The sequence below is a fragment of the Vibrio galatheae genome, from assembly GCF_000967545.1.
Lineage (GTDB): Bacteria > Pseudomonadota > Gammaproteobacteria > Enterobacterales > Vibrionaceae > Vibrio > Vibrio galatheae.
This window is the reverse complement of record NZ_JXXV01000024.1, coordinates 1-109,842: the sequence shown is the minus strand read 5'-3', so window position 1 is coordinate 109,842 and position 109,842 is coordinate 1. Positions and strand designations below refer to the sequence as shown.

Annotated in this window: 103 protein-coding genes and 1 pseudogene; 44 read left to right on the top strand and 60 right to left on the bottom strand. The window is 43.8% G+C overall.

Annotated features, from left to right (window positions below):
* On the top strand, positions 1-2,869 hold a 2,869-nt coding region (locus TW81_RS13725), incomplete at its 5' end, for a VWA domain-containing protein (RefSeq protein ID WP_156980973.1).
* A 119-nt stretch (positions 2,870-2,988) separates the two neighbouring features.
* Here the strand turns inward: TW81_RS13725 and TW81_RS13720 are convergent.
* Both TW81_RS13720 and TW81_RS13715 read right to left on the bottom strand, forming a co-directional pair.
* Positions 2,989-4,182: a class I SAM-dependent methyltransferase gene (locus TW81_RS13720; RefSeq protein ID WP_045956297.1), complete on the bottom strand. Its 1,194-nt coding sequence runs from the start codon at positions 4,180-4,182 to the stop codon at positions 2,989-2,991.
* A 97-nt stretch (positions 4,183-4,279) separates the two neighbouring features.
* Positions 4,280-5,683 (bottom strand): methyl-accepting chemotaxis protein, encoded by a 1,404-nt coding sequence (locus TW81_RS13715; RefSeq protein ID WP_045956302.1) that lies wholly within the window; start codon positions 5,681-5,683, stop codon positions 4,280-4,282.
* A 94-nt stretch (positions 5,684-5,777) separates the two neighbouring features.
* Here TW81_RS13715 and yccX point away from each other — a divergent pair, with 94 nt between their 5' ends.
* The gene (gene yccX, locus TW81_RS13710; RefSeq protein ID WP_045956296.1) at positions 5,778-6,050 is read left to right on the top strand and encodes an acylphosphatase; all 273 of its coding nucleotides are present in this window, start codon (positions 5,778-5,780) and stop codon (positions 6,048-6,050) included.
* 18 nt (positions 6,051-6,068) lie between these two features.
* Here the strand turns inward: yccX and TW81_RS13705 are convergent, their stop codons facing one another.
* The 6 genes from TW81_RS13705 to TW81_RS13680 all read right to left on the bottom strand — a co-directional run bounded on the left by TW81_RS13705 (position 6,069) and on the right by TW81_RS13680 (position 11,574).
* Positions 6,069-6,398, bottom strand: a complete 330-nt coding sequence (locus TW81_RS13705) for a TusE/DsrC/DsvC family sulfur relay protein (protein WP_045956295.1) — start codon at positions 6,396-6,398, stop codon at positions 6,069-6,071.
* A gap of 128 nt (positions 6,399-6,526) precedes the next feature.
* Positions 6,527-7,195 carry a Bax inhibitor-1 family protein gene (locus TW81_RS13700; RefSeq protein ID WP_045956294.1) on the bottom strand — a complete coding sequence of 223 codons (669 nt, stop codon included), beginning with the start codon at positions 7,193-7,195 and terminating at the stop codon, positions 6,527-6,529.
* 198 nt (positions 7,196-7,393) lie between these two features.
* Positions 7,394-8,143 (bottom strand): amino acid ABC transporter ATP-binding protein, encoded by a 750-nt coding sequence (locus TW81_RS13695; protein ID WP_045956293.1) that lies wholly within the window; start codon positions 8,141-8,143, stop codon positions 7,394-7,396.
* Positions 8,144-8,158: 15 nt separating this feature from the next.
* Complete coding sequence (locus TW81_RS13690) at positions 8,159-9,256, bottom strand: amino acid ABC transporter permease (RefSeq protein ID WP_045956292.1); 1,098 nt, start codon at positions 9,254-9,256, stop codon at positions 8,159-8,161.
* Position 9,257: 1 nt separating this feature from the next.
* The gene (locus tag TW81_RS13685; protein WP_045956291.1) at positions 9,258-10,460 is read right to left on the bottom strand and encodes an amino acid ABC transporter permease; all 1,203 of its coding nucleotides are present in this window, start codon (positions 10,458-10,460) and stop codon (positions 9,258-9,260) included.
* A gap of 85 nt (positions 10,461-10,545) precedes the next feature.
* Complete coding sequence (locus TW81_RS13680) at positions 10,546-11,574, bottom strand: amino acid ABC transporter substrate-binding protein (RefSeq protein ID WP_045956290.1); 1,029 nt, start codon at positions 11,572-11,574, stop codon at positions 10,546-10,548.
* Between the two features lie 461 nt (positions 11,575-12,035).
* Here TW81_RS13680 and TW81_RS13675 point away from each other — a divergent pair, with 461 nt between their 5' ends.
* Positions 12,036-12,974 carry a precorrin-2 dehydrogenase/sirohydrochlorin ferrochelatase family protein gene (locus TW81_RS13675; protein ID WP_045956289.1) on the top strand — a complete coding sequence of 313 codons (939 nt, stop codon included), beginning with the start codon at positions 12,036-12,038 and terminating at the stop codon, positions 12,972-12,974.
* A gap of 42 nt (positions 12,975-13,016) precedes the next feature.
* Here the strand turns inward: TW81_RS13675 and TW81_RS13670 are convergent, their stop codons facing one another.
* Positions 13,017-13,502 carry a YajQ family cyclic di-GMP-binding protein gene (locus tag TW81_RS13670; protein WP_045956288.1) on the bottom strand — a complete coding sequence of 162 codons (486 nt, stop codon included), beginning with the start codon at positions 13,500-13,502 and terminating at the stop codon, positions 13,017-13,019.
* 15 nt (positions 13,503-13,517) lie between these two features.
* The gene (locus TW81_RS13665; RefSeq protein WP_045956287.1) at positions 13,518-14,570 is read right to left on the bottom strand and encodes a 3-deoxy-7-phosphoheptulonate synthase; all 1,053 of its coding nucleotides are present in this window, start codon (positions 14,568-14,570) and stop codon (positions 13,518-13,520) included.
* A 214-nt stretch (positions 14,571-14,784) separates the two neighbouring features.
* On the opposite strand from TW81_RS13665, the gene TW81_RS13660 reads away from it, so the two are divergent.
* Both TW81_RS13660 and TW81_RS13655 read left to right on the top strand, forming a co-directional pair.
* Positions 14,785-15,672 carry a putative PEP-binding protein gene (locus TW81_RS13660; RefSeq protein WP_045956286.1) on the top strand — a complete coding sequence of 296 codons (888 nt, stop codon included), beginning with the start codon at positions 14,785-14,787 and terminating at the stop codon, positions 15,670-15,672.
* 112 nt (positions 15,673-15,784) lie between these two features.
* The gene (locus tag TW81_RS13655) at positions 15,785-16,264 is read left to right on the top strand and encodes a DUF4442 domain-containing protein (RefSeq protein ID WP_045956285.1); all 480 of its coding nucleotides are present in this window, start codon (positions 15,785-15,787) and stop codon (positions 16,262-16,264) included.
* On the opposite strand, the gene TW81_RS13650 is transcribed toward TW81_RS13655, so the two are convergent.
* Positions 16,233-17,618: a hypothetical protein gene (locus TW81_RS13650; protein WP_045956284.1), complete on the bottom strand. Its 1,386-nt coding sequence runs from the start codon at positions 17,616-17,618 to the stop codon at positions 16,233-16,235. The genes TW81_RS13655 and TW81_RS13650 overlap by 32 nt on opposite strands.
* Positions 17,619-17,707: 89 nt before the next feature.
* Here TW81_RS13650 and TW81_RS13645 point away from each other — a divergent pair, with 89 nt between their 5' ends.
* On the top strand, positions 17,708-18,541 hold the full coding sequence (locus TW81_RS13645; protein WP_045956283.1) for a CvfB family protein: 834 nt from the start codon (positions 17,708-17,710) through the stop codon (positions 18,539-18,541).
* 179 nt (positions 18,542-18,720) lie between these two features.
* Here the strand turns inward: TW81_RS13645 and rsmF are convergent, their stop codons facing one another.
* The 4 genes from rsmF to TW81_RS13625 form a co-directional block, all read right to left on the bottom strand.
* The gene (gene rsmF / locus TW81_RS13640; protein WP_084715910.1) at positions 18,721-20,142 is read right to left on the bottom strand and encodes a 16S rRNA (cytosine(1407)-C(5))-methyltransferase RsmF; all 1,422 of its coding nucleotides are present in this window, start codon (positions 20,140-20,142) and stop codon (positions 18,721-18,723) included.
* Between the two features lie 100 nt (positions 20,143-20,242).
* Positions 20,243-22,876, bottom strand: a complete 2,634-nt coding sequence (locus TW81_RS13635; protein ID WP_045956282.1) for a PqiB family protein — start codon at positions 22,874-22,876, stop codon at positions 20,243-20,245.
* The gene (locus TW81_RS13630; RefSeq protein ID WP_045956281.1) at positions 22,869-24,128 is read right to left on the bottom strand and encodes a paraquat-inducible protein A; all 1,260 of its coding nucleotides are present in this window, start codon (positions 24,126-24,128) and stop codon (positions 22,869-22,871) included. Before TW81_RS13630 ends, TW81_RS13635 begins: the two co-directional genes overlap by 8 nt.
* A 27-nt stretch (positions 24,129-24,155) precedes the next feature.
* The gene (locus TW81_RS13625) at positions 24,156-25,952 is read right to left on the bottom strand and encodes an ABC transporter ATP-binding protein (protein ID WP_045956280.1); all 1,797 of its coding nucleotides are present in this window, start codon (positions 25,950-25,952) and stop codon (positions 24,156-24,158) included.
* Positions 25,953-26,058: 106 nt separating this feature from the next.
* Between TW81_RS13625 and TW81_RS13620 the strand changes: the two genes are divergently transcribed.
* The 14 genes from TW81_RS13620 (at position 26,059) to rmf (ending at position 46,789) form a co-directional block, all read left to right on the top strand.
* Entirely contained in the window at positions 26,059-26,532 is a 474-nt protein-coding gene (locus TW81_RS13620; protein WP_045956279.1) for a GAF domain-containing protein, read from the top strand.
* A 100-nt stretch (positions 26,533-26,632) separates the two neighbouring features.
* A complete protein-coding gene (gene proQ, locus TW81_RS13615; RefSeq protein ID WP_045956278.1) occupies positions 26,633-27,262 on the top strand; it encodes an RNA chaperone ProQ in 630 nt (209 codons plus the stop codon).
* A 17-nt stretch (positions 27,263-27,279) separates the two neighbouring features.
* Complete coding sequence (prc, locus tag TW81_RS13610) at positions 27,280-29,277, top strand: carboxy terminal-processing peptidase (protein WP_045956277.1); 1,998 nt, start codon at positions 27,280-27,282, stop codon at positions 29,275-29,277.
* A gap of 138 nt (positions 29,278-29,415) precedes the next feature.
* Positions 29,416-30,078 (top strand): hypothetical protein, encoded by a 663-nt coding sequence (locus TW81_RS13605; protein WP_045956276.1) that lies wholly within the window; start codon positions 29,416-29,418, stop codon positions 30,076-30,078.
* A 210-nt stretch (positions 30,079-30,288) separates the two neighbouring features.
* Positions 30,289-32,895, top strand: coding sequence for an aminopeptidase N (gene pepN, locus TW81_RS13600; protein WP_045956275.1), 2,607 nt, complete (start codon positions 30,289-30,291; stop codon positions 32,893-32,895).
* A 91-nt stretch (positions 32,896-32,986) separates the two neighbouring features.
* On the top strand, positions 32,987-33,205 hold the full coding sequence (locus TW81_RS19090; RefSeq protein WP_084715908.1) for a DUF2835 domain-containing protein: 219 nt from the start codon (positions 32,987-32,989) through the stop codon (positions 33,203-33,205).
* A 186-nt stretch (positions 33,206-33,391) separates the two neighbouring features.
* Entirely contained in the window at positions 33,392-38,233 is a 4,842-nt protein-coding gene (locus TW81_RS13595; RefSeq protein ID WP_045956274.1) for an NAD-glutamate dehydrogenase, read from the top strand.
* An 87-nt stretch (positions 38,234-38,320) separates the two neighbouring features.
* Positions 38,321-39,331 carry a quinone-dependent dihydroorotate dehydrogenase gene (gene pyrD, locus TW81_RS13590; RefSeq protein WP_045956273.1) on the top strand — a complete coding sequence of 337 codons (1,011 nt, stop codon included), beginning with the start codon at positions 38,321-38,323 and terminating at the stop codon, positions 39,329-39,331.
* A 180-nt stretch (positions 39,332-39,511) separates the two neighbouring features.
* Entirely contained in the window at positions 39,512-40,057 is a 546-nt protein-coding gene (locus tag TW81_RS13585) for a cell division protein ZapC (RefSeq protein WP_045956272.1), read from the top strand.
* Positions 40,058-40,526: 469 nt separating this feature from the next.
* Positions 40,527-42,650, top strand: a complete 2,124-nt coding sequence (gene rlmKL, locus TW81_RS13580) for a bifunctional 23S rRNA (guanine(2069)-N(7))-methyltransferase RlmK/23S rRNA (guanine(2445)-N(2))-methyltransferase RlmL (RefSeq protein WP_045956271.1) — start codon at positions 40,527-40,529, stop codon at positions 42,648-42,650.
* A gap of 10 nt (positions 42,651-42,660) precedes the next feature.
* A complete protein-coding gene (locus TW81_RS13575; RefSeq protein ID WP_084715906.1) occupies positions 42,661-42,903 on the top strand; it encodes a glutaredoxin family protein in 243 nt (80 codons plus the stop codon).
* Positions 42,881-44,797, top strand: coding sequence for an ABC transporter ATP-binding protein (locus TW81_RS13570; RefSeq protein WP_045956269.1), 1,917 nt, complete (start codon positions 42,881-42,883; stop codon positions 44,795-44,797). The genes TW81_RS13575 and TW81_RS13570 overlap by 23 nt, the downstream gene beginning before the upstream one ends.
* A gap of 6 nt (positions 44,798-44,803) precedes the next feature.
* Positions 44,804-46,414, top strand: a complete 1,611-nt coding sequence (locus TW81_RS13565; protein ID WP_045956268.1) for a DUF3466 family protein — start codon at positions 44,804-44,806, stop codon at positions 46,412-46,414.
* A 201-nt stretch (positions 46,415-46,615) separates the two neighbouring features.
* The gene (gene rmf / locus TW81_RS13560) at positions 46,616-46,789 is read left to right on the top strand and encodes a ribosome modulation factor (protein ID WP_004414030.1); all 174 of its coding nucleotides are present in this window, start codon (positions 46,616-46,618) and stop codon (positions 46,787-46,789) included.
* A 132-nt stretch (positions 46,790-46,921) separates the two neighbouring features.
* On the opposite strand, the gene fabA is transcribed toward rmf, so the two are convergent.
* Together fabA and TW81_RS13550 are read right to left on the bottom strand one after the other, a co-directional pair.
* On the bottom strand, positions 46,922-47,440 hold the full coding sequence (fabA, locus tag TW81_RS13555) for a bifunctional 3-hydroxydecanoyl-ACP dehydratase/trans-2-decenoyl-ACP isomerase (protein ID WP_045956267.1): 519 nt from the start codon (positions 47,438-47,440) through the stop codon (positions 46,922-46,924).
* Between the two features lie 90 nt (positions 47,441-47,530).
* Positions 47,531-49,177, bottom strand: a complete 1,647-nt coding sequence (locus TW81_RS13550; protein WP_045956266.1) for a S16 family serine protease — start codon at positions 49,175-49,177, stop codon at positions 47,531-47,533.
* A 171-nt stretch (positions 49,178-49,348) separates the two neighbouring features.
* On the opposite strand from TW81_RS13550, the gene matP reads away from it, so the two are divergent.
* The 4 genes from matP to TW81_RS13530 all read left to right on the top strand — a co-directional run bounded on the left by matP (position 49,349) and on the right by TW81_RS13530 (position 52,670).
* Entirely contained in the window at positions 49,349-49,795 is a 447-nt protein-coding gene (gene matP, locus TW81_RS13545; RefSeq protein WP_045956265.1) for a macrodomain Ter protein MatP, read from the top strand.
* 13 nt (positions 49,796-49,808) lie between these two features.
* On the top strand, positions 49,809-50,120 hold the full coding sequence (locus TW81_RS13540) for a DUF3634 family protein (RefSeq protein WP_045956264.1): 312 nt from the start codon (positions 49,809-49,811) through the stop codon (positions 50,118-50,120).
* A gap of 369 nt (positions 50,121-50,489) precedes the next feature.
* Positions 50,490-51,719 (top strand): HDOD domain-containing protein, encoded by a 1,230-nt coding sequence (locus TW81_RS13535; protein ID WP_045956263.1) that lies wholly within the window; start codon positions 50,490-50,492, stop codon positions 51,717-51,719.
* Between the two features lie 579 nt (positions 51,720-52,298).
* Positions 52,299-52,670: a phage protein gene (locus TW81_RS13530; protein WP_045956262.1), complete on the top strand. Its 372-nt coding sequence runs from the start codon at positions 52,299-52,301 to the stop codon at positions 52,668-52,670.
* Here TW81_RS13530 and TW81_RS13525 read toward each other — a convergent pair.
* The 11 genes from TW81_RS13525 to TW81_RS13475 all read right to left on the bottom strand — a co-directional run bounded on the left by TW81_RS13525 (position 52,667) and on the right by TW81_RS13475 (position 60,141).
* A complete protein-coding gene (locus TW81_RS13525) occupies positions 52,667-52,912 on the bottom strand; it encodes a hypothetical protein (protein ID WP_045956261.1) in 246 nt (81 codons plus the stop codon). The genes TW81_RS13530 and TW81_RS13525 overlap by 4 nt on opposite strands.
* A 241-nt stretch (positions 52,913-53,153) precedes the next feature.
* Entirely contained in the window at positions 53,154-53,759 is a 606-nt protein-coding gene (locus tag TW81_RS13520) for a DUF2726 domain-containing protein (protein ID WP_052706224.1), read from the bottom strand.
* A gap of 638 nt (positions 53,760-54,397) precedes the next feature.
* The gene (locus TW81_RS13515) at positions 54,398-55,522 is read right to left on the bottom strand and encodes a zonular occludens toxin domain-containing protein (protein WP_045956259.1); all 1,125 of its coding nucleotides are present in this window, start codon (positions 55,520-55,522) and stop codon (positions 54,398-54,400) included.
* Positions 55,519-55,833, bottom strand: a complete 315-nt coding sequence (locus TW81_RS13510; protein WP_045956258.1) for a DUF2523 family protein — start codon at positions 55,831-55,833, stop codon at positions 55,519-55,521. The genes TW81_RS13515 and TW81_RS13510 overlap by 4 nt, the downstream gene beginning before the upstream one ends.
* 4 nt (positions 55,834-55,837) lie before the next feature.
* On the bottom strand, positions 55,838-57,382 hold the full coding sequence (locus tag TW81_RS13505; RefSeq protein WP_156980971.1) for a hypothetical protein: 1,545 nt from the start codon (positions 57,380-57,382) through the stop codon (positions 55,838-55,840).
* A 144-nt stretch (positions 57,383-57,526) separates the two neighbouring features.
* Positions 57,527-57,727 carry a hypothetical protein gene (locus TW81_RS13500; RefSeq protein ID WP_045956256.1) on the bottom strand — a complete coding sequence of 67 codons (201 nt, stop codon included), beginning with the start codon at positions 57,725-57,727 and terminating at the stop codon, positions 57,527-57,529.
* 10 nt (positions 57,728-57,737) lie between these two features.
* Positions 57,738-57,977: a hypothetical protein gene (locus TW81_RS13495; protein WP_045956255.1), complete on the bottom strand. Its 240-nt coding sequence runs from the start codon at positions 57,975-57,977 to the stop codon at positions 57,738-57,740.
* Positions 57,978-57,983: 6 nt separating this feature from the next.
* Positions 57,984-58,292, bottom strand: a complete 309-nt coding sequence (locus TW81_RS13490; protein WP_045956254.1) for a hypothetical protein — start codon at positions 58,290-58,292, stop codon at positions 57,984-57,986.
* Positions 58,283-59,557: a replication initiation factor domain-containing protein gene (locus tag TW81_RS13485; protein WP_338061733.1), complete on the bottom strand. Its 1,275-nt coding sequence runs from the start codon at positions 59,555-59,557 to the stop codon at positions 58,283-58,285. Before TW81_RS13485 ends, TW81_RS13490 begins: the two co-directional genes overlap by 10 nt.
* Complete coding sequence (locus TW81_RS13480) at positions 59,547-59,771, bottom strand: hypothetical protein (RefSeq protein WP_045956253.1); 225 nt, start codon at positions 59,769-59,771, stop codon at positions 59,547-59,549. Before TW81_RS13480 ends, TW81_RS13485 begins: the two co-directional genes overlap by 11 nt.
* Position 59,772: 1 nt before the next feature.
* Positions 59,773-60,141: a hypothetical protein gene (locus TW81_RS13475; RefSeq protein WP_045956252.1), complete on the bottom strand. Its 369-nt coding sequence runs from the start codon at positions 60,139-60,141 to the stop codon at positions 59,773-59,775.
* 174 nt (positions 60,142-60,315) lie between these two features.
* Between TW81_RS13475 and TW81_RS13470 the strand changes: the two genes are divergently transcribed.
* A complete protein-coding gene (locus TW81_RS13470; RefSeq protein WP_045956251.1) occupies positions 60,316-60,684 on the top strand; it encodes a DUF3693 domain-containing protein in 369 nt (122 codons plus the stop codon).
* A gap of 188 nt (positions 60,685-60,872) precedes the next feature.
* On the opposite strand, the gene TW81_RS13465 is transcribed toward TW81_RS13470, so the two are convergent.
* Entirely contained in the window at positions 60,873-61,235 is a 363-nt protein-coding gene (locus tag TW81_RS13465) for a hypothetical protein (protein WP_045956250.1), read from the bottom strand.
* A 259-nt stretch (positions 61,236-61,494) separates the two neighbouring features.
* Between TW81_RS13465 and ccoN the strand changes: the two genes are divergently transcribed.
* The 10 genes from ccoN to uspE all read left to right on the top strand — a co-directional run bounded on the left by ccoN (position 61,495) and on the right by uspE (position 70,438).
* The gene (gene ccoN / locus TW81_RS13460) at positions 61,495-62,922 is read left to right on the top strand and encodes a cytochrome-c oxidase, cbb3-type subunit I (protein WP_045956249.1); all 1,428 of its coding nucleotides are present in this window, start codon (positions 61,495-61,497) and stop codon (positions 62,920-62,922) included.
* 13 nt (positions 62,923-62,935) lie between these two features.
* The gene (ccoO, locus tag TW81_RS13455; RefSeq protein WP_045956248.1) at positions 62,936-63,556 is read left to right on the top strand and encodes a cytochrome-c oxidase, cbb3-type subunit II; all 621 of its coding nucleotides are present in this window, start codon (positions 62,936-62,938) and stop codon (positions 63,554-63,556) included.
* A gap of 15 nt (positions 63,557-63,571) precedes the next feature.
* Positions 63,572-63,748: a cbb3-type cytochrome oxidase subunit 3 gene (locus tag TW81_RS13450; protein WP_045956247.1), complete on the top strand. Its 177-nt coding sequence runs from the start codon at positions 63,572-63,574 to the stop codon at positions 63,746-63,748.
* The gene (gene ccoP, locus TW81_RS13445; RefSeq protein WP_045956246.1) at positions 63,745-64,725 is read left to right on the top strand and encodes a cytochrome-c oxidase, cbb3-type subunit III; all 981 of its coding nucleotides are present in this window, start codon (positions 63,745-63,747) and stop codon (positions 64,723-64,725) included. Before TW81_RS13450 ends, ccoP begins: the two co-directional genes overlap by 4 nt.
* A gap of 88 nt (positions 64,726-64,813) precedes the next feature.
* A complete protein-coding gene (locus TW81_RS13440) occupies positions 64,814-65,293 on the top strand; it encodes a FixH family protein (RefSeq protein ID WP_045956245.1) in 480 nt (159 codons plus the stop codon).
* Between the two features lie 9 nt (positions 65,294-65,302).
* Entirely contained in the window at positions 65,303-67,675 is a 2,373-nt protein-coding gene (locus TW81_RS13435; protein WP_045956244.1) for a heavy metal translocating P-type ATPase, read from the top strand.
* The gene (gene ccoS / locus TW81_RS13430; protein WP_045956243.1) at positions 67,676-67,840 is read left to right on the top strand and encodes a cbb3-type cytochrome oxidase assembly protein CcoS; all 165 of its coding nucleotides are present in this window, start codon (positions 67,676-67,678) and stop codon (positions 67,838-67,840) included.
* Positions 67,837-68,511, top strand: coding sequence for a sulfite exporter TauE/SafE family protein (locus TW81_RS13425; RefSeq protein ID WP_045956242.1), 675 nt, complete (start codon positions 67,837-67,839; stop codon positions 68,509-68,511). Before ccoS ends, TW81_RS13425 begins: the two co-directional genes overlap by 4 nt.
* An 88-nt stretch (positions 68,512-68,599) precedes the next feature.
* Complete coding sequence (locus TW81_RS13420; RefSeq protein WP_045956241.1) at positions 68,600-69,349, top strand: FNR family transcription factor; 750 nt, start codon at positions 68,600-68,602, stop codon at positions 69,347-69,349.
* A gap of 141 nt (positions 69,350-69,490) precedes the next feature.
* Positions 69,491-70,438 (top strand): universal stress protein UspE, encoded by a 948-nt coding sequence (uspE, locus tag TW81_RS13415; RefSeq protein WP_045956240.1) that lies wholly within the window; start codon positions 69,491-69,493, stop codon positions 70,436-70,438.
* Between the two features lie 67 nt (positions 70,439-70,505).
* Here uspE and ttcA read toward each other — a convergent pair whose 3' ends face one another.
* The 4 genes from ttcA to TW81_RS13395 form a co-directional block, all read right to left on the bottom strand.
* A complete protein-coding gene (gene ttcA, locus TW81_RS13410; protein ID WP_045956239.1) occupies positions 70,506-71,399 on the bottom strand; it encodes a tRNA 2-thiocytidine(32) synthetase TtcA in 894 nt (297 codons plus the stop codon).
* 218 nt (positions 71,400-71,617) lie between these two features.
* Positions 71,618-72,274: a DUF2987 domain-containing protein gene (locus TW81_RS13405; protein ID WP_045956238.1), complete on the bottom strand. Its 657-nt coding sequence runs from the start codon at positions 72,272-72,274 to the stop codon at positions 71,618-71,620.
* A gap of 22 nt (positions 72,275-72,296) precedes the next feature.
* Positions 72,297-73,157 carry a glucosaminidase domain-containing protein gene (locus TW81_RS13400; protein ID WP_420835064.1) on the bottom strand — a complete coding sequence of 287 codons (861 nt, stop codon included), beginning with the start codon at positions 73,155-73,157 and terminating at the stop codon, positions 72,297-72,299.
* On the bottom strand, positions 73,126-73,929 hold the full coding sequence (locus tag TW81_RS13395; RefSeq protein WP_045956236.1) for a DUF2189 domain-containing protein: 804 nt from the start codon (positions 73,927-73,929) through the stop codon (positions 73,126-73,128). Before TW81_RS13395 ends, TW81_RS13400 begins: the two co-directional genes overlap by 32 nt.
* A 368-nt stretch (positions 73,930-74,297) precedes the next feature.
* Between TW81_RS13395 and potA the strand changes: the two genes are divergently transcribed.
* The 5 genes from potA (at position 74,298) to TW81_RS13370 (ending at position 79,417) form a co-directional block, all read left to right on the top strand.
* On the top strand, positions 74,298-75,431 hold the full coding sequence (gene potA, locus TW81_RS13390) for a spermidine/putrescine ABC transporter ATP-binding protein PotA (RefSeq protein WP_045956299.1): 1,134 nt from the start codon (positions 74,298-74,300) through the stop codon (positions 75,429-75,431).
* A complete protein-coding gene (gene potB / locus TW81_RS13385; RefSeq protein ID WP_045956235.1) occupies positions 75,412-76,272 on the top strand; it encodes a spermidine/putrescine ABC transporter permease PotB in 861 nt (286 codons plus the stop codon). Before potA ends, potB begins: the two co-directional genes overlap by 20 nt.
* Positions 76,272-77,042, top strand: coding sequence for a spermidine/putrescine ABC transporter permease PotC (gene potC / locus TW81_RS13380; RefSeq protein ID WP_045956234.1), 771 nt, complete (start codon positions 76,272-76,274; stop codon positions 77,040-77,042). Before potB ends, potC begins: the two co-directional genes overlap by 1 nt.
* Before the next feature lie 115 nt (positions 77,043-77,157).
* The gene (locus TW81_RS13375; RefSeq protein WP_045956233.1) at positions 77,158-78,192 is read left to right on the top strand and encodes an extracellular solute-binding protein; all 1,035 of its coding nucleotides are present in this window, start codon (positions 77,158-77,160) and stop codon (positions 78,190-78,192) included.
* Between the two features lie 187 nt (positions 78,193-78,379).
* Entirely contained in the window at positions 78,380-79,417 is a 1,038-nt protein-coding gene (locus TW81_RS13370) for an extracellular solute-binding protein (RefSeq protein WP_045956232.1), read from the top strand.
* A 97-nt stretch (positions 79,418-79,514) separates the two neighbouring features.
* On the opposite strand, the gene cobB is transcribed toward TW81_RS13370, so the two are convergent.
* The 11 genes from cobB to TW81_RS13315 all read right to left on the bottom strand — a co-directional run bounded on the left by cobB (position 79,515) and on the right by TW81_RS13315 (position 90,612).
* Positions 79,515-80,252, bottom strand: coding sequence for a Sir2 family NAD+-dependent deacetylase (gene cobB, locus TW81_RS13365; protein ID WP_045956231.1), 738 nt, complete (start codon positions 80,250-80,252; stop codon positions 79,515-79,517).
* Positions 80,253-80,422: 170 nt separating this feature from the next.
* The gene (locus tag TW81_RS13360) at positions 80,423-81,643 is read right to left on the bottom strand and encodes an ammonium transporter (protein WP_045956230.1); all 1,221 of its coding nucleotides are present in this window, start codon (positions 81,641-81,643) and stop codon (positions 80,423-80,425) included.
* A 317-nt stretch (positions 81,644-81,960) separates the two neighbouring features.
* Entirely contained in the window at positions 81,961-82,377 is a 417-nt protein-coding gene (locus tag TW81_RS13355; RefSeq protein ID WP_045956229.1) for a hypothetical protein, read from the bottom strand.
* Positions 82,361-83,413: a formate dehydrogenase subunit gamma gene (locus TW81_RS13350; protein ID WP_045956228.1), complete on the bottom strand. Its 1,053-nt coding sequence runs from the start codon at positions 83,411-83,413 to the stop codon at positions 82,361-82,363. Before TW81_RS13350 ends, TW81_RS13355 begins: the two co-directional genes overlap by 17 nt.
* 14 nt (positions 83,414-83,427) lie before the next feature.
* Positions 83,428-84,036: a formate dehydrogenase FDH3 subunit beta gene (fdh3B, locus tag TW81_RS13345; protein WP_045956227.1), complete on the bottom strand. Its 609-nt coding sequence runs from the start codon at positions 84,034-84,036 to the stop codon at positions 83,428-83,430.
* 11 nt (positions 84,037-84,047) lie between these two features.
* Positions 84,048-86,903 carry a formate dehydrogenase subunit alpha gene (locus tag TW81_RS13340; protein ID WP_045956226.1) on the bottom strand — a complete coding sequence of 952 codons (2,856 nt, stop codon included), beginning with the start codon at positions 86,901-86,903 and terminating at the stop codon, positions 84,048-84,050.
* Between the two features lie 10 nt (positions 86,904-86,913).
* Positions 86,914-87,111, bottom strand: a complete 198-nt coding sequence (locus TW81_RS13335; protein ID WP_045956225.1) for a twin-arginine translocation signal domain-containing protein — start codon at positions 87,109-87,111, stop codon at positions 86,914-86,916.
* A gap of 49 nt (positions 87,112-87,160) precedes the next feature.
* Positions 87,161-87,793, bottom strand: coding sequence for a TorD/DmsD family molecular chaperone (locus TW81_RS13330; RefSeq protein WP_045956224.1), 633 nt, complete (start codon positions 87,791-87,793; stop codon positions 87,161-87,163).
* Positions 87,794-87,805: 12 nt separating this feature from the next.
* Positions 87,806-89,467, bottom strand: a complete 1,662-nt coding sequence (locus tag TW81_RS13325; RefSeq protein ID WP_045956223.1) for a 4Fe-4S binding protein — start codon at positions 89,465-89,467, stop codon at positions 87,806-87,808.
* Positions 89,468-89,645: 178 nt separating this feature from the next.
* Positions 89,646-90,158 carry a DUF3306 domain-containing protein gene (locus TW81_RS13320; protein WP_045956222.1) on the bottom strand — a complete coding sequence of 171 codons (513 nt, stop codon included), beginning with the start codon at positions 90,156-90,158 and terminating at the stop codon, positions 89,646-89,648.
* Positions 90,148-90,612, bottom strand: a complete 465-nt coding sequence (locus tag TW81_RS13315) for a DUF3305 domain-containing protein (protein ID WP_045956221.1) — start codon at positions 90,610-90,612, stop codon at positions 90,148-90,150. Before TW81_RS13315 ends, TW81_RS13320 begins: the two co-directional genes overlap by 11 nt.
* Before the next feature lie 240 nt (positions 90,613-90,852).
* Between TW81_RS13315 and TW81_RS13310 the strand changes: the two genes are divergently transcribed.
* Both TW81_RS13310 and TW81_RS13305 read left to right on the top strand, forming a co-directional pair.
* Positions 90,853-91,671 (top strand): formate dehydrogenase accessory sulfurtransferase FdhD, encoded by an 819-nt coding sequence (locus TW81_RS13310; protein ID WP_045956220.1) that lies wholly within the window; start codon positions 90,853-90,855, stop codon positions 91,669-91,671.
* Positions 91,672-91,848: 177 nt separating this feature from the next.
* Positions 91,849-93,732, top strand: coding sequence for a methyl-accepting chemotaxis protein (locus TW81_RS13305; protein WP_045956219.1), 1,884 nt, complete (start codon positions 91,849-91,851; stop codon positions 93,730-93,732).
* 17 nt (positions 93,733-93,749) lie between these two features.
* Here TW81_RS13305 and TW81_RS13300 read toward each other — a convergent pair whose 3' ends face one another.
* The 5 genes from TW81_RS13300 to TW81_RS13280 all read right to left on the bottom strand — a co-directional run bounded on the left by TW81_RS13300 (position 93,750) and on the right by TW81_RS13280 (position 97,632).
* The gene (locus tag TW81_RS13300; protein ID WP_045956218.1) at positions 93,750-94,757 is read right to left on the bottom strand and encodes a DUF2955 domain-containing protein; all 1,008 of its coding nucleotides are present in this window, start codon (positions 94,755-94,757) and stop codon (positions 93,750-93,752) included.
* Positions 94,747-95,811: an HlyD family secretion protein gene (locus TW81_RS13295; RefSeq protein WP_045956217.1), complete on the bottom strand. Its 1,065-nt coding sequence runs from the start codon at positions 95,809-95,811 to the stop codon at positions 94,747-94,749. The genes TW81_RS13300 and TW81_RS13295 overlap by 11 nt, the downstream gene beginning before the upstream one ends.
* A 156-nt stretch (positions 95,812-95,967) precedes the next feature.
* A complete protein-coding gene (locus TW81_RS13290) occupies positions 95,968-96,507 on the bottom strand; it encodes a hydrolase (protein ID WP_045956216.1) in 540 nt (179 codons plus the stop codon).
* Between the two features lie 35 nt (positions 96,508-96,542).
* A complete protein-coding gene (locus tag TW81_RS13285; protein ID WP_045956215.1) occupies positions 96,543-97,151 on the bottom strand; it encodes a sugar O-acetyltransferase in 609 nt (202 codons plus the stop codon).
* 58 nt (positions 97,152-97,209) lie between these two features.
* Positions 97,210-97,632, bottom strand: a complete 423-nt coding sequence (locus tag TW81_RS13280) for a VOC family protein (RefSeq protein WP_045956214.1) — start codon at positions 97,630-97,632, stop codon at positions 97,210-97,212.
* Positions 97,633-97,789: 157 nt separating this feature from the next.
* Here TW81_RS13280 and TW81_RS13275 point away from each other — a divergent pair, with 157 nt between their 5' ends.
* On the top strand, positions 97,790-98,299 hold the full coding sequence (locus tag TW81_RS13275) for a MerR family transcriptional regulator (protein WP_045956213.1): 510 nt from the start codon (positions 97,790-97,792) through the stop codon (positions 98,297-98,299).
* 245 nt (positions 98,300-98,544) lie between these two features.
* Here the strand turns inward: TW81_RS13275 and TW81_RS13270 are convergent, their stop codons facing one another.
* A complete protein-coding gene (locus tag TW81_RS13270; RefSeq protein ID WP_045956212.1) occupies positions 98,545-99,489 on the bottom strand; it encodes a D-2-hydroxyacid dehydrogenase family protein in 945 nt (314 codons plus the stop codon).
* A 172-nt stretch (positions 99,490-99,661) separates the two neighbouring features.
* Between TW81_RS13270 and TW81_RS13265 the strand changes: the two genes are divergently transcribed.
* A complete protein-coding gene (locus TW81_RS13265; RefSeq protein ID WP_045956211.1) occupies positions 99,662-100,138 on the top strand; it encodes a peroxiredoxin in 477 nt (158 codons plus the stop codon).
* Positions 100,139-100,190: 52 nt separating this feature from the next.
* Here TW81_RS13265 and TW81_RS13260 read toward each other — a convergent pair whose 3' ends face one another.
* The 10 genes and pseudogenes from TW81_RS13260 to TW81_RS13205 all read right to left on the bottom strand — a co-directional run bounded on the left by TW81_RS13260 (position 100,191) and on the right by TW81_RS13205 (position 109,674).
* Positions 100,191-101,804, bottom strand: a complete 1,614-nt coding sequence (locus TW81_RS13260; RefSeq protein WP_045956210.1) for a M48 family metallopeptidase — start codon at positions 101,802-101,804, stop codon at positions 100,191-100,193.
* Positions 101,804-102,181: a hypothetical protein gene (locus TW81_RS13255; protein ID WP_045956209.1), complete on the bottom strand. Its 378-nt coding sequence runs from the start codon at positions 102,179-102,181 to the stop codon at positions 101,804-101,806. Before TW81_RS13255 ends, TW81_RS13260 begins: the two co-directional genes overlap by 1 nt.
* 30 nt (positions 102,182-102,211) lie before the next feature.
* A complete protein-coding gene (locus tag TW81_RS13250) occupies positions 102,212-103,621 on the bottom strand; it encodes a CHASE2 domain-containing protein (protein WP_045956208.1) in 1,410 nt (469 codons plus the stop codon).
* An 826-nt stretch (positions 103,622-104,447) separates the two neighbouring features.
* Positions 104,448-105,074: a LysE family translocator gene (locus tag TW81_RS13240; RefSeq protein WP_045956206.1), complete on the bottom strand. Its 627-nt coding sequence runs from the start codon at positions 105,072-105,074 to the stop codon at positions 104,448-104,450.
* 63 nt (positions 105,075-105,137) lie between these two features.
* Positions 105,138-105,425 (bottom strand): annotated as a pseudogene (locus TW81_RS13235) (IS3 family transposase); the annotation flags it as partial.
* 55 nt (positions 105,426-105,480) lie between these two features.
* Positions 105,481-106,401 (bottom strand): IS5 family transposase, encoded by a 921-nt coding sequence (locus TW81_RS13230; protein WP_045956204.1) that lies wholly within the window; start codon positions 106,399-106,401, stop codon positions 105,481-105,483.
* Between the two features lie 309 nt (positions 106,402-106,710).
* Positions 106,711-107,394, bottom strand: a complete 684-nt coding sequence (locus TW81_RS13225) for a hypothetical protein (RefSeq protein ID WP_045956203.1) — start codon at positions 107,392-107,394, stop codon at positions 106,711-106,713.
* A 140-nt stretch (positions 107,395-107,534) separates the two neighbouring features.
* Positions 107,535-107,972: a hypothetical protein gene (locus TW81_RS13220; protein WP_045956202.1), complete on the bottom strand. Its 438-nt coding sequence runs from the start codon at positions 107,970-107,972 to the stop codon at positions 107,535-107,537.
* Between the two features lie 644 nt (positions 107,973-108,616).
* On the bottom strand, positions 108,617-109,015 hold the full coding sequence (locus tag TW81_RS13210) for a CPBP family glutamic-type intramembrane protease (RefSeq protein WP_239424372.1): 399 nt from the start codon (positions 109,013-109,015) through the stop codon (positions 108,617-108,619).
* A gap of 194 nt (positions 109,016-109,209) precedes the next feature.
* Positions 109,210-109,674 (bottom strand): GNAT family N-acetyltransferase, encoded by a 465-nt coding sequence (locus tag TW81_RS13205; RefSeq protein ID WP_045956201.1) that lies wholly within the window; start codon positions 109,672-109,674, stop codon positions 109,210-109,212.
* Positions 109,675-109,842: the final 168 nt, after the last annotated feature.

The following is a 109,842-nucleotide window of genomic DNA, read 5'->3' as shown; positions in this document are numbered from 1 at the left end:
CGATGTGGCGCAAGTGAACGATGCGCCAGAATCATCGCCATCAACCGTTATTGGGGATGAGGATGTCGCGATTCTACTGGATTGGTCAGCATTCGGCGTTTCTGATGAAGACTCTGCTCAGGCTTCTCTATCCGTTCAAATTACGTCGCTGCCTGCTGATGGTGTACTTGAATACAAAGATGGTGCTGACTGGAAAGCTGTTGAGGTTGGTGATGTATTTAACAAAGTAGACTTTGATAGCAATTCGGTACGCTTTACTCCTGATTTACATGAGTCTGGATTAGCTGCCTACAACAATAATGGTGTAGGCAATCAACTAAACAATTACGCCCAAATCGGGTTCAAACCAAATGACGGTAATTCAGAAGGTACCGACTCTCTGCTATCTATTGATGTAGTACCAAAGGCAGATCAACCTAGTGTAAATGTTTCTCTTTCAGGCGATTACATTTTCCTCCATAAGGATTACCCTACATACGGCATCACTACCGACAAATTCCAGTTGGGTGACTTTGATATTTCTCCAATAAAACTAGGCGACGAGATCAACGATCAAAAATGGTGGCAAGACTTCGTTACTGGCTCAGGCAGTGATGACTACTATCGTAATGTTCACGGTGGAGGGGATTTTGTTTACACATATGGTGGCAATGACGTACTTGTCGGAGATGATTCACGTACTGGTAGCTACTTGAACGCTGGTGAGGGGAATGACATTCTAGTTTCCGGTCTAGGGTCTGATGCGCTGTATGGTGGTACCGGGAAAGACATCGCGATTCTTCCTGGCAAGTCCTCCGATTACTCTATATCAAAGGACAAACTATATGATCCTGTCGACGATATCTGGTTTAACTTCGAAACGTCAGAAGATCTTGGCTTTGGAGATGAATCGATTACTAAAGCACTTCACAACATCGAGATCGTTCAGTTTGAAGACGGTATATTTGAGCTTGACTCTAACACCGGAGAGCTGATACCTATTCCACCTAGTCACGTGATAGTACCGCTTACTATTGATGTTGCTTTAACGGATACAGACGGCAGTGAATCAATAACTTCTGTCCAAATTAGTGGTTTAGTTGAAGGTGCACAACTGTTCGACTCAACTAAGACCTTACTTGGTACAGCTAACGCCCAGGGTATAATTGATCTCGCTTCTGGTTGGGATAGCAAGGGAAATCAGTTCACTGTGCAAGTTCCAGGAGACAAAGTTGGTCAAGTCGACTTGAAAGTTACCGCTACTTCTACTGAAGAAGCGAATGGCGATTCAGCAACTGGTTCAGATGAGCTTTCACTTCGTGACTACACTCTAAGCACCGGCGAGGGTGGCCCAGATGTAATCACAACCTCGACTGACAACGATATTGTAATAGGCGATACCTCTGGACTTCAGATTATACCTGGGCAGGACTACAATATCGCCTTTATCTTCGATACTTCAGGAAGTATGAAGAATACGATTACTGCTGCAAAACCAGAACTGCAAGCTGCCTTTGATAAATTAGTTGAAAGTGCAGGGGCCGATGCATCGGGTGAGGTGAATGTATTATTGACTCAATTCGACTCAAATGCGTCCCATGTGATATCGATAAACCTTGATGCAGATAACCCATCATTAGAGTTTGCGAATAAGCTAGCTTCAATAATTGATGATTCCTACGGAATGACAAACTATGAAGCAGCTTTCAATTCAGCAATCGATTGGTTTAGTTCACTACCAGATAATGGCGCAACCAATCACTCTTTCTTTATCACAGATGGAGAGATAAATACCGCCACCGAAAACGATCTTGGTCAAGAGCAATTTAGTGACTTCTGGATGTTCTATGATAAATCGTCCGGTGAACTGGAAAGTCTTGAAGATATCTTAGGAAACGATTTCGAGTTATCTGACTTGTCTAATGGAAGCATTAAAATAAATGGAGTAGATGTAGTTGAAGCCCATGGCGATAAAGCGTACGTTTACTCGCCTTACTTAGATAGCAGTAACCAACGAGTCCGTCTTGGTACCTTACGCATGAAATATGGTGAGTTGGTGTACAGAGATAAATACGATTCAGATGAACAGGTTACACTGCAAGCGGTGCACATGTTCAACGTCCTTGCTGGCCTTTCAGCTGTTCAAGCGATTGGTATCGGCGATGGCGTAATGGAATCGACACTGAAACAGTTTGATACGGACAAAGTTGTTGATGCAAATGTAGACGTGAATAAACTTGCCGAAGCCATAGCAGGCGAACTGGTTGAAACTCAGCCCGGTGCAGATGAAATTTCTACGCTGAGTGGAGATGATATTCTATTTGGTGACGAGCCTATATTGTTCGCAGCTGATAGCACAACCGAACTTACTCTTCAAGAGTACGTAGCTGAGAAACTAAGTATGGGGCTAGGTAGTGTTGATGCTCAGACTATGCACGAATATATCTCTAGCCACATCGACGAGTTTGGTTCTTCTAGTAGTAGTGACTTGGGTGATGAACTTTCTGGAGGTGAAGGTAGTGATATCCTATATGGTCAAGGCGGCGATGACATTTTAGTCGGCGGTGAAGGTAGTGATATCCTTGTTGGTGGTGATGGCGCTGACACCTTCAAGTGGGTAGATGGCGATCTTGATAGTTCAACGGATGTAATCAAAGATTTTGATGACGTTGAAGGTGACAAGATAGATTTGTCAGAGTTGTTTGAAGACGATAATCGCACAGTAGACGAAATCATCGCATCATACGTTACGGTTGAAAATTCTGATACTAATAATGCGGAAATTGTGGTTTCAAAAGGTGCTGACACTGTCACAATTGAGCTTGAAGGTTGGAGTAGTGCAGATTTAACCGACCAAGTTCTTAAAGACATACTCGTAATTAAAGAGTAAACATAAGGGTTGCAAAGCCCTTTTGTAATGTTTGGCCCTTAGGCCAGAACTGGCGATAGCAATAAAAATAAAGGGTTGGCATTGAGTGCCAATCCTTCCAATTTATACTTGCTGTTCGCTTACAACACCTTACAAGCGAACCCTTTTAGGTAGAAACCTTCTGGGTAGGCACTGTCGGTTGGGTGGTCTGCTGCTTGTTCAAAGCGTTCAACAAACTTCACTTGACGGCCAGAGTCTACGGCAGCGTCGGCAATGACTTTTTGGAATAATTCGCCGCTCATTAGACCAGAGCAAGAGTAGGTCAGTAAGCTACCACCAGGTTTAAGTATCTGCATAGCCAGCATGTTGATATCTTTGTAGCCATTCGCACCAGAGGTTAAATTGTTCTTGCTTGAAACAAACTTTGGCGGATCCATTATTACCACGTCAAACTTGGTGCCTTGGTCGCGGTATTCACGTAATAACTTAAACACGTCAGCGTTCAAAAATACGGCGCGCTTTTTCGAAATATCGAATTGGTTAAGCTCAGCGTTATACTTAGCAGTATCTAGAGCTGGCTGAGATACGTCAGCGTTGATAACACGCTTTGCACCACCTTTAAGGGCATATAGACCAAAACCACCTGTGTAAGAAAAACAGTTAAGCACTTCTTTATCTTTCACGTACTTCATTGCTTGTTGACGACTGTCACGTTGGTCAAGATAAAACCCCGTTTTGTGACCTTCAATAATGTCGACACTGATCTTAATGCCATTCTCTTCAATCACAACCGATCTCGGTGGCTCTTGGCCGTGAAGGACGCCAGTGCTCAGTTCTAAGCCTTCCTTTTTGCGTACTGCAACGTCAGAGCGTTCGTAGATGTTACACTCAGGAAATACCTTTAACAGCGCATCAATAAGAGTTTGCTTGTGATATTCGGCTCCAGCACTTAAGAGCTGACACACAATGTAGTCTTGGAACTTATCGATCGTAATCCCTGGAAGGCCATCAGATTCTGCGGCGATTAAACGGTAGCCAGTAAGACCATCACGCTCAATAATGTCTTCACGGAGTAACTGAGCATCTTGAATTCGTTTAACGAAGAAGTCGAGATTGATATCTTGCTTGTCGAAGCTCCAAACACGTGCTCGGATTTGTGAGTGTGGAGAGTAGGCTGCTTTGGCTAACCATTTGCCATCGTGTGTGAATACATCGACTGTTTCTCCTAGTTTAGGTTCACCTTCCACTTTATGTACTCCGCGAGAGAATACCCATGGGTGCTTACGGCGAAGAGATTTGTCGCGGCCTTTGACAAGATAGATAGCTGGCGTCATAGCGTTACTCGATAATGTGCTGGAAAAGGAGGGGTATTTTCGGGGATGTGTATTGGAAAAGCAAATAAAAGAGCCGCGATGCAGCGGCTCAATCCGTTTAGGCTTTTAGCCCTGTTAATAAGGCTTCCATCTGGTCACTCTGATTTCGTAGTTGAGTGATGTTTGAGTTGGTTGCACTAATCATTTCGTGGACATTGTTTGCTTGAACGCGGATTTCTTCAACACTTGCTGCGATATTGTCCGCCACGACACCTTGCTCTTCAGCGGCAGTGGCAATTTGAATACTGCTATCTGAAATAGTCTGGTTTTTTTCAGCTAGTGCACCAATTTCTACGTCTACCTCAGTCATTCGCTGTTGACCTTCAGAGGCGTTGAGCACGGTCGTTTCCATCAGTTGCGTCAACGACTGACTATTGCGTTGTAGGGCTTCGATCATCGTTTGGATTTCGACCGTAGCTTGCTGAGTTCTGCCAGCAAGCGCGCGAACCTCATCTGCAACCACCGCAAAGCCTCGACCTTGTTCGCCAGCCCGTGCGGCTTCTATTGCCGCGTTTAGGGCAAGCAAGTTGGTTTGCTCAGATATTCCGTTGATGGTGGTGACTACCTCATCGATTTGCGCTGCGTTTGCATCAAGCTCCGCCACAGCTTCAGAAGCAGATTGAATCTCTTGAGATAACTTAGATATCGAACTAAGCGTGTGCCCGACCTTTGTTTGGCCTTGAGTCGCAACACTACGAGCATCTTCTGTCTGAGTACTAGATTCGTGCGCAAGGTTAGCGACTTCACGAATAGTTGAAGCCATTTCTTCAGTAGCACTTGCCAATGAGTTTAAATGCTCTTGCTGTGTGCCAGAGACTTCAGCGCTCTGCTGGTTTGATTGGTTCAGATCTGAACTTATCTGCTGCATTAAAGCGATAGATTCTTGGATCGAGATAACCATATTTTGTTCACGTTCAGCTACCTTATCAATTGTGATAGCAATCTCGCTAAACTCATCTCTCACTTTGAAAAAGTTCATACGACTTGTTAGATCGCCATCGGCCAGCGTGGTAAGCGCTTTGTTCATCGTAAACATGGCACCGCCGATAAAAGTCATGATGTAGTAGACACCCAGAGCAATAAGAGAAAGTGTCACTAAAACAATCACGATATGAGTTGTAGACATCGAAGCCCACAAATCCTGCTCGTGAATCGCGGCTATGCTATAAGCACCATTATTAATACTGATAGAACCGGTGCCGCTAGCAAACTGAATTGTGTCGGAATCTTTAATAATATTAGTGACCTGGTCTTGGGATAGGTTGCCAGCTTGAATGAGATCGCGCATTAAGATCAGTTCATCTTGATAAAGGCGATCTAGCATTTGGTCAGCACTGTTGTCGAGCACTAGAGTTAATATGACTAAAGCAAGTACAGGAAGCAAAAAGAGCAGATAGAACTTTTCTTGGATTTTTAAATGAATAAGATATTTATCAATCCAGCGGAACGGAATTTCTTTCATAATTATAATGTCCAGTGAAGCGACCCAAATTTCCATTATGGGCAAGAATAAGTCATTCTTAATATAGCATCGACTCAATAGTAGGGTATACAGAATGGATCAAAGTTGTGAAAGGTTCACAGTCTCCGGCATCGTCCAAGGAGTAGGCTTTCGTTATCACACTTCTTATCAAGGCTTGAAGCTTGGCGTGTCTGGTTATGCGAAAAACCTATCCAATGGTGACGTTGAAGTCGTGGTATGCGGCAACGAACAGCAAATTGAAGCCATGGCTAGATGGTTAGAGCAAGGGCCAAGGAGCGCAAGAGTCGACAATCTTGTACGAGAAGCTATTTCTTATAAACCCTACAAAGGGTTTCAGATCCTTTAGCCTTTGCAACTGCTCTAATTACAAACATTTTGCCGGTTTTGGTAGTCCCGCGAGTTTAGTCGCTTGTTTTGCTGGTCCTTGTTTGAATAGCTTAAACAGATATTTGCTGTTGCCTTTTTCTGGGCCGTGCGCCTTTTCCATCGCTTTAACTAACATTCGAACCGCAGGTGACGTGTTGAACTCTTCGTAAAAGTCTCGAACGAAGTGAACAACTTCCAAATGCGCGTCTGTTAACTCAATACCTTCTTGCTCTGCGAGGATTGAGATCATGCCTTCTTCCCATTGTGTATGATCTAATAAATAGCCTTGGGCGTCAGTTTCGATTTGTTTGCCGTTATATTCGAACATCGTTATTACCTTAAAATCTCTGATATTGAATAGGGTAGCGCAGCTATAACTCAGATCACAATACGGCAATAAAGAAAAAGCCCGAAAGCAATTGCTTTCGGGCTTTGTTTAATCAGTTTCTGAACAGATTAGTCGTCGTTCATAATGCCTAGGATGCTTAGTAGGCTAGTGAACAGGTTAAGAATGTTCAGGTACATTGAGATTGTTGCGCTAACGTAGTTTGTTTCTTCACCACGTACGATACGGCTTGTGTCGTATAGGATGAAACCAGAGAACACTAGTGCAGAGATGCTGCTGATCGCTAACTGAGCAACGGTTGAGCCAACAAAGATATTGATGATAGCTGCAACGATAACGATGATCAGACCTGCGATTAGGAAGTTACGCATGAAAGAGAAATCTTTCTTACTGCTGATTGTGTAAGCAGAAAGACCCAAGAACACCATACCCGTCAAGCCTAGTGCTTGAGCGATGATAGATGGACCACTTGGGATTGCTGCGTAATAGTTAAGCATTGGACCTAGCGCACCACCCATTAGTGTAGTGAAAACAAAAGTCCAAACAATACCCATCGAAGAGTTAATGCTTCGTGGTAGAGCGAAAAATAGGATACCGATAGCAGCTACCTGCATTACAAGCGCCATCATCGGAGAAATGCCCATTGCCATAGTCGCCATAGCTGCGATAGCACTGGTTACTAATGTCATCGACAGTAGGAAATAGGTGTTCTTAAGCGTTTTGTTGATCTCAAGTACATTCTGCGCACTTGTAGAGCGGGTAAACATAGGACTATTCATGATCTTCCTCGTAAGGGTTTTTATGTTTATAACTACATTTATGAGGTTCAATGATCAAAAGATCAAGCCCCCTAACGTTATGCAGTACTTAAAATAATAATAGAATTAGAATGTTAAGTATTTATATATGTGTAACACAATATAACAACACAAAAAAGGGGCGACTCAAGTCACCCCTTTCCATAACCTATTCACTGATTAGTGATGAAGAATTTGAGCCAAGAAATTCTGCGTTCGATCAGATTGTGGATTTTCAAAGAAATCGATAGGGTTGTTTTCTTCAATAATCTCACCAGCATCCATAAAGATCACTCGGTCGGCCACTTCTTTTGCAAAGCCCATTTCGTGTGTTACACACAGCATGGTCATGCCTTCTTCGGCTAATTCGACCATTACATCAAGTACTTCACGTACCATTTCTGGATCGAGTGCCGACGTTGGTTCATCAAACAGCATCACTTGTGGATTCATACAAAGTGAGCGAGCGATCGCCACACGCTGTTGCTGACCACCAGAAAGTTGGCCTGGATACTTCTCTGCTTGATCAGGAATCTTAACGCGTTCCAGATACTTCATCGCAATCGCTTCTGCTTCTTCTTTGGGCATCTTCTTCACCCAAATAGGTGCTAGCGTACAGTTCTCAAGCACGGTTAGGTGAGGGAAGAGATTGAAGTGTTGGAAGCACATGCCCACTTCGCGGCGTACCGCTTCAATGTTCTTCAGATCTTCCGTTAGCTCTGTACCAGAAACAATGATTTGACCTTGCTGATGTTCCTCGAGGCGGTTAATACAGCGAATCATGGTCGATTTTCCAGAGCCAGAAGGGCCACAGATAACGATCTTTTCGCCTTTCTTCACATCTAGGTTGATGTTCTTTAGTACGTGAAATTCACCGTACCACTTATTCATATCCTTTAATTGGATCATGTAATCTTGTTGTTGCGTCATAATACGTCCTTGAGATTATCGTTTGTGACCGGTATGAAGTTTGTTTTCAAGCCAAATCGAATATCTCGACATGCCGAAACAAAATACCCAGAACACTAACGCGACAAATACATAACTTTCGATAGAAAAACCAAGCCATTCAGGATCGGTGTTTGCCGATTGACCTATGCCTAGCACGTCAAACATACCAATAATCAGCACCAGACTGGTGTCTTTGAATAAGCCGATAAAGGTATTTACGATTGAAGGTATGGTAATTTTTAAAGCTTGCGGTAATACAATTAGCCCCATCTTCTTCCAATAGCTCAAACCAAGCGCATCTGCGGCTTCGTATTGACCTTTAGGAATGGCTTGCAAACCACCACGAACTACCTCAGCCATATACGCGGCACTAAACATTACCACACCAATGAGTGCGCGGAGTAGTTTGTCTAGGTCGGTACCTTCGCTCATAAAGAGTGGCAGCATCACCGATGCCATAAACAGGACGGTAATTAGAGGCACACCACGCCAAACTTCGATATAGACAGTACAAATACTGCGTATGATAGGCATTTCTGAACGACGGCCTAGCGCCAGAGCGACACCAATTGGCAGTGACACAACGATACCGACTAATGCGATGATCAGTGTAACAAGCAAGCCACCCCATTTATGGGTTTCTACGACTTCAAGCCCGAATACGCCACCGTACAGCAGTGCTGCAATCAAAAATGGGTAAACATTGACGAAAAATAACCAAATCCAAGTGCGTTTTGGTGTTTTTTCATAGGCAAGCAGCACGGTAAATATCGCCAGCGTTGCATAGAACAGGCGAGGGCGCCACAGTTCAGCCTGCGGATAGAAGCCGTACATAAACTGTTCCCATCGCACACTGATAAACACCCAACATGCTCCGTCACTGGTACACGCGTCTCGTGAATCCCCAATCCAGTCAGCGTTAATAAACGCCCAGTTAGCGATTGACCACAGCAAAGATAATACAAAGTAGGCCAAAACAACGGTCATTACCGAGTTTACAGGTCCATTGAATAGGTTTTTTCGTAACCAGCCAACGACACCTACTGTGTTTGCCGGAGGCGGTAGACTAGGTTGAAATTGATGTACTTTCATCTTATCTCTCCACCAGTGCGACTTTTTTGTTGTAAAGGTTCATCAGTGCTGATGTGACTAAACTTAACGTCAGGTAAACACCCATAGTCATCGCAATAATCTCTATGGCTTGACCTGTTTGGTTAAGCGTTGTCCCAGCAAACACAGAAACGAGATCAGGATAGCCGATAGCCATCGCTAGCGATGAGTTTTTCGTTAAATTTAAGTATTGACTGGTAAGTGGCGGAATAATGATCCTCAACGCTTGAGGGATAACAACCAGCTTCAAAGTGCGAGAACGTGGTAGACCAAGCGACATTGCGGCCTCGGTCTGACCGTGGTTTACTGCATTGATACCAGAACGAACTATCTCTGCGATAAATGACGCGGTGTAAATGCTTAGTGCAATCAGCAGTGCAGCTAATTCCGGTATGATACTGATACCGCCACGGAAGTTGAATCCTTTTAATACAGGGTAATCCGCACTTATCGGTGAACCTGCAAGGAAATAAACAACCAGTGGGAACACAAGAATCAATCCAACCGCAACACGGCCCATTGGCATCTGCTGTCCGGTGAGTTTTTGCCTATTGTTAGCCCAAACGTTGGTGGCAAATGTTGCAATAATACCGATTACAAATGCGCCGATAACCAGTGATGCACCTTGCTCAAACACAGGAGCAGGAAAATACAATCCGCGTACGTTAAGGAATATCGCTTCGCCTAAGCTGATACTTTGTCTGGCTGACGGGAGTGTTTGCAGTACCGCAAAATACCAAAAGAAAATTTGTAAAAGCAAAGGAATATTACGAAACGTCTCGATATATACGGCTGCTAAGCGACTGACAAACCAGTTGTTAGACAGACGTGCAATACCCATCAAAAAACCGATCACTGTTGCTAAAATAATACCCAAAAACGAAACTAGTGCCGTATTGAGTAATCCGACGAAAAACGTTCGACCGTAAGAAAAGGTTTCATTGTATTCAATAAGAGTAAGACCGATACCAAAACCAGCTTCTTGACTTAGAAAATCGAAACCAGTTGCGATACCACGGGCATCTAAGTTGCTTAGTGCATTGTTGACTATTGTATAACAAAAAAAGACGAGCGCCGCGATCGCGATAACTTGGAAAACAACGGCTCGAAAGGTGGGATTGTAAATAAGGTTAGCGTTTGAATTCGGTCCGTTACTCGAATTCGACGCAACATTAGTAGGTTTCATACAGCTATAACCTCAAATCCATTTTATAAAAAGGGCGGCCATTAGTGATAACCGCCCATTTTTGTGTACTAGCTAATAATAGTTATTAACGGATTGGTGGAGCGTACATGAAGCCGCCCGCATTCCACAAAGCGTTAACGCCACGTGAAATTTGTAACGGAGAACCAGTACCAACTGTGCGCTCGAAGCTTTCACCGTAGTTACCCACTTGTTTGACAACTTGGTAGCCCCAGTCATCACGAATACCTAAACCTTTACCTTTAGGGCCATCAACACCAAGAATGCGTTTAACGTTTGGATCGTTAGACTTCAGCATTTCGTCGGCATTTTTCGACGTGATACCATACTCTTCTGCGTTGACCATCGCAGAAAGTGTCCATTTAGCGATATTGAACCACTGGTCATCACCTTGACGTACAACTGGGCCTAGAGGCTCTTTAGAAATGATTTCTGGAAGTACTTGAGCTGATGATGGATCTTGAAGGTTCAAACGAAGTGCGTAAAGACCAGATTGGTCAGTAGTCAGTACGTCACAGCGACCTGCATCGAAACCAGCAGAAGTTTGAGCTGCTGTATCAAATACAACTGGCTTGTAAGTCATACCGCTGTTGCGGAAGTAGTCTGCAAGGTTTAGCTCAGTTGTTGTACCTGATTGTACACACACTGACGCACCGTCTAGCTCTTTTGCACTCTTAAGACCTAGGTCTTTTTTGACCATGAAGCCCTGACCATCGTAGTAGTTGACACCTGCAAAGTTAAGACCTAGAGCAGTATCACGGTGTAGCGTCCACGTAGTGTTACGCGACAGAATGTCGATTTCACCCGATTGCAACGCAGTGAAGCGCTCTTTTGCCGTTAGTGGTACATATTTAACTTTTGTTTTATCGCCTAGTACAGCAGCCGCAACCGCTTGGCAGTATTCTACGTCGATACCTTCCCATTCACCCTTTGAGTTCGGGTTAGAGAAACCAGGCAAGCCAGTACTTACACCACAAGTTAGGAAACCTTGTTGGGTAACTTTATCAAGCGTGCTATCTGCTGCAGAAGCGCCGGTAGACATCAGTGCAGTAGAAGCCGCTACAACTGAAGCAAGAAGTGTTAGTTTATGTGCCATTTGTATCCTTCCTGTATGATCCATGTTTGTTCAGGACAACCCTGAAATAACAATTCAATAATGTTGTGTTTCATTAATTATTAGGTTGCTAATGCTCAAATTTGAGTCTTAGTTAAATCAACCAGTTATAAGCGTAGAAAAGGATTTGTGATTTCTCAAATGTATAATTTAAAAAGATTTTTGATTAAACTCACAAACCCTGACAGACATTAGAATGGCAACATGTTGCTAAAATGTAAATAGTGCAACAGTTCACAAATCTGGTGCGACAGGATGGTGTAATAAAATTATCAATACAAATAGATTTGAAATTTGAATCAATGTCTCAGGTTGGTTTAAATCACTAAAGAAAGCATAAAATTCAGTAATAAATTATGGCCTCGATCAAAATCACATGAATGTCATGCCCCATTTTTGTTAGTATCGAGAGTAAAGACGTTTTTAGTTATTCAAGGAATGAAATGCAGTATTTTCCTCTATTTATAGATTTGAATCACAAACCTGTTTTGGTGGTAGGTGGTGGGGAAGTCGCAAGTAGAAAGGTGGATAGCCTTGTTAGAGCAGGCGCCGATGTCACCATTGTTTCTCCCCAGATAGAAGAATACCTTGCCGATCTAGCTGCAAAAGGTGAGTGTCGCTGGATTCAGGCCTTCTACTCAAACGAGTTGCTTGAAGAAAAATACGTTCAAGTATGGGCCACCACGGACAATCCAGACTTGAACCATCAGGTTCATGGCGATGCCAAGCAACAGGGAATACTTGTAAACGTGGTTGATGATCTCCCATATTGTGACTTCATTACGCCATCAATGATTAATCGTGGGCGTATCCAATTGGCTATTTCAAGTGGAGGATCGTCGCCGGTTTTGATCCGAAATATAAGAGAGAAGTTAGAAGCCGTTCTTCCACAAAACTTATCTTTGCAGGCCGAGTTTGCTGCATCAAAGCGAAGTGATATCAAACAAAAGTTACCCACTGTTGATGAGCGTCGTAAGTTTTGGGAAACGTTTTTTAAGCGCTCAGATGTCGATCAAGCAAATGCGAATTCGAAGTTGGAGTCTGCCTACCAAGAATTACTCAACGAAGGGTTTGAAGTTAAAGGTTCAGTCACTTGGATTGAGTACGGTGACGATGTTGAACTGCTCACCTTAAAGGCGATGCGTATGATGCAGCAAGCTGAGTTAGTTTTATTTGACTCTAACTGTCCCTTTAACTTCATTGACCTAGTGCGTCGAGATGCAGAGCGTGTGGAATATCATAACGATGCAGAACTGGCTCAATTAGTACAACAGGCTAGGACTGCCGACTGCCGGGTAGTAAGTTTTATTTCGCCGACATCAAGCAGTGTCACTTTTCTTCAAGGTGAAGACCTAGTGCTACGATTAGGTATCAACGAATAATCAAAAGCCCGCGACGAGTCGCGGGCTTTTTAGTTGCAATGCTTAGTCGCGGAAGTTCTCGTATTGGAACGGTTGACCAAGTTCTGATTCACGGATAAGCGCGATGACCGCTTGTAAGTCGTCGCGTTTTTTGCCCGTTACACGTACTTTTTCACCTTGGATTGAGGCTTGAACCTTCATCTTATTATCTTTGATAAGCTTGACGATTTTTTTCGCCATAGGTGTTTCGATACCTTGCTTAAACAAGACAATTTGGTGCCAATTCCTACCTGTCGCTTCTTCAGGCTTTGCTTCCATTGCATTCGCATCAACGCCGCGTTTTGCGAGATGGCCACGTAAAATGTCACGCATTTGTTTTAGCTGAAAATCGCCTTCTGCATTTAATTTCACTGACTCGTCTTTTTGCATTTCGAACGATGCTTGTACACCACGAAAATCGAAACGAGTAGAGAGTTCACGTGTTGCATTGTCTACAGCATTACGTAGTTCAACACTATCAATCTCGGAAACAATATCAAATGATGGCATGTTGGAATCCTTTTATTACGAGCGTTGTTTAACAGCGGTTGCCAGCATATCAAGCATGGTAACGGTATCGTCCCAGCCTAGGCATGGGTCAGTAATCGACTGGCCGTATGTCAGACTATTCAGATCGGCCATTGACTGGTTGCCTTCAAGAATAAAACTTTCAGCCATGATGCCTGCGACTTGGTTTTTACCTGATTTAATCTGCTCGCAGATATCTTGCGCAACATCAAGCTGTTTACGGTGCTGCTTTTGGCAATTCGCATGACTAAAGTCGACGACAAGACGCTGTGGCAGACCAACTTCACCAAGTTGCTGACAGGCCGCTTCAACCGATTCAGCGTCGAAGTTTGGTCCTTGATCACCACCACGAAGAATAACGTGACCAAATGGGTTACCACTTGTACGGTACACCGTCATACGACCATTTTTATCTGGTGAGTAGAAGTAGTGTGAAGCCTTGGACGCGCGAATGGCATCGATGGCGATTTTTATGTTGCCGTTGGTGCCGTTTTTAAACCCAACAGGGCAGGAGAGCGCAGAAGCCATTTCACGGTGGATCTGAGATTCCGTAGTGCGCGCGCCGATCGCTCCCCAAGTGATAAGGTCAGCAATATATTGTCCCGTGATCATGTCGAGAAACTCTGTCGCGGTGGCAAGACCAAGCTTATTGATATCAAGCAGTAGTTTACGTGCTTTATTGAGACCCGTTTCTAAAGCGTAAGACCCATCAAGGTTGGGGTCTGTAATCAGTCCTTTCCAACCTACAATGGTACGTGGCTTTTCAAAATAGGTGCGCATTACAATGAAAAGCTGATCTTTATATTGTTCTTGAATGGCGGCTAAACGTTGGGCGTAATCAATCGCAGCATCAGTATCATGAACAGAGCAAGGACCAACGATGACCAACAGGCGCTGGTCTTGTCCTATAAGAATATTTTCAATTTGACGTCGTGATTGTTCAATACGCTGGGCAACTTCGTCAGTAATCGGATGGGCGTTTCCTAACTCGGCCGGTGTCGGCATTGGACCCAAAGGTTGGGTTCTTAATTCATCGGTTTTTAATGGCATACCACAGCCTGTTCTTTTTATTGCGAAGCGGTAAAGATAGCGGAAACGCACTAAGGAATAAACTACTTATCGAGATTCTTCTCAATGCTTGAGTGTAAAAGTGAAAAAATATTCATTTAATTGAATTAAAAATGCTCTCGAACCCTTGTTTTAACCCAGTTCGAGCGGTATGTTGAGGGTGATAAATAAAACAAAACCTATGCACGGAGCAGTAATGAGTTTAGACAGTTCAAGCAGTTTGCATCCCGCCTTAAAATCAGGAAACTTTTTACCTAATTTAAATCAAGTCGAAGAGGGGACGCACCTCTTTGTTTCGTTGTCTGAGATGGTGCTAGAGCATATCTTTTATCACCCTTGCTATGCTGCGGCAGAGTTAGCTCTCGATGCGACAGAAGAAGCGTCAATTCAGGCAATTTTAGGCGACTTGCCAGTAGAGAGTCATTTTGTTTCTACACTGACGGATAAGATAATCGCGGCGGTAAAACCAAGCCACAAGTCGATTCGAGTAGCTTTAAGCGGTGCTGATAGCCATAGCTATCGTTCCTTGTTGGGTGGAAAGATTGAACTGGCAGAAGTGAATCCGGCTCTTGGTATCCGCGGCGTTTCTCGTTATGCACGTGATGAATTTAAAGTCCAGTTTTCTCTAGAGTGTCAGGTGATTAAATTGCTGCGTGAGCAAAACATCGATGTTGAGATAGTGGTGCCGTTTGTCCGCGGTCTATCTGATGCGGCAAAAATCATTGATTTGCTCGCTGAGCAAGGATTACCACGTGGCTTGCAAGGATTGAAAGTGCTGTACACGGTTGATGTTCCGTCTGGCGCGCTACTGTCTGAGCGACTACTTCACTATTTTGATGGTGTGGTGATCAATTTAGAAAATTTGACTCAATTTACCCTAGGCATTGATTGTTTGAATGAAGAGCTCGAGTACCTGTTTGATCCCGAAAGTGAAGCAGTTATGCAACTACTGGATTTAACGATGAACTCTGCTGCCAACAGTAATAAGCCTGTGGTTTTGGTCAGCAGCGGTTTTGTCCAATACCCACGCTTACAAGACCACCTAGCAGAGCAAACAAATATTGAACTGGTCGTGACGGCGTAACACTCCTGTCCGGATACATATCACTGTTTAGATTGCCCAATGTTAATGAAATGTTGACATTGGGCTTGTTTAATTATCAACTAGCTAGACACTCACTGGTCGGACTAGTTTAATGTTATCTGCGTTATCGAAAGCAAATTTCTACCTCAATTACTTTGGCTTCTTCAAAGTTCCTTTCATTTGGTTAGCAAGACCTAAGATACTCCAACTCAACTCTGAACGAGTCGAAGTAAAGATTCCTTTGAAAAGAAGAACTAAAAACCACCTCAATAGCATGTATTTTGGTGTATTGGCGGTTGGTGCGGACGTCGCTGGTGGATTTATGGCGATGAGCAAAGCACAAGAGAGTGGTCGAAAAGTTTCGTTGGCATTCAAAGCGGTGGAAGGACAGTTTTTAAAGCGACCAGAAGCGGATGTGCACTTTGTGTGTGAGGATGGCAAGCTGATCGATGAAATGCTTGCCGAAACGTTTCAAACGGGTGAGCGTGTTAACAAAGCGGTTAAGATCACCGCCATATGCCCCAGTCTACATGGCGATGAACCTATGGCGGAGTTTTATCTTACTCTGTCACTGAAGCAAATGGGTGGCTGACATCTTCTACCTCCATCTGCTCAACCGCGACAATTTTGCTGCGATTTAGAATGATTTTCCAGCGGTAGTATTGCGGCTTACCGTCGTGGTTGTCTTCCTTTGCAATTAAGTTTATTAAATGGCGTTTCTCTACTGACTCACGGCTCACTTGGCCGTTGTTATGTGTGTAGACTTTATTGGAGCCTTTATCCATCAGACGAGTCAGAGAACGCATACTGACTAACAAAGACTCGCGAGTTTCCTCATAGCCGCTCATGAACTTAGACGTCGACATCTCAGTCTTGGAGCTGTAGTGGAGCACTTGTTCTTCACGTTGTACTACACGCTTCTTACGTATCGATTTGATTCTATCGGGCAGTTTTTCCAGTACTTTATAATCTAACCATTCAAGCTTTTGACCCACTGCTTTCTTAGTTGTTGGGTCTAGGTAGAGCTTACGCCACTTAGGGCGCCCTTTTCTAATCCAACGCCACATAACATCACGTAAGTCATCTTTGAAAATCTCTCGCAACGCGTAAACAAATGACATCAATACGATAAAAGACGCGGTGATTTCTCCCCAGTAGTCTCTCGCAAGTATTGCTGTAATGGTAACGAACACCATAACAAAGCCAGTTGCTCCGCCTTTTACAACACGCTTCATATTGCTTCCCAGTGACTGGGTCTTTTCTTGCAGAACTACTGGGTGTTCAATCAAACGGCGAAGAAGGCGCATTTTATTACTTAGTCGTGTCACGTCTTCGCGCACGCTCTTAGAGTTATAGTTGTTAAGTTTTCGATGCGCGGCTTCCTTTTCAACGATGGCAAGTAGACTCTCTTTGAGGTTTTTGTACTCGCTATCGCGTGGCATATGAGCGATCAAGGACATCAGACGCTGGCCAGTATACCAAGACAGGTAATTGTCGATATTTGCGTAGTAACGTTTCAAGCTCTCTTCATATGGAATACTGCGACGCAGCTTTTTCAGAATATCGAGGGAAAGAACGATGACTTCATCAACTTCGTCGGTAGTGACAGAATCTTTGTTGTGCTTGTTGAGTTCATTGACCGCTTTGTCGAGCGCAATCACATATTGATAAGCGAATAGGCTCAGACTGACACGATATTGGGTAGTAGAAAGTCTGCCTCGTTTTGCAAGTCGGCTGTGAACCAAGGGGAGCAGGGTTTTATCACTGAAATAGGCCCGTTTTTGAGTGATGGATTCATAATAAAACTCACTCTCTTTTAAGACTTCGGCAGACAGGCCTAGCTCACCGGGTATAAAAAAATACAAGTCGAGATCCGACTTTTTGGTTGCTTCCATCGCGTGAGAAATTTTGAGTGTAATGCCGTCCTGCTTATCAACGGTTAACAACTAAGACTCCTGAAAAAAGACGAAATACATGGCGAAAGCATAACAGAGATTCGCTATAATCACCGCAAATTTAACAAGAGACAGTTGAAATGATTAAAGTTGGTCAGATTAACCACTTAGAAGTAGTAAAAAGAGCAGATTTCGGCCTATTTCTCGATGCTGGAGATTATGGGACAACCTTGTTGCCAAATCGATTTGTGCCAGAAGGTGTTGAAGTTGGCGACTTTTTAGATGCTTTTTTGTATTTCGACTCTGACAGTCAGTTAGTCGCCACAACTGAAACTCCAGTCGCTCAAGTCGGCGAGTGGGGCTTAATGAAAATTGAAGGGGTTAACTCTACCGGTGCGTTTGCTGATTGGGGCATCAAAGGTAAAGATCTACTCATTCCGTTCAGCGAGCAACGTGCTCGATTTGCTACTGGGCAGCAAGTGCTGGTTTATGTCTACACAGATAAAGCCTCAGGTCGCATTGTTGGCACGACGAAGTTCAATAAATTACTTGATAAAACACCAGCAAACTATACGCGCAACCAGGAAGTTGAGTTGATTATTGCCGAGAGAAGTGACTTAGGCTTTAAGGCGATTGTTGAAGGGCAACATTGGGGAATGATTTTCAAGTCTGACGTGTTTGGTAAGCTTTTCATTGGTAAAAAACTGAAAGGCTACATTAAGAGCATCCGTGAAGATGGCAAAATCGACCTATCGCTACAGAAAGTCGGTGTTGGTAAAATGGACGACCTCAGCCAGAAAGTTCTTGATCTACTAAGCAAAAAAGGCGGATTTCTTCCCTTGAATGATAAGTCATCCCCAGAGGCGATATTTGCAGCGTTTCGCACCAGCAAAGGCACATTCAAGAAAACCATTGGTGGCTTATACAAACAAGGTAAGATCACCATTGATAGCGAAGGCATTCGTCTTGTGTAGCTAAATTTTGCTATGGATAAAAAAAGGCCCATCGCTGATCCTGCTTTGGGCCTAGGGGAAGGGCTCTCATAGAGCCTGCGCTAACTGATTGAATTTCCAAATTTATTGATAACTAAAGTGTAGTTCAAGATTTGGAATTTTCTAGGTTCGGTTAGAATTTCATACTAAGGTTTGGCGGTTTAGAACAAGTTTTTGTCTCTTACTAACTCTCTTGGTAAACCATTCTTAATACGATTTCCGACCCATTTTCCTAATCCAATCACATCGTTAGCCAGTTTTACGATCACCTCTCCACTACCTGTCACATTTTCTGGGCGCACGTCACGACCCATAAACCACTCCCGTGCATCGTCGACTGAAAGTACTACCGCCGTGGCTTCGTTGCCTGTAGCAAGTGTAGTCGCAACCTGATGTTGCCAGCGATAACCTTTTTTATGAGTCTCGGCAATTTTAATTCCCATGCGAGAGAAGCGAAACTCACCTAACATCGGCTCCAGTGCGTTTGGAAACAGCCAAACATCTTTGTCGCGCAACCATACCGAGGTGTCTTGCGGAAAATCGATATCGAGCGCCGCTTTGAGCTGTGACTGAATGTCTGCTTGCAACTTAGCGCTGGCTTTTTCAAACGGGAACTTGCCGAGACGCTTCTTAACCTTAGGCGCATCAACCGAGCCTAGTTTACGAATACGTGCAACAAAAAAGCCCTCGCAGTCATAGACTTGGGGAAATATGTGTAAAAAGCCTTCAGCTGTTAGCGCTTTGTCTGCATGCGGGAAAAGGTCGGTTAAACTCTCAAACTCAACTTGGTCGGCAAAAACTTGTTTGAGATGATGACAAACTTGCTGGTTTTCTTCGATGCTGAGCGTACAGGTTGAGTAGACCATAACACCGCCGGGTTTGAGCGCATGAAAGGCACTTTCAATCAGATCTTTTTGTGTATCAGAGATAGAGAGAACAGACGCTTTACTCCAGTTTTTCATGGCGTCGGCATCTTTTCTTACCGTACCTTCGCCCGAACACGGTGCATCGATCAATACGGCGTCGAACTGCTCAGGTAGCCAGCCACCAAATACTCGGCCGTCATAGTTACTCAGTGCCGCATTACGAACACCACAACGTTCTACGTTGGCATGCAAAACTTTCACTCGGCTGGCGGAAAACTCGTTCGCCACCAGCACGCCATGATTATTCATCTCAGCTGCGATTTGCGTTGTTTTCGAGCCAGGGGCAGCAGCCATATCGAGTACGCTGGTAAATTGCGAATTCTGCGCAAACAGAGCGGAAACTGGCATCATTGAACTGGCTTCCTGGATGTAAAAGAGGCCAGACATATGTTCAGCGGTATTACCGAGCGGAACCACCGACTCATCCGCTTCGATCCAAAAGCCCGTTTTACACCAAGGCACTGGTTCTAGCTGCCAGCCTTTATCTTTAGCGCGCTCAATAAAATCTGCAACGGAAATTTTTAAGGTATTGACGCGAAGACTCTTGCGCAAAGGACGCTGACAAGCTGCAATGAAGTCTTCCATGTTTAGCTGCTGAGGCAGTATGGATCTAATTTCAGAGAGGAATTCTTCAGGTAGATATACGTTTTGATGCAAGGTTCTGTCTCTACTGGCTCGAAAGGTCGGAGATTATAGCCAAATATAAGCAAAAACGCAGCGATTTGGCTGCGTTTTTTACTTGTACATAGTGAGATGTTCAAGGTTTAGGTATCGCAGTGCGCCACTCTTTCCAGCCGTCCTCTGCTTGAGGGTAAAGATAGAACGATTGGCCTTGCTCTGCGATAGGTTCTAACTGTTTCTGTTCAGGAGTGGAGAAGGTGATGCCGCCACGTATTAGGCTATCGATGGTTCCAGCTTTGATGTTTGCCCCTGATAATCCGATAGATACATCTACACCGGACGTATTCCAAAACACACTGTTGCGTCTCACCAAATAGGCATAGCTTGGGTCTATGATTATGGTTGAGACTACGCGGTCAGCAAATTCACCTAATTCGACCTTAGTGACTGCACCCACTTCAATGTCTCGGTACAGAACTGGTGTCCCGGCACTGACAGATCCCTTTGCTTCGCTTTGCAGCACAAAGGTAATTCCACCGGCTTGTTTCTTATCTTGATGAAGTTTGAATTGCTTTTGAGTTTTACCTTTCCCAGGTTGCACGCTAATCGATTGAGCCAGTAGATTCTGGATGTTTTTAACACCTCGCAATCCTACTTCCGCTTTTGGTAGCCAGAAGTACGACCCTTCAACCGCGATGGTATTGGTATATTCAGGAAGAACACGGGCCTTAATCTCAACACTTTTTCGATTGAAGTTAGGTACCACTAGGGTAACTTCGCCAACTTGGACACCGTTATAGATGATGCTTGCACCTTTAGATAAGCTGTTTTCACCGTTAAGGGTGAGGGTGATAACTTGACCAAATTTCCTTGCTGTTTTGAAATCATCGTAAAGTAACCATTTATCATTTTGCTTGTTGTCGACTCCGGGTAGTGAGTCAAATGCAATTCCACCTTGTATCAACGACTTTAACGGTGCTGCTTTGACGTTGACTCCGGCTAAGCTGGCATCAATTTCTACCCCTGAACGATTCCAAAAAACGGTTTGTTCAGTGACCAAGTGTTTATACTGGTTTTCTATGCTTGCTGAGATAATCACCCCACCATCGACAAGATAGAAATCTGCTACGCTACCGACTTGTAGATTGCGATAAAGAAGCGGGCTGCCTTTACTGATTGGAGGGAGTTCACTGGCGTACAAGGTGAGTTTGGTCGAGCCGGACATATTGTACTTCGCTAACTCAGCAAGAGATTGACTTGGATAGAGTTGGTACTCTTCTTTTACTCGCTCAGCACCTTCACTGACAAAACTGATTGACCCGGTTAGCAGTTGTTTTGCTGGTGGTACAGTGATATTTAAGCCAGACTCTGTCAATTCTGCGCTCGCACTGCCTGTAACAAAAAATCGGTTTTGAGACTTGATAAGTTTGGCGTAATCACTGTCGATTAAAGTGTCGAACTTGACCTTATCGCCAGCCAAACGAACCTGAGTGACCGAACCCACCGCGATACCGCGATATAGAATACTTGCACCTTGTTCTAAACCAAATGAGTTGCCCGCGACTAACTGCAACGCAACTGAACGGGCTTGTTCACGTTTATATTCATCTTTGCGCTGCGCGACGAACTTGCGTGAGCGCTCTCCTTCTTTGGGTAGGATAGTGAGGTAATTTCCTTTAACTATATTGGCTAGATTTTCTACACCAGATAGAGAAACTTTTGCTTCCTCAAGGAGAAACTTGCTGTTGGTGGTCAACATATCACTAAATGCTGGCTGAATCGCCGCTGACGCGATGATGCTTTCTCTCCCCTGACTTAATTCTAAATCGGTAACCTGACCAACTTCTATGCCTCGATACATAATAGGTGCGCCACTGGCACTGATGTTATTGTCATCAGGAAGTTCTATTTTTATAGCGATACCGCGCCCGGCAGTTTTGATATCTGGGTACAGTCTGAATTCGGCATTATCAGTGACGGGGCCGCCACCGTCAGGGGAATCTACTGCAATAGATCCTCCAATCAAGGCGCTCAAGCTTTCAAGACGCACATCAACACCTTCAAACCCGATATTAGCGCCAATGCCACTCACGTTCCAAAAACGACTGTCATCGGTAATGATATGGCGATATTCATCCTGAATTGACGCTTGAATCATGACATTTTTGGATTCTGAATCAAGCTGATAGCTGTACACTTCACCAATGGGAATTTTGCGGTAGACAATTTGAGAACCGACCGAAATTCCTCCTAAATCGCGTGATTTCAACGTGATGTTTAAACCTTGATTGGCCAACAAGTCAGAAGGCGCACGCTCAAGTGCAGTAAATTGAGTTTCTGGTTCAGAAGGATTCGTTCCTGGAGAAATAGCGATGTAGTTACCTGAAACCAGAGCATCCAACCCCGAAATTCCGGACAAACTCGCTGTCGGCTTTACCATCCAAAATCGCGTTTCTTTACTCAGTAATCGAGTGGCATCTGGATAGATGTCGGCATCAACATAGATGCTGTGTAAATCTTCAGTCAAGTTGATGTCTTTCACCATACCAACTTCAAGACCCTGATAGCGAATGGTCGTGCGGCCAGCAATGAGCCCTTGAGCGTCTGAGAAATGGATTTGTACGCGCTGACCAGCATCTTGCACAGCTTTAAACACTAGCCAGCCAGCCAAGACCATAGTCAATATGGGCAGCAACCACAAAGGTGATAAGCCCTTGTTGTGTTTGATATTTGGTGAGTAAGAGTTTTGTGTCGGAGAAGAATTACTCATTTATTGACTCTTTGTTTGGGTTCTCATCTGGGTAATTATCCCAGATTAGTCTAGGGTCCATGCTTTCAGCTGCGAGCATTGTCAATACAACAACAATACCAAAAGCGACGGCGCCATAGCCGGGGGTGAAATCAAGGATTTGGCCGCGATCAACTAATGTCATCATGATTGAAATAACAAACAAATCCATCATAGACCATCGTCCGACCCACCTGATGACAAAATAGATCATCATTCTGTGTTTGTGGTAAATCTTGCGTTTAAACTGAATGGCAAGCAGCAGATAGGAGAGGCCTAGAATTTTAGCAACAGGAACGATGATACTCGCAACGAAGATGATAATTGCGATTCCAACCATATCACTATTTATTAATTCGGCGACGCCTGAGATTATCGTATCTTCCTTTCGCTCCCCATTGGTAAATAAAATCGAAATTGAAATCAAATTCGCGGGAAATATTGCGATACTTGCAGCGATTAGATAAGCCCATGTTTTCTGGATAGCGTAAGGTTTACGGTGGTGAATTGGGCTATGACAACGTAAGCATTCATGACCTTCTGGCTGCGATAGGTGGCAGTGGTGACAGTGTAGCTTTTTTTCCGTCAATGCATACTGGTTTTCTGGGTCGTAGACTTCCCAATATCTACGTACACTGACGCGGGTAACGAGCAGCACCGTTGAAAGCTGGAGCATGATTAACCCAACTAACCCTGGGCCGACGTAAATATCCGAATAATCTTGTAACTTGAAGCATGATACGGCGATGCTGACCAAAAATACGTCTATCATTACCCAAGCTTTGAGGTGCTGAACTAACGCAAGTGAGGTTTTGAGCAATTTAAAACGGCGATATTTTAGCGCAATATGCGCAACTACCACCGAGCTACAAACGATCAAAGGTGCGATAGAGCTGCAGAAAAAGATCAGCATCGATAGCAAGACAAAACCTTCTTCAAACAGTGTGAAAACGCCAGACGGCAGGGTGGCTGGTATCATCACACCAAATAGACGTATGCTAATAAAGTTAAAGAAATGAGAAGGGACAAACAACAACAAACAAGTAATGGCAATGGCGAGGTCGCCAGAAAGGGAAGGTCTACCTCCTCGGTATAGCTGCGTATTGCATCGCGGGCAGTAAGCGCTCTTTCCACGCTTTACGGGAACCAAATCAATGGGTAATTCGCAGCCGTTGCATAGTCGGACTGAAGAAGGCGTTGATGCATGCGCACGAAGGGAGGAAGGGGGGCTCACAGCACCCCTCCGGCGCTATAGTTTAGGCTAGATATGCGATTGCACGTTGCCATAGAGTGTTTGATATAAGCCTTGTTGTTCAACCAACTCTCCGTGTGTACCTGCTTGGCTAACTTGGCCGTCTTCCAGTACATAAATTAGGTCTGCTTGTTTGACTGCAGATAATCGGTGCGCGACGATGAGTGTCGTACGACCTTTCAAAAACTCAGTCAGTGCTTTGTGTAATGCCGCTTCAGTCGCTGTGTCAAGCGCAGACGTTGCTTCGTCTAAAATAACAAACTTTGGATTGCTCAAAATCATCCGAGCAATGGCTAAGCGTTGTCTTTGTCCACCAGATAAACGTATCCCACTTCGACCAATTTGAGTGTCCAATCCGTCGCTTAGTTGACTAATAACGTCTTGCATCTGGGCGATTTCAAGAGCATGCCACAATTGCAGATCATCATATTTGGATCCTAGGGTGAGATTATGCCTCAAAGTGTCATTAAAAAGTATAGGCTGCTGTAATACAACGGCAATCTGGTCCCTTATTATGTCAAAACTGATATCGTCAGTGGTTTGACCATTGTAGCGAATAACTCCCGAGTCCGCGCGATACACGCCAATCAGAAGCTGAATTAAGGTTGACTTTCCACCGCCACTGGCACCCACGAGAGCAACCTTCTTACCTGCAGGAATCGTTATGTTTAGGTCAGTTAATACCCGCATTTCATTGTTGTAAGAGAAGTTAACGTCTTTGATTTCAATGTCGACCTCGCGGTCTTCCAAAAATGGATTTACTTTACTTACTGGGCGATTCTCCTCTTCCAGATCAAGTAGGGCGTTAATGCGATTAAGCGCTGCTTTGGCGCTGTACCAAGAAAACTGAATGCCCAACAATTCTTGAACGGGTGACAGCATAAACCACAGGTAGCCGAACACAGCAAAGATTTGACCGATCGTTAGGTCGCTAAACAGCACCATTAACATAGCGACAGCGCGAAACAGCTCAAAACCCAATAAAAATAGTAAGAAAGAAACACGTCCTGCAGCCTCTGATTGCCAAGCGTATTTGTCAGCATCGACACGAATCTGATTAGCGTGTTGCTTAAGCTCATTGAGAAACTCTCGCTCTCTATTAGCAGCTCTTAACTGATAAATACCGTCCAGTGTCTCAACGAGGCGATTCTGGAAGCGCTCAAACGACTGATTTTCTCTCTTTTTGAGATGCTTAACTTTACTCCCGAGTTTACGAGAGAAGTAGATAAAAACAGGATTGACGAGCAGTATAAATAGACCTAAGCGCCAATCTAACCACAACAGAACGCCAGCCGTACCGACAACGGTCAGCAAGCTGATGAGAAATTTACTTAACGTAGAACCGATAAACTGGTCGATGGTTTCGATATCGGTAATCAAATGAGCATTGATGCCACCACTACCTCGAGTTTCATATTGACGAATACTGATGCGCCCCAGTTTGTCGATCATTTTGCTGCGCATCTGGAAGGTGATGGTTTTTGACACTAAGGTGAACTGGCGACTTTGAACAATGCTTAGGGCTTGACTCGCACTGCGCATAATCACCACCAGCAACAAGGTCAGGGCGATGTAGCCAGTCGGTGTTTGCAGCGAGATAGGCAATAACGCGTTCATTGCCTCAAGTCCTTTACCCGGTTGATTTAATAATACTTCGTCAACCATCAGTGGCATGAGCAGTGGTATTGGTACACTAATCAAGGTCGCTATAATCGCGATGATATTAGCCAATATCAGCTTGGACTTGTGTATTTTTACTTGAGTTATCAACCAAGAACGGCTAATAGTGTTGGGCTTATCGATCATTATAATGAGAATGCTTACTATTTGTCTTTTGCGTCGATTGTACGCAGGTTGATGTTAGAAGTCTTTAATTTTCAAAAAGGTCACGAATTTTCAAAAGGATGTAATAATGAAAATAGAACATTACCACCGCTTAACCAAGCAAGCTGTTGCAATTATCGAGTCTGAGACCGATTTGATCGCGAATTTATCCAACATCAGCGCTTTGCTTAATATGGAGCTTGAAAACCTAAACTGGGTCGGCTTCTACTTGATGAAAGATGGTGAGTTGGTTCTTGGCCCATTCCAGGGCAAACCCGCATGTGTTCGTATTCCTGTTGGCCGCGGTGTGTGTGGCACTGCGGTTGCGACGAATACCGTACAACGCGTGTACGATGTACATGAGTTTGAAGGTCATATAGCTTGTGATGCAGCGAGTAATTCTGAGATAGTGATTCCATTCTCTATCAATGGTGAGATTGCAGGTGTACTCGATATTGATAGCCCGAATGTCGGCCGATTTAATGAAATTGACGAGCAAGGGTTAACATTTTTGATGAGCGAAGTAGAAAAGCTGCTTAATTCACACGCTATCGGGGCATAAATTGTCTATTGAGTGTGGTTTTTCATTTGCAGGTCACTATAATACCTCAAATATTTAATTCTTAATGCTCGCGGACAAGCCGCAATAACCAGGAATCCTCATGGAAAACACTGAAAAGTTAAAAAACAGCAAAGAAGTTATCGCATATATTGCTGAATGTTTCCCTAAGTGCTTTACTTTAGAAGGTGAAGCGAAGCCACTTAAAATTGGTATTTTTCAAGATCTTGCGGACCGTCTGTCTGATGATCCAAAAGTAAGCAAAACTCAACTTCGTGCAGCGTTAAGACAATACACTTCATCATGGCGTTACCTACACGGTGTTAAGCCTGGTGCAGTACGTGTAGATTTAGACGGCAACCCAGCAGGTGAGCTAGATGAAGAACACGTAGAACACGCAAAAACTGCACTAGCTGAGAGCAAGTCGAAAGTGCAAGCTCGTCGTAAAGAGCAAGCGCAGAAAGCTCGTGAAGAAGGTAAAGCTAAAGCTAAGCCTGCTGCGAAAAAGCCTCAAGGCCGTCGCCCACAACAGAACAAATTACAAAAAGCCAGCAAGCCGGTAGAAACGCGTGCTTTGACTGCTGACGAAGTAAAAGTTGGCAATCAAGTAAACGTGAATATGGGTAAAGGAAATATGGCTGCGACTATCGTTGAAATCAATAAGGAAGATGTGCGTGTCCAACTGTCTAACGGCCTACAAATGGTTGTGAAAGCGGAGCACCTACGCGCATAAAGGAGATACTCCTACGCATGAAATGCCGTTCAAAAATGTCGCTGATCGCTGCTAGCTTATTGCTAGCAGCTTCTTCAGCCTATGCTCTAGAAGCAAATATCGCCCTTAAGGACTTACCAGTCCTCTCTCCGGAAGCTCAACATGCCACCGCCAGTAAGCGGGTCGAAGAGAAGCTAACCAGCTCTCACTACAAACACATCAAACTCAATGACGATCTGTCGCGCAGAATTTTTTGGCGATATGTTGAGTCTTTGGACTACAACAAAAACGTTTTTACCCAAGCTGATATCGAAGCCATCTCTAAATGGCAAGATTCTGTCGATGATCAGTTAAAAACGGGTGACACGCAAATAGCCTTTAAGTTGTACAATTTATCAATGAAACGTCGCTATGAGCGTTTCGTTTATGCGCTTAAGCTACTTGATACCGAAATGACGTTCGATAGCGACGAAACCATCGAACTCGACCGAAGTGAAGCCGCTTGGCCAACTGATACTGCGGAACTCGACGAGCTATGGCGCAAACGAGTTAAATACGATGCTCTGAATTTAGCGTTGACGGGTAAAAAGTGGGACGAAATTAGTGAAGTCCTAGGTAAGCGTTATAACAATGCCTTAAAACGACTCAGCCAAACTCACAGTGAAGATGTGTTCCAGTTCTACATCAACGCCTTTGCGCGCGAAGTTGACCCGCACACCAGCTATCTTTCACCGCGTAATGCTGAACAATTTCAAACCGAGATGAATCTTTCACTTGAGGGTATTGGTGCGGTATTGCAAATGACGGACGATTATACCGTCATTCGCTCGCTAGTTGCTGGTGGCCCAGCTTCTAATAGCAAGCAACTAGGTGAAGGTGACCGTATTATCGGTGTCGGTCAAGACGGCGAAGATATGGTTGATGTCATTGGTTGGCGACTGGACGATGTTGTTCAACTGATTAAAGGGCCTAAAGGCACTAAGGTTAACTTGCAGATTCTACCTGAAGGTAAGGATGCGAAGGCCGAGGTTGTTACTCTTGTCCGCGACAAAATTCGTTTAGAAGATCGCGCTGTTAAATCAGAAGTGATTGAAAAAGATGGCAAGAAGATTGGTGTACTCGAAGTACCAAGTTTCTATGTTGGACTTGCGAAAGATACCGACGCTTTAATCTCTGAACTAAAAACACAGCAAGTGGATGGCATTATTGTTGATCTGCGCAACAATGGCGGTGGCGCGTTAACGGAAGCCTCTGCATTAACTGGATTGTTTATTAAGAGCGGGCCGGTTGTTCAGGTTCGTGATAGCTATGGTCGAGTCAACGTCAAAGGCGACTTTGATGATCAAATCAGCTATGCCGGACCCATGAGTGTACTCATCAATCGCAACAGTGCTTCAGCATCAGAAATTTTTGCAGCTGCACTGCAAGATTATGGCCGGGCTGTTATCTTGGGCGAGAACTCATTTGGTAAAGGCACAGTTCAACAGCACCGCACTTTGGGTAAGATCTACGATTTGTTCGATAAAGAGTTGGGCTATGTGCAGTACACGATTCAAAAGTTCTACCGTATCGATGGCGGTAGCACGCAGAACAAAGGTGTGGCTCCTGACATTCCTTTCCCAACGGCAGTCGAACCAAGTGAAACGGGCGAAAGTGTCGAAGACAACGCTCTGCCATGGGACAGCATTGATAAAGCGAAATACAACGTGTTACAGCGTAACGATGAGCTGGTAAAACAACTGTCCACAAAACATGAAGCACGTATTGCCCAAGATTTAGAGTTTGGCTTTATTGCTGAAGATATTGCCAAGTACAGAGCCGAAAAAGACGACAACACCTTATCGTTAAATAAGAAAACTCGTCAGGCTGAAACTGAGCAAGCGGATGAACGACGTTTAGCGCGAATTAATCAGCGTCAAAAGGCCGCAGGTAAAGAGCAATTCAAATCTTTGGACGATGTGCCAAAAGATTACGAGTCTCCTGATGCGTATCTTGATGAATCTGTCGCTATTATGATTGATATGATAAAATCTTGATAATAATCATTGCATTAACAAAGCGGGCCTTACTAGGTTCGCTTTTTTTTTGTTAATAATTAATGTGATTAAGATCAAAATTTTCGCCAAACAAACATTGTGTGCCTAAGCTTAAAGAAAACGAGTAAGGAGCACGTAATGAGATTGATTATTTTATTATCGCTGATTTTCAGCTTCTCTGTGCTAGGTAACGAGGTTCGTGACAATAGCGATTTAACGCAGTTTGATCACCCCTTTCTTTTGGGCGACTGGTATTTGGTTAATCCAAATCCTGATCAATCAAAAGAAAATTTCTTAGCGATAAAGTTAACGCTTGGCTCAAACTACAGTTTTAAGATTGATATCCAGAAGCGCGACTATTCTGTTGATCATTGGGAAGGGCATTATACCGCCAATGAAGACACCATCATTTTGGGATTGAACACGTCTGAGCCACAAGTTTATCAATATGCCGCCAACCACAATTTGCTTAACTTAAACGGTGTGACTTTTACTAAAGCGCTTTCCAATTCACTCGCCGGAATGTGGTCGGGAGCTCACTTTGAAGGAGAGCATGCCTTATCCACTGATGCGCATAAGTTTGACCTTATTCTTCAACCAGATTTCGTGTTTATGTTCCGGGTGAGTAACGATGACGGTGATGAAGCGGTGCATCGTGGCGTTTATTATACAGAAGGTGAACACCTAGTTCTTTTGTACGAAAGTGGCGAACATGAAACACGTTATACCTTAAACAAAGATACCTTAACGTTAGAGATGGAAGAAGGTGAGTTATACGCTGTCCTCAATCGAATTAGATAAGTGTGAGCTTTGACGCTTAAGTAGACAATTAGTTTGAGTTCTACGCCAACAATAGATAAAAAACGAGGGTTTTCTTGATAGATCCTCGTTTTTTGCATTCTAGAGATGTAAGCTAGCTAACAATTTGTGTCCGCTGTGTTTCAGCAGCATTGCCCCTTAGGGGTTACACTAGTATGCGTTACTAACGAATTACGTCAGAAGGATTTAGACATGGCTCAGACTCCTCAAGCCAAATACCGCAAAGACTATCAGTCTCCATCTCATACTATTACTGATATTGACCTCACTTTTGACCTCTACGACAACCAAACTAAAGTTACGGCGGTTTCACAGGTTAAGCAGCTTAAAGATACCACGACACTAAGCTTAGAAGGTGAAGCGCTTAAGCTAGAAAGTATTCACGTCAATGGTGAAGTATGGACGGCATATCAAGAAGTCGAAGGCCGACTAGAGATCCATCAGCTCCCAGAGCAAACGGAATTAACCATTGTCACCGTGATTGACCCAGAGGCAAATACCGCTCTAGAAGGGTTGTATAAATCAGGTGGTGCTTTCTGTACTCAGTGTGAAGCGGAAGGGTTCCGTCGCATCACTTATTATATGGATCGTCCGGATGTGCTGGCGAAATACACGACTAAAGTGATCGCCGACAAAGCCGACTACCCATTTTTGCTCAGTAATGGCAATCGTGTCGCCGAAGGTGATTTAGACGGTGGTCGACACTGGGTGCAGTGGCAAGATCCTCATCCAAAGCCTGCTTATCTGTTTGCTCTGGTTGCTGGTGACTTTGATGTGTTACGTGATACGTATGTGACTAAGTCTGGTCGCCATGTTGACTTAGAAATTTTTGTTGATAAAGGCAATCTTGATCGCGCACCGCATGCAATGACGTCATTGATTAATTCAATGAAATGGGACGAAGAGCGTTTTGGTCTCGAGTATGACCTCGATATCTACATGATTGTTGCCGTTGATTTCTTCAACATGGGGGCGATGGAAAACAAAGGTCTGAATATCTTTAACTCCAAGTATGTTCTTGCCAACGAAAAAACAGCGACGGATACAGATTACCTAGGTATCGAAGCAGTGATTGGTCATGAATACTTCCACAACTGGACAGGTAACCGTGTCACGTGTCGCGACTGGTTCCAGCTTAGCCTTAAAGAAGGTTTAACTGTGTTCCGTGACCAAGAGTTTTCATCTGATCTTGGCTCTCGCGCAGTGAACCGAATCAACAACGTTCGCATTATTCGTGGCCCGCAGTTTGCGGAAGACGCAAGCCCAATGTCACACCCGATCCGCCCAGAGCAAGTTATCGAAATGAATAACTTCTATACGCTAACGGTGTATGAAAAAGGCAGTGAAGTCATTAGTATGATGCATACGCTGTTAGGGGAAGAGGGTTTCCAAAAAGGCATGAAGCTCTACTTTGAGAGACATGATGGAACTGCTGCGACGTGTGAAGATTTTGTTTCCGCGATGGAAGATGCTTCTGGTGTGGAGCTAAAACAGTTCCGATTGTGGTACAGCCAATCCGGTACGCCGACATTAAAAGTAAGCAGTGTATATAACCAAACACAACAAACTTACTCGTTGACTATCGAGCAATCTACTGAGCCAACACAAGATCAAGCGGAGAAACAAGCGCTACATATTCCATTCGACGTTGAACTCTACAAACAATCTGGTGAAGTTATTGAGTTACAATGTAACGGAAAGCCTGTTGACAGTGTCCTAAATATTACTGAAGCCAAGCAGATATTTGTGTTTGAAAATATCACGGAGCGACCAACTCCATCCTTGCTACGTGAGTTTTCTGCACCGGTCAAACTTGAGTATGACTACAGCGATTCAGAGCTAACTTTCCTGATGGTGCATGCTCGCAACGAATTTGCACGTTGGGATGCAGGGCAGATGTTACTTGCCAAGTATATTCGTTTTAACGTTGAGCAGGTTCAAGCTGGTAAAGAGGTTGAACTCTCTGATGCAGTTATCGATGCGTTCAGAGGTGTGCTGCTTTCGCAAGAACTGGAGCCCGCATTTATTGCTGAAATGATGTCTTTACCAAGCCACAATGAAGTATCAGGTTGGTATAAACAAGTTGATGTCGACGCGGTGGCGAAAGTACTGAAAGCAATTAAAGTTACGTTGGCAATTGAGCTGGAAGATGAGTTAAGTGCGCTTTACCATAGTTTAAAACAGCAAGCGTACACCATTGAGCATGCAGCGATCGGTCAACGATCTTTACGTAATACTGCTCTGGGTTATTTGGCTTACACGGAGCAAGGCAATGCGATTGTGACAGCCCAATATGCTGACGCGAACAACATGACAGATACCATTGCTGCGATGACGGCGGCAAATAGCGCTGAACTAGCATGTCGTGAACATTTAATGGCGGATTACAGTGATAAATGGAAGCATGATGGTTTAGTGATGGACAAGTGGTTCACATTGCAAGGTATGAATCCGGCGGAGAACGTACTGGATACCATCAAACAGGCAATGAATCACGAAGCATTTAGCATTAAGAACCCTAACCGTACTCGTAGCTTAATCGGTTCATTCCTAAATATGAACCCGGTACGTTTTCATGCTAAATCGGGTGAAGGCTATAAGTTTGCCGGTGAAATATTGCGTGAACTAAACAGTAGCAACCCGCAAGTGGCTTCGCGTTTGATTGATCCTTTACTCAAGTTCCGCAAATATGATGCTGAGCGTCAAGCAATGATCAAAACTGAACTAGAAACGCTAAAAGCGATGGATAATCTAGCCAATGACCTGTTCGAAAAAGTGACCAAAGCGTTGGAATCTTAATCAAGGTTGGTAAACAGTAGCATTTTATTGTGCTACTGTTTATCCATACAGTTTTTGAGTTTGGCTTAGATAGTTTAATTTATACCTTGCTATGAACCATTATTACTTCAGTCTCAATATTTCGTATCAAACATTTTTGTCCCACTACAATGGTGCAGCGAGCAACGTGTTAGTCGTGACAGATAAAGGCTTACGCCTACAATTGCCAGCATCTAGTTTCAGGCCTTTTGTTAGTCAAATTGGGCTAAAAGGGCGTTTTAGATTAACAACTGACCAAAATAATAAGTTTATAAAGTTAGAACTTCTGTGAGCAACTGATTTTATAGAAGTTTAAATAGAACCTTAATCACATTCTCGAACATTTCACCTCTTACCACTCCCAAAAGAATTAACTTTTTATCAATAAAGCTTTTACAATAAAGCCGCATTACCCTGGTAAGCACTATGCTTACACTGTCCCCCAAATAACATACAATTCTAATTGTGGAGTGTGATTATGACCGCGCGTGAAACATTGATGCCGGTTCTGCTTGAAAAAGTGTACAAACTTATTCAAGACAAACTCGAGCTTGCTCATCAACCCCTAGTCACCCAACTAGCTCAACACCTGTTTAGCAATATTTCTCATGACGACTTAGTCGAACGTAACGAATCTGATTTGTATGGTGCTGTCGTTTCGCTATGGCACCATATTAACGAGAAAAAAGCTGACGAAATTTCTGTTCGAGTATTTAATCCAACCGTGAGTCGCCAAGGCTGGCAATCAACCCATACAATCGTTGAGATTGTTGTTCCTGATGGCCCATTCCTCGTCGACTCAACAAAAATGGCACTGAGCCGTTTGGATCTTTCATCACACTTAATGCTGCACGGACCTACGCAAATTGCCCGTTCAGAAAGCGGCGAAATTACTGCAATAAATCAAGGTGAAGGCGAGCTTCAATCAATGTTCCATATTGAGGTTGACCGCTTGAGCTCTAAAGCCGAAATGGCGTCATTAAAAGAAGAGCTGCTTAGCATTTTGAATGACACAGGACTGGTTGTTCAAGATTGGTTGCTGATGGTTGAAAAGCTAGAGCAAGTTACCGCTCAGGTCGAGTCGCAGCGAGACAAAATCGAGATCGAACGTGATCGATACGATGAATCTATCCAGTTCCTTCGTTGGTTAGGTGATCACAACTTTACGTTTATGGGATACAAGGAATACGATCTTGTTTCTGTTGATGGTGACACCGAACTTCGTCCAACACCGGACAAAGGGCTAGGTCTGTTTTCGAGCAGTGACCGTGTTCGCACCGTTAAACTATCAGATTTCCCAGACTCTGCCCGCCTTGAAGCGAAAAAGCCATTCTTACTCAATGTAACTAAAGGCAACCGCCCATCTCGTATTCATCGACCTGCATACAACGATTACATCGGTATCAAAAAGTTTGATGAAAACGGCAAAGTGATTGGCGAACACAGATTTACAGGTCTATACACGTCAGCGGTTTATAACCAAAGCGTAGAAAGCATCCCACTGATTCGCGAGAAAGTTGAACGTATTCTCGAAGCGAGCCGCTACCGCGAGGGGTCATACTCATACAAAGCGTTGCACAACATCTTAGAAAACTACCCACGTGATGAACTGCTGCAAGCAAAAGAAGAAGAGCTGCTTGAAGTAGGTATGGGTGTTGTACAGATGCAAGACCGCGATCTGTTGCGTCTATTTGTACGCAAAGACCCGTTTGGCCGATTCTTCAGCTGTATGGTTTACGTGACCAAAGACCGTTATAACACAGAGCTTCGTCGCCAAACTCAACGCATTCTTAAGCAATATTTCGGTTGTGAACAAGAAGTCGAATTTACAACGTACTTCTCCGAGAGCCCACTAGCTCGAACTCACTATATTGTCCGTGTTGATAACAACAATATGGACGTAGACGCAAAAACGATTGAGCAAAATTTAATGGAAGCATCTTCAACTTGGGATGATCGTTTATCAGAAGCGATCGTAGCTAACTTAGGTGAGAGTAAAGGTCTGCCGCTGTCGAAAGAATACTTACGCGCTTTCCCTCGTTCTTACAAAGAAGATGTCATGCCAGGCTCGGCCGTTGCAGATATTGAACGCCTAGAGAAACTCAGTGATGACAACAAACTGGGCATGCTGTTCTATCGTCCACAGGAGCTGGGCGCAGACTCTAAATCAGTTAGACTCAAATTATATCACCGCGATGAGCCAATCCATCTATCAGACGTAATGCCAATGCTTGAAAACCTTGGTTTACGTGTGATCGGAGAATCGCCATATGAAGTACGTAAATCTAATGGTCAAGTGTATTGGATCCTAGATTTCTCTATGCTGCATAAGAGTGAGGCGAACGTTGATCTTCGTGAAGCCCGCGATCGTTTCCAACAGGCTTTTGCCGCCATTTGGGCAGGCGAATTAGAGAGTGATGGCTTCAACCGTTTGGTTCTTGGTGCGTCACTGACTGGCCGCGAGATTTCAATCCTACGTGCTTATGCTCGTTACATGCGCCAAGTTGGCTTCCCATTTAGTCAGCAGTACATCGAAGACACACTTAACCATCACCCAGATCTAGCGAAAGGGTTGGTAGAACTGTTTACCAAACGTTTTGAGCCTAAATTCAAAGGCAGCCAAAAAGGTCAAACGGATCTTATTGCCAAGATTACCGAGCAACTCGATCATGTAGAAAGTTTAGATGACGATCGTATTTTACGTCGCTACATGGAGATGATCACTGCGACTCTACGCACCAACTATTACCAAGTTGACGAGAACAAGCAGCCGAAGCCGTGGTTATCACTTAAGATGAAGCCTAGTGATATTCCTGAGATCCCTCAACCTGTACCAGCATTTGAGATCTTCGTTTATGCACCGGATATTGAAGGTGTACACCTACGTGGTGGCAAAGTTGCTCGTGGTGGATTACGTTGGTCAGATCGTCAAGAAGACTTCCGTACCGAAATTCTTGGTTTGGTTAAAGCACAACAGGTTAAGAATACGGTTATCGTACCGGTTGGTGCAAAAGGTGGTTTTGTATGTAAGCGTCAACCACTGTTAAGCGGACGAGATGAAATCTTTGCTGAAGGGCAACGCTGCTACAAGCGCTTTATTCGCGCATTGTTGGACGTGTCAGACAATATTATCGAAGGCGAAGTGGCGCATCCTGCTAATGTGGTTCGTCATGATGAGGACGATCCATATTTGGTTGTTGCTGCTGACAAAGGGACGGCAACCTTCTCGGATCTTGCCAACTCAGTTTCCGAAGAATATAACTTCTGGCTAGGTGATGCGTTTGCTTCTGGCGGTTCGAATGGTTATGACCACAAAGCGATGGGCATTACCGCGAAAGGTGGCTGGGAGTCGGTCAAACGTCATTTCCGCGAAATGGGCATTAACTGCCAAACAACGGATTTCACTGCTATTGGTGTTGGTGATATGGCGGGCGACGTATTTGGCAACGGCATGCTGCTTTCTAAGCATATCCGTCTGCAAGCTGCGTTTAACCATATGCACATCTTTATCGATCCTAATCCAGATTCAGCGTCCAGTTGGGAAGAGCGTAATCGCTTGTTTAATCTGCCACGTTCGAGCTGGGAAGATTATGATGCGAAGTTGATATCTAAGGGTGGTGGTATCTTCTCTCGTCGTGCCAAGTCGATCACTTTAAGCCCAGAAATCCAAAAGATGCTGCGAACGAAGAAGTCATCGATTGCGCCAAATGATCTAATTAAGATGATCCTGTCAATGGAAGTGGATCTTCTATGGAACGGTGGTATTGGTACGTATGTTAAAGCGCCAACTGAAACACACACCGATGTTGGTGACCGCGCGAACGACGTATTGCGTATTGATGGACGTGATCTGAAGGCCAAAGTGGTCGGTGAAGGCGGTAACTTGGGTATGACTCAGTTAGGTCGTATCGAATATGCGCTCACTGGTGGCCGCGTCAATACTGACTTTGTCGATAACGTAGGTGGTGTTGATTGTTCAGATAACGAAGTCAACATTAAGATCTTCCTTAATGGATTGGTTGCCAATGGTGATCTTACTATCAAGCAGCGCAACAAGATCCTTGAATCAATGGAAGACGAAGTGGGTGAAATTGTTTTAGACGATGCCTACTGTCAGTCTGAGTCAATCTCTGTCACCGAACAACAAGGTGTTTCGTTGGTCAAAGAGCAGATCCGCTTTATTCACACAATGGAGAAAGCAGGTTACTTAGACCGAGCACTTGAATACATTCCTGATGATGAAACCTTGCTAGAGCGTGAAAAGCAAGGCTTAGCATTAACGCGTCCAGAACTTTCAGTACTGGTTGCTTACGCTAAGATGGTGCTGAAAGAAGAGCTTGTTCATGAAGACATCGCCAAAGATGAATTTCATGCTCAGCAGTTGGTGAGTTACTTCCCAACTGAGTTACGCCGTAACTATTCTGCACAAATGGACAATCATCCACTACGTGCAGAAATCATTGCGACGGCTTTGGCTAACCAAATGGTTAACGAAATGGGCTGTAACTTTGTGACTCGCCTTCAAGAAGAAACGGGCGCTAGCGTGGTTGATATTGCCAACGCTTATGCTGCATCGCGCGAAATCTTTGGTTTGGGTAAAGTATTGGAAGAGGTACGTGCACTCGATAACCAAGCATCGACTCATGCTCAGTACGATATGATCTTCTACGTACGTAGAACGCTCCGTCGTCTGTCGCGCTGGTTACTGCGTAATCGCACTGGTCTTCAATCGGTTAAAGAGTTAATTGCGCTTTACCAAGCTGATGTTGACACTATCAAGCAGAACCTGGATGACATGTTGGTTCCTGCTGAAGTGGAAGAGCACAACCAGATGGCCAAAGCGTGGATCGAGCAGGGCATTGATTCAGATGTCGCTAACTATGTTGCTCGTTTGTCTAGCCTTTACTCTGTACTGGATATATCCACAGTGTCTCGTGAAAAAGGCAAAACAGTGCAACAAACGGCTAAGCTCTACTACAATTTAGGCGATCGTTTATCACTTCATTGGTTCTTGAAACAGATTAATGGGCAAGGGGTTGACAATAACTGGCAAGCATTAGCACGTGCTGCGTTCCGTGAAGATCTCGATTGGCAGCAGCGTCAGCTTACTGGTCAAGTGTTAAGCTGTAGTTGTGCACCTGAAGATCTCGATGTGATGAAAGCGCTGGATGAATGGATCGTAAGCAACGAAACATCACTGCATCGTTGGGAGAATATCCTCAACGAATTTAAAGTAGGATCTGTTCATGAATTCGCTAAATTCTCGGTAGCATTACGTGAACTTATGTTGCTCAACCTCAATTGCAGTGCGAATGAGTAAACGTTTGCTATAATTCGTTGAATTATGCGGTAAAACATTGAATAATACAGCCCCGTTTATACGGGGCTTTTTTCTTTCGGAGGCACAATGCTTTACCGTCTAGCCAGAACTGGCTTTTTCCAACTCGATGCCGAAAAGGCACACGATCTCGCAATTCAAAATTTCAAGCGTTTTACAGGTACTCCACTTGATCTACTTTACCGACAGCAGCTTCCACATCGTCCGGTAGAATGCATGGGGCTTACATTCCGCAACCCTGTCGGGCTAGCCGCTGGTTTGGATAAAAATGGGGAATGTATCGAAGCGTTTGACGCAATGGGCTTTGGTTTTGTTGAAGTCGGTACGGTAACACCACGTCCTCAGTCTGGTAATGACAAACCGCGCTTATTCCGCCTTGTTGAAGCTGAAGGGATCATTAACCGAATGGGTTTCAACAACCTAGGTGTTGATAACTTAGTCGAGAATGTAAAGAAAGCCAAATACGACTGTGTACTAGGTATTAATATTGGTAAAAATAAAGATACGCCAATTGAAAAGGGCGCAGAAGATTACCTGATCTGTATGGAGAAGGTTTACCAATACGCAGGTTATATTGCCGTAAATATATCGTCACCGAATACACCAGGACTTCGTTCGCTGCAATATGGTGAAGCACTGGATGAGCTGCTTCAAGAGTTGAAAACGAAGCAAGCAGAACTTGCTGAAAAACATGGGAAGTATGTGCCGTTGGCGCTAAAGATCGCTCCGGATCTTAGTAATGACGAGATCAAACAGATCTGCGGTTCACTACTCAAGAATAAAATTGATGCGGTCATCGCCACTAATACGACATTAGATCGTACCATCGTTGAAGGCATGAAGCATGCGAATGAAGCGGGTGGGCTAAGTGGCCGTCCAGTTCAAAGCCGAAGTACTGAAGTCGTTCGCTGTCTACACGAACATCTTAAAGGTGAAATCCCTGTGATTGGTGTCGGTGGTATTGATTCGTACGTTGCGGCAAAAGAAAAAATGATGGCAGGAGCAGAATTGGTTCAAGTTTATTCTGGATTTATTTATCATGGGCCAGCACTAGTACGTGATATTGTAAAAAACCTTTAATTTGTGATTGTTAGAGTGACATTGTCACACAGTATATCTGTCTTAAAATTTGGTTGATTCTAAGAGGAAATGAGAATTCATTTCCTCTTTTTTTTCGCTAATCAGCGCATAGAATCCAAGTAAGTTAATAAACGTAATTTGTGTTTTCTTAACGTCCAACCAAATTTCAGAGATGGAACGATGCTTAAACCCAGTGACAAATGGACTTGGTACTACGATGATTCAGAAGGGCACCTTATGCTCGATCTGGGTGATGGTATGGTATTTAAGACCAACCTTCCGCGTAAGCTGATTGTCGACTGTGCGATTGGCGTGAATGAATTCTCTGTAGACGACGCGTCTGCATATCAAACATACAAAGAACAGATTGCTTTGCTTGGGCTAAGTGAACCTAGACAGGCCGAACTATCATTGTACTGCGTTGCCGCAAAGCGATTTCATAAGCCTGTTCAGCCCAAAAGCTGGTTTTTTGACTCGATTTCCGATGGACAAACGATTCCTGAGGAAGGCGATCTCATTCGTCTTAGTAACTCTATAAATCAAGGTTACTTCATTGTTCTTGAGGTCGGTGAGTGCGCTAGCTTGTGTGCATCAGTTTCGCTCGAAGGGTTTGAACTAAGTGGTACTAAATCTATGCAATTTGGTCAGGCCATAAAAGTGATGCATGACCGCCTGACTGTTGCAAATCATCATTTTCATACCCAACCTATTGCTTTGGTGGGTTAACCTTAAAATATACGTTCTGTTGTTTCATTTCCTGCCAGCTTAATTGCTGGCTTTTTTTTGCCTTTCATTTTCCTCAAGCAGCCACGTTATATCACTCCCATTTGTGAGACGAGTTCAAAATATCACCAAACAACAGTGGTTAGTTCCTCGTATTTTTCCCTTATTTAAAGGGAGAATGCTGAATTTATTCCCCGTTTTGCTCATTTTTGTAACTTTATTACGTCAAAAGGCCTCTTTGGTATAGTCCATTTTGTGCGTGAATGAGTATTCACTTTGGCTGTAAGGGCTGTTTTTAGGTTCAAAGGGAAAACTTGCAAATGGTGATATGTAACCAAGTGACAGGGGACTAACTGTGTTGATAAATCATTCAATCGGAGTTCAATTTGCGTGAATTAACTGATTGAGCTAACGATAACTAACTGAGTCAGGTATAATGCTTGGTCATTTTCTACAGAATTAAAACATCACTATGCATCAATATCTTGCGGTTACATCCAACGGTTTGGAAAACTTGTTGGTTGAAGAGTTAACTCAGCTAGGGATTACCAATGCCAAACCCGTTCAGGCAGGGGTACGCTTTAAAGCTTCCAATGAGCAAATTTATCGTTGCTGTTTATGGAGTCGTTTAGCGTCGCGATTTGTACGCGTTCTTTCCGAGTTTACGTGTAACGACGATATGGATCTTTATTTGGCAACATCGTCCGTCAACTGGACGAATCAATTTTCCAGCTCGAAGACTCTAGTTGTTGACTTCAATGGTACCAACCGCGAGATTCGCAATAGCCAGTACGGTGCTATGAAAGTTAAAGATGCGATAGTGGACAGTTTTGAGAAGAAGAGTCTGCCAAGGCCTTCGATCAATAAAGATCAACCTGATCTGCGCATTCATGTTCGCTTACATAGAGATAAAGCCATCTTGGGCGTTGATATGGTCGGTGGTGGCTTGCATCAGCGCGGCTATCGACCTGAGTCTGGGCGTGCACCTCTACGTGAAACCTTAGCTGCAGCGATCATACTTCGCAGTGGTTGGAATTCAGACAAAGCGTTATTAGACCCGATGTGTGGCTCAGGAACCTTATTAATTGAAGCGGCCATGATGGCGGCAAATATGGCCCCTGGTGTGAATCGTAAGCAATGGGGGTTCGAATCGCTTGAAGATTTTGAACCAGAGCTATGGTCAGAAATTAAATCAGAAGCAGCAGTGCAGGCAAGAAGAGGCGTCAAAAAAGTTGACACTAAGTTTTTTGGCTTCGATAACGACGCTCGAGTACTGAAAACAGCCAAAGATAATGCTCGCCGAGCAGGCGTTGAGTCACTGATTGAGTTTAATCTCGGTGATGCTGCACAAGTTACGCGTCCTCAAGGGTTCGAATCCGGTGTCATTGTTTCAAACCCTCCTTATGGTGAACGCTTAGGCACTCACCCAGGTCTCATTGCGCTCTACACAGCATTTGGCGCGCAGTTGAAATCAGAGTTCGGTGGGTGTCAGGCCTCTATTTTTTCGAGTTCTGATGAATTGCTTAGCTGTTTACGCATGCGGGCTGACAAGCAATTCAAATTAAACAATGGTGCGTTACCTTGTCACCAAAAAAATTATTCTATTAGCGATAGACCGGCTGAAAGTAAAGGTGACAATGTCACTGAATCGCTGATTGCGCCTGATTTTTCTAACCGTTTGAAGAAAAACATGGCGAAAATCGGTAAGTGGGCGCGAAAAGAGAAGCTCGATTGTTACCGTATCTATGATGCAGATTTACCGGAATACAATGTGGCTATCGATATCTATCTTGATCATTTAGTGATTCAAGAGTACGCAGCACCGAAGAATATTCCGGAAGAGAAAGCCAAGCGTCGTTTAACGGATATTATCCGCGCTACGATTCAAGTTACGGGCACAGAAGCGAATAAAGTGGTGTTGAAGGTACGAGAAAAGCAGAAAGGTCGTTCTCAGTATCAGAAGCTTTCACAAGAGTCCGAAACACTCACCGTGAATGAATATGGTGTTAAGCTCAAAGTCAATTTGCACGATTACCTCGATACAGGTTTGTTCCTCGACCATAAGATCACTCGACGTAAATTGGGTGAAATGGCGAATGGAAAAGACTTTCTTAACCTTTTTGCCTATACCGGCTCAGGTACAGTTCATGCAGCGTGTGGTGGTGCCAAGTCGACCATGACAGTTGATATGTCTAATACCTACCTAGAGTGGGCGAAAGAAAACATGAAGCTGAATGGTCAGGTTGGTCGTCAGCACCGATTTGAACAAGCAGACTGCCTACAGTGGTTAGAGCGTTCAACCGCTCAGTTCGATCTTATCTTTATTGATCCACCAACGTTTTCTAACTCAAAACGTATGGAACAAAGCTTTGACGTGCAACGTGACCATATTCAGTTGATGAAGAATTTGAGACGCTTGCTGCGAAATGGCGGGACGATTGTGTTCTCAAATAATAAACGCCACTTTAAGATGGACATGGAAGGTTTAGAGGAACTTGGCTTGACGGCGAAGAACATTTCTCATCAAACGTTACCAATGGATTTTGCACGTAATAAACATATTCATAACTGCTGGATTTTGACTCACAAGGAATAGTAGGTCACAAGTGATCACTTTATACAGTACAGAAGGGTGCCATCTATGTGAGATGGCATTTGGCCTTATACAACAGCTCAACATTTCAAACCAAGTCGATGTTGTCGATATTGCTTTCGATGATGAGCTGTTTTCTCGTTACGGCGTCACGATACCGGTACTGAATTATCAGGGTAACGAGCTTAATTGGCCGTTTGATTTAGAACAATTACAGGTTTGGTTAGACGAAAATGGCATTACTAACAATAAATAATGGCCTACTGGCTTACGGCGATCATCCTTTGCTTGATCATGCAGATTTTTCGCTCCAAGAGAATGAGCGAGTTTGTTTGGTCGGACGTAATGGGGCAGGCAAGTCGACATTGATGAAAGTACTCGCGGGTGAAGTCGTACTCGATGATGGTAAGTTGACAGTCACGCAAGATGTTATTGTTTCACGCCTAGAGCAAGATCCACCACGTAACCAAGCAGGCACTGTATTTGACTATGTTGCTGGTGGCCTTGCTGAAGTTGGTCAACAGCTTAAGATCTATCAAGAACAGCTTGATCTGATTGCCCATGATGCATCAGAGAAGAACATCAATAAATTGGCTCGAATTCAAGAGCAGCTTGAGCATTCTGGTGCGTGGCGATTTGAAGACCGAATCAAAAACGTGATGGATGCGCTTAAACTTGATGGTCATACCAAGTTGACGGACTTGTCTGGTGGCTGGCAGCGCAAAGCGGCGCTAGCAAGAGCTTTGGTGCGTGACCCAGATGTGTTGCTACTTGATGAGCCTACCAACCACCTTGACGTTACGACCATTGAATGGTTAGAAAATTTCCTAAAAGATTTCCGTGGTTCGATTATATTTATTTCTCACGACCGAGCGTTTATTAAATCGATGGCGACACGTATCGTCGATCTTGATCGTGGCAAGCTTGCTTCATTTCCTGGCAATTATGACAACTACCTGGCTGAGAAAGAAGAAATGTTGCGTGTTGAAGAGATGCAAAACGCAGAGTTTGATAAAAAGCTTGCTCAGGAAGAAGTTTGGATAAGGCAAGGTATCAAGGCACGAAGAACACGTAACGAAGGCCGTGTACGAGCGCTCAAGAAGCTACGTGAAGAGCGACAAGATCGTCGTGAGGTGCAGGGTAAAGCCAATATTCAAATTGATGACGCATCGCGCTCAGGTAAGATTGTGTTTGAGGCGAAGGGCATCAATTATGATATTGAAGGCAAGTCGATAGTTAAGGACTTCTCTTTCAATATAATGCGTGGCGATCGTATTGCGCTTATCGGTCCTAATGGATGCGGTAAGAGTACGCTGCTTAAGCTGCTACTCGATGAGCTCCAGCCTCAATCCGGTAAACTTCACTGTGGCACTAAGCTAGAAGTGGCCTATTTCGACCAATATCGTGAAGTGCTAGATCCAGAAAAATCGGTGATTGATAACTTAGCCGATGGCAAACAAGAAGTCATGGTTGGAGGTCGTCAGCGCCATGCTTTGAGCTATTTGCAAGATTTCTTATTTGCGCCCAAACGTGCGCGAACACCCGTCAAAGCGCTCTCAGGAGGCGAAAAAAACCGTCTTTTGTTAGCTCGAATCTTTTTACGTCCCAATAATTTATTGGTGCTCGATGAACCAACAAACGATCTTGATATCGAAACATTGGAACTTTTGGAAGATTTGCTTGCCAACTATCAGGGTACACTTTTACTCGTCAGTCACGATCGTCAGTTTGTCGATAACACAGTCACAACCAGTTGGATTTTTGAAGGTGAAGGCGTAATTGAAGAGTTTGTTGGTGGTTACCATGACGCCCAGCAACAAAGAGCTCAAACGCAGAAGGCTCGAGAGGCGGAAAAACCAACAAAAATCGTCAAACAGGTTGAGGAAACTCCCAAAACAGCTCCCACAAAGAGTAAGCCGAAGAAGTTATCCTATAAACTGCAGCGAGAGTTAGAAGCATTGCCGGTAAAACTTGAAGAGTTAGAAGCTGAGATTGAAAGCTTACAAGAACAAGTCAATAGCGCTGATTTCTTTTCAAAACCCGTTGAACAGACACAACCGATTTTAGATAAGCTCACTGCCACCGAGCAAGAGCTTGAAATTGCTTTCGAGCGTTGGGAAGAGCTTGAAGCGATGCAACAGGACAGTTAAACACTAATGAGTAGTAACATTTTTAAAATTTCAGCCGTAGCGGCGACGATTGCCGCTTCTTTCACAGCCAATGCGGCTTTATATAACGTCTATATGGAAGCGCCTGAAGGCGTAAGCTCTAGCCTTCAAACCTACGGTGTGGCCATTTCTCCTGAGACTGCTGTTTGCTGGAGCACTTCCTGTGGTGAAGGTGTCTCAAAAATGGCAACGGAAGTGAAGAGCTACCGAGAAGGTTGGAATTATAGAGATGAGTCACCTTTTTTTCTGCCATTTGGTTGGACTTACCTAGATGATAACTGGGATGGCTTTCGGAGCTATTGTTACCGCTATTTAGGTTACTCCGATGTTTTGTGTGAACGATGGGCAACGCAGCAATACACCAATGGATATGCAAAAGAACAAGGTGGTAACTATGATGGTTCTAGAGCCTATCTGGATGAGGTAAGCTTATCATTTAGTGAAAATACTGTTGTAAATTCAATTAATGCTGCAAATGCTCCTGTCGGCAATGCTCGAAACGGTGGAACATACAGAAATCTAGGTTATATAGATGCGACATCTGATACGCCTAGTGGATCTGATTTTTTGTCTTCGCACTATTGGGTAAGTAAAGAGCTAACCACAGCTGCTGGATCACAAACATTTACCGTGGGTAGTATTACTCGCAACAATGTGGATACAGGTAGTACATATATCTTTACTTCTAAGCCGACTGTATGGTTGAGTGGCACTGCCACAGAGATTAGTTGGAAAGGCGGTTCAGCGAATGGCGACTTCCGAGCTCAAGGAAGTGTCAGGGATGTAATCGTCGACTCTAGTGATAATAGCAAAGTGTATGCCGTTGGTTATACATCAGATGGTGACGTGCGTTTAAAGGCTTCAGTGTTTAAAGCAACATACAGTGCACCTAACTGGAGCTGGGATACGGGTACGTTAGTCAGCGGTTTTCCATACGACTCAGACAGGTATGCAAACCAAACGCTAAAAGCTGTTAACGACAACAAGATTGCAATTGGTACTGCGAAGTTAAGTGAGCCATTGAGCGGCGCATATGCTAACTCACTCTTTTATGTCAGCGACCTCGACTCTCCAGTATATAAAGAATTTAGTGGTAGCATCTTCTTTACTGGTGCAAACGGAATAGCTGGCAACATCAATAACCATAATGATGTGGTTGGTACTATAGATTATGATCAATATTCTGAAACCAATGGTAAACCTCGTGGACAACGCGCATTTATCACAAACCTCGGCACAACCTCTGGTTCAGCGCCACTTGGTGGTCAAGCTCGTTACCTAGATGACTTAACATACGGTTCTGGTGCCTCTACTGACAACAATCAGTTCCGTATTGTTCAAGCTGCGGATATTAATGACGCAGGTGTGATCGCTGCAAGTGCGTATTATTGTGCTGGTGGATTTGATAGTGAAGCTATTGACGCGAGTTGTTCAGCAGGAGCATCGCTGGTGGGTGTAAAGCTCGTACCAATTAATGGCCAAGATTCAACGGATATTACCACTCGCCCTGCAACTGAAGTGACGGTTGAAAGGCAAGGTGGAGCCCTTGGGCTGTTTGTGTTGACTCTGCTAGGGCTTGTTGGGTTCCGTAGAAAGTAGGTTAAATTGTAAACAAGAGCACAGGTTCACAAATTTGGATCTGTGCTTTTTTTATACCTTGAATTCGTCCCCATTTTGATCGAATCTTAATTGTGAAGCCATAAAAGCTTCATATTGATCGATTAACGCAAAGCTGAAATGTTTAGTTGGAGTAGATCAATTGAGTAGTACGTTAAACATTTTATGTATGAGGACGACACTATGAAGAGACAAAAGCGTGACCGCTTAGAGCGAGCTCAATCTCAAGGTTATAAAGCAGGCCTAAATGGTCGCTCTATGGAGGCATGTCCATACCAGCAGATGGATGCTCGATCTTACTGGCTTGGTGGTTGGCGCGATGCCAGGGAAGACAAACACTCTGGTCTCTATAAATAACACTCAATCCACATACAACGATAGGAATCTAGCCCCGAAAGGGGCTTTTGTTTACTACTTTAATGCACTATAACTAAATGTCGTTATTAAAATAAAGCGACTCGAATGAGCCGCTTATTGCACATTTCAGTGTTAAAACGCAGAAGTGTCTTGGAACAGGCCGACTTTTAGGTCTTTGGCTACATAAATTTCTTTACCATCAACTAGCACACGGCCATCAGCAAGGCCCATGACTAACTTACGGTTTACAACACGCTTCATGTGAATTTCGTAAGTGACTTTTTTTGCGGTAGGTAGGATTTGTCCAGTGAATTTAACTTCACCGACACCTAAAGCGCGGCCTTTACCTTTTCCGCCAACCCAACCAAGGAAGAAGCCGACCAATTGCCACATTGCATCTAAGCCTAAACAACCAGGCATGACTGGGTCACCAGGAAAATGACAATCGAAGAACCATAGATCAGGAGTAATATCTAGCTCAGCTAAAATCAGACCCTTACCGTAATCACCTTCAGTCTCAGACATTTTAGTGACGCGATCCATCATAAGCATATTGGGCGCAGGTAGTTGAGGATAACCAGGACCGAATAGTTCGCCTTGGCTAGAGGCTAGAAGATCTTCACGGTTATAAGAATCACGTTTGTTTTGCATTATCAATTACTCCGATTTTTGATAGCAGCATGTTAGTGAACACGTGTACGCTAAACAACTCCGATCAGTCATATTGTGACCGAAAAGTGTTCAAACGAACCAGTTTTTGATGCGATCCACAATTCCTTGAGGATGCTCGTGTCTTTCAAAGTTTTCAATACGTTGTGCTATTTTGCTAATTACGCTTTCGTCATCATCTCCACGGAAGGGTTTACCCATAATGATAGGAATAGCTTCATCAACCGTAGATACAGACCAAATATGAAATTCATTATTTTTAATGCTTTCGATGACATCTTTATTTAATGACAAGTGTTTTAAATTTGATTTGGGCAGTATTACACCCTGATCGCCCGTTAAACCTTGATGTTTGCAGACGTGGTAAAAGCCTTCAATTTTTTCGTTGAGTCCACCGACTGCTTGAACTCGACCAAATTGATCGACTGCACCGGTCACGGCAATCTGTTGGTTGATTGGATATTCAGAAAGGGCGGAAACGAAAGAGCAGAGTTCAGCCAAAGTCGCACTATCACCATCTACTTCACTATATGACTGCTCAAATACCACGGATGCTGAATATGGAAGAGGTTCGTCCAATTGCAGTGCACTGCTGACAAAAGCTTGCATAATCATCATACCTTTTGCATGAAGGTTACCCCCAAGCTCTGCTTTTCGCTCGACATCTGAAATATCACCATCACCAAAATGGATCACGCAGGAAATCCGTGCGGGTTCACCATATGACATCGGGTGACCCGGAACGTCTATCACAGTTAGTCCGTTGACTTGCCCGACACATTCACCAGTCGTTTCAATGATTACCTGGCCATTAGTTATATCTGAAAGGGCACGTTCGGGTAGGTAAGCTTCTCTTTGGTACTTAGCTTCAATAGCAAGCTCAAGGTCTTGCTCGGAAATTACTTTTCCATTTGATGTCAGTTGCGCTTCATGAAGCAGGGCAAGGTACCAAAGAATGTCGATTGGCATATACCCTTGATCTTCAGTATAACGAGCACCAAGATTCATCAAACGGTGTATTGCTCCGAATGACAGAGTCGGCAAATTGTACTTTTTTGTGATCCAAGAAATGAATCCAAGGTACTGTGACACGGTGTCGACGTTTAAAGCGACCTCATCTTCAATTTCAGTAAACATTGCCAGTCCATTAAACAACTCCGGCTCTAAATATTCAAAATCGGCAATTTGGTGGCGGTCGCCGACCACAACAATCTTAATATCATACGTTTCGTTAGGTGGATTCGTCGTAATTTTCTGTGGATTGGCGTTTATTGGTTCGACTGGGTTACCCACCAAAACTGACTTTAACGTCTGCCAGCTAGCGGGGTTGGCGAGTATTAACGTCGCGGGAACGATAAGAAAGCCACCGTCAGCTTTGGCTATTAAGCCTTTAATGTAAGTGACAATGTCACCTTGGTCATTGCTGGTATATGACCCGAGTAAGGTCGAGAAGCTTAATGATTCGGTCGTTAAAACTGGCACTTTGCAATCTAGTCTTGCAATGCCTTCCTGAACAAGACCCCTATAAAATGGGCTGTCAGAAGAATTAATAACAAGTAGACGGGTGAGGCCTTGCGTCGCACTTAGCGTTTTCAATGAGTTAGCTAGGCGAGGTTGAATGTCAAAAAAGTCGACATTCTCAAGATCGTTGAATCGTTGGATCTGTGTGTCGTATTGTGAATATTGTGGTGTGACAGCGTGCCAGCTTTCTTGGTTCATTAAATCGATTCATGTACTTAAAATGGATGAAAATTATATAGAAAAACCCAATCAGGATATAGAGATAATTTTCTCTAATGATCTTGATCGCTTTTCGATTACAATGGGGATTGTAACTTTTCAAGGTTAGGGTTACGCTGTCACCTAGGACGTTAACGGAATGGCTTTAAAATGAAATATCAACAGCTTGAAAACTTAGAATGCGGATGGAAATGGAACTATTTGGTCAACAAGTGGAAGGCCGGTGAAGCCATTACTTGTCATATTGATTCTAGCCAAGCAGACGCTGCGGTGAATGAACTTCGCAAGATAGAGCATGAGCCGACCAAAGTTTTAGAGTGGATTGAACAGCATATGTCACCAGAGCTCGACAACAAGCTTAAACAGGCAATTCGAGCAAAGCGTAAACGTCATTTTAATGCAGAGCAAATCCATACCAAGAAGAAATCTATCGATTTGGATTATCGAGTGTGGGAAAAGCTCTCACACAGAGCGAACGAACTTGGCTGTACTTTATCAGATGCGATTGAGTATTTATTGTCGGAAGCTTCGCGTAGTGAAAAAGCCAGCAAGGCGGTGAGCAGCCTAAAGGAAGATTTGACCAAATTGCTCGATTAATAGGGAGAAGGGTATGCTTTACGTCATTCTAATTGCGTCTGTTATTGTCTTCTGGTTGGTGGCGATCGATCGTCCGGTGCTTAAGGTGAAGTTTTCCGATGGCAAGATTGTGCAGGAGAAAGGGCATTTTCCACCAAGTTTTAAACACAACGTTGTTGAAATTGGAGAAAAAACGCCTTTTAGCGGTGAGCTGAAAGTGTATCAGCAACGTACCGGTACGAAACTTGTTATGTCTAAACAGGTGCCTAAAAAAGTACAACAACGAATTCGAAATGTATTCCCACATCAGGGGTTTCGTTCTAAAGGTAAAAAAGGTACGGGCTAATCCCCCTCACGTCTAAGCGGCTCTTACGTGCTTCCCCCTTCAACATCATGTTATCTCGCATAGGTAGGGGGACTTCTAGTTTTTCATTTCTTCTTTCACTTTTCCTCATAAATTTAGTCAACGGCTTCTCAGGGCATTGCGTTGTTTAACTTTAGCTTAATCTACGTATCTCTTTTATCTATGATTCATACATTGAGATGATGCTTCACGAATCTGTAGCTATAGTTAATAGAATCCACGTTATAGGCGATGTAGCTGTGTAGGTCGAGAGATGAAGGCGAGGAATATCTCAATACGTCGGCATCACATCAGGGAGCTATACAGTGAAATTTGTCTCCCTCTTCAATTGATGGCAAAAAGTGTGAGAGCATGCAGAGTTCACTGACAACGAATAAGATTTACAATGAAGAAGCCAATGCATTGGCTAATAAAATCACCCAGATCACCAAAGAACGCCACGCTAAGTGGTTGGTTAGCTTAAAGTATATTCTCGATCAATCCGATGTTGATAGCGCCTTAAGTAGGCAAAGTGAATTTTGCGATAGTGTCATCTTGAAAGAAGAAGAGAGAATTACTGACAACCAAAGATTACTGCTTGAATGTGAAAGCGCAAAAGTACAGGAACGACGAAAGGCTATTGAGGATAGACAAAAAATCGTTGTATCGGTCATTTCAGATATTTCTGAGCATGCAAAAAATTATATATGCGAAAAATTGTCAGAAATGTCTGGGCTTCAGCTATTTGGGCGGTTTCCAGACTTTTCCTATTTCTCAAGCGTTGCGTATTCACCGTCTTTGAATTTCAGTAAGTTAACGGTTCTGACGACGAATGATAACCAGTTAAAATCAAACGTTTTAGAGCTGGTAAATAATCCTAAATTCTGTCAGCGACTTGGCAAATCACCGAGAAGCATCCAAGACCCCAAAATCGCGATAGGCGCGATAGGGATAGATAATTGCAGTTTGTTGTTTCCGATATTGATGGCGAAGCCGCTTCTAAAGTGGCATGACCCGGTAACCAAAAGCATTGCTCCAAAACTCTGGCAACATATGGTTTTAACAGCCAATGTTACGCGTATACGTATGGAACAATCAGGAGTGAGGTTTCCTCAGCAGGGGATCTTACTGGGAGTTCTTAGGACGATCAGCCATTTTGCCATTGTTAATCACTTCAGCTTGTTATTTGAAGATGCACAAGTGAACAAAATGCAATGGTATCGAGAAAACAACTTACGTGAAGAATACTACGCGTGCGGTGAAGTTACGCCTGACTTGAGTGTGCTACCCAAAGTAATTCACAAACTAGAGGCAGAGCTTACACGCAAAGTTATTGAGTCAATAGAGTGGACTCCGTTTACTGTCCCCATAAAAGTCGCATTAGAAGAAGATCTAGATGGAATCCCGGTTTTAGAGCGGAGTGACGCTGGTATTGCTCTGGCTCAAGCGCAAGCCTATGCCATGTTCGACATGTTGGATAGAAGTAATGCGTTTGTTGAAAAGCATAAGCCATTTTGGTTTGCAAACGTACAGATGCCACCTGACGCGCTACAAACGATTCGGGATATGCATCCGGGTCGAGTAAGTCTTGTTAAAGCTTAAACTGACAAGTTGATGAGCACTATAACTAGTCATTTTGATTTTGGCGTAATGTAATAGATTGGTTTTCCTTTAATTATGATCTCAGGTCAAATTGAGTTCATTTAGTTATGCTGTCACGTTTTTACATAGCAATGTGATTAAAAAAGGTTGGCATGACTAAACTCATATCAAAACACAGCCGTCTAGTAACTACGCCTCGAAAGGTTTTATATGATGCTCTGTGGAAAGTTAATTTAGAAAGCGAACTATGAACTACGAAATTTATAGACGTGGTAGTATTCGAATTTGTGGCTGAAGAGTTAATTTTAAAATTGCTCAAACCGGACATTACTAAAGTGCGCATTATGTGATTGGATTTATGGTGAATGCTTGTCGGTCAGTACCATTGCGGCGGCACTAGCTATTCAAAAAGACGCGATTGATGGGCAAGATTGATTCCCAACTAGCATAAATGCGTATTTATGACAGTTAGAAAATATTCCCAATTACCAATTCTTAAGTGCGTATTATGTCGCTTTAAGTTAAATGACGTTTCATATCAACTAGTTGTGTATCCTCTGGAATTTAGAGGCGTACATAATGAAATACTTTCAAATGACCAAAAACTATATTTTTCGTCAATTTGATTGCGGCTTAACGGTAGAAGAAACGGCAAATTTGTGTTTTAAATCTGTGAGGACTGTCAAAAAATGGGATGAAGGCGCACTTATCCCACCTGAGTGTAAAAGATTAATGCGAATGTATCGACGCTTAGAGCTTAGTCCCTATGATGAATGGATAGGCTTTTCAATCGAGAACAGGAAGTTAAAAGCCCCAAACGGGCAAGCTTACACACCTCAACAAATCCTAACTGGATTGGGGCTTATAGAAATATCCTCAGAACTTGAAATAAAAACATCAACAAAGCTACTAAAGACAGCAAGAGCAATAAGTGAAATAAAGGGGCGTTAAGCCCCGATTTTAGTTAACGCATTTAAAGCAGTTGTATAAGCTTCGACTTTGCGCTTTAAACAATATAGTTCAGATTGAAGTCGCTCACGATGATCCTTTTCAGACAAGTAATGATCCTTATACTTAATGGCAGCGTAACCGCCTTTAATCAAACTTTTTGCCTTTGTTGTTTCACCTGTTAAACGGCTAAGTTCATCAAGCATATCTTCATGCTTATCTACATCTCGAATTGTTATTGCCATCATTTTACCTTACTGCAGAAAGTTACCTGGTTCATTAATGATAGCAAAAAAGCATCGAGATAAATTAGCGTGGTTAAAATTAGATAGCATTCTTCCATTTTAACCTGGAAGGCCGGTATCTATTTTGATTGCAAATACGGGGCAAGACTTTCATCCCGTATTGTTTGCAAGGATGAAAAAGGGCTTAAAGGCGATTAGACCGCAGAAGCCTTGGAGAATGGTGGAATTTACCCCCGTAATACTAGGTGAGGGGGTCATCCGGTACCAATGAAGAAATTAGGTCAAGTTCTTGTCTAATGTGTAGAGGGTCATAATGCTTAGATGATTTGAACCTGACTAAGTTGTGATGCCCCTCCAAAACTGTGTTCACATATTCATCACGTTTCTTTCTCTTGGCCCAGTTGTGTGTGTAATCATCTAGTTCTATTACTGCCAAAACTTGAGTGTCTGAATCAGTAATCACGAAGTCCATCCGCTTAGCCCATGTACGTGAGTTATCCTTCCACTCTAAAGGCTGAACAAGCGCCATCAGGGAAACTTGGCAATGTATGTTGTATTCCGAAGGTATAGCTTGTTTCAACGCATCATGAAATCTGCGCTCATTTTCAGTAGCTAAATACTTAGATCGTTTATGTTTCGGGAAGGAATCATTTTCGACAGGTTGAATACTAGGAACTGGTTCTAGTTGCTCACTGCTTTTAGTCGCCGAGTAATTTATTGACTCATCGAAAGTCCGATGTTTATCACGTGATTTTTGAGCTTTACGCTTTCTTTTTCCGCTTCCATTAAGTGTTGTCACCATCACGACAAGGCAGACTAAGATTATCAAGAATGCGAGAATCTTCATTTCATATTCCATCATTTGCATTAAAAACAAATTAAAACAAAGAGAATTGAATGTAAATGCTCATCGAAGTCTAAGGCATTTTAGAAAAGCAAAGTTTCGGGGTAAGACTTTCACCCCGTATTACTATACGGGGATGCTGCACACCACAAATTAACCATGGCTCGACACTCGCCAAGGTTCACAAGAAGGCTTAGCAGGGCGAGGGGAGTTTTTTATTTTCAGCATAGGGAGAGGCTAACCGCGCCGACTACGTGCAGGGGCATAGGTTGAGAGAGTTGAGCGGCTTGGTGTTTCGCTTGCACTGCGTGCTTAGCTTATCCCTGCGGGGCTAGTTGAGAGTGTGTGAGAAGTGCAGTGTAATGCCCTAAAGGGGCAAATAAAAAGGTCATTGTTTGTATTGTGATTGACTCATGCCTTTATGGTACCCCCCTGCAGTAGCAGGGAACCCCCCATAAAGGCAAGATGCGAATTTTATGAAAACAACCGAACCTACAAATCATTTAGATTTACAAATCCAATCTAGAAGCCTCCAAAACCCCACACCCAGAAACGCACCTAACATTGAATCAATAAACGACATATGACTAAACATTTCTACAAATTGAATTAACTGTTCTTCACTCATTTAGACACTCTCACTATCCAGAAAACGGCGTAACCGCAAACAAATCGTTCTGCTTTGCTTGCTCTTCATAATCACCACACACCACGAGACGAGCCGCACCTTGATACGTGAGCTGGTAAACACAATCAGTCAGTACTTTAAAGGCGTAACCCATTTCTATCAGGTCTTCATTCGTCATCGTGAACAACTTGAAATCATTCTCATACACATCGATATAAACGCGCTTAAACGTCTTGTTCCTCACTGGCCTGTTATCCTTGTCGAACACAACATTGATAATTTCGCCACTGGCATAAAGCTTGTAATCGCTTAAAGGGTCTTGAGGTCTACGGCGTTTTTTCTCTGTTTTTTCCTCGGTCGCAGGTTCTTCGCTAGAGCTTGTTTGTGGCTCGGTATTCGGACTTTCTTCTTGAGTCTCACCAATGTCACCAAATATCCCACCGTTAGCGATAAGCATCGACGGGCCAAGAATAAGCAATATCGCGCCGAGCCATACTGTCCAGTGCTTCCAAAGCGGTTTAACATCCTTGGCAACCGCCTCCTCAACCGCCTTGTTAGAACTCGTGTGACTTTGGTAGAAAGGAAAATATTGAGCCTCGTACTTACGAACGTTTTCATTTAAATCAACTCCATTAGCCCCATTTTTGACCTTACGTGTGTAGGTCTTAGTTGAACCCATCGCCGCGTTTTTCACGCAGTAGTAATGAATCTCAACCATGTCCTTAATGTCTCGGTGAACCTTGCGCAAGTTCTGAGTCATTAACAGAATGTCAGCGCCGTAATGACGGTGCATTGAATACCATTCCAACACCGCATCATTCACATTACGACCCACAGACATATGTGCTTCATCAACCACAAAGAGAGGCGCTTGTCCTTTATCGTTTCTCCATTCATCTTGATAGTGCTCGACCTTAGAGAACGGACGTTCCCTAGAGCCAAAGTTGGTCAAATCACCATCAACCACAACCAACAATTCATCAATCACATCCTGACCAAATATTTTGACGAAATGCGGAATGTTAAGCGCAACATTGGTAATGACTTTGCGACCATCTTTGAGGGCTGGAATAATATGGAACGCTACCGCCTCATAAGACTTACCGCCTCCGGGTCTGCCCGTTAATGCATTTATCATGAGCCTAACCTCGTGAACGGAATCAACTGGAGAATAATACGAATGCCAATCGAGCTAACAATCATACCAAGCGCTTGAGGCAAACCAATTTGAGCAAGAACCCACGCCGCTTCTGGAGGAAAGCCAGACATATATTGCCCAATATCTATAGGTTCAAAGAACGCTATCGCCGTTGCCAACAAGGTATCAACAACCGTCATTATCAAGTCAAAGAACCAATAAACAATGTCCTTAGCAATTTCAGATAAGCCCATAAACAAAGCAATGATGGCGTCTAGGAACTGCTGAAATAAGTCTGAAACCCAATCCATGACATTAGCCTCCAAAGATAATTTTTCTGCACGTCAATGCAGCAGTGAACAGAATACAAATGCGAATAAACCCAAAGATGTAATCCACGTTAAACGCCGTTTCAAGACTGTATTTCTTAAAGCCCATTGGTTCTAAATCAAGGCTAAAATCGGGGCGCTTTGCGTTAGACAAATCGATATCAGCAAAGGCGTCGAGCATACCCTCATAAACGACATCACGAGTCTGAAAAAGACGGAGAACCATCTCCTCAGAAAGCGATTGCGTAGTGTGCTCAGAGTTATAAGCCGCTTGAGTGCCGTCAATTGTACCGTTGCCATTGGTGAGTACGTCTAAAATGTCTTTTTCAGCCTGTGAGCCTTCGCCATTTCCAGAGCCAAGACCCTGCAAAGCGGCTAACAACTCACTATGCCTAGCCGCGGCTTGATTGTTATAAAACTCATCATATTCAGCAGAATCATTAATGGCGTTAACAATGTCCTCAGTAGACTGCATTTGAAGGGTTTTTAACTCGTCCCAAATTTCAAGTTGCTTGTTGGTTGATGCAACAATTTGGTCAAGTTGTTGCTGGTTAAACTGGTTCGCGTTTTTGAGTTCATCCACCATCTTTTTAAAGTTGGCGTTGTTATCCGCGTTCAGCCCTTCAAGCAACGCATTGATTTGTTCGTTGAGTAGTTTGATTTGCTCACGTTCGCCAGTTTCGTCGGTTGGGGGAGCAACACCCTCAACCGTTTCTATAGGCACATTGGCAGGGTCTAACGGCGAAGATTCCACACCTTCAAGTGGTTTAGTTGGGTCTTGCATTTCGTAATCTGGTTCAGCATATGTACCACCTTGACAAGAAAACTGGTCATTACCGTCATAACCGCATTTAGCATCTGGGTCTAAGGGTTGACCATCATCGGGTTGACCATCGCCGTTTGAATCTTCAGGGCAAAGATACGTCCCGTTAAAATCCTGACAGCCTTGCGGTACTTCGTCGGGAATGGTGCCACCGGGTGAAGGTTCTCCCTCATTACATGTTTTGCCTGTAACTACAACCGTACCGCCACAACCATTACCGGGAGTAGCATTAGCCAATGAACACGTTGAACCAGTTACCTTTAATTCACAACCACCCGAACAAAATGTAGGTTCATCGCCATATTTCATGTAATCCCATGTGTGAGAAGTAGTATTTCCTGCTAATGGTTCGCATTTATTATCTTCAACACATCGGCCCGCCTCTGGATCTAGAATAGTTCCCTCTGGACATTGGTCGTCAACAGCGGTTGGATTATAGGTATAAGTTTTTCCAGTACTCCAAGTATCAGTACATTCACTGTCACTAAACTCACGAGAATAATATGAAAAAGCGTTAACATAGATAGTCTTAATTACTGGTTTCTTATAAATACTACCGGATTGAACACAACCAGATACCTCGACGTAGTATTGAGACAATGCAGACATAGAACTAAATACGGGTTCAGTAGTTCCAATTAACGTGTAATAAGCAACAGCGTGTGCACTAAATGGAAAGAGAAAAAGTAATATATAGACAATGCGCATAATTCGAACCAAGAAAAAAAGGGAGCAATTAAGCTCCCTTGTCCGTTATTAAACACGCATATTCAGCCCACATATTAGAGCGGAGAAACCACCTAACAGGGTAAATATGAACTGGTGCGTGTCATAAATGGCGTAGAGCACCGTTTACGCTTTAGATACAGCGCGTTTAGCAAGCGAAATGCCTTTCAATGCAACCGAGATACCCACCGCAGTTACACCAATAGCCAAAACACTCGTTGCCACGCTACTAAGGTCAACCTCAGCCCAGAGCGTAGACAAATCCACCGCAGCGTTAGAAGCCGCAGACATACCAAGTGCAACCGCACCAACTAGATACTTTTTCATAATGATTTCCTTATATAAGGTTTATTGCTTTTAATGCCGCCTTAATCGGGAACGAAATGATGTAACCGAAAAAGACGAGAGCGAAACCAAATGAATAGAACTCGACAACCTCTGTCCCTGTAATGGATGTGTAGGACGTAAAAAAGTTATATTCATCGGCACTGAGTACGACAAATTGTGTGCATGACTCAATAGGGTCAGAAGTGAGATACAAAAAGCCTTCAGGGTCAGCAGCTACACAATCCGTCATAATTTATTACCCTTGAAGTGGCTTGATATCAACAACGATATTTCGGCTAGGATTATCAGGGTCAACGTCTAGATGTAATTCCGCTTGCAATGGGAATTGGTCAGCGAGTTTTTTGAACTCAGCCACTAAGGACGGATTAGGGGACATCGCAATTTGTTTTAGTTTGAGGCCAACAGCCTCACAAGCGCCTTTGTCCGATTTCCAACCATCATTTGCACCGAGATAGTTCACTTGTGCAAAGTTATAAGGACGGTCATCTTTCTTTGATAGACCTTGAGAGTGCTCACACCCAATTACGATTACTGTTAAAGGCATAATTGTATTTCTCCAGTTTTTTCCATGTGTAGACCTCGACCGACTGGATAATTAATGCGGTCGGGGATGTCGGTTAATTCAAGTCCTTTGGTGAGTGCATCAAGGACATGTTTGTCAGGCGATTTTTCGTCTGCATAAAATTGACGTAAAGCATTGAGCAACTTGCCGTATTGAACACGAGCATGTTTCATTGCGTTTTCTAAAGAGGTCTGAAAAACCACTTTGCACGTATTGATGGCAATTGGCTTAACGTCTTGAATGAGTGAGGCTAGAGCAGGGTAAGCACCCGCAAAATATTGGTCAGGATTAACAAGCACATCAAAAGGAATAACACGATAGCGGTTGCCAATTTGCACCTCGAAACGATTCCAATTAGGGTATTGTTCAGACTTGAGTTGCGCGCCCTTGTGGTAGCCACGGAATATCTTGCCGTTCTCACGAGCACCCACGTAGAAGGTGTGACCGCCGTCTTTAATCATACCGCAGCGTTTACGGTCATCTTTCGACATACCAGAGCCGCCCATAAATTCGCCCCATTTGGGAGGCGTACCGCGAGTGATAAACTCACCATCAATGTATTTCTGTTTGATATCATCAATCGACACGTTACCCATCAGGTCATCAAGGGCAATATCAACACGAGTTAACTTCGCTCCGACCATTTGATTTAGTGCCTTATGTAACGCTTCCATGTTTATGGCTTCGCAGCCTTTACCAGAAAACGAAACGTAGTAACCAAAGTTCGCAGCGCCCCAAGCGACCAACCCCGCCTGAGTGCCATTGCAAAGAAGCTTTGCAGAGTAGCGATACCCTGAAAAACCACCTCGACGTTCTAGTGTCCACTCGTTTTTCTCGTAGCTGATTTCATCGGCAAGCACTTCAAGAAAGGACTCGATTTCGCCATGACAAAGCGTATCCAACATATCAATCCCAATATTGCCAATCAGGTTCTGATAACACTCGTTAAACGAAACATCGCTATCAATACGAACGTCAGCATCAACTAATGCTTTATCTAGAGAAGCAAAGTAGAGGTCTTTATTGGCGTAATCCTCAGCCTCAATACAGCCAAGTAGTTGCGCTAAGTTTTCCGCAAAATGCGCGATTTTGGTGTTTTCGCGTTGTTGAATGGCAACCACATTTTGCGACTCAAATTCATTGAGTTGTTCAAAGGCAAAGCGTTGTTTTGCCATGTCTTTGCAGCGTTCGAGTAGCAATGGAGAGCCTGAAAAGCTCACAAAATCGATAAGCGTTTTATTCATCATTAAACGTCCTATCAAATGCGCCAGATTGACGAAGCTCAGATTCATTTTCGTGCGTAATTTCAATGATTTCACGGTCAGATTCACACGCATACAAATACATTTCGTGCTTAGTCTTGAAGTATTCCGGCATACCGTCAATTGAGCACCAGTAACCGTCTTGATGATGCTCAAAGTAGACCGGATTTTTAAGGGGAGGTTTGGCTGAGAAAGTCATATTATGCCTCAAACTCTCGATTACAACGCATGTTGCACGTTGTATTGAAATTAGAACGCACGATTTTTTCTGTCAGTGACTCCACAGGCTCAACCATGAAGAACTCACAAGCGATACGGTAATCCAACACCGTTTCGAAGATAAAGTGATGCTTTGAGCCAAAAAACAGCACAGGAAACATGAATTCGGATTCGTCAGAGGTATGTTCGTGACGAATGCTTGAGGTATCGAGGTCAACCGACACAAGCGCGTTCACATCGTTGTTAATCATGCCGATACGCACTTGAAATGAGTTGTCAGCGTGAAAACGTGTGAAATGGCAATTGTCGGTGTGAATTGAGCTGTAGCCTTGCGCGTGTTTGATTTCCATGACAACCCCCTAAAGTTGTTTGGCTGACCGCCCCAGAAGCTTAGGGAGCGACCAGAGCGGTCTAATACACAAATTTGTGTAAAGTAAATACGCATTTTTGAGGATTGTAAATACACGGATTTGTGTAGGAATGGGCTACAATAAAGTGACTCTAACCAATTGAGGAATCTATCAATGTACATTAATGAACTATTAGATTCGTATAAAAACGCCAAGAATTATGTTCAAGATAAGCAGATTGCACACGATTTGAATATAAGCGTTCAAAAGTTATCTGGAATAAGAAAAGGTGAACGTTATCTAACTGAAAACGAAGCGCTTTTTCTAGCGGACGAAGTTGGCGCAGATAAAGAAATGATTTTAGTGTACTTAGCAGCAGATAAAGCCAAGTCACACGAAGCACAGAAGCTATGGCACAGCATCGCAAAAAAGTATAACGGGCTAGGATTAACAACAATATCAAGTGCTTATGCGGTTTTCATGGTGTCCACGGACGGGCTGTTTAATACCATATCCAAGTTCGCATTATGTATATTATGTTAAATGCAATGTGTGTAAACAGAAGAACTAGACTTAGTTCAAGCCTTGCCTGCTTTCTCTCTTCTTAAAATGATTCAACATAATCTATTTACCATAAAATACCTAATAAACAGTATTTATAATCTTGCGATTCTAATCCTGTTTATTAGGAAGTTTGGCCACTTTTGCTTAATTAAGATTGTTTTGTGTGTCTATATCCTGAATTTAACGCCAACGATGTGCGTCTCTTCGAGATCTGAAAGCTCTATCTGCAAATTATCTAGGTTCGTTCCTTGCAGTTGCCAATAATCTTCCTGTTCGACAAGTTTTAGTGCTCTATTTGGCAACGAAATTTTCCAATTATCTGACGGTTTGCTCAGTGTAATTCCACTGTCGGATTTGAATGCCGAAAACTGAGTGCTTTTAACACTAAATGTACATTTTGGTTTCAACTCACACTCTATGTTTTGCTCGCCTATAAATGTGACTGTTCGCCAAATAAACGCTGCAATAAGTATGGTTAACATGATGATTATTTGAACAAAACGGCCCCGTGTGAGTTTCTGTGCTGCCATTATGTGGTGTTCTCCGTGTAACAAACTTCAAAGTTTTAAAATAAAAGGTCAAAACCTGAACGACTGTAAGGTTACTGCGCTGTCATTGAATTGTTAAATGCAGTATAGTTGGCGGCTGAAAATGCCACTTTTTTTAAAGACTAGCAAGAATATTTAACCACTTGATACTGGTTTGATTTTCTTAACAGTTTTGGGGGGCATTACGACATGTGTCGTGTTGGAAGTAAAGTGTAGTTAATTAGAAATTGGAAGCATGCAAATGAGCCAAGAAAAGCAGCTTGAACAAAACTACAACTATACAGTCGTCCGTCAATTTACCCTAGTTACCATTCTTTGGGGTATTGTCGGTATGGCCGTTGGTGTTTTGATTGCCGCTCAATTAGTTTGGCCACAGCTAAACTTTGATACGCCGTGGTTGACGTACAGTCGCTTACGTCCTCTGCATACTAATGCGGTTATTTTTGCGTTTGGTACAAGTGCCCTGTTCGCAACGTCTTATTACGTTGTTCAGCGTACCTGTCAAACTCGTCTATTTGGTGGCCCTCTTGTCGCCTTTACCTTCTGGGGTTGGCAAGCCATTATTCTAGCAGCAGCGATTACTCTGCCATTAGGTTTTACCTCAGGTAAAGAGTACGCGGAACTAGAATGGCCAATCGATATTGCCATCGCGGTAGTTTGGGTTTCTTACGCCATCGTGTTCTTCGGAACATTGGTTACCCGTAAGACGTCTCACATCTACGTAGCAAACTGGTTCTTCGGTGCCTTTATCATCACTGTTGCGGTTCTTCATATCGTAAACAGCATGGCAATTCCTGTCTCTATGGGTAAATCGTACTCGATCTACTCAGGCGCAGTGGATGCGATGGTTCAGTGGTGGTACGGACACAACGCGGTAGGTTTCCTACTGACGGCTGGTTTCCTAGGTATGATGTATTACTTCGTGCCTAAACAAGCTGAACGTCCTGTTTACTCTTACCGTTTGTCTATCGTTCACTTTTGGGCACTAGTTTCACTTTACATCTGGGCTGGCCCACACCACTTGCATTACACTGCCCTTCCTGACTGGACACAGTCAATTGGTATGGTGATGTCATTGGTTCTTTTTGCTCCTTCATGGGGGGGTATGATCAACGGTATTATGACGTTGTCTGGAGCTTGGCACAAACTACGTTATGACCCAATTCTTCGTTTCCTAATCGTATCGCTGTCGTTCTACGGCATGTCTACGTTTGAAGGCCCAATGATGTCGATTAAGACAGTGAACGCATTGTCTCACTACACTGACTGGACCATCGGTCACGTTCACTCTGGCGCATTAGGCTGGGTAGCAATGGTATCTATTGGTTCGGTATACCACTTAGTCCCACGTCTATTTGGTCAGCAGCGTATGTACTCTGTAGGTCTAATCAATACCCACTTCTGGTTAGCAACTATTGGTACAGTTCTATACATCGTTGCGATGTGGATCTCTGGTGTAATGCAAGGTCTAATGTGGCGTGCAGTTAATTCTGACGGTACGTTAACCTACAGCTTTGTTGAGTCTGTAGAAGCGTCTTACCCATTCTATTTTGTCCGTTTCCTAGGTGGCTTCATCTTCCTATCAGGTATGTTCTTAATGGCATACAACACGTACAAAACGGTAACTGCGCCAAAAGATAGCCTTAAAGCTATCCCTCAACCGGCATAAGGAGATTTAAAGAATGAGTTCTAATTCTAACAATCGCCACGAAATTGTAGAACGCAATGTCGGTTTACTAGCGATTCTTATCGTTTTTGCAATTAGCTTAGGTGCTCTGGTAGAGATCACTCCGCTGATTTTCCAAAAACAAACCACTGAGCCGGTTGAAAACCTGCGTCCTTATACTGCACTGCAAATGGAAGGTCGTGACGTTTACATCCGTGAAGGTTGTAATGTTTGTCACAGCCAGATGGTCCGTCCTTTCCGTTCTGAAACAGAACGTTACGGTCACTACTCTGTTGCAGGTGAAAGTGTATATGAGCACCCATTCTTGTGGGGTTCTAAGCGTACTGGTCCAGACTTAGGGCGCGTTGGTGGTCGTTACTCTGATGAGTGGCACCGTGTTCACCTACTTGATCCACGTGAGTTGGTTCCTGAGTCAAACATGCCTGGTTTCCCATGGCTTGCTGAAAACGTACTTGATGGTAAGTACACTCAGAAAAAACTCACTATTTTCCGTGATCAGTTTGGTGTTCCATACACTGATGAGCAAATCGCAAACGCGTCTAAAGATGTCGAAGGAAAAACCGAGATGGATGCCATCATCGCTTACCTTCAATCTCTTGGTCACGCAATGAAGTAATAAAGAGGTGACATTATGGATATCGGTACTATTCACAGTATTTGGACCATAGTTCTGTTCGTTAGCTTTATAGGTGTGGTTTGGTGGGCTTACGGTAAGAACCGCAAAGCACGCTTTGATGAAGCCGCAAACCTTGTTTTTGCCGATGAGCAGAAAGCACCTGAAAAAGAACAAGGAGTGACTAAGCAATGACGACATTTTGGAGTCTTTGGATAATCATCATTACGGTCGGTACGTTAGTCGGCTGTGCTGCGCTTCTTTTTTGGTGCCTAAAAGATAAGACGGGCGTTGAAGAAGGTGCGGACATGGGGCACGAATACGATGGTATTCGTGAGTTAAACAACCCGCTGCCTAAATGGTGGACTTACCTGTTTGTTGGTACGTTTATCTTTGCCGCGATCTACCTAACACTCTACCCTGGTCTAGGTAACTTCAAAGGTGTTCTAGGCTGGCAGAGTTCAGACCAAACAGTTCGTTCTCTTGAGGAATCAAAAGCGTCAATCGCTGCAGCTCAGCAGAACAAGCAGTTAGTTCAATACGCAAAAGAGCTTGATGATGCTGATACTTACTTCGGTGAAGCATTCAAGAAACTTGCGTACGTTGATGGCTCTACGGAGCTACGCTCTATCCCTGAAATTGCAGCGGATAGTGAAGCGGTAAAAGTGGGTCAACGCTTGTTCCTGCAAAACTGTTCACAGTGTCATGGCTCTGATGCTCGTGGTCAGAAAGGTTTCCCTAACCTAACCGATGATGCGTGGTTATACGGCGGTGAGCCAGAAGCTATTGTAACAACCATTATGAACGGTCGTATTGGACAAATGCCATCGTGGAAAGATGCTCTAGGCGAGCAAGGCGTAAAAGAAGTAGTAAGCTACACGCTAAGCCTGTCTGGACGTTCGGTAAATGCACGTGAAGCAGAAGCTGGTAAGGCGCGCTTCGTTGTGTGTGCTGCGTGTCATGGTACAGATGGTAAAGGTAACCCTGCAGTGGGTGCGCCTGACCTAACAGACCAAGATTGGTTGTTTGGTGGTTCGCGTGCGGAAGTAACAGAGACAGTAATGAACGGTCGTTCTGGTGTTATGCCAACTTGGAAAGACATTCTAGGCGAAGACAAAGTTCAACTGGTTGCTTCTTACGTTTGGAGCTTAAGCAACTCGGATGATAAGTAACATTTCAATAACAGCCCCTTTTATAGGGGCTTTTTTTCTTTTAAATTAACGCCCTAATTTCTTTCACTTTTTTATTGAGAACTTTTTTATGGTACAGCCTTGGTATAAGCAGTTTTGGCCGTGGTTTCTGATTACTCTTACAGTTGGTGTCTCTCTACTAACCGTTGTCAGGGTATTGATACTCACAAATCAATCAGTTCATCTCGTTACTGAGGATTACTATAAAAAAGGCAAGGGAATTAACGTTGATATTTCTCGTGTTAACGTCGCTAAACAAATGGGCCTGAGTGCCTCAGTATCTTCTGAAGGGAGCACTATTGTGTTCCAATTTGAAAAAGGGCAATTAGATCACTACCCTGCGATTACGGCCATGTTTGCCCACCGTACTTTACCTGATCGAGATTTTACCCAGTTGATCACATCGGATGCACGTGGCCACTACCGTTTAACTCTAGATAACGAGCTACAAGGCCCGTGGTTTATCGAGTTATCACCTCACGATGAGCAATGGCTAATCCAAGGCCGAGTTGAGTTCCCTGCGGTTTCATTTGTTCCACTATCCAACTAAGCAAAATCTATGTGTAAATCCTGTTATCACTGTGGTGAAGATGTACCAGCCAACACGGATTTCAAAGTTGAAATTTTAGGCGAAATGCGTGAAATGTGTTGCCCAGGCTGCGAGACGGTGGCGCAAACTATCGTCGACAGCGGGCTAGTCTCTTATTATCAATATCGCACAGCACCTGCTGAAAGGGCTAACCTAGTTCCTGAGCAGCTTCAAGCATTAATTCATTATGACAATGACGAAGTGCAGTCAGAGTTTGTGCGTAATAATAACGACAACCCAGAGGTGACGCTGTCACTTGATGGGGTCTCCTGTGCCGCCTGTGCTTGGTTGATTGAAAAGCAGGTATCCTCCAAAAAAGGGGTACTTTCAATTCGAGTTAACACCACAACCAATCGTGCGATTTTGGCGTGGGATAAATCTAAAATTAAGCTTAGCGACATCTTGTCATCTATTCATCAGCTTGGCTACAAAGCTGCGCCGTTTGAGGCCGATAAACAAGAAGCGTCCTATCATCAGCAAATGAAGCAGTACCTCTATCGTTTAGGGATAGCAGGTCTGGCAACGATGCAGGTGATGATGCTGGCAGTTGCCTTATACCTAGAAGTGTTTGGGGATCTCGAACCTGAGTTTAAGAACTATTTCCGTTGGGTGAGCTTGATCTTTGCAACACCAGTGATGCTCTACTCTGCTCTGCCATTTTATCTTAACGCATGGCGCAGTATTCGCGGACGCACGTTAGGCATGGATGTGCCCGTTTCTATTGCAATGATTTTTGCTTATTGCGCAAGTTTGGTCGCCACCGTTACGGAGCAAGGGGAAGTGTTCTTTGAGTCTATCTCAATGTTTGCCTTTTTCCTTCTTGTTGGCCGATTCCTCGAAATGCGTGCTCGGCGTAAAGCTGCGGCGGCAAGTGGCAACTTGCTCAAATTGATTCCAGCCATTGCCAACAAGCTTAATGGTGATCAGGTACCGGTAAAAACGCTCAAAGTTGGAGACCAAATTCGCGTTCTGCCGGGTGAGCATATTCCAGCAGATGGCAAGATAATTACCGGGCGTGTTCATATCGATGAGTCAATGTTGACTGGTGAATCGCTTCCTGTCGTGAAAAGTAAAGGAGACTTTGTTTTTGCGGGGACACTGAATGGCGAAGAGTCGTTTGAGCTTGAAGTGACCTCCTCGAAAGCAGACTCAATGATTTCTAACATAGTTCGCCTGCAAGACGAAGCTCAGCTCACTAAGCCTAAAATTGCTGAAATCGCTGATGTGGTTGCGCGTTACTTTGTCGCAATTATTCTTGTCATCGCGGCGGGCACTTGGTTGTTTTGGCACTCTAGCAAACCGGATGACGCATTCTGGATCATGTTGTCCGTTTTGGTTGCGACGTGCCCGTGTGCACTATCATTGGCGACACCAACAGCGTTAACTTGTGCTACGTCTCGAATGGGTAATTTAGGCATATTGTTACGTAAGAGCCATGTGTTTGAAACCCTATGTAAGGTTAATCACCTTATCATCGATAAAACGGGTACTTTAACTCATGGTGACATTGAGATTAATCACGTTGAGCTCCATGCTGATGTTTCCAAAGAGCAAGCATTGGCTCTGGCTGCTGCGCTTGAATCGCATGCAAACCACCCTATTGCTCGAGCATTCAAGTCTTATAGCGATATCAATATCGCTGTCACTGATGTTGAAAACGTGATTGGTTCTGGAATCAAAGGGCTTTATTTGGGCCAAGAGGTGAAGATCGGTAGCGCAGAATTTGTATTGACAGATAATCAAGGCGGGAAATCAAACACAGTCTGTCTTTCCATTGCCGATGTGCATGTCGCGAGCTTCGGTTATCGAGATCCTATTCGTGTTGAGAGCAAAGAATTTATTGAGAAGTTCCAACATGCTGGCGTTAAAGTGACTTTGTTGACTGGCGATACTCAAGAAAATGCCCAGCTTGTGGCTGAGCAGATCGGTATTAACGACGTTGTTGCCGGTGCCAAACCTCAAGATAAACTGGCATATTTGCAAAAAGCCGACTCTGGCGACATCACCATGATGATCGGGGATGGTATCAACGACGCCCCAACACTTGCCGGTGCCCATTTGTCAGTGGCGATGGGCGGTGGTACGGATGTCGCGAAGGCGTCTGCGGATATGGTGTTGCTGGGAGATAGACTCGATCGTATCTTAGAGGCGCGCGAACTCGCGCTGCAAACACGTAAGATCATCCGCGAGAACCTTGCTTGGTCGCTAGGTTATAATGTGCTGATTCTCCCCCTTGCTGTTGCCGGGTTTGTTGCCCCCTATTTTGCCGTTGTAGGTATGTCTGCGAGCTCAATTATTGTAGTATCTAACTCTTTACGTTTGCTCAAAGAAAAAGGTAAATAAATGGAAAGCCTTTATATCCTCATCCCGATCGCCATTGTTCTTGTCTGTGTTGCTGCAGCAATTTTCCTTTGGGCGGTGAAAAGTGAGCAGTTTGAAGACTTAGAGCGTCAAGGTCACAATATTCTGTTTGACGAGGATGATCATAAGGAGAATCCGCCGAAATGAACCCAGACTGGCTCGGTGCTTTCTTTATCGGTTTGGCTGGTGCGGGACATTGTATGGGAATGTGTGGAGGGATCGCCTCCATGCTTTCTCTTGGTCAGGCGCAACCATCAAAATGGGTACCGCTGTTTTATAACCTAGGTCGACTTCTTAGTTACGCCTTGCTCGGCGCCATTGTTGGCGGAGCCATTTCTTCAATCTCTCAAGTAGGCCAAGTCAATAATGTCCTCGTTTGGCTAAGATTAGCCGCAGCGCTATTTATGATCTTACTCGCCGGATATATTGGCCGTTGGTGGCAAGGTTTGCTGTATATCGAGAAGTTTGGGCAAATTATCTGGCGTTATGTTTCCCCTGCAGGAAAGTCGCTACTGCCTCTAAGAAAACCTATTCATGCGCTACCGTTTGGCTTTATTTGGGGATGGTTGCCCTGTGGTCTTGTCTATTCAACGTTAACTTGGTCTGCGGTTTCTGGCAGCGTGTTAAATGGTGCTCTGGTGATGCTTGCGTTTGGTGCAGGAACCTTACCCGCTATGTTATTGGCTGGCCACGCAGCCACATCTCTTCACAAGTTACAAAATTCCAACACATTTCGTCATATTGTGGGTTTGACACTATTGATTTATGGCCTGTATACAGCGTATGGTGCGCTTACTCTGTTATCGATTAGTTTATAGTTAACTGTTTTCGTGCATTTTTTTCCGCTACCCTTTAGGGGTAATGGGTGCTAAAATATTGATGTATATCAAATAGTGAAAGGTTGTTATGATTTCTGAAAAGCCTGCAACAAAGCGTGTTCAATCCGGCGGCTGTGCCATCCACTGCCAAGATTGTAGTATTAGCCAGCTTTGTATACCGTTTACGCTCAATGAATCTGAGCTAGATCAGCTTGACCAGATTATTGAACGCAAGAAGCCAATCCAGAAAGGACAGGAATTGTTCAAAGCGGGAGACGAGCTCAAGTCTCTATACGCAATTCGTTCAGGTACAATCAAGAGTTATACAATCACAGAGCAAGGCGACGAACAGATCACTGCATTCCACCTAGCGGGTGATTTGGTTGGTTTTGATGCCATTACCGGCGACCTTCACCCAAGTTTTGCGCAAGCGCTAGAAACGTCAATGGTGTGCGAAATTCCCTATGACATTCTAGATGACCTTTCTGGAAAAATGCCGAAGTTACGTCAACAAATCATGCGTCTGATGAGTAACGAAATTAAAGGCGACCAAGAGATGATTCTGCTGCTTTCTAAAAAGAATGCAGAAGAACGTTTAGCGGCATTTTTGTATAACCTTTCAACTCGCTTTTCTCAGCGTGGCTTTAGTCCGCGCGAATTCCGCCTGACAATGACTCGTGGTGATATTGGTAACTACCTAGGTTTAACCGTAGAAACCATCTCTCGTTTATTGGGCCGTTTCCAAAAATCCGAGATCTTAAGTGTTAAAGGTAAATACATTACTATCCTTAACCACGATGCCTTGATGGAACTGGCTGGCGTCTCATCAGAATCGTAATAATTTTCAATGATGTAGCTCTTTTCAGTTTGAAATAGAGCTACATCATACTTCTCTTAAAATCCTCCAATTAATTCTAAAATTCTCCCCTGTTCTAAGCTACATTAATCATATGATCCTCCTCGTCTCTATGGAGTCACTATGAGTATTTACAATAAGATATTAGTTGTTGCTGACATCAATAAGGACGAACAGCCTGCTCTTGCGCGAGCGATGCAGTTGGCTGAAAAAAGTCGTTCTCCGAGTCGAGTAACCTTTTTCCTCTCTATTTATGACTTCTCTTACGACATGACGTCGATGCTCTCTATTGACGAGCGTGATGCAATGCGTCGCGGGGTCATACAGCAGCGCGAGCAGTGGATGCATAAGATTGCTAAGGACTACATTAATGATGATGTTGAGTTCGACGTACGTGTGGTCTGGCACAATCGGCCCTATGAAGCAATCGTAGCGGAAGTGTTCGCTGGCGAGCATGATATTCTGATCAAAGGTACCCGCAAGCATGATGTGCTTGAGTCGGTGATTTTCACACCGACAGATTGGCACCTGCTACGTAAATGTCCTTGCCCTGTTCTACTGGTTAAAAATGCCGATTGGCCAGAAAATGCCAGTATTCTTGCGTCAGTGCATGTTGGATCCGAGCACGATACACACCTTGGCTTAAATGATGCCATGGTAGAACAGCTTAATAGCCTTACTGAGCGTTTAGGAGCGAAACCCTATTTGGTTAACGCTTATCCGGTAACCCCGGCGAATATTACGATTGAGCTACCTGAGTTTGATCCGGCAACCTATACTGATGCGGTTCGTGGCCACCACTTGACAGCGATGAAAGCGTTGCGCCAAAAGCACGGCTATGATGAAGAACAGACAGTTGTGGAGCAGGGTTTACCGGAAGATGTCATTCCAGAAGTCGCAGAGAGACTAAATGCAGCAATGGTGATCATAGGCACGACAGGACGTACTGGCTTATCTGCAGTATTTATTGGCAATACGGCGGAGCATGTGATTGATAAGATCAACTGTGACGTTATGGCGTTAAAACCTCAGGGATACATCAGTCCACTTGATCCACAAACGGCGATTTAGTTTTCTTGCATCGTAAAAAAGGAAGATAGTCACTATCTTCCTTTTTTGTTTAGATCGTTTTTTAAGACTAGATATTGGTCACGTCAATAAACATTGATTCATCTATGTTGGTTGATGAGACGATCGCTTCGCTAAATTGATACTCATCTCGGTTCCCTTCTCTGTCTAAAGGCAGGTTTTCAAAATCAAACAGCTCTCTATCTGCCAACTGGCTCGGGCTGACATTCTGTATAGACTTAAAGATTGCCTCTACTCGACCCGGCGTTTTCTTATCCCAGTCAATTAGCATCGCCTTAATAGACTGACGCTGAAGGTTTTCTTGAGAGCCACAAAGATTACAAGGGATGATTGGAAACTCTTTATGCTCGGCGTATTTGATCAAGTCTTTTTCGCGGCAATACGTCAAAGGACGAATAACGACGTTGCGGCCATCATCAGAGCGCAGCTTTGGTGGCATGGCCTTGAGCCTTGATCCATGGAACATATTAAGGAACATGGTTTCAACAATATCATCCATATGGTGGCCAAGCGCGAGTTTGGTCGCCCCAATCTTTTCAGCAAACGAGTACAGGGTGCCACGGCGTAGACGTGAACACAGACCGCAGGTTGTTTTACCTTCAGGTACTTTCTCTTTCACCACTGAGTAGGTGTCTTTGTCGACGATGTAATATGGAATATTAAGAGTCTCAAAGTAATCTGGCAGGATATGCTCTGGGAAGCCAGGCTGTTTTTGATCCAAGTTTACTGCCACGACATCAAACTTAATGGGTGCCGCTTTCTGAAGGTTAAGCAAGATATCAAGCATCGCGAATGAATCTTTACCGCCACTGATACATGCCATGACCACATCACCTTCTTCGATCATGTTGTAATCGGTAATGGCATTTCCAACATTTCTTCTTAAGCGCTTTTGAAGCTTGTTGAATTCAAGGGTTTCTTTTCTTGGATCTTTTTGGTTCATTGCTTGCTCTCACATTGTCGAATGAATCGACAGTGGCACTTCCTAAGTGGTTTTATTTGGGTCGAGGATTATACGAGCTTTTTAAAGAGGATTAAATGCCTGTCTCACATTGAAATAGGAAATGTCAGCACTCCAAGCTATGCTCGGGTATGTCTGGTAGACATAAATGTGTATTTTAGGCGAATAAAAAGGCCGCATTTGCGACCTTATGTCTAAGATTATGCTTTCGGTAAATATGGCAGCACACGCGACGTTTCAGCGGGAAGGGTCATGGTTCCACCCTCGCCGATTTCTTGCAGTGAAATTTGAACTTTGCCGTCAACTATCGCTTTGGTCGTCCCGTTGGAAAACGTCACTTCAGAATTCAGCTTGTCAGGAAACTCTAACGTCACGCCTTCAACATCGGGTGTAAACCAACTCGCGAACATGCCTCCAAGCTGTTCCAAGATGGCCTGCATCTGCGGCAGTATGACTTTCACTTGATCATAACTGACTTCACCAAATAACGGCTCTTTTGTCATCACCACCATAGAAAAATCGCAGCGCATATCCATTGGTGTATGAACAAAAACCAAAGGATTCGCCGAGCGAAGGTTATTGTCTAGAGGAACCATCACCTCTTTATATGGTGAAATTTTTAGTTCTTCGTAGTGTTCTTCTTTCTCCATCCAAGCTTTTTCTATATTGCACAATTGTTTGGTATTGGCATTTAAGAAGAAGAAGCCCACTTTGACATCGTCGTGCCCTTCTTTGGCATTTTGCTTCATGTGGGAATACAGTTTGGAGTAGGTAAACATGTACTCTTGGGCTTGAACTGGCAAAACTGCCACACTCGATAGTGCAGTCGCTAAAATCGTTAACGATACTTTTCTCATTTTATGATGTTCTATTCAAAATTTATTGTTGGATGGAAGGCGAGTTCCAGAATTGGTCATTGTGCCGGATCATGCTTTGTAAATCATTGACGTATGCCTCACCTCTTTCAGAGTATTTGAGCAACCCCTGAGTCAACGCCGTAGCAGCTTCGGTATCGGTTAGGCTTTGACCTTTGAGATGGCGCTGATAGCGGATTTCACGCAAATCTATATAAGCATCATTGCGGTTGACATTCATAAAGTAACCGTAGATTGATTGTTGTACGGATCTGAATTTGGCAACTTCATGACTCATTCCGTCGACACGCTGTAGTGGCACGAGCCCGCAGCCGGCACTGTAACACCATTGACCAAAATAGTTGTTTGCTTGCGTCGCAAATCGAGATGTTCCCCATGCCGATTCGTTAGCCGCTTGCACCAGAACCAGCGCTTGAGGAATAACGTCAACGCGATGGAGCATATCATCCACCCAAGCCTCGTTAATCCCCTCTGCCGGAACTTCTACTTTGTAGAGTTTGCCCAGACGTTGAGCATAACTCAGATCGGCTGGCGTCAACTTATTTGCTAAATAGCGAGTACGAATCGCGTCTAGACGTTTGCGTTCTTTACCTATTCTTTGATTCTCTAAAGCGATTCCCGGACGCAAATAGTCGAAAAATGCTTGTTTCTTCTCGTTTACATCGCTAATTGAAGCAAAGTCCGGCGCTATACCGACTGACTTCGCTCCCGTATCTGACGTGCTCTCATCTGCGGTTTGTGACTGAGTGGCGGTGGATACTTGTTTTGATTCATAACCATAATAGCTACATCCAGCAATAATAGCCGCCGTAGCGATGGCAATGAACTCACTTCTACGCATTGAACACTTGTGAATTGTTGTCATTATCGTCTTCATCTTTTGGTCTTTCGGAGGCAATGATTTTTAGTTTGATGCCAAACATATTGCGGTACACGATTCCTTTTACATGGAAAAAGAAAGGCAGAACGAAAATGAGCCCCAAACCGTAAAACATCATACCGACGACAAACATAATCATGATAAGGCTATAGATAGCCGCAAGCGCTAGAATCTTTTTGTTAACGGCACGTAGCGATAGCAGCAAAGATTGCATAGGCGGCACTTGTTTTTCACAGATCAACAAGATGGAATTGCTAAACGCTAACGAAAGGTAGAGAGACAAGAGTGGGAATATCATTCCGGCCACGCCTTGGAGCAACAAGCTAAAAAGCGTCGCGAGAATAACGGGCACGGTATATTGCAATCCTTTGGAGATATGACGAGATTTGGTGGATAGACCGGCAACATGACTCATCGCCATTAAAGAAATACCCGCGTATATTGGTGCGCTGATCACTTCATAACTAAAATTCGCCACCATGATTGCGCTGAAAATGCCCGGGTCAGACGTTTCGGGCGCGAGGATCGCATCGAGAATAATGCCAGGGTTACCCAATTGGAGTTTGAGTGCAATGTAGAAAATGGCCAATTGCAGCACGATTAACATCATGATGGCCGGTGAGAAAGAGAGGAAGTGTTTAATAGTGTGCTGCCATGCTTCCTTTAAGACATCACCGGCTTTAAGCTGATAATCGCCTGACAGCGCACGCTCTATGCTTCCGCCTAAGTTGAAGTCTTTTTCAATGTCATTATTCATTCTTGAATCCAGTGCTTAGCTGAGTATATGCCAAGCTAACTTGTTGATAGAAATTGCATCCATTATACGTCAAGCAAACTCAGTCTAAAAATCAGAACTCGACATGCTGCTTGCTTTATCGTTTGTTTGGTTGATAATTAACCACTGCGTGTCATATCAGTAGCGATATCTGACTCAGAAATAAAGGAAAAATTCCTCTCATCGTGCAGTTTAATTAGCATACAGAGAGTATGGTAATGAATGTTTACTTTTACCTGCAAAATTTTTTCTGTTTCAGGATAAGAAAATGCTTTGATTTCACAATTTTGCTGATTATGATGCGCGCCTCTAATTTGTGTAACGACAGGTCATTTTTGCTGATGACCAAGGTGGGAGAAAAACAGACGTTGAACGCTAAACAAGATGCAGGAAATCCAGTAGTTAAGCTATCTGGAATTAGCAAAAGTTTCGATGGTAAGGAAATCATTGCAAATCTTAACCTTGATGTACGTCATGGTGAGTTTTTGACGATTTTGGGCCCTTCTGGTTGTGGTAAAACCACAGTATTAAGAATGATCGCCGGTTTCGAAACCGCAGATAAGGGTGAGATTACCCTTGGTGACCAAAACGTTACTCACGTTCCTGCTGAGCAAAGGCATGTAAACACAGTATTTCAGAGTTACGCACTATTTCCTCATATGACGGTGTTCGAAAACGTTGCCTTCGGCTTGCGTATGCAAAAAGTGCCATCTGCTGAGATTGAACCGCGCGTTCTAGAAGCGTTACGCAAAGTACGTCTTGAAAAAATGGCTCAACGTAAACCACATCAACTTTCCGGTGGTCAGCAGCAACGTATCGCGATTGCACGTGCTGTTGTCAATCAACCTAAAGTGCTGCTACTTGATGAATCACTATCTGCACTTGATTACAAATTACGTAAGCAAATGCAGATTGAGCTTAAGCAGTTGCAACGTCAGCTGGGTATCACCTTCATCTTCGTGACTCATGATCAAGAAGAAGCCCTCTCTATGTCTGACCGCATCATCGTTATGCGCGACGGTGTGATCGAACAAGATGGCTCTCCGCGCGAAATCTACGAAGAACCAAAGAATTTGTTTGTTGCTCGTTTTATTGGTGAGATTAACGTATTTAACGCCACTATGGTTGAGCGCATCGATGACAAGCGAGTTCGCGCCGAAATCGAAGGTGTTGAGTCCGTGGTTTACTACGAAAAATCTGCGCAACCTGGTGACAAACTTCAGGTACTACTTCGTCCAGAAGACTTACGTATTGAAGAGATCAAGGAGTCTGAACAGAAAGGCATTGTTGGTCATGTTACCGAGCGTACCTATAAGGGAATGACGTTAGATTCAGTCATCGAGCTTGATTCAGGCATGCGAGTGATGGTCAGTGAGTTCTTTAATGAAGACGATCCAGACGTTGATCACTCCTTGGGGCAAAAAGTTGCGATTACTTGGGTCGAGAGCTGGGAGGTTGTTCTCAATGAAAGCCAAAAAGCTTAGCCTACAGAACGCGATAATCACGGTTATTGTGGGTTGGCTGACACTTTTTGTGTTGATCCCGAATCTGATGATCATCGGCACGAGCTTCCTAACCCGCGATGAAGCCAACCTTATTGAGCTAACATTTACATTAGACAACTATGTTCGCTTGATGGATCCACTGTATGCCAAGGTGCTGTTGCACTCTTTCTACATGGCCATTATTGCGACTCTTCTTTGTCTGGTGATTGGTTACCCTTTCGCTTACATCGTGGCCAAAATGCCAGCGAAGTGGCGCCCTATTATGTTGTTCCTAGTTATAGTGCCATTTTGGACTAACTCCTTAATCCGTACTTATGGCCTGAAAATCGTTCTTGGGACACAAGGCATTCTTAATAAATCACTATTGGCTCTGGAAATCATCGATAAGCCAATGCGAATCATGTACACCGAAACAGCCGTGATGATTGGTTTAGTCTACATTCTGTTGCCGTTTATGATTTTGCCGCTCTACTCTGCCATTGAGAAGTTGGACAACACCTACCTTGAAGCTGCAAAAGATCTTGGTGCGAATAAGTTTCAAACTTTTACCAAGGTGATTTTGCCGCTCACTATGCCGGGTATCATTGGTGGCTGTTTGTTGGTTCTGCTACCAGCACTTGGCATGTTCTACATTTCAGACTTGCTCGGCGGTGCTAAGAACTTATTGATTGGTAACGTGATTAAGAGCCAAGTACTCAACGCTCGCGATTGGCCGTTTGGCGCAGCAACCAGTATCGCATTGACGATCGCGATGGCGATCATGCTGTATGCCTACTATCGTGCCGGCAAGCTGTTGAATAAGAAAGTGGAGCTAGACTGATGGGTAAAGCAGTACGATTTAGCTTTATGAGCTTGGTGTATGCATTTTTGTATTTGCCAATTTTGGTGTTGATTGTTAACTCATTCAATGACAACAAGTTTGGCATGAAATGGGGCGGCTTCACTACCAAGTGGTATGAAACCTTATACAACAACGACAGCTTGATGCAGGCCGCTTGGCACTCGCTCAATGTGGCGGTATTTTCCGCAACCGCTGCTACTATTATTGGTAGTTTGACTGCGGTTGCTCTGTTTCGCTATTCATTCAAAGGCAAAGGTGCGGTCAACGGGATGTTGTTCGTTGTGATGATGTCTCCAGATATTGTGATGGCGATTTCATTGCTGGCGCTATTTTTAGTGCTAGGTGCTCAGCTTGGGTTCTTTACTCTGCTTGTTGCTCACATCACATTCTGCCTACCGTTTGTTGTAGTAACGGTCTACAGCCGACTCAATGGCTTTGATGTGAAGATGCTTGAAGCGGCAAAAGATCTTGGCGCGAGCGAATGGGTGATATTGAAGCAGATCATTCTGCCCCTTGCTAAACCCGCGGTGGCGGCTGGATGGCTGTTAAGTTTTACCCTGTCTTTGGACGATGTGATTATCAGTTCGTTCGTTACAGGACCAACGTATGAAATTTTGCCATTGAAAATTTACTCTATGGTAAAGGTGGGTATTTCGCCTGAGGTGAATGCTCTTGCAACGGTTATGTTGGTGGTCTCTTTGATCTTGGTGGTAGCATCTCAGCTGCTTGCCAGAGAAAAAGTGGAATAAGGCCTCCCATATAACTCATAAGCAGAATGGCAGGGAGTCATTCTGTTCTTCTATTGACTGCTGATTAACGTAAATAATTGCGCGAAAGGCAACGTTTGGTTTGGAGCTAACGTAAATGAAAAAATGGGCTACTCTATTAGCTGGTAGTGCATGTGCGCTTTCCCTGTTCTCTGGTTCAGTGACAGCGGACGAAAACAATGAACTCGTATTTATGAACTGGGGGCCTTACATCAGTAGCAACCTCCTAGAACAATTTACGAAAGAAACAGGTATTAAAGTGATTTATTCGACTTACGAGTCGAATGAGACTTTGTACGCCAAGCTAAAAACGCACAATCAGGGTTATGATCTCGTCGTTCCTTCAACTTACTTTGTCGCGAAAATGCGTGATGAAGGTATGTTGCAAAAAATCGACAAGTCTAAGCTTTCAAATTTCGATAACCTCGATAAGAACTACCTTGATAAGCCGTTCGATCCAAATAACGACTACTCTATTCCACATGTTGTCGCGATTACGGGTTTAGCGGTTAATGCTGATATGTATGATCCAAATGACTTTACAAGCTGGGCCGATCTATGGAACCCAGAGCTGGAAGGTCAGTTAATGTTAATGGATGACACGCGTGAAGTGTTCCACATTGCATTACGCAAATTGGGTTACTCAGGTAACTCAACCGATCCAAAGCAGATCGATGAAGCGTATGCCGAGTTACAAAAACTGATGCCAAACGTATTAGTATTTAACTCAGACAACCCAGGTGCACCATACATGTCCGGCGAAGTCGGTGTCGGTATGCTGTGGAATGGCTCTGCTGCTGCGGCGCAAAACGAAGGCTTGAACCTCAAACTTGTGTTTCCGAAAGAAGGTGGCATTGGCTGGGTAGATAACTTCGCTATTTCGTCAGGCGCGAGAAACGTCGACGCGGCGCATAAGATGATCGATTTCTTACTTCGTCCTGAAATTGCTGAGCAGATCTCACGTGACACTGGTTACTTAACAGCTGTAGCTGAGTCTAATGCCAAGTTTAAAGATGTTGCGCCGCTGTTCCCTTCTCAAGAAGACTTGGATCGTGTGGAATGGCAAGACGCAGTTGGCGATCTCACCGTTAAATACGAAGAGTATTTCTTAAAGCTAAAAGCCGGGCAATAAACGGTCATAACGGTTTATTCTTGCAATGAAAAATAGGTAGCGTTTGCTGCCTATTTTTGTATTTGGCTGATATACTTAGCGCGTGTTAAGTTTGTCGATACGACAAACAAGTTTAATAATCAAGGTTGCAGAGTTTCAGTTCAGGCTGACTGTTTGCTGACAACAACACGGATAAAACGGAAAAACAATGAAAAGTAAATTCTACGCCAGCGCACTGTGTGCTGCTTCGCTATTCGTTGCCCCGGCAATGGCTGCTGATCAAGAGCTTTATTTTTACAACTGGTCTGAATACATTCCAAATGAAGTTCTTGAAGACTTTACAAAAGAAACTGGAATCAAAGTGATCTATTCAACTTATGAGTCTAACGAAAGCATGTATGCCAAGCTTAAGACTCAGGGTTCTGGTTATGACCTTGTTGTACCGTCTACTTATTTCGTGTCTAAGATGCGTAAAGAAGGTATGTTGCAGCAGATCGACAAGACCAAACTTAGCCATTTTGCTGACTTGGACGCTAACTTCCTAAACAAACCTTTTGATCCGAGCAACAACTACTCTATTCCATATATCTGGGGTGCAACAGGCATTGGTATTAACTCAGATATGTTAGACAAATCATCGGTCACTAAGTGGGATGACTTTTGGGATAGCAAGTGGGAAGGCCAGCTAATGTTGATGGACGACTCACGTGAAGTGTTCCATATTGCACTAACTAAGCTTGGTTACTCTCCAAACACGACAGATCCTGAAGAGATCAAAGCCGCCTACGAAGAGCTGAAGAAACTGATGCCAAACGTGTTGGTGTTCAACTCAGACTTCCCTGCTAACCCTTATCTTGCTGGTGAAGTATCGCTAGGTATGCTTTGGAATGGTTCTGCGTATATGGCTCGCCAAGAAGGTGGTTCTATCGACATCGTATGGCCTGAAAAAGGTGCAATCTTCTGGATGGATAGCCTAGCTATTCCAGCTGGCGCGAAAAATATCGATGCGGCGCATAAGATGATTGATTTCCTATTACGTCCTGAGAACGCAGCTAAGATTGCACTGGAAATTGGTTACCCAACGCCTGTCGAGACAGCTTACAAGCTGCTACCAGAAGAATTTGCCAACGATCCAAGCATTTTCCCACCTCAAGAGGTCATGGAAAGTGGTACATGGCAAGACGAAGTGGGTGAAGCAAGCGTTATTTATGACGAATACTTCCAAAAGCTGAAAGTCAACAACTAAGACTAGTTAGATTGGTTATAAAAATAGAGCGGCGAAATGCCGTTCTATTTGTATCTGGATTCAACCTCTCAGTTGCGTTTATTGAAGCAATCACTGGCTAAGCGTGTTTAACGTCGGGTTGCTGGAGGCTTAAAATCTCTTCAACCAACTTAGGCACTTCAATACTTGCCTTCCCATAGCGCTTCTCTTCGAATTCACTCTCAACGGCGCTCGGTTCTAAGTTGATCTCGATTGTATGAGCACCGTGCATTTTCGCATCATGTACGAACCCTGCCGCCGGATAGACTACCCCCGATGTCCCGATTGAAATAAATAAATCGGCTTCTTCAAGCGACGCATAGATATCCCCCATTCGCAGAGGCATTTCACCAAACCACACCACGTGAGGACGCATTTGCGCCGGGATTTGACAGCAATGACACAGATCGCCAGTATTGATTTCGCCCTTCTCTTCAATGACTTGATTGGATTCAGTGCAACGTGATTTGAGTAATTCACCATGCATGTGAATGACATTCGAACTTCCACCTCTTTCATGAAGGTTGTCGATATTCTGCGTTATAACCGTAACCTTTCCATCCAGCTGTTGTTCAAGCTTGCCCAAAGCCTTGTGCGCCGCATTGGGTTTAATCGCGGGATCTTGTAGGCTTAAACGGCGTTGGTTGTAAAAATCTTGAACCAAATCAGGGTTGCGTTCGAATCCTTCAGGTGTGGCGACATCTTCAATTTTATGGTTTTCCCATAAGCCGTCTTGGGCGCGGAAGGTCTGAATGCCTGATTCTGCAGATATTCCAGCGCCAGTTAAGATAACAACATTACGATAAGGGAATTTCATACTACATCCTTGTTAGTGCCTTTGTGACTAGCTTAGCACCCTATTCACCTCTACCCTAGTCGCGCCAATTAGACTATGGTCGAAACCTTGCCATTTTACGTAGTTTTTGTGAGGTTAAACAAAAAGACAGCCACTGATAGGCTGCCTTAGTTAGTCGTTAAGTGAAGCGATTAGTCTTCATTTGTCGCTGAAATTTTATGAATGGCTAAATCTGCGCCGTTGAATTCGTCTTCTTCTGATAAACGTAAACCAGAGAGCTTATCGATCAGGCCGTAAACAATAAGTGCGCCAACCAAGGCAACGGTGATGCCTGCCAGCGTACCTAAAACCTGAACGGCAACACTGACGCCACCCAAACCGCCAAGCGTGCTTTGACCAAAGATACCCGCAGCTATGCCTCCCCATGCACCACAAACGCCATGTAGCGGCCACACACCAAGTACGTCATCAATCTTGGTTTTGTTCTGCAGATAGGTAAATAGGTAAACGAACAGAGCCCCTGCAATGGAACCAGTCACAAGTGCGCCAATCGGGTGCATTAAATCTGAGCCAGCACAAACTGCTACCAGCCCTGCTAGCGGTCCATTATGGATGAAGCCTGGATCATTCTTGCCAGCCAACAGCGCAGCGACAATACCACCAACCATCGCCATTAATGAGTTCATTGCCACTAAACCGCTGATACCATTTAGTGTTTGTGCGGACATGACATTGAAGCCAAACCAGCCAACGCATAAGATCCACGCCCCTAGAGCAAGAAACGGAATGTTTGATGGGGCAAAGTTAGTGTGTTTGCCTGCGCGGATTCTACCCTTTCGCATGCCTAAGAAAATCACCGCAACCAATGCAATCCAACCACCGACGCCATGTACCACAACTGAACCTGCAAAATCATGAAAACCAAAGCCAAATTGATTTTCAAACCAAGCTTGCAGACCAAAATTGCCGTTCCAAATCATGCCTTCAAACACAGGGTAAACTAGACCAACGGTAAAGAATGTCGCGATTAATACCGGATAAAAGCGGGCACGTTCGGCAATGCCTCCTGACACGATCGCAGGAATAGCAGCAGCAAACGTCAGTAAGAAGAAAAACTTAACAAGCTCATATCCGTTACCCTGTGACAAAGTTTGTGCATCAGCAAAGAAGTTTGCCCCATACGCGACCCAGTATCCGATAAAAAAGTACGCCAATGCCGATATACCAAAATCAGCTAGAATTTTTACCAACGCATTGACTTGGTTTTTGTGTCGTACGGTGCCGACCTCAAGGAAGGCAAACCCCGCGTGCATTAAAAACACCATGATTGCGCCAAGTAAAAGAAAAAGTGTGTCCGAACTTTGAGTCAGGGTTTGGACGGCTCCATGAACCTGACTAGCTGTTACGCTCATTCGTATAGGTCTCCATTTTTGTTGTCGCGCACTTTTCCTGTGCGTCAATTCTGCTCATTCACCATATTGGTGATCTGGTGTGAAGGTTTTAAATGGCAATTTACATGCCAGATAGGATTAGGATGTTTAGTATTTATAATATGTTGATTTATAAGGACATGAATTTCCAACACTAAGGTTGAGAGGTTGGGTTTGATCAACCTTGGTGAGCGTATGCACTAAATTGGTGAGTTGGTGTTGGCTTTTAGTGCGTATTTTTGGTGCAATAAAAAGCCCCGATTGATTCGGGGCATTGGTCGAAAAACGCTAAGAAAAAACTATAAGTTGGGGCCTTTTGAAAAACCAAACGGTTGATTCTGTATGAGCTTTTTCATACCTTGGAACATACGGACAAACCAAACCACAATCGCGATGAGTCCGAATAAAAAGCCGATGTAAGGGATAGAGTAAGCGATTTCATCGATGGTACTATTTGTATACCAATAGTCGTTGACGCCAATTAACACGGCATTGGATGTGGCGACGGTAATAATTAACACCACAAAGTAGGTCAGGTTAAGGAAAAAAGTTCTGATCAAGCCGTAGTAGTGCGAATCAATGACTTGGCCATCTTCTCCTTTATCGAGTCGGTAGCCCGCGTAGACAATAGCAACAACCCCTGAAATTAAACAGGTGAATGGCGTGAAGCAACTTAAGATATAAGCAATCCATATCCCTTTATGAGGTTTGTTCATTAGCAGACACTCCTTTAACCATATGATTGCCGACGTTCGAATCCTCTGCTTTCTCTTCGGCTATCACTTCACCATACCAAAGATCATGATGCTCTTTAGCCCAAGTTTCATCGACTTCACCAGTGACCATGCCTTCTAAGGCTCCTTCCATACCAAATAAACCGATATAAATGTGGAAGACAAAACCACAGATCAAAATTAATGCGGCTAAGCCATGAACTAAGTTAGAGAGCTCCATATCACGACGCGTTTGACCAAAGATTGGAAAATCAAGCACCAAGCCACTAAACGCGACAATGGAGCCCACCACAATGAGCAACCAAAATAGCGCTTTTTCCCCGGCATTAGAAAATTCAGCGGACGGGTGCGTTCCTTTGTGCTTACCAACCATTCCCCCAAGTTTGATAAACCATTCGATATCAACTTTTTTAAAGGTCGATTTACGCCACCATTTAACCAGAACGCAGAGCAGTAATACGCAGAATATTGGCCCCATGTAATTGTGGTATTGCTTTGCCAACATCACGATGAAGCCCCATAAGTCAGCAGGAATATACGGCTTAAGGAAGTGCTTTCCGTAAACGAGCATCAAACCACTGAACGCCAATGTTAGGAAGGTAAACGCCATACTCCAGTGTAAAGCGCGGTCAGCTCGAGACCAACGCTTGATCCTTTTGCCTGTTCTTGGGGCACTGAGCATCACTGGGCCGGCGAAAACATACACCAGAGTAACAAGTGCGATACTAACAAATATCGCAACAGCGCCCGCCGGTGACATCCATTTCTCTTTCAAAATGTACCAAGTTTGACCGGGTGTGCTAATCAACATCCCGTGCTCTGGGAACTGAGATGTTGTGTAGCCCTCTTCGCCTTGACGTACTTGGCGCCAAAAGTCAGCACCCGCCAATTGGGTCATTTCACGCTGTGCAACTTGAGACTCATCCTGCTGCGCGTGAACTGGCAAGGCCAAAGCAAAGAGTAAAGATGCCAGCGATGACATCAATACCAGAGAGGCACGTTTAAACATTGCAAACATGACTTTCTCCAAACTTAGCTTTTAGTCGCGTCATACGACAGATCGTTGCCATCAGTCCAACCAGCGCCTTTAGCGCCCCGCTCTACTACGCGTTGACGGAAGATGTCTGACACTTTTTCTGCGTCGCCAGCGAGTAATGCTTTTGTTGAACACAATGATGCACACATTGGTAGTTTGCCTTCGGCGATACGGTTAGCCCCATATTTCTGGCGCTCTTCCACCGATCCTGCTTCCGTTTCCGGGCCGCCAGCGCAAAAGGTACATTTGTCCATTTTGCCGCGCTCACCAAAGGCTTCTTGTTTAGGAAACTGAGGAGCACCAAACGGGCAAGCAAACAGGCAGTAACCACAACCGATACACAGATCTTTGTTGTGTAGTACGATGCCGTCTTCTGTATGCTCGAAGCAGTCTGCTGGACAAACTGCCATACAAGGCGCATCAGTACAGTGCATACAGGCGACAGAAATGGAGTTTTCACCAGGCTCGCCATCGTTAAGAGTGACAACCCTTCGACGCTGGATGCCCCACTCTAGCGCATCATCATTTTCATTCTTACATGCTGTGACACAGCCGTTACACTCGATGCAACGCTTATTGTCACAAAGGAATTTCATTCTAGCCATTTGTCGACTCCTTAAGCTTTGCGAATGTTACATAGGGTGACTTTGGTTTCCTGCATTTGTGTAACAGGGTCATAACCGTAAGTCGTGGCAATATTGGCTGATTCACCGATCACGTATGGATCAGAGCCTTCTGGGTATTTCGAGCGTAAGTCTTCACCTTGGAACTTGCCGCCGAAATGGAATGGAATAAATGCCATGCCCGGCTTAACACGACGTGTAACCATGGCTTTAACATGAATTCGACCTTTCTCGGCACCTTCAACCCAGACCATATCGCCATCTTGGAAGCCAAGATCGTTGGCGTCTTTTGGATTGACCTCAACAAAGATCTCTTGCTGAAGTTCTGCCAGCCAAGGATTGGAACGTGTTTCGTCGCCCCCGCCTTCGTACTCGACTAAACGACCCGAGGTCAATATGATTGGATATTCACCCGAGACGTCCTTATCTTGAATGGATTTATAAAGGGTCGGCAGGCGATAAATTGATTCACTGTCATCCCACGTTGGGTAATCTGCAGCCAGATCACGCCTTGGAGTATATAGAGGTTCACGATGTAGTGGCACACGATCTGGGAAGGTCCAAACCACGGCACGTGCTTTTGCGTTCCCAAATGGAATACACCCGTGTTTTATCGCGACACGCTGGATACCGCCGGAAAGATCGGTTTTCCAGTTTTTACCTTCAGCCGCGGCTTTTTCTGCTTCAGTGAGATCATCCCACCAACCTAGGGATTTCAGCAGTTTGTCACTAAATTCTGGGTAACCGTCTTGAATTTCGCAGTCTTTTGAGTAACTGTCTTCAGCCAACAAGTTTTTGCCTTCGAATTCCACACCAAAGCGGGTACGAAAGTTACCGCCGCCACGTGCGACGGGTTTGGAGGTATCGTACAGAATGTGTGTTCCCGGATGTTTCATCTCTGGTGTTCCCCAGCAAGGCCAAGGAAGACCATATGTTTCTCCGTGAGCGATACCGCCTTCCGCTTCGAGTGTTGTTTTGTGGAAAGTGTGCCAGTTTTTCTGGTGTGTTTTCAAACGTTCAGGGCTTTGGCCTGTATAGCCGATCGTCCACATACCGCGGTTAAATTCACGGGTGATATCTTCAATCAGCGGCTGGTTGTTTTCCACTTTGATATGCTTGAATAATTGCTCCGCAAATCCCAATTTTTTGCTCAGCAGATACATAATTTCATGATCAGGTTTTGACTCAAACAGTGGCTCAACAACTTTGTCACGCCACTGAATTGAACGATTAGAAGCGGTAACACTGCCATAGGTTTCGAATTGAGTCGTTGCAGGGAGTAGATAAACTCCGTCGGTGCGATCATTCATTACCGCGGCTACGGTTGGGTACGGGTCAACAATCACCATCATATCCAGCTTTTGCATCGCCTTTTTCATCTCAACACCACGTGTTTGAGAGTTGACGGCATGGCCCCAATAGAACATGGCACGAATATTATCGTTTTGCTCGATGTTATCTTTGTTTTCAAGCACGCCATCAATCCAACGAGAAACCGGAATTCCCATGTTGTTCATCGGTTTTTGACCACGGTATTCGTTTTGATCAAAGCGGTTTTGGATCCATTCGAAGTCGAGATCCCACACTTTAGCCCAATGTTTCCATGAACCATCAGCAAGGCCGTAGTAGCCGGGCAACGTGTGTGACAATACGCCTAGGTCTGTTGCGCCCTGTACGTTGTCATGGCCACGGAAAATATTCGCCCCGCCACCGGATTTACCCATATTGCCAAGCGCAAGTTCCAATACACAGTAGGCACGAGTGTTGTTGTTACCGGTTGTGTGTTGCGTACCGCCCATACACCAGACGACACACCCTGGGCGGTTTTCTGATAACAGCTTGGCGGTTTTGTACACATCCGCTTCAGCAATACCTGTAACGCGTTCTACTTCTGAGGGATCCCATTTCGCCACTTCTTCTCTGATCTCATCCATACCAAACACACGTTGGCGAATGAACTCTTTGTCTTCCCACTGGTTGGCAAAGACATGCCATAAAATCCCCCAGATGAAAGCGACATCAGAACCAGGGCGCAGTGACACATAGTGATCCGATTTTGCGGCTGTACGTGTACGGCGCGGATCGGCTACAACAATCTTACAGTTGTTCTTCTCTTTTGCGATAAGGATATGCTGCATGGCAACAGGATGCGCTTCGGCCGGGTTTGAGCCAATAAATAACATTGACTTGCAGTTGTGCATGTCATTGAACGAGTTGGTCATTGCGCCGTAGCCCCAAGTATTTGCTACACCTGCGACTGTTGTTGAGTGACAGATGCGCGCCTGATGATCGACGTTATTGGTTCCCCACAGAGAGGCCATCTTACGGAACATGTAAGCCTGTTCATTGTTGTGTTTAGCGCTGCCAAGCCAATAAACTGAATCAGGACCAGACTCTTTGCGAATATCGAGTACCTTGTTACCAATTTCTTCAATGGCTTGGTCCCAAGAAAGCTTCTTCCACTTACCGCCTTCAAGCTTCATCGGGTATTTCAGTCGACGCTCACCATGACCATGTTCGCGCAGCGCAGCGCCCTTTGCACAATGACCACCAGCATTGAATGGGTGATCAAACGCAGGCTCTTGGCCTGTCCAGACACCATTTTGAACTTCAGCATAGATACCACAGCCGACGGAGCAGTGAGAACAGATGGTACGTTTGATCTCAGTTTTTGCATTGGGATCAACGTTTTTAGCTTGAGCCTTTTTGATCATCCCCGGCGCAAAAAGGCTCGCTCCTACGACAGCGCCTCCAGCGGCTAAAGAGCTGTTTTTCATGAATGTACGGCGTGATACACCGAGTTGGTTTTGTTCTTTGCTCACGTTATCAGAGCGTTTGAGTAATTTCATCGTTCAGCTCCTATAGCGTTTGGTAGTAATCACGAATATGCTGCGTTTCGTGATAGCCGGTCTTTTTGCTTTGCTGCTTGACCTCTTCCGGTTCTGTCGCATTTGCGGCTGTCGTTGTTCCGGCTACGGCAGCGCCTGCTACAGCAGCGGTCGTTAAGCCTTTAAGAAGATCCCTACGGCTGTGGTTGAGTTCTTTATTATCTTTCATTATCGCTTCCTTACCTTTTGAGTCGGTATCGCTCTGTAGAGGAGAGGTATTAAGACTGAGGTTGCTCATACTCAGTGACGTTTTTCACATCAATTTTTAGTCTGTTTTTGCTGCTTTGTAGATTGGCACTAAAGCGAACCTGCTCTAGTGTTAGAAATGCTTCTGTTAACGATGCAACTGCTGAATAAAACTTCGCATTTTTTGCTTGCTGTATTTGTTTCATTAATAAAGGAAACCAAGGGGCAAGATGTTTGTTAAAAAAGATTTGTTGGAGTGGTTCGTCGTCATCTGTTAACGCAGACATCACTTCACATAGTGCAGAAATGTGATCTTCTGGCTCTTTGACATGCGTCTCACGTTCTAAGCCAAGTAAGGTGAGATCATGGCGAATGGCGGCCAACGGTTTTTCCATCAGCGACCCCGTGATATGCCAAGACGCAAATTGCACCACTTCTCCGCGACCAATACCGATAAAGAGTTCTTGGTATTCATCACTTAACTGACTCTGGTTACTTGCGCTGGCGGCACTTTTGATTTGTGCCCAAGCCTGCTGCATCGCACTCTCCGTCGGTTCAATGTCCATTTCGGAGAGAAAGGCAATCAGCTCCGGTGATGGTGCTTGTCGAAACAGTGTCGATAGGATCAGATAGATATCTGCACGGATAGTTTGTTGATTTTCCATCGTACTCTGACCTTAATAGTTGAGTTGTTTAGTCGGGTCGTCTGCTATGGCTTCAAACATGTCAACCACGCGACAGTCTTCGCACATCGCTATGCGGTTTAACGCTGCTTCATCGCCAAAGTGAGAGTGACCGCGTAACTTATCTTGTAGCATGTCAATCATAGATTGAGGTGCAAAAGGTTTGTGGCAACGAATGCACTCAGCGGGTTTCTCCTGATGGATGACTTGGGCGTGCTGGCGTTGTTCTTTATTCCAGTTCATTCTAGGTGTCATGGTCAGCACTTTCTCGGGACATGCTTTGACACACAAACCACATTGCACACAGTCTTGCTCAACGAATTGGAGTGAGGGAGAGGCACCGTCGGTGTGAAGTGCTCGTGTAGGACAGACGGCAACGCAGCTCATGCATAAAGTACAATCTTTGCTGGCACAGCTGATGTTTCCAAATGGGGCTTGAGTAGGAAGTTCTGCAATGCTTACCGTTGGCGTACGAGCGGATGCCAACGCGTCGAGTGCGCTAAATAAGCGCTGTCTCTTATTGCCCTCTAGTTCACCAATGGAGAGGGCAAAAGGCTCACCGCACAGTGTTGGTGAATTTTCGCGTAGCGATTCTAGGTAGAGAATATCAATTGTCTCTTTATTGATTCCTAGTTGTGCTAACAGCGCCTGAGCGATGCTGACTTCATTGTTAAGAACGCGCAGTATAGTTTCTGGCATATGGCGACTTGCAGAAAACAGCACTTGGGTTGCGCCATTGACGAGCGCGGCAAACCAGGAATCAACGCCCACTGAAGGAAGTTCTTCGACAACAATCGGAATGACATTATCAGGCAACGCCTCTAATGCCATGAGGTTATGGGGTTGGTGACGTGAACTACAAATGAGAATAATTGGCGCACTTCCTCCCGCCTTATGGTAGCTGGCTAACGTGCGCTCGATAAACTTTTGTGTCTCTTGCGGTGTTGGCAGTGCGTAGTGGATTGCTTCGGTCGGGCATGCACTTGCACACGTGCCAATTCCTTGGCAAAGATAAGGATTAATTTCAATTCGGTGACCCGTTTTATCCGAACCTTCACTAGTTAGAGCGCCCGCGGGACAGGCATCAACACATCGCTCGCACCCCTTAACTCCTCGTGAACTGTGGGCACAAAAATCATTGTCGAGTCGAAAAAATTTTGGTTTGTCGAACGTTCCCATTAAGGTTGGGATTTCTTCCAGTGCTTCAGTAAGCTTAGGAAAGCCACGGCCTACTGGGTAGTAACCTGGAACGGGCACTTCTTCGCTCATGCAGCTGTTCAAACATAGATCCAGCACAATATCGAAGCAATCATGGTTGATAGCGACTTCAGCAAGGTTGGTCGTTATCCCATGGTTTTCTGTTATCACGGAGAAGGTGCCAAGAAACCCCGATACCTGAACAGAGCTCGCGAAATAGAGATTGCTCATTTTGCCCTGCTCACCATCTGTTGATAGCAGTGTCACACTGTTCATTTGCTCCAATTGATGGGCTGCACTTTCAATAATGGAGGTTGGGCCAATGATTAGCGTGTTGCCACCACTCTCATAACTGACCGTAGGCGGGATCAAATTGGCGAGTTCTACCGTATGCTCAAATGCATAGCTACGCGCCTGACCGTTTGGTGACATTGATTGTCGTAATAGTTGTTTTAGCATTGCTCAGTTCCAGTTAGAACGGAATATTCACCTAGGCGAGTAAGAGCAATTGCTGTACCAACTTTATACTTAAATAAAATCAATGTATTAGATGTAAATGATGGCAAATAAATTGATAAAAAAACGGAGTGAGACATTTTGTCTTACTCCGTCTGTCGATAGTTTAGTCAAAATGTACCTAACTTTTGTGTGGTATATTTTGTCTTACTGACTTGTGTTCATTTTCTGAGCTTGTTAATTCGCTCACGCTAGTACAGGGATCCAATTCGCTCGCATCAACGGTTACATCTTGAGTAGACGACTGATTTTTGTTGGCGCTATCTTGTTCAGAATTCATCCAATCACGCAGTTTTTCAACAACCTCAGTTGAGAGGCTTTTCACTGATTTATAATCATGATCATAATCGTTCAAGCCGTCTATCTCACTGAATTCACCAGATAAAAATAGTTTTCTCAATGCCGCTTTTTTTACTTCCGACTTGGCTTGAGAGGCCAGCAGTGCGGCAATGCTAGATGGCGGCTGAGATGTTTGTGGCCTATTGTCCTGATCTGATGGCTCAGCGGCAGGCTCTACCAAGTCGTTATTCGTGGACTCTTTGGGATCACTTGATTTATCTTGCTGACGGTCATGTTCGAGCTCGTCGGCTCCAAGCTTTCGCTGCGACCAACGGTTTAAGAATTTAGTTGCCACTCGCTCTCCCCGCTCCTTTACGCTTTTTACGTCTTTGTTCCAATAATTCGCCATGTCGTCCTATAAAGGCTTCCATCCATACCTGAACAGGTAAAGGCATGCTGTTTGACAACACGAGATAGTCGCCATCCATATACTGCCCTGCGACGCTTTGCGATGCAGTAATCGTCACTATGCTGGGTGTTTCGCTGGTTTCTACATTATCAAGTACTAAGAAAAGCTTAGGCTTGTTTGAACTGAGGTTAAAGCGATAATCAGTACGCTCATCTCGATGCAGTTGCAGTGTTGCGACACATGAGTTTTGATGAAGCGGAGTTAGGTTAAATGCTGTCAGTTGCCATTGTGTAGTACTCCATAGCCCTGTTGTTATTTCGTGTGCGACAAGTTGACATTCGATAGGCCAAAGTTGCTCAGTTTTTTGTTGCTTAGGAGTCACTGTTTGTTGTTTTAACATGGTTCACCAGCGTTGAATTTGATATTTAATTATCGCTAAATAGAATCGCTTAGCTTTCTCGTATCACCTCGAAGGTAAGCAATAAATATACCTGTTTACGTTTACCTACCGCTTGTAGATACAGCGCCATACAAGATTGCAACTCTGCGCACGGTAGAAAAAGTGTAGCGGATGTATATCGGAACGCTAATTGCTTATGCTTGATAGCAAAAGTTACGAGTCATCAAATAGGAAACGCCAGTGGTGAAACCCAAAATTATTAAAACCAGTGACAACCCACTTCAAACGATTGAGGTGGAAGTCTTTGACGAATATGGCGAGAAGCTCATTAAGCAAATTGCTTGCGAACGCCCTCTTACCGTAATGCTCAATTGGAAAGAGGTTGTTACGCTTATGACACTGGGCTCAAGGCCAGAGTCGTTAGTGTTGGGCTATTTGAAAAATCAAAGTTTCCTAAACGATCTTGATGCGCTTGAATCGGTGATCATTGATTGGGAAACGCATACCGCTGCCGTAATTACCCGTGAAGACATCCAACAAGTTGATAGTGCCCTTAAGAAAAAAACGGTCACTTCTGGGTGCGGACAAGGCACCATGTATGGAAATGTCATGAAGCAGCTAGAAGGCTATCGAGTTCCACAAATCGCTCTTAAGCAGTCTGATATTTATTCGTCTCTTGAAGCCTTGACGCATTACAACGACACCTACAAAAAAGCGGGTGCAGTGCATGGGTGTGCTGTGTGTAAAGGTAACCAAGTCTTGTCGTTTGTCGAGGATGTTGGCCGTCACAATGCAGTCGATACCCTTGCTGGTGAAATGTGGCTAAATCAAGAGTCTGGAGAGGATAAGATCTTTTACACCACCGGGCGTCTTACCTCTGAAATGGTGATTAAGGTCGCTCAGATGGGAATACCTGTCCTACTGTCACGCTCTGGCGTAACACAAATGGGGCTCGAGCTGGCAGAGACTTTTGGTATCACTACAATCGCTCGTGCTAAAGGACTACGCTTTCAAGTATTTACTGGCGCGAACAAAATCGAGTTTGATGTTAAGGGATAGCCGCTAACATTTTTTGATCCTTTATTTATTCTGTTAACGCATCTTTAAGGTGCGTTTTTTGTAGTTGCCGGCTTGCTTTGAGCAGATCAAGTGCTATTAGTTTATATGTAACAAAAAGTTTATTAATTTGTAATATAAATATACTAATAACGTCACTAGGCATTCAGGGAGCTGTTCATGGAAGATACTCCAGGCACGAAAGGTTTTGCTTTATCAATCCGCGCCAAACTATTTCTTATCAACGCAACACTTTTGTTTTTTGTCGCTATTTATGGGTATGTAGAACATCTGAGTTTGCAAAAATTGCAGTCTCTGGAACATGCTGCCAGCCAAAATTTGGCCAGTGAAGCTGACCTTTTGATGTTAAGACGTCATGAGAAAGATTTTTTGGCACGAAAAGACCCCAAGTATATTGATAGTTTCGACACGACTTTTACTCAGTTGTCGGCAAGGCTTGATGATTTAACGGAGACATTAGCCGCCAATGATCTTGATTTTGTGTCATCGACTCAGACAATTTCGCAAACACTCAAACAATACAGAACTCAATTTCATCAACTCGTACAGCAGGTTACCCTAATTGAAGGTAAAGACGCTGACACTAGTTATTTCAATCAACTGGAGAATGCACGATTAACGCTAAAGGAACACTCCGTTGAACATAAAGATATCAATTTGAAATTGGCATTATTTGAGTTGTTCGAGGCTGACTTTCGATATTTGCTCAACAGCAATGCACAAAGCGAAGATGTGTATTTGCAAGTCGTCAATGGATTTAACCCGGTTGTGGAACAATATCCGGCAGTGGCAAAAAGCTACTATGAGTATCGGGCAAAAGCCGATCAGTTGATCAGCGCTCGTACTGCACTCGGTTATAGCTCCAATCAAGGGCTAAGAGGTCAACTACGTGATAACGTGCACCAGACTGAAGATGAGATCGCTTCTTTACATTCAAGCATTGATCAAGAGATTACACTAGCAACGTCACAAGTAAGACAACGGCTGCAAGTGATAGGTTTAATTATGATGGTGTCGCTTTCTCTGTTTCTGTTTATGATTGGTCAGAGCATACTCAAACGGATCAAAGTCATTAACGCGATGATGAAGGACATTGCCTCTGGCAGTGGTGACTTAACGGTTAGAATGAATGCGCAAGGCAACGATGAACTCGCCCAACTCGCCAATTCATTTGATGTGTTTGTCAGTCAGTTAAACCACCATATTCGCGACGTTGCGTCGGTGATGGAAGTTCTCAGTGAAAGTTCCAGTAGCTCAGAACAAGCAGCGAGTAAAAGTATGCGTAATGCGGAGCAGCAGAAACGGGAATCTGAATCTGTTGCGACCGCCGTTAATGAACTTGTTATGACGTCGAATGAGATTACGGCCAATATTGAGTCTGCGGCACAAAACGCTCAACGAGTAAAAACCGAAGCGCAAAACGCACTCGATAAAACACATGCAACTGGTGAGCGTATCGAAGCTTTAGCGGCCAGTATTGAGGAGTCTCAGTCTCATATCGTCTCTCTAGAAGATCAAAGCCGTGAGATTAATCAGGTTGTTTCCACTATCCAGAGTATTGCTGAGCAAACCAATCTATTGGCACTTAACGCAGCGATTGAGGCCGCACGTGCCGGAGAAAGTGGCCGAGGTTTTGCCGTCGTTGCAGATGAAGTGCGTCAACTTTCTGTTAAGACTAACGATTCAACACATCAGATCGAATCAACCATTCAGGCGCTTACGCAAGGTATTTCTCAAACCGCAAGTAAGATGTCGTCCAGCGCAGAGCAAGCCAGAACCACTAATGAACATACGCATGATGTGGTTGTTGCGATAGAAGGTATCAACGCACAAATCAGTGAAATGTTTGATATGAACACACAAATCGCCACTGCGTCTGAAGAGCAATCAATGGTTTCGGCAGAGATAGACCGCAATATAACCGAAATTGCGCATTTAGCGGCGAGTACATTCGATGTCGTTGCTGGCTCAGTCAAGTGTAGTGAGCAGGTGTCCGGAGTCAGTGGCAAGTTGAAGACGATCGTTGCTCAATTCAAGTACTGAACAAACAGCAAGCGCCTCTATTGAGGCGCAGAAGTTGGCTTAGGGTCGACTCGAGTAAGATTGAGAATGATGGTGGCGAGCACAATCGCAGCGCCAATTGACAGTAAGCGTGTCAACTCGGCGTTAAATGGTTGACTGCCTTGATAGGTCAATATCTGATTCAACAACACAATAAAGTTAGTGAAGATAAGTTGGTAAATACTTAAGCGGCACTTTCTACGAATTGCAAAACTGGCAAGTTGCAACCCCATAAAGCACGTAATCCCAAGTACTGCCCATTGCGGAAATAACAAATAAGACTTGGTAAACATGATTGGTATGGTAGCAAGAATACCGACCATAGTTGCAACCAGACGGTTGTTACGAAAGATGCGTTGATCTTTTGATACCGGAATTTTGATCATACTGCCGAGGGTAATCGCTATCAGCAAGGTTTGTGAACTCCCGGTTGCGACCAAAAAATACATGGTCAGCAAAACCGTTGTGGTCTTAAAGGCAATCAAGCCTAGATGGGTTTCTGCACCCTCCATATCCTGCTCGTCTGGCAAAATATCTTTCTCATCACCTGGGAACAGAAGAAAACTGGCGTAGACAACGACTAGTGCGGTTAGAAACTTCGCTAACATCAACCAAGGTATACTTGCAACGGGTATGTTGAATTGCAAGTTAATGACAAACGTAATAACAACAAAAATAAGCAGAAAGGTCGCAACCATATCTTTAGGATCATTATGGCTGCGGTAAAAACTAAAAAATAACGTTAACCAGCAAAAGAGGCCAAATCCGGTTGGAGAGCCAAACAACATATCACCGATGACGGTTACCCCTAAGCTGGCGACGATAAGAACCGCGAGTAGCTTGAGCATCATACCAAGTGGCGGCTTTGATGGCATAATCGTCAGAAAAATAACAACAAACATCGGGGCCAAGACGGGCAAAAGCTCGCCTTGATAAATCGAGAAAAATAACAGTAAAATTGGTGCGAATACCAACCGAATTATTGGATTTGCTGGGCTACGAAACATAAGTCCAAATACTCACAATTCTCATCCAGATTCCAGCAAGGAACTCACCTAGACCGCTTTGTTCGGTATAGAATGCAACAGTGGCTTGTGAACCATAGCGAATGTTATTCAAATTCTCTATATCATCAAAAACAATGTTGACAGGGTAACGTTGTGGGGCGACATTACCTTGCGTCGCATTTAAAAAACCTGTGGTTGGGTCAATATCGTTACTTCCACCTGTCCCCCAGCCAACACTTTCGACTTTGCCATTTAACACTCTGCCTGGAAGTGCATCGAGTACGATCTTCACTGTTTGACCAGGCTTAATATATTCCATTGAGTTTTCGCGAACTAATGCTGAAATCCAAACATTACGTGGATCGATAAACGTTAAAACTGGCGATCCAGCGACAAGGTTTTGGCCTGTGGTGAGCTGCATATTAGTTACGACACCATATGATGGTGCCAGTATGTTTGTTTTGATTAGATCTAATTCTGCTTTTTCAAGGCTCGCCATCGCAGCGAGGATCTGGGGGTTATTTTCGCCCGTTGGCCCTAAATTCTGTTTTGCTTGATCTAACGAGGCTTGTGCTGCTTCTAGCCCAGCTTGTGCTCGTTCTTTAGCTTCTTTAGCATTATCTAGGTCTGACTTACTTAACACACCTCGTATCGCCAGCTTCTCGACACGATTGGCTTGTTCACGGGCGTTATCACGAGCTGCTAGCGCGTCAACAACTTTCGCTTGAGCCACTTCTACCGCCGCCGTATTGGCACCGATGCTTTGACCCGCCAAAGCAAGGTTCGCTTTTGCTGAATCTAAGGCAATTTGGTAATTACGTGGATCAATCTTAAAGAGCTCAGTGCCCTGTTCAACCACTTGGTTATCATTAACATTGACTTCTACGATATTGCCTGACACTTCAGGAGCGATACGAACTAAATAGGTATGCACTTTTGAGTCAGTGGTTATCGGAGTAACTCTGTCTGACCACAAGCTATATAGCCAAATGGCTAGTACCGCTGAAACAATATAAATACTGAGTTTTCGAGATGACTTTTCTGCTGATGACATAATGACAATAAATCTACTAAATTAATGTGGTTAATCTAACCTGATCTTAGTATGTTTACTATATATTAGTAATAAAATTCAGCTGGTTAAATTCCAAAATGGTGTGCCAAAACTCACCACTAAGTGACGGTGTCACTCGTGTGGATTAATTACCGCTTAACGAATCAAACTTAATATCTGCTTAAATTCATTTGTTCGGCAATCGCTGATGAGATCATAAAGGCACATTTCTAATCCTGTAATTGATATGCCTTTCTCACTGGTGCGGCGGATGCTAAGGTCGATATTTGACTTTTTGCGAGACGAGATACAATCACTGACAAGTTCAACCTCATACCCCTGTTCAACCAAGCCCACTGCTGTTTGATAGACGCAAATGTGCGCTTCGAGGCCACACACTAACCAAGTATCTACGTCAAGCTCTGTTAGTCGCTCAGAAAACTCGCTGCAGTCACAAGCATTGAAGGTATATTTGGTTATTGGCTCTGTTTCGCCAAGTAGCGCTTTCAGTTCAGGTACGGTATGACCGAGTTTATCTGGATTTTGTTCAAGTAAAACAATAGGTAGCCCTAGTATTTGGCAAGCAGTGATTAACTTGCCGCAGTTGGCAATGATTTCTTCGCTGTTGTGTACAAACCGAGCAAGTTTCCCTTGTATATCCACTACAATGAGGCCGGTGTTTTGTGGGGTGAGCATTTTCTGTTTTGTCCTTAAACTCGATATTCGCCTACCTAGAAATGAGTATCTTCAAACCTATGGTTTTTATAGTAATACTCTTTGTCGTGCTGGCTGATTTCTCTCATTACGCGGCATGGGTTACCAGCAGCAATTACGTTGGCAGGGATATCTTTAGTCACGACGCTTCCAGCACCTATGACGGAGTTCTCACCAATTGATACACCAGGTAAAACAACCGAGTTGGCACCAATCCAAACGTTGTTTGCAATGTGTATTGGAATATTAAATTGCGCGACTTTCATTCTTAAACTTGGCTCAATTGGATGCCCTGCTGTAGCTAGGGTGACATTTGGACCAATCATTACGTAGTCGCCGATATAGATATGTGTATCGTCAACTAAGGTCAAATTGAAATTGGCATAAACATTTTTGCCCAAGTGAGTATGGATTCCCCAGTTTGCATGCAGCGGAGGTTCGATGTAGCAGCCCTCACCCACTTCAGCAAACAGCTGTTGCATGATTTGCTGGCGCTTTTCCATTTCTGTTGGACGGGTATGATTGAAATCATAAAGTACGTCCAAGCACAAAAGTTGTTTCGCGGCCAACGCTTCATCATCACAGTAATAGACTTGTTGACTGTGCAGCTTGTTTTCAGTCGTCATGAGATCCCTTATAAACTTCAATTTTATGTATCGTGTATTTGTCTGATGGGTTTTATGGTTATTCGTACAGGTACATTTCATCGGGGTGATCTGATATATATTCAGTTAGCTCCCACTCAAACCCGGCTTGATCAAAAAAGTAGACTCGTTTGCGATGGGTTTCTTTTGGCGCGCCAATTCCGCGGCGATACCCTTCGTCAGTTAGTCGTTGCTCTATCATATCAAGGTGACTGACCACCAAACCGATATGGTTTATCCCATAATTTCTATAGGTTTGATGAAACTGGTTAGGTGACTCGGCGTCTATGTGCGGCTCTTGTAGTGCTAAATAACTTTGATTATTACCAATGTGTACCCAACGATGCCCTTCTTTCGGCTTTATATCTTTACGCACTTTATAGTCAGGGGCAACGATGGCCAAAAACGCCAGCGCTGCATCAATATCTGGCACCGTCATGTTGATATGTTCAAGTCTTGTCATGTTCGCCTTCCTGGTTGGCTTAATCTCAAACCGTTGACTCGATTTTAAATCACTCTATTGTTTATATCGCTCAAGGTAAATAATTGGTCAATTAACGTTTGACCCGTCTATAAGGCTAGGGTTGAAGATGCAAACTCGGTCACACAATGGAGCCATTATGCTAACAGTCACTCAACTGGCGAAACAGTTCGGCGTTTCTCGTACCACGATCTTGTACTACGAGAAGGAGGAGTTGTTACAGCCAGCATACAGAGCGGAAAATGGCTACCGCTGGTATGGAGAAAAGCAAATTAAGCGTTTAGAAGCAATAACGGCTTATCGTTCTTATGGGTTGCCTGTCTCAAGCATTCGTAGCTTGCTTGACCGAAATGGAGAGTCTCAAACGCAAATTTTGAAGGACCACTTCAATGAGTTAGAGAAAGAGATCCAAAACCTGCGCGCGCAGCAAAAAGCGGTTGTTGTGTTGCTTCAAGAACCCAGTCTATTAGAGGAAAGAGTTGTGAATAAAGAACGTTGGGTACAAATTATGGTTGCTGCCGGATTCAGCGAGACAGATATGGTTAAGTGGCATCAGAAGTTTGAACAATTAGAGCCTGAAGAACACCAGAAATTTCTAGAGTCATTAGGCATTTCCGGTGACGAAATCGTAAAAATCCGTTCACTTTAATCATTCCATAGCCTCATTATGAGGCTATTTTACGGTAAGAGATGATGCGCCCTAATTCACGCTGGGGGCGCGTCGTACTTTTTTCTTTAGCATTGCGTAGATGCACTCCCTTAAGATGAGTACGCTTAAACCACACAAAATCAGTACGCCGCCGACGACTTCAAGTGAGGTCAACTCCTCGACTAGCAACAAGTTAAAGCCAAAGATGCCTACAACCGTTTCCTTTTGTGACGCTTTATAGGTAATTAACTGGATGCGTTTTTGTAAGCCAAAATATTCTCGAACGCGGCTTTGAAATAAAGCTCGTAGCTATTTTGTTCGACATAGCCTAAATGCGGTGTCGCTGTCACATTTGCTAGGGCCAGCAAGGGTTCGTTGTTGGCATCTGCAGGTTCAACATCATACACGTCGATCGCTGCTTGTTTGCTTGGCACTCGGCATAGCTCTTGATAGAGGGCTGAACGTTCGACAAGTTCAGCTCGACTAATATTGACGAAAAGCGAATCTGATTTCATCTTTTGCAGATCTTCCCTAGTGACGCAGCCTTTGGTCATATCGTTCAATCGTAAATGAAGTGAGATGATATCTGCATTGGTAAAAAAGGCCTGCTTGGATTGGGCCGCTTTAAAGCCGTGTTGTTTAGCAAGTGTTTGCGAAGCCTCACTCCCCCAGATCACCACAGACATACCAAACGCTTTTGCATATTGAGCCACTCGCTGCCCTATCTTGCCGTAGCCCCAAATACCGAATGTTAAGCCTTGCAAACATCGCCCCAAGCCGAGCACGCCAGAATTTTGCCAAAGATTGTGTTTAAGATTTTCGGCATAAGTGGGAATGTGGCGACTTGACGCCATAATCAGCGCCCAGCATAACTCGGATGGTGCAATGGGCGACCCAATACCCTCCAGAACACTGACTTGATACTTTTCACACAATTGAACATCGATATGATGACTGACTTTTCCCGTTTGACTGATGATTCTAAGATTCGGTAACTGTGCCAACAAAGACTCACTTATTGTACTGCGTTCCCGAATAAGTACGATGGCTTCGGCGTGTTGAAGTTTCGCCACCATTTCAGCTTCAGAGTATGTCTGGGTTAATACTGTGACTTCATGTTCCGCGAGCAATTTGAAGCAATCTAACTTCTTTACAACATCTTGGTAGTCATCTAATACGACAATCTTCATCCAACGCTCCTTGTTATCGAGGCTAATTTTACCCTGACTGTTGATTTCTCAATGTAAACGAAAGCGCAATAGGTTACTAACCTAATTGAAGATTCCTTCATAATTTCAATTACTAGTGCTATTGGTGTTTAGTCGCTACACTGTGCTAAGACAATCAAACAGGAAAGTTGCTATGATCCAGATAGGCCAAAAAATACCAAGCTCCACTCTTAGCCAGTTAACAGCTGAAGGGATGACCAATCATAACACCGACGAACTATTCGCAAACAAGCGAGTGGTTCTTTTTGCCGTTCCTGGGGCGTTCACGCCGACGTGTTCAGAAGCGCACCTGCCGGGTTATGTAGTATTAGCTGATGAAATTAAAGCGGCTGGCGTAGACATGATTGCTTGTGTTTCTGTTAACGATGCGTTTGTAATGCAAGCTTGGGGAGCAGCACAAAACGCTGAAGCAATAGCTATGCTAGGAGATGGTGACGGGAGTTTTACCAAAGCACTTGGGCTTGACATGGACACTGCGAATTTTGGCGGAATTCGTTCGCAGCGATACGCGATGGTGATTGAAAATGGCGTAGTCACAACGTTAAATGTTGAAGAGCCAAAGAAATTTGAAGTCAGTAATGCTGAAAGTATTTTGACCGCGTTGAAATAGAATCAATCAAAGATAAGGATTCAAGTGCTACTTGAATCCTTATCTGCACTATTTAGAGGTCGACTAAATTGGTTAGTGCATTGAAAGAATCGAATAAACTATTGCTTGATTCCTTCATTTGTGGAATCGGCACTCCAGCGCTATGGTGACATTGTGCAACAATGTTGCTCTCGCTAAGAGTGGTACATTTAGTGAGAAGTTCTGTTACTTCGGCAGTATTACCTAGTGCTTTATGAGCTGCGATATATTCTGGCAAGAAAGGGACTGGGGTGCCGATAACACTTTCACCTTTTGACAGTAGTTCCAGTGCTCGGCTTGGTTTTTGTTGCTCACGGTAAGACTGCGCCGCTAGGCTAAAGGTCTGGATAGATGCATATTCCCAGTTTTTAATTAAGGCAAGATTTTGCAGCGCTTTCGAATCTTGGTTTTGTGCTTTACGTACACCATAGAAGGCTAATCTAGGGTAGGCATGATACTTAGTTGGGCCAGAAACAGACTTCCTTGCTAGCTTCTCTGCAGTTTTGAGGTCACCAAATTCCAAAGCTTTGAATGCTTCTGACGCGTACCAATAGTTCTGTTGGATCTGGTTTCCTTTGCCATTTTTAACTAACTTTTCAAACTCACCGGTAGAGAGTTGTCTCTTACGTTCTTTTCTATACTCGCGTTTTACATAAGCAGACATATCTTTTTTGCGTTCGATCGGGGAGGCATGTCTCTCAGCGAAGCTTTGCAACAACCTAGTCGCCGCTTCGTTCGCAGCCAAGTAACCCAATGAGCTCCACCGGTTGTCGCTGGATAGGTGCTTACCCGCATCACTTGCTAAGCTAACAAAAGTTTGAAATTCTTGTTTTTTCGCTTTTAATTGCGCTTCTGAGTATTTCTGACTGCTGTCGAGTCGCTCTAACACTGGAGAGAATGCTCTCGGACTGTATCCAGCCTTAACTAACAAATCCATACCGAGTAAATCTGCTTCGTCTTCGTCTGCTCGGCTCATGGATGAACTGAGTACATCACGAGTTAAGCGATTGATTGTTAAACCTGCGCGGTAGGAATCTTGAATCAATTTCGTTGTTGAAGATTTATTTTGGCTGGTGACACGATAGCCATTAGCTGTTTTCTCCGCTTTCATGTCAGTGATGTAAGCGGTGCTCATAGCAATATTGGCTGTTTTGCTGACTAAAGCACTTTGCTTGGCGAAGTATTCATTGGTTTCGCTATGCTTAAGCAAAATGTGGGACAATTCATGAGCTATGATAAATGCGATCTCATCTTCTGACTCAGCATCAGCCAACACTCCTTGAGTAATGACAATGGTGTTTGGCGTAGCATAAGCTGAATAATTTCGATCAGATGAGACAACAATGGCGATCTCTTCATCGATAGGTTTACCCCACTGTTTTAACATTTTCGCTAAGATGCTTTCGAGGTATTTGTTGACGTAAGGATTCGCGATTAGGTCTTTATCTGCGGCAGCGCGAGTTTGGATGATGTCGGCAAACTCTAGATTTGCAGATGGGCTGCTCTTTGGGAGGTTGGTTTCATCCTTCTGTTGGTCAATAAACTTCCCTTCAAACGATTCATATTTGCTGCCCACTAAGCTGTTGAGATTGTCTATAGCACAACCGGAAATGAACAGCGGTGCGGCAAGCCAAAACAGTTTCTTCATTATTTGCACCCCTCTCCAAGGCCCAAGGTCGCATATGTACCACTGTCGCTCTTGGCACTGATTTTCTGAGTGCTGCATACAACGCTCGCGACAGCAGTTTTGTTTAGCTGAACTTCGATCTGATCGAACCACTTTTCTTGACCGTCGATTTTTACCATTACCATCTGTTCTTTTGGATCGTAGTTTTCGACAATTAAACCGACTTTTTTTGGATCGGGTAACGTGCTTTTCGGTACATCTTGACATTCATTGTTTTGGTCGCAAACCCATATATTATCAACAAGAAAATCGATAATTTTAATGGATTCTTGTGCTATCGCTCCATAGGAAGTCGCACTTAAAGTTAAGCCTATAACTAACGCTGATAACCTTTTCATAAATGTTCCTTATTTTCTGAATGTTATATGTTATTGAGTATTTTTTGATTTATGTTTTGTGTTGCTGGCGAATATACAAATCTTCTCTTTGTATAAGTGGATTTTTGGTCTAACAGCTTCAAAGATGAAAAAGAAAAAAACAGGTAAATCAATAAAGATGATAAGAATTAGTCCATACCAATTTGGCACGCCGACATGAAGAATAAAGTGGAAAATTGCGATTGAAATAGCGATAACCACAATGATGATAATCATTGGAATGAATGCGCCCAGTAACTTTTGTTTAGCATTTAACTCTGGGCTATCTCGCCGTTCAAGAAAGTTAAAACGAAACCAAATTACAATGAAAAGCACTATGGTTTGTATGACGATCTCGACTACATCAACAACGCTTAGGTTAAATAGTCCAGTATCTCTTGGAGAGCGCCAGTATTCCCCTTTTAGAGTAATCAGGTTATCAAGAGCCATTGCATGAAAGTAGACACCTGGTAATGTGCCATGGACTGGTGAAACAATACTATCAACACTGCCTGTTACGTGGTAACCAACTAACACCATTTTTCCTTTGATAGCTCGTTTGAGTTCTTCTGAGCCTGCAGCGCCGGGGGCGCTTAGCGTCGAAGCTGCAATGGTTAAAAATGGTGGGCAGCGCTTTCTAAGAGTGTTATCAAGTTTGTCTTGATCTTGGATGCCTTGAGTTACGCTTATAATTAGTAACTCTTTTAACTGCAGCCATTGGCTCTGCGCTTTGTTACTACAGCTAACATCTAGCGGAAAAAATATCTCTTGATTCACCGCATGCTTGTTGGTCCATTGAACGATTAAAGAGTCATCCATGTTAACAATGTCGTTTACGTTACACTGAGTAGAACGTGTACACCAATCTATAAACATCGCAGTTGCTGCAGTGTTCATTTTCTTATCATTCCAAGGAACTGATAGTGGATAATAGCGCCCTTCTCCACTCCAAGATACAGCTGCGAGTTGCGCAGCATTGGCTATCTTGTGCCTCAGTGAGGTAGGAGTATTCAGGCGTTCTTCAGTGTCGTAATCCGAGTTACTTGCCATAAAAACCGGGAATTGCTGACTTTTTAGTGTTGCAAGCCAACGGTCGAGACTATCTGAATGCTCATGATGCTGAAGGATGTCGTAAAAAACAGACTGTGGTTCAAATCGCGAAATGATCTTCAGCATACGGGCAAGGTTCCGATAACTGACAGGATAACTATTCGTGGTTTCAATATATTCATCATCAATCAGAATAACCACTATTTCGTCGGATACTTTTTCACTAAAAAATGGCGACCACAACCTGAGTATATGATCTTCATAGTGATCTTCTGCTGAATTTCGTATACCAAGTGGATCAATAATAAAAACCATCAAGATTAGGATTGTAGCGATTATTGCTTTGACAAAGATTTGTATACTAATAGACATGAATAATGAGGGCAGCTCACTGAATGAAAACAATGTGTTGTATATAGGAATAAAAGTAACACCTGAATGTGGCATTTTGTGGGAGTAGTATCACAAATGAGACGTGGATTTATAATTAAAACAATTAGTTATTAGTAGGTCTCATTTTGAATAAAATTTATTGAGTTATATGTCATCATAAACTTTTGAATTAGATGGTTGTACTCGTCCGCTTGAATCCGAGTACCAACTGCGACACCTCTGAACATAGAAACAATGAGATGCGATAATCATGAAGCGGTTTACCTCACAAAAGCGGACACAACAAACCAAGAGTCGGTGCAACAATAGAAAGCACAAACACTACAATGAATTTTCCTTAGGACTCAGAAGAGATCTGCTTTAGCTCCTGCCTTAATTCGGGCATTTTGAGGTCAACGTATCGTTGAACATTACCAATATTAATCACGCCAGACTTGTTATTAATAACAGTCTGATTCTTACCTTGATTAGTCTGCTTGATTTTCATAACTATCTTGATGCTGGTGTACCCCTCAAAAAGTAGACAGTACATAACTAAATACCTTCGTACTCAACCGGGCTGACATGCCCCAACGCTGTACTAAACCAGTAGCAAATGACCTACCTGTTTTGAACTTACAAACTAGCAACCAACACAAAACCACTTACCATAAAAACCATTCGTTAACAGTAGCTTATTAACGCCGCATTAAGGTGTGAGCAACGCCACCACCTAACCTAAACCATACCACCGTAAACACAAAACCCAACGATGACATCGAAAATGCCAGCGTTGGGAATCACTCGTAAATGCTTTGTTATGCCATTAGCGATCGCTGATTGCTACTTTGCTTGCTAGCCCAATAAGTAAAACGCCAGAAACGCCCTCTAGACCTCGTGAGTAGAGCTGAGAATTAGGGCGACTAAAGACCCAACTACCCACTGATGCATATAGGACATTACACATTGTAGCTAGGACGCTAAATAACAAACCAAGCCACAATAATTGTATCGAAGCCGAACCTGATGATGTGTTAATAAACTGAGGTAGGAACGAAAGAAAGAACAGTGCAACTTTTGGGTTTAAGACACTAACAATTACGCCTTGTACAAATACATTTTTGTCACTTTCAACGCTTTCACTTACTTTCAATGTGCTATCCCCACGCCACATTGAAAGTAACGACTGAACACCCAAATAGACTAGATAAGCGGCACCTAACCATTTGACTGCGCTAAAAGCTAGCGCTGAGCTGAGGATAATCGCAGATAACCCTAATGAAGCTGCTAAGGTATGAACAAAGTAGCCTACACCAAGCCCCATTGCAGCTTTGAACCCAGTGACCAACTTACCTTTCATTGTGTTTGAAACAATATAGATAACGTCTGGCCCTGGTATCATATTGATAGCAAGACAAGCGACTATAAACAGTAGTAGTGAATTAAGATCCATTCCCTTTTCTCCTTGTTTTCTGGCTGTAGCTGGTGTACCCCACAAAAAGTAGACAGTACATAACTACATACTTTCGTACTCAACTGGGCTGATATGCCCCAACGCTGAGTGTCTTCTTTTGCGATTGTAAAATACCTCAATATATTCGAAGATGCCCATTCGGGCTTCTTCGACAGTTTGGTAGTCTTCTGCGTATATCAGTTCGACTTTCAGTCGACTGTAGAACGACTTCATCACCGCATTATCCCAACAGTTACCCTGTCGACTCATGCTTGGTACACCTCCATGCTTGCGCATGAAGTCTTGATATTTATAGGCTCTGTATTGTACACCACGGTCTGAATGGATGATGGGCTTTGTTGCCGAATTCAGCGAAAGAGCGAACGCTAGCTAAATAGGTCGTATTTTAAACAACATACTGAGTTTCGGGCATAGCTATCCCAGTTAATTTGTTGAGTGCTTTGATCATGGCGTAAGTTTCACCAACTTGTGCGTTGTAATTTCGAAGTGTGAGTGAAGCGCCTAGTAGTTGTTTTACGCGATACATAGCGGTCTCCGACAATGAGCGCTTATGGTAACCATACTTTTGTTTCCACTTTTTGTTCGAGCCATAGAGCTTTTGGCAGCCAACTGCCAAATTACGTGGATGACCTTTTTCCCAGAAAGCTGCCCCCTCTCGTGGAGGGATCAAAGGTGTCGCTTTCTTAGCTCTAATCGCTCTGTGACACTCTCTTGTATCGTATGCACCATCTCCTGAAATTTCATTGATGGTACGCCGTGTTTGCTTGAGTAGATTGGGGAGCACTTCCGCATCGGTCACACCTGATAGTGTGAGCTCTGCGGCGATAATTTCATGTGTATCTGTATCAACCGCAAGGTGGAGTTTACGCCAGACTCGACGCTTGCCATCAGTTCCATGCTTTTTCACTTTCCATTCTCCCTCACCGTATACCTTGAGTCCTGTTGCATCAATGGCTAGGTGTTGGATGACGCCTCGTGTTGAGGCTTTGAAATTAACGTTTACATCCTTGGCTCGGCGACTTATACAGGTATAGTGAGGACAAACCAATGAGATATTCGCCAATTTAAATACTGAGTCTATAAAGCCTTGTAGCGCCCTTAAGGGCAAGGAAAAGATACGCTTCACCATGAGAGCGGTGGTGATAGCTAAGTCACTAAACAATCGCGGTCTACCAAGCTTATGCTGTTTAGATTGTTTCCACTCGGTTATTGCTTCTTCGTCAATCCAAAACGTGAGTGAACCTCGATTGACTAGGGAGTTGTTGTACTTGCGCCAGTTGGTGGTTTTATAGCGAGGCTTCGGCATGAAATCAGAGTCAGTGAATGAATGTCCCTGATCTGATCGTAAGATTTTGATTTAGTTCATTCGATTTATGCAACAAAGCCAATACCCGACTCTAGGCACTCTTTCGCATAACTCGCTAATATTGGGGCCAAATCAGGGTTGGTCTCTACCACTTCCATGTCAATTTTCCTCATAAGCACATAACGCCCTGCTAAGTGGCTGCCAACCTACCACAAAACTTAAACAGACCACCGAAAACACCAAACCAGACCAGAAGTAAAACCGCCGCGCGTTGGCAGTCCGTCTTAAGCAGATTGTTAGGCATAAGTATTAATAGAATTCAACCTTTCGAGCCTTATCTTTATTTACTTTTGATTGTGGTACGCGATGCATAATGCCAACTTGTACCCCTGCGCATTCATTTCCAATGTCATCAACGGGGTTCATTACTACGACTAAATTGTGCTCCTCATCTACTTCAACCCAATGATGAGATAGTAACGTAACGGTTTTCTGCATAAATAAAAATGCTTCAGAGATAGTATTTATTGCCTTAGATTCTTGATATTGCTGCTTTCTTGATACATGCAGAAAATCTCCGCTTTTACCCCACATTAAAACAAGTTCATTGACATCTAATGGAGTTGTACCTGCTAGGTCTGACTTAGAAGCATCAAAGTGAGGAAGCTGCCTCTTTACCGCCTTTGGGTAAAAGCGGCTATTCACCTTTGATAACAATCGATTGATCTCTGCAGGCTTATAACTTTTTTTTAGCTTGGAACTAAGGTCTCGACTTGAGGCTTGGTTAGCAACTACGCATGATAGCATGACTAGTTCGCATATTTTTCGTATTTGTAAGTATATGATATCAATGTCGGTTTCCAGACTCTCAGTATAACTACCTGAACCATTGATCTTCTTTTGAATGTCCATCAACAAAGCACTACGTAACTTGATTTGTTCCATATAGGATTTGTAAGTTCTTAAGTACTTATCTACTTCATTTAATTTCATACTATTCCATATGCCTAACGCCGCGTTAAGTGGTGAGCAACGCCTGCCACCTGACTTAAACCGTTGTGCCATAAACACTTAAGCCGATTTAAACCCAAAATGCCACGCGTTGTGAATCCGCCTTGAACGCTTTGTTATGCTTACTTTAACTTCACTACTTTACCAGTTAATGCAACGCCCGCAATCATAGTACCAGCACCACATTGAAAGGTATCTGAGCTAGAAGTTAGGTTGTTTTTGTAGTTAGATTTGATATCAACCACCGCGTTACCACCTTCTTTAATTGCGCGTTCTTTCAGCGCTATCATGGCCGATAAAAAGACCCAGTTACACGCTTCTTCATCTGTTTTATTAAACGCGTTTGTTTTTTTGTTCGTTTTGAATTCGCCAAACTCCGCCTCCACTGTGGGAAATTTCTGCTCGCCGAAGTAGAATTTTACAGCAGTACCTAATTTATTTTTTGCTGCTTCTGAGCTTAGAGCATTTTCAATTGGATATGATCCGATATCATCTCTAGCAAGAGTGTTAGAAGAAAAGAACACCAGAGAAGATAATGTCAATATCACTATATTTTTCATATCGTTAAAACCTTAGTTAGTAAAAATTTGAAGAGTAAGCATAACGCCGCGTTAAGTGGTGAACAACGCACCACTGCACTCAATAAAACCACCTTAATCACTGAACCAGAATTTGCAACCAAAACTGCCGAGCGTTGAGAATCCAGCTTGAACACATTGTTAATAAAGTACTTTCCACGCACTCTGGACTCAGAAAACACACCAAACTCAACACCAGTAAACAACTAGACTTTTACTGGCTACTGCCCCACCATAGTTTCCACGAACAAGGTTTCAGCAAGTGGCTAACTTGACTGGTTGAAGACGGGCCACCCACAGAAGTTAAGGTTAGATAATTGCCACATCGATGAACTCAAGAAAGCAAAAATGATGGTTGGCATATTAGCGCTTTCGATGATTTCAAATGGCATTTTCAGCAAAGAACTTACAAAACCGGTAGCTAATGACTTTACCATTTTGAGCCGACAAACCGATAACTAACACAGAATCACCAACCATAAAAACTATTCGTTAACAGCAGCTTATTAACGCCGCGTTAAGTAGTGAGCAACGCCGACCACCTTACCTAAACCATTGTGCCGTAAACACTAAAGCTGAATCAAACCGAAAATGCCGCGCGTTGGGAATCCGTCTTAAACGCCTTGTTAGCTTAAAAACACCACTGCATTATTTAACGCATGAATGCCAAATGTAACCCAAAATGCCGCTTTAAATGATTTGTGACGCCAAGTTAAATAGGATATTGAAAGTACAAAGAACAAAAACAGTACGCCAAAGCCATTTAGCACACTGTTTAAAGTATGTGCTACTCCCCATGTCAGTGCGCTAATTACTGAAGTCATCACTACATCAAAATTAAATATTTGTATAAGCTTTAGTATTGGAACCATTAGAAGCGTTTCTATAGCCGGAGCTAGAATAATCAAAAATAATAATGACGATTCCTGCCTACCGTCGAGATCGGCGAACTCAGAACCCCAGATGTAATACGCACCGAGTACCAAAGGAAAAGTTACACAAGCATGCAATAGATATGATTTCACTACATATCCGATTTTACTTTTGGTTTGTATGGAATAAAAAACTAAACATTTTCATGACTACTTCCATGTTTAAGCTAACGCCGCGTTAAGTGGTGAGCAACGCATACCACCTTACTTAAACCATTGCACCGTAAACACAAAACTTATTTTAAACTGAAAACGCCAAGCGTTGTGAATCCGTCTTAAACGCTTTGTTAGCTGTATTTTTCCATGACAAAGTTTCTTAGTTTTTGACCACGAACTTCCACTTCTTGGGCCTGAACTACTTTAAAACCAAAGTGTTCGTAAAATGGACGAGCAGTGATACTGACTTCAGAAAAATAACGTTTTATACCCCGTAAACTGCCAACCTTAAAAACGTGATTCATTAATGCTTTACCTACTCCTTTGCTTTGATACTCATGGTGACAAAAGAAATGGTCTATGAGTCCACTGATTTGCAAGTCTGTGTAGCCAACAATAACACCATCTATTTCAGCAACAAACGGAGATAGTCCGTTCATTCGTTTTTCCCAGACTGACGAATCTAGAATCTCTGGAGCCCAAGCTTCGACTTGAGCTTGGGAATAGTCACGAATGTTAATATTTCGAATTGTATAAAAGTGAATATCCCATAGCGCTTTGGCATCTTCTACTCTGTAATTTCTAATTGTAATCACTGTGCTGACTCCGTAATACAGCTAACGCCCAATTAAGGGGTGAGCCACGCGACCACGACACTAAATTTGGACGTCGTAATCACTAAACTTGACCCAAACCAAAAATGCCAAGCGTGGGGAATCCCTCTTAAATTGTTTGTTAGCATGCTTGGATTCAAGTACGAAGTG

Excerpts from the sequence above, each read along its gene's own strand:
- TW81_RS13495 (WP_045956255.1), bottom strand. The coding sequence starts at position 57,977 with ATGACGGATTGTGTAGCTGCTGACCCTGAAGGCTTTTTGTATCTCACT.
- TW81_RS13490 (WP_045956254.1), bottom strand. The coding sequence starts at position 58,292 with ATGCCTTTAACAGTAATCGTAATTGGGTGTGAGCACTCTCAAGGTCTA.
- TW81_RS13470 (WP_045956251.1), top strand. The coding sequence starts at position 60,316 with ATGTACATTAATGAACTATTAGATTCGTATAAAAACGCCAAGAATTAT.
- TW81_RS13395 (WP_045956236.1), bottom strand. The coding sequence starts at position 73,929 with ATGAATAATGACATTGAAAAAGACTTCAACTTAGGCGGAAGCATAGAG.
- TW81_RS13425 (WP_045956242.1), top strand. The coding sequence starts at position 67,837 with ATGAACCCAGACTGGCTCGGTGCTTTCTTTATCGGTTTGGCTGGTGCG.
- matP (WP_045956265.1), top strand. The coding sequence starts at position 49,349 with ATGAAATATCAACAGCTTGAAAACTTAGAATGCGGATGGAAATGGAAC.
- TW81_RS13715 (WP_045956302.1), bottom strand. The coding sequence starts at position 5,683 with ATGAAAGAAATTCCGTTCCGCTGGATTGATAAATATCTTATTCATTTA.
- TW81_RS13605 (WP_045956276.1), top strand. The coding sequence starts at position 29,416 with ATGAGATTGATTATTTTATTATCGCTGATTTTCAGCTTCTCTGTGCTA.
- TW81_RS13230 (WP_045956204.1), bottom strand. The coding sequence starts at position 106,401 with ATGCCGAAGCCTCGCTATAAAACCACCAACTGGCGCAAGTACAACAAC.
- TW81_RS13350 (WP_045956228.1), bottom strand. The coding sequence starts at position 83,413 with ATGTTTGCAATGTTTAAACGTGCCTCTCTGGTATTGATGTCATCGCTG.
- TW81_RS13675 (WP_045956289.1), top strand. The coding sequence starts at position 12,036 with ATGCAGTATTTTCCTCTATTTATAGATTTGAATCACAAACCTGTTTTG.
- potB (WP_045956235.1), top strand. The coding sequence starts at position 75,412 with ATGAAAGCCAAAAAGCTTAGCCTACAGAACGCGATAATCACGGTTATT.
- TW81_RS13480 (WP_045956253.1), bottom strand. The coding sequence starts at position 59,771 with ATGACTTTCTCAGCCAAACCTCCCCTTAAAAATCCGGTCTACTTTGAG.
- TW81_RS13510 (WP_045956258.1), bottom strand. The coding sequence starts at position 55,833 with ATGGATTGGGTTTCAGACTTATTTCAGCAGTTCCTAGACGCCATCATT.
- TW81_RS13595 (WP_045956274.1), top strand. The coding sequence starts at position 33,392 with ATGACCGCGCGTGAAACATTGATGCCGGTTCTGCTTGAAAAAGTGTAC.
- TW81_RS13655 (WP_045956285.1), top strand. The coding sequence starts at position 15,785 with ATGTTATCTGCGTTATCGAAAGCAAATTTCTACCTCAATTACTTTGGC.
- TW81_RS13570 (WP_045956269.1), top strand. The coding sequence starts at position 42,881 with ATGGCATTACTAACAATAAATAATGGCCTACTGGCTTACGGCGATCAT.
- proQ (WP_045956278.1), top strand. The coding sequence starts at position 26,633 with ATGGAAAACACTGAAAAGTTAAAAAACAGCAAAGAAGTTATCGCATAT.
- TW81_RS13260 (WP_045956210.1), bottom strand. The coding sequence starts at position 101,804 with ATGAAGAAACTGTTTTGGCTTGCCGCACCGCTGTTCATTTCCGGTTGT.
- fabA (WP_045956267.1), bottom strand. The coding sequence starts at position 47,440 with ATGCAAAACAAACGTGATTCTTATAACCGTGAAGATCTTCTAGCCTCT.
- ttcA (WP_045956239.1), bottom strand. The coding sequence starts at position 71,399 with ATGAACCAAAAAGATCCAAGAAAAGAAACCCTTGAATTCAACAAGCTT.
- TW81_RS13285 (WP_045956215.1), bottom strand. The coding sequence starts at position 97,151 with ATGACGACTGAAAACAAGCTGCACAGTCAACAAGTCTATTACTGTGAT.
- TW81_RS13440 (WP_045956245.1), top strand. The coding sequence starts at position 64,814 with ATGGTACAGCCTTGGTATAAGCAGTTTTGGCCGTGGTTTCTGATTACT.
- TW81_RS13370 (WP_045956232.1), top strand. The coding sequence starts at position 78,380 with ATGAAAAGTAAATTCTACGCCAGCGCACTGTGTGCTGCTTCGCTATTC.
- ccoP (WP_045956246.1), top strand. The coding sequence starts at position 63,745 with ATGACGACATTTTGGAGTCTTTGGATAATCATCATTACGGTCGGTACG.
- TW81_RS13720 (WP_045956297.1), bottom strand. The coding sequence starts at position 4,182 with ATGACGCCAGCTATCTATCTTGTCAAAGGCCGCGACAAATCTCTTCGC.
- TW81_RS13690 (WP_045956292.1), bottom strand. The coding sequence starts at position 9,256 with ATGAAAGTACATCAATTTCAACCTAGTCTACCGCCTCCGGCAAACACA.
- TW81_RS13485 (WP_338061733.1), bottom strand. The coding sequence starts at position 59,557 with ATGATGAATAAAACGCTTATCGATTTTGTGAGCTTTTCAGGCTCTCCA.
- TW81_RS13520 (WP_052706224.1), bottom strand. The coding sequence starts at position 53,759 with ATGAAGATTCTCGCATTCTTGATAATCTTAGTCTGCCTTGTCGTGATG.
- TW81_RS13315 (WP_045956221.1), bottom strand. The coding sequence starts at position 90,612 with ATGTTAAAACAACAAACAGTGACTCCTAAGCAACAAAAAACTGAGCAA.
- TW81_RS13305 (WP_045956219.1), top strand. The coding sequence starts at position 91,849 with ATGGAAGATACTCCAGGCACGAAAGGTTTTGCTTTATCAATCCGCGCC.
- TW81_RS13515 (WP_045956259.1), bottom strand. The coding sequence starts at position 55,522 with ATGATAAATGCATTAACGGGCAGACCCGGAGGCGGTAAGTCTTATGAG.
- pepN (WP_045956275.1), top strand. The coding sequence starts at position 30,289 with ATGGCTCAGACTCCTCAAGCCAAATACCGCAAAGACTATCAGTCTCCA.
- TW81_RS13680 (WP_045956290.1), bottom strand. The coding sequence starts at position 11,574 with ATGGCACATAAACTAACACTTCTTGCTTCAGTTGTAGCGGCTTCTACT.
- TW81_RS13540 (WP_045956264.1), top strand. The coding sequence starts at position 49,809 with ATGCTTTACGTCATTCTAATTGCGTCTGTTATTGTCTTCTGGTTGGTG.
- TW81_RS13530 (WP_045956262.1), top strand. The coding sequence starts at position 52,299 with ATGAAATACTTTCAAATGACCAAAAACTATATTTTTCGTCAATTTGAT.
- TW81_RS13620 (WP_045956279.1), top strand. The coding sequence starts at position 26,059 with ATGAAAATAGAACATTACCACCGCTTAACCAAGCAAGCTGTTGCAATT.
- yccX (WP_045956296.1), top strand. The coding sequence starts at position 5,778 with ATGGATCAAAGTTGTGAAAGGTTCACAGTCTCCGGCATCGTCCAAGGA.
- TW81_RS13330 (WP_045956224.1), bottom strand. The coding sequence starts at position 87,793 with ATGGAAAATCAACAAACTATCCGTGCAGATATCTATCTGATCCTATCG.
- TW81_RS13695 (WP_045956293.1), bottom strand. The coding sequence starts at position 8,143 with ATGACGCAACAACAAGATTACATGATCCAATTAAAGGATATGAATAAG.
- TW81_RS13400 (WP_420835064.1), bottom strand. The coding sequence starts at position 73,157 with ATGACAACAATTCACAAGTGTTCAATGCGTAGAAGTGAGTTCATTGCC.
- TW81_RS13665 (WP_045956287.1), bottom strand. The coding sequence starts at position 14,570 with ATGCCATTAAAAACCGATGAATTAAGAACCCAACCTTTGGGTCCAATG.
- TW81_RS13500 (WP_045956256.1), bottom strand. The coding sequence starts at position 57,727 with ATGAAAAAGTATCTAGTTGGTGCGGTTGCACTTGGTATGTCTGCGGCT.
- TW81_RS13375 (WP_045956233.1), top strand. The coding sequence starts at position 77,158 with ATGAAAAAATGGGCTACTCTATTAGCTGGTAGTGCATGTGCGCTTTCC.
- TW81_RS13505 (WP_156980971.1), bottom strand. The coding sequence starts at position 57,382 with ATGCGCATTGTCTATATATTACTTTTTCTCTTTCCATTTAGTGCACAC.
- rlmKL (WP_045956271.1), top strand. The coding sequence starts at position 40,527 with ATGCATCAATATCTTGCGGTTACATCCAACGGTTTGGAAAACTTGTTG.
- TW81_RS13565 (WP_045956268.1), top strand. The coding sequence starts at position 44,804 with ATGAGTAGTAACATTTTTAAAATTTCAGCCGTAGCGGCGACGATTGCC.
- TW81_RS13670 (WP_045956288.1), bottom strand. The coding sequence starts at position 13,502 with ATGCCATCATTTGATATTGTTTCCGAGATTGATAGTGTTGAACTACGT.
- TW81_RS13465 (WP_045956250.1), bottom strand. The coding sequence starts at position 61,235 with ATGGCAGCACAGAAACTCACACGGGGCCGTTTTGTTCAAATAATCATC.
- TW81_RS13535 (WP_045956263.1), top strand. The coding sequence starts at position 50,490 with ATGCAGAGTTCACTGACAACGAATAAGATTTACAATGAAGAAGCCAAT.
- TW81_RS13355 (WP_045956229.1), bottom strand. The coding sequence starts at position 82,377 with ATGAACAAACCTCATAAAGGGATATGGATTGCTTATATCTTAAGTTGC.
- uspE (WP_045956240.1), top strand. The coding sequence starts at position 69,491 with ATGAGTATTTACAATAAGATATTAGTTGTTGCTGACATCAATAAGGAC.
- fdh3B (WP_045956227.1), bottom strand. The coding sequence starts at position 84,036 with ATGGCTAGAATGAAATTCCTTTGTGACAATAAGCGTTGCATCGAGTGT.
- TW81_RS13645 (WP_045956283.1), top strand. The coding sequence starts at position 17,708 with ATGATTAAAGTTGGTCAGATTAACCACTTAGAAGTAGTAAAAAGAGCA.
- TW81_RS13325 (WP_045956223.1), bottom strand. The coding sequence starts at position 89,467 with ATGCTAAAACAACTATTACGACAATCAATGTCACCAAACGGTCAGGCG.
- TW81_RS13255 (WP_045956209.1), bottom strand. The coding sequence starts at position 102,181 with ATGAAAAGGTTATCAGCGTTAGTTATAGGCTTAACTTTAAGTGCGACT.
- TW81_RS13435 (WP_045956244.1), top strand. The coding sequence starts at position 65,303 with ATGTGTAAATCCTGTTATCACTGTGGTGAAGATGTACCAGCCAACACG.
- TW81_RS13240 (WP_045956206.1), bottom strand. The coding sequence starts at position 105,074 with ATGGATCTTAATTCACTACTACTGTTTATAGTCGCTTGTCTTGCTATC.
- TW81_RS13295 (WP_045956217.1), bottom strand. The coding sequence starts at position 95,811 with ATGTCATCAGCAGAAAAGTCATCTCGAAAACTCAGTATTTATATTGTT.
- ccoO (WP_045956248.1), top strand. The coding sequence starts at position 62,936 with ATGAGTTCTAATTCTAACAATCGCCACGAAATTGTAGAACGCAATGTC.
- TW81_RS13270 (WP_045956212.1), bottom strand. The coding sequence starts at position 99,489 with ATGAAGATTGTCGTATTAGATGACTACCAAGATGTTGTAAAGAAGTTA.
- potC (WP_045956234.1), top strand. The coding sequence starts at position 76,272 with ATGGGTAAAGCAGTACGATTTAGCTTTATGAGCTTGGTGTATGCATTT.
- TW81_RS13405 (WP_045956238.1), bottom strand. The coding sequence starts at position 72,274 with ATGAGAAAAGTATCGTTAACGATTTTAGCGACTGCACTATCGAGTGTG.
- TW81_RS13220 (WP_045956202.1), bottom strand. The coding sequence starts at position 107,972 with ATGAAAAATATAGTGATATTGACATTATCTTCTCTGGTGTTCTTTTCT.
- TW81_RS13335 (WP_045956225.1), bottom strand. The coding sequence starts at position 87,111 with ATGAAAGATAATAAAGAACTCAACCACAGCCGTAGGGATCTTCTTAAA.
- TW81_RS13585 (WP_045956272.1), top strand. The coding sequence starts at position 39,512 with ATGCTTAAACCCAGTGACAAATGGACTTGGTACTACGATGATTCAGAA.
- TW81_RS13700 (WP_045956294.1), bottom strand. The coding sequence starts at position 7,195 with ATGAATAGTCCTATGTTTACCCGCTCTACAAGTGCGCAGAATGTACTT.
- TW81_RS19090 (WP_084715908.1), top strand. The coding sequence starts at position 32,987 with ATGAACCATTATTACTTCAGTCTCAATATTTCGTATCAAACATTTTTG.
- TW81_RS13280 (WP_045956214.1), bottom strand. The coding sequence starts at position 97,632 with ATGACAAGACTTGAACATATCAACATGACGGTGCCAGATATTGATGCA.
- TW81_RS13250 (WP_045956208.1), bottom strand. The coding sequence starts at position 103,621 with ATGTCTATTAGTATACAAATCTTTGTCAAAGCAATAATCGCTACAATC.
- TW81_RS13360 (WP_045956230.1), bottom strand. The coding sequence starts at position 81,643 with ATGAGCGTAACAGCTAGTCAGGTTCATGGAGCCGTCCAAACCCTGACT.
- TW81_RS13420 (WP_045956241.1), top strand. The coding sequence starts at position 68,600 with ATGATTTCTGAAAAGCCTGCAACAAAGCGTGTTCAATCCGGCGGCTGT.
- TW81_RS13550 (WP_045956266.1), bottom strand. The coding sequence starts at position 49,177 with ATGAACCAAGAAAGCTGGCACGCTGTCACACCACAATATTCACAATAC.
- ccoN (WP_045956249.1), top strand. The coding sequence starts at position 61,495 with ATGAGCCAAGAAAAGCAGCTTGAACAAAACTACAACTATACAGTCGTC.
- TW81_RS13290 (WP_045956216.1), bottom strand. The coding sequence starts at position 96,507 with ATGCTCACCCCACAAAACACCGGCCTCATTGTAGTGGATATACAAGGG.
- TW81_RS13275 (WP_045956213.1), top strand. The coding sequence starts at position 97,790 with ATGCTAACAGTCACTCAACTGGCGAAACAGTTCGGCGTTTCTCGTACC.
- TW81_RS13525 (WP_045956261.1), bottom strand. The coding sequence starts at position 52,912 with ATGGCAATAACAATTCGAGATGTAGATAAGCATGAAGATATGCTTGAT.
- TW81_RS13265 (WP_045956211.1), top strand. The coding sequence starts at position 99,662 with ATGATCCAGATAGGCCAAAAAATACCAAGCTCCACTCTTAGCCAGTTA.
- TW81_RS13475 (WP_045956252.1), bottom strand. The coding sequence starts at position 60,141 with ATGGAAATCAAACACGCGCAAGGCTACAGCTCAATTCACACCGACAAT.
- TW81_RS13635 (WP_045956282.1), bottom strand. The coding sequence starts at position 22,876 with ATGAGTAATTCTTCTCCGACACAAAACTCTTACTCACCAAATATCAAA.
- cobB (WP_045956231.1), bottom strand. The coding sequence starts at position 80,252 with ATGAAATTCCCTTATCGTAATGTTGTTATCTTAACTGGCGCTGGAATA.
- TW81_RS13705 (WP_045956295.1), bottom strand. The coding sequence starts at position 6,398 with ATGTTCGAATATAACGGCAAACAAATCGAAACTGACGCCCAAGGCTAT.
- TW81_RS13300 (WP_045956218.1), bottom strand. The coding sequence starts at position 94,757 with ATGTTTCGTAGCCCAGCAAATCCAATAATTCGGTTGGTATTCGCACCA.
- rmf (WP_004414030.1), top strand. The coding sequence starts at position 46,616 with ATGAAGAGACAAAAGCGTGACCGCTTAGAGCGAGCTCAATCTCAAGGT.
- prc (WP_045956277.1), top strand. The coding sequence starts at position 27,280 with ATGAAATGCCGTTCAAAAATGTCGCTGATCGCTGCTAGCTTATTGCTA.
- TW81_RS13625 (WP_045956280.1), bottom strand. The coding sequence starts at position 25,952 with ATGATCGATAAGCCCAACACTATTAGCCGTTCTTGGTTGATAACTCAA.
- TW81_RS13685 (WP_045956291.1), bottom strand. The coding sequence starts at position 10,460 with ATGAAACCTACTAATGTTGCGTCGAATTCGAGTAACGGACCGAATTCA.
- TW81_RS13225 (WP_045956203.1), bottom strand. The coding sequence starts at position 107,394 with ATGAAATTAAATGAAGTAGATAAGTACTTAAGAACTTACAAATCCTAT.
- TW81_RS13340 (WP_045956226.1), bottom strand. The coding sequence starts at position 86,903 with ATGAAATTACTCAAACGCTCTGATAACGTGAGCAAAGAACAAAACCAA.
- ccoS (WP_045956243.1), top strand. The coding sequence starts at position 67,676 with ATGGAAAGCCTTTATATCCTCATCCCGATCGCCATTGTTCTTGTCTGT.
- TW81_RS13450 (WP_045956247.1), top strand. The coding sequence starts at position 63,572 with ATGGATATCGGTACTATTCACAGTATTTGGACCATAGTTCTGTTCGTT.
- pyrD (WP_045956273.1), top strand. The coding sequence starts at position 38,321 with ATGCTTTACCGTCTAGCCAGAACTGGCTTTTTCCAACTCGATGCCGAA.
- TW81_RS13660 (WP_045956286.1), top strand. The coding sequence starts at position 14,785 with ATGAGTTTAGACAGTTCAAGCAGTTTGCATCCCGCCTTAAAATCAGGA.